Annotated in this window: 89 protein-coding genes and 4 pseudogenes; 34 read left to right on the top strand and 59 right to left on the bottom strand. The window is 62.4% G+C overall.

What is annotated here, in order from left to right; translation table 11 throughout:
• Positions 1 to 15: 15 nt before the first annotated feature.
• The 6 genes from DM374_RS21105 to DM374_RS21080 all read right to left on the bottom strand — a co-directional run bounded on the left by DM374_RS21105 (position 16) and on the right by DM374_RS21080 (position 9,152).
• Entirely contained in the window at positions 16 to 795 is a 780-nt protein-coding gene (locus DM374_RS21105) for an SDR family oxidoreductase (RefSeq protein ID WP_110971643.1), read from the bottom strand.
• The gene (locus tag DM374_RS21100; RefSeq protein ID WP_110971642.1) at positions 792 to 2,483 is read right to left on the bottom strand and encodes an FAD-binding protein; all 1,692 of its coding nucleotides are present in this window, start codon (positions 2,481 to 2,483) and stop codon (positions 792 to 794) included. Before DM374_RS21100 ends, DM374_RS21105 begins: the two co-directional genes overlap by 4 nt.
• Complete coding sequence (locus DM374_RS21095; protein ID WP_110971641.1) at positions 2,480 to 4,192, bottom strand: FAD-dependent oxidoreductase; 1,713 nt, start codon at positions 4,190 to 4,192, stop codon at positions 2,480 to 2,482. The genes DM374_RS21100 and DM374_RS21095 overlap by 4 nt, the downstream gene beginning before the upstream one ends.
• 215 nt (positions 4,193 to 4,407) lie before the next feature.
• Positions 4,408 to 5,946 (bottom strand): amidase, encoded by a 1,539-nt coding sequence (locus DM374_RS21090; RefSeq protein WP_110971640.1) that lies wholly within the window; start codon positions 5,944 to 5,946, stop codon positions 4,408 to 4,410.
• Positions 5,947 to 6,044: 98 nt separating this feature from the next.
• Positions 6,045 to 7,697, bottom strand: coding sequence for a methyl-accepting chemotaxis protein (locus DM374_RS21085; RefSeq protein WP_110971639.1), 1,653 nt, complete (start codon positions 7,695 to 7,697; stop codon positions 6,045 to 6,047).
• Positions 7,698 to 7,715: 18 nt separating this feature from the next.
• Positions 7,716 to 9,152: a coniferyl aldehyde dehydrogenase gene (locus tag DM374_RS21080; protein WP_110971638.1), complete on the bottom strand. Its 1,437-nt coding sequence runs from the start codon at positions 9,150 to 9,152 to the stop codon at positions 7,716 to 7,718.
• Positions 9,153 to 9,349: 197 nt separating this feature from the next.
• Here DM374_RS21080 and DM374_RS21075 point away from each other — a divergent pair, with 197 nt between their 5' ends.
• Both DM374_RS21075 and DM374_RS21070 read left to right on the top strand, forming a co-directional pair.
• Complete coding sequence (locus DM374_RS21075; protein ID WP_110971637.1) at positions 9,350 to 10,333, top strand: flavin reductase family protein; 984 nt, start codon at positions 9,350 to 9,352, stop codon at positions 10,331 to 10,333.
• Positions 10,330 to 11,631, top strand: coding sequence for a spinster family MFS transporter (locus tag DM374_RS21070; protein ID WP_177431588.1), 1,302 nt, complete (start codon positions 10,330 to 10,332; stop codon positions 11,629 to 11,631). Before DM374_RS21075 ends, DM374_RS21070 begins: the two co-directional genes overlap by 4 nt.
• Positions 11,632 to 11,658: 27 nt before the next feature.
• On the opposite strand, the gene DM374_RS21065 is transcribed toward DM374_RS21070, so the two are convergent.
• Both DM374_RS21065 and DM374_RS21060 read right to left on the bottom strand, forming a co-directional pair.
• Positions 11,659 to 12,402 carry an enoyl-CoA hydratase gene (locus DM374_RS21065; RefSeq protein WP_110971636.1) on the bottom strand — a complete coding sequence of 248 codons (744 nt, stop codon included), beginning with the start codon at positions 12,400 to 12,402 and terminating at the stop codon, positions 11,659 to 11,661.
• Positions 12,403 to 12,484: 82 nt separating this feature from the next.
• The gene (locus DM374_RS21060; protein ID WP_110971635.1) at positions 12,485 to 12,694 is read right to left on the bottom strand and encodes a hypothetical protein; all 210 of its coding nucleotides are present in this window, start codon (positions 12,692 to 12,694) and stop codon (positions 12,485 to 12,487) included.
• 120 nt (positions 12,695 to 12,814) lie between these two features.
• Between DM374_RS21060 and DM374_RS21055 the strand changes: the two genes are divergently transcribed.
• Positions 12,815 to 13,330, top strand: a complete 516-nt coding sequence (locus DM374_RS21055) for a GNAT family N-acetyltransferase (protein WP_110971634.1) — start codon at positions 12,815 to 12,817, stop codon at positions 13,328 to 13,330.
• Between the two features lie 3 nt (positions 13,331 to 13,333).
• Here the strand turns inward: DM374_RS21055 and DM374_RS21050 are convergent, their stop codons facing one another.
• Together DM374_RS21050 and DM374_RS33230 are read right to left on the bottom strand one after the other, a co-directional pair.
• Entirely contained in the window at positions 13,334 to 14,323 is a 990-nt protein-coding gene (locus DM374_RS21050) for a DNA-binding protein (RefSeq protein ID WP_110971633.1), read from the bottom strand.
• 256 nt (positions 14,324 to 14,579) lie between these two features.
• The gene (locus DM374_RS33230) at positions 14,580 to 14,726 is read right to left on the bottom strand and encodes a hypothetical protein (RefSeq protein WP_157969731.1); all 147 of its coding nucleotides are present in this window, start codon (positions 14,724 to 14,726) and stop codon (positions 14,580 to 14,582) included.
• Positions 14,727 to 14,731: 5 nt separating this feature from the next.
• Here DM374_RS33230 and DM374_RS21045 point away from each other — a divergent pair, with 5 nt between their 5' ends.
• The 7 genes from DM374_RS21045 (at position 14,732) to DM374_RS21015 (ending at position 21,245) form a co-directional block, all read left to right on the top strand.
• On the top strand, positions 14,732 to 15,406 hold the full coding sequence (locus tag DM374_RS21045) for a GntR family transcriptional regulator (RefSeq protein WP_110971632.1): 675 nt from the start codon (positions 14,732 to 14,734) through the stop codon (positions 15,404 to 15,406).
• Positions 15,407 to 15,667: 261 nt separating this feature from the next.
• On the top strand, positions 15,668 to 16,486 hold the full coding sequence (locus DM374_RS21040; protein ID WP_110971631.1) for an ABC transporter substrate-binding protein: 819 nt from the start codon (positions 15,668 to 15,670) through the stop codon (positions 16,484 to 16,486).
• Between the two features lie 10 nt (positions 16,487 to 16,496).
• The gene (gene lhpI, locus DM374_RS21035; RefSeq protein WP_110971630.1) at positions 16,497 to 18,272 is read left to right on the top strand and encodes a cis-3-hydroxy-L-proline dehydratase; all 1,776 of its coding nucleotides are present in this window, start codon (positions 16,497 to 16,499) and stop codon (positions 18,270 to 18,272) included.
• Positions 18,265 to 18,930 carry an amino acid ABC transporter permease gene (locus DM374_RS21030; RefSeq protein ID WP_110971629.1) on the top strand — a complete coding sequence of 222 codons (666 nt, stop codon included), beginning with the start codon at positions 18,265 to 18,267 and terminating at the stop codon, positions 18,928 to 18,930. Before lhpI ends, DM374_RS21030 begins: the two co-directional genes overlap by 8 nt.
• Positions 18,931 to 18,940: 10 nt before the next feature.
• A complete protein-coding gene (locus DM374_RS21025) occupies positions 18,941 to 19,591 on the top strand; it encodes an amino acid ABC transporter permease (RefSeq protein WP_110971628.1) in 651 nt (216 codons plus the stop codon).
• Entirely contained in the window at positions 19,584 to 20,306 is a 723-nt protein-coding gene (locus tag DM374_RS21020; RefSeq protein ID WP_110971627.1) for an amino acid ABC transporter ATP-binding protein, read from the top strand. Before DM374_RS21025 ends, DM374_RS21020 begins: the two co-directional genes overlap by 8 nt.
• 21 nt (positions 20,307 to 20,327) lie before the next feature.
• Positions 20,328 to 21,245: a dihydrodipicolinate synthase family protein gene (locus tag DM374_RS21015; protein WP_110971626.1), complete on the top strand. Its 918-nt coding sequence runs from the start codon at positions 20,328 to 20,330 to the stop codon at positions 21,243 to 21,245.
• 42 nt (positions 21,246 to 21,287) lie between these two features.
• Here the strand turns inward: DM374_RS21015 and DM374_RS21010 are convergent, their stop codons facing one another.
• From DM374_RS21010 to DM374_RS20985, 7 genes and pseudogenes are all read right to left on the bottom strand, one after another.
• Positions 21,288 to 21,818: a DUF1569 domain-containing protein gene (locus tag DM374_RS21010; protein WP_110971625.1), complete on the bottom strand. Its 531-nt coding sequence runs from the start codon at positions 21,816 to 21,818 to the stop codon at positions 21,288 to 21,290.
• A 213-nt stretch (positions 21,819 to 22,031) separates the two neighbouring features.
• A pseudogene (locus DM374_RS34420) lies at positions 22,032 to 22,604 on the bottom strand (methyl-accepting chemotaxis protein); the annotation flags it as partial.
• A 285-nt stretch (positions 22,605 to 22,889) separates the two neighbouring features.
• Positions 22,890 to 23,615 (bottom strand): annotated as a pseudogene (locus DM374_RS34415) (cache domain-containing protein); the annotation flags it as partial.
• A 140-nt stretch (positions 23,616 to 23,755) separates the two neighbouring features.
• Complete coding sequence (locus DM374_RS21000) at positions 23,756 to 25,009, bottom strand: OprD family porin (RefSeq protein ID WP_110971623.1); 1,254 nt, start codon at positions 25,007 to 25,009, stop codon at positions 23,756 to 23,758.
• Positions 25,010 to 25,099: 90 nt separating this feature from the next.
• A complete protein-coding gene (locus DM374_RS20995) occupies positions 25,100 to 26,404 on the bottom strand; it encodes a CitMHS family transporter (protein ID WP_110971622.1) in 1,305 nt (434 codons plus the stop codon).
• A gap of 129 nt (positions 26,405 to 26,533) precedes the next feature.
• Complete coding sequence (gene dctA, locus DM374_RS20990) at positions 26,534 to 27,850, bottom strand: C4-dicarboxylate transporter DctA (RefSeq protein ID WP_110971621.1); 1,317 nt, start codon at positions 27,848 to 27,850, stop codon at positions 26,534 to 26,536.
• Positions 27,851 to 27,901: 51 nt separating this feature from the next.
• Entirely contained in the window at positions 27,902 to 28,984 is a 1,083-nt protein-coding gene (locus tag DM374_RS20985; protein WP_110971620.1) for a 4-oxalomesaconate tautomerase, read from the bottom strand.
• A gap of 171 nt (positions 28,985 to 29,155) precedes the next feature.
• On the opposite strand from DM374_RS20985, the gene DM374_RS20980 reads away from it, so the two are divergent.
• Positions 29,156 to 30,046, top strand: coding sequence for a LysR family transcriptional regulator (locus DM374_RS20980; RefSeq protein WP_095158488.1), 891 nt, complete (start codon positions 29,156 to 29,158; stop codon positions 30,044 to 30,046).
• A 189-nt stretch (positions 30,047 to 30,235) separates the two neighbouring features.
• Here the strand turns inward: DM374_RS20980 and DM374_RS20975 are convergent, their stop codons facing one another.
• The 7 genes from DM374_RS20975 to DM374_RS20945 all read right to left on the bottom strand — a co-directional run bounded on the left by DM374_RS20975 (position 30,236) and on the right by DM374_RS20945 (position 38,428).
• A complete protein-coding gene (locus tag DM374_RS20975) occupies positions 30,236 to 31,846 on the bottom strand; it encodes an AAA family ATPase (RefSeq protein ID WP_110971619.1) in 1,611 nt (536 codons plus the stop codon).
• 27 nt (positions 31,847 to 31,873) lie between these two features.
• Positions 31,874 to 32,395 (bottom strand): 4Fe-4S single cluster domain-containing protein, encoded by a 522-nt coding sequence (locus DM374_RS20970; RefSeq protein WP_110971618.1) that lies wholly within the window; start codon positions 32,393 to 32,395, stop codon positions 31,874 to 31,876.
• Positions 32,396 to 33,028, bottom strand: a complete 633-nt coding sequence (locus DM374_RS20965) for a DUF2997 domain-containing protein (RefSeq protein ID WP_110971617.1) — start codon at positions 33,026 to 33,028, stop codon at positions 32,396 to 32,398.
• Positions 33,029 to 33,030: 2 nt separating this feature from the next.
• Complete coding sequence (locus tag DM374_RS20960; RefSeq protein WP_225422552.1) at positions 33,031 to 33,981, bottom strand: hypothetical protein; 951 nt, start codon at positions 33,979 to 33,981, stop codon at positions 33,031 to 33,033.
• A gap of 319 nt (positions 33,982 to 34,300) precedes the next feature.
• Positions 34,301 to 36,733, bottom strand: coding sequence for a TonB-dependent receptor (locus tag DM374_RS20955; protein WP_110971615.1), 2,433 nt, complete (start codon positions 36,731 to 36,733; stop codon positions 34,301 to 34,303).
• A gap of 204 nt (positions 36,734 to 36,937) precedes the next feature.
• Positions 36,938 to 37,915 (bottom strand): FecR domain-containing protein, encoded by a 978-nt coding sequence (locus DM374_RS20950; protein WP_110971614.1) that lies wholly within the window; start codon positions 37,913 to 37,915, stop codon positions 36,938 to 36,940.
• Entirely contained in the window at positions 37,916 to 38,428 is a 513-nt protein-coding gene (locus tag DM374_RS20945) for a sigma-70 family RNA polymerase sigma factor (RefSeq protein WP_110971613.1), read from the bottom strand. It lies immediately after the preceding gene.
• Between the two features lie 127 nt (positions 38,429 to 38,555).
• Here DM374_RS20945 and DM374_RS20940 point away from each other — a divergent pair, with 127 nt between their 5' ends.
• Both DM374_RS20940 and DM374_RS20935 read left to right on the top strand, forming a co-directional pair.
• Entirely contained in the window at positions 38,556 to 39,266 is a 711-nt protein-coding gene (locus tag DM374_RS20940; RefSeq protein WP_110971612.1) for an ABC transporter ATP-binding protein, read from the top strand.
• A complete protein-coding gene (locus tag DM374_RS20935; protein WP_110971611.1) occupies positions 39,263 to 40,057 on the top strand; it encodes an ABC transporter permease in 795 nt (264 codons plus the stop codon). Before DM374_RS20940 ends, DM374_RS20935 begins: the two co-directional genes overlap by 4 nt.
• Before the next feature lie 6 nt (positions 40,058 to 40,063).
• On the opposite strand, the gene DM374_RS20930 is transcribed toward DM374_RS20935, so the two are convergent.
• The 8 genes and pseudogenes from DM374_RS20930 to DM374_RS20900 form a co-directional block, all read right to left on the bottom strand.
• Positions 40,064 to 41,152 (bottom strand): MBL fold metallo-hydrolase, encoded by a 1,089-nt coding sequence (locus DM374_RS20930; protein ID WP_110971610.1) that lies wholly within the window; start codon positions 41,150 to 41,152, stop codon positions 40,064 to 40,066.
• Between the two features lie 329 nt (positions 41,153 to 41,481).
• Positions 41,482 to 41,997 (bottom strand): annotated as a pseudogene (locus DM374_RS34410) (methyl-accepting chemotaxis protein); the annotation flags it as partial.
• 345 nt (positions 41,998 to 42,342) lie between these two features.
• A pseudogene (locus DM374_RS34405) lies at positions 42,343 to 43,425 on the bottom strand (HAMP domain-containing protein); the annotation flags it as partial.
• Positions 43,426 to 43,612: 187 nt separating this feature from the next.
• Entirely contained in the window at positions 43,613 to 46,012 is a 2,400-nt protein-coding gene (locus tag DM374_RS20920) for a TonB-dependent siderophore receptor (RefSeq protein ID WP_110971608.1), read from the bottom strand.
• A gap of 79 nt (positions 46,013 to 46,091) precedes the next feature.
• Positions 46,092 to 47,030 (bottom strand): FecR domain-containing protein, encoded by a 939-nt coding sequence (locus tag DM374_RS20915; RefSeq protein ID WP_110971607.1) that lies wholly within the window; start codon positions 47,028 to 47,030, stop codon positions 46,092 to 46,094.
• A 2-nt stretch (positions 47,031 to 47,032) separates the two neighbouring features.
• The gene (locus DM374_RS20910; protein WP_110971606.1) at positions 47,033 to 47,557 is read right to left on the bottom strand and encodes a sigma-70 family RNA polymerase sigma factor; all 525 of its coding nucleotides are present in this window, start codon (positions 47,555 to 47,557) and stop codon (positions 47,033 to 47,035) included.
• Between the two features lie 51 nt (positions 47,558 to 47,608).
• Entirely contained in the window at positions 47,609 to 48,997 is a 1,389-nt protein-coding gene (locus tag DM374_RS20905) for a heavy metal sensor histidine kinase (RefSeq protein WP_110971605.1), read from the bottom strand.
• Positions 48,994 to 49,665, bottom strand: coding sequence for a heavy metal response regulator transcription factor (locus DM374_RS20900; RefSeq protein ID WP_095153391.1), 672 nt, complete (start codon positions 49,663 to 49,665; stop codon positions 48,994 to 48,996). The genes DM374_RS20905 and DM374_RS20900 overlap by 4 nt, the downstream gene beginning before the upstream one ends.
• A 146-nt stretch (positions 49,666 to 49,811) precedes the next feature.
• Here DM374_RS20900 and DM374_RS20895 point away from each other — a divergent pair, with 146 nt between their 5' ends.
• Positions 49,812 to 50,315, top strand: a complete 504-nt coding sequence (locus DM374_RS20895; RefSeq protein ID WP_110971604.1) for a GlcG/HbpS family heme-binding protein — start codon at positions 49,812 to 49,814, stop codon at positions 50,313 to 50,315.
• Positions 50,316 to 50,325: 10 nt separating this feature from the next.
• Entirely contained in the window at positions 50,326 to 50,736 is a 411-nt protein-coding gene (gene uraH / locus DM374_RS20890; protein WP_110971603.1) for a hydroxyisourate hydrolase, read from the top strand.
• 25 nt (positions 50,737 to 50,761) lie between these two features.
• Here uraH and DM374_RS20885 read toward each other — a convergent pair whose 3' ends face one another.
• A complete protein-coding gene (locus DM374_RS20885; RefSeq protein ID WP_110971602.1) occupies positions 50,762 to 51,643 on the bottom strand; it encodes a LysR substrate-binding domain-containing protein in 882 nt (293 codons plus the stop codon).
• Between the two features lie 111 nt (positions 51,644 to 51,754).
• Between DM374_RS20885 and phnD the strand changes: the two genes are divergently transcribed.
• From phnD to phnX, 5 genes are all read left to right on the top strand, one after another.
• A complete protein-coding gene (gene phnD, locus DM374_RS20880) occupies positions 51,755 to 52,624 on the top strand; it encodes a phosphonate ABC transporter substrate-binding protein (RefSeq protein WP_110971601.1) in 870 nt (289 codons plus the stop codon).
• Positions 52,621 to 53,415, top strand: a complete 795-nt coding sequence (gene phnC / locus DM374_RS20875; protein WP_110971600.1) for a phosphonate ABC transporter ATP-binding protein — start codon at positions 52,621 to 52,623, stop codon at positions 53,413 to 53,415. The genes phnD and phnC overlap by 4 nt, the downstream gene beginning before the upstream one ends.
• Before the next feature lie 2 nt (positions 53,416 to 53,417).
• Positions 53,418 to 54,236: a phosphonate ABC transporter, permease protein PhnE gene (gene phnE, locus DM374_RS20870; protein ID WP_095153397.1), complete on the top strand. Its 819-nt coding sequence runs from the start codon at positions 53,418 to 53,420 to the stop codon at positions 54,234 to 54,236.
• Positions 54,237 to 54,315: 79 nt separating this feature from the next.
• Complete coding sequence (gene psrA / locus DM374_RS20865; RefSeq protein ID WP_110971599.1) at positions 54,316 to 55,443, top strand: iron-containing alcohol dehydrogenase PsrA; 1,128 nt, start codon at positions 54,316 to 54,318, stop codon at positions 55,441 to 55,443.
• Complete coding sequence (gene phnX, locus DM374_RS20860; RefSeq protein WP_110971598.1) at positions 55,440 to 56,267, top strand: phosphonoacetaldehyde hydrolase; 828 nt, start codon at positions 55,440 to 55,442, stop codon at positions 56,265 to 56,267. Before psrA ends, phnX begins: the two co-directional genes overlap by 4 nt.
• A 178-nt stretch (positions 56,268 to 56,445) precedes the next feature.
• Here phnX and DM374_RS20855 read toward each other — a convergent pair whose 3' ends face one another.
• The 6 genes from DM374_RS20855 to DM374_RS20830 all read right to left on the bottom strand — a co-directional run bounded on the left by DM374_RS20855 (position 56,446) and on the right by DM374_RS20830 (position 63,097).
• Positions 56,446 to 57,231, bottom strand: a complete 786-nt coding sequence (locus DM374_RS20855) for a hypothetical protein (protein WP_110971597.1) — start codon at positions 57,229 to 57,231, stop codon at positions 56,446 to 56,448.
• 227 nt (positions 57,232 to 57,458) lie between these two features.
• Positions 57,459 to 58,073 carry a dTMP kinase gene (locus DM374_RS20850; RefSeq protein ID WP_110971596.1) on the bottom strand — a complete coding sequence of 205 codons (615 nt, stop codon included), beginning with the start codon at positions 58,071 to 58,073 and terminating at the stop codon, positions 57,459 to 57,461.
• Between the two features lie 88 nt (positions 58,074 to 58,161).
• Positions 58,162 to 59,364, bottom strand: coding sequence for an acyl-CoA dehydrogenase family protein (locus DM374_RS20845; protein WP_110971595.1), 1,203 nt, complete (start codon positions 59,362 to 59,364; stop codon positions 58,162 to 58,164).
• 46 nt (positions 59,365 to 59,410) lie between these two features.
• Positions 59,411 to 60,463: an NADP(H)-dependent aldo-keto reductase gene (locus tag DM374_RS20840; protein WP_110971594.1), complete on the bottom strand. Its 1,053-nt coding sequence runs from the start codon at positions 60,461 to 60,463 to the stop codon at positions 59,411 to 59,413.
• Positions 60,464 to 60,485: 22 nt separating this feature from the next.
• Positions 60,486 to 61,838, bottom strand: a complete 1,353-nt coding sequence (locus tag DM374_RS20835; RefSeq protein WP_110971593.1) for an LLM class flavin-dependent oxidoreductase — start codon at positions 61,836 to 61,838, stop codon at positions 60,486 to 60,488.
• Complete coding sequence (locus DM374_RS20830) at positions 61,835 to 63,097, bottom strand: acyl-CoA dehydrogenase family protein (protein WP_110971592.1); 1,263 nt, start codon at positions 63,095 to 63,097, stop codon at positions 61,835 to 61,837. Before DM374_RS20830 ends, DM374_RS20835 begins: the two co-directional genes overlap by 4 nt.
• 537 nt (positions 63,098 to 63,634) lie before the next feature.
• On the opposite strand from DM374_RS20830, the gene DM374_RS20825 reads away from it, so the two are divergent.
• From DM374_RS20825 to DM374_RS20810, 4 genes are all read left to right on the top strand, one after another.
• Positions 63,635 to 65,200 (top strand): sugar ABC transporter ATP-binding protein, encoded by a 1,566-nt coding sequence (locus DM374_RS20825; RefSeq protein WP_110971591.1) that lies wholly within the window; start codon positions 63,635 to 63,637, stop codon positions 65,198 to 65,200.
• Entirely contained in the window at positions 65,193 to 66,218 is a 1,026-nt protein-coding gene (locus tag DM374_RS20820) for an ABC transporter permease (protein WP_110971590.1), read from the top strand. The genes DM374_RS20825 and DM374_RS20820 overlap by 8 nt, the downstream gene beginning before the upstream one ends.
• A gap of 32 nt (positions 66,219 to 66,250) precedes the next feature.
• Complete coding sequence (locus DM374_RS20815) at positions 66,251 to 67,300, top strand: substrate-binding domain-containing protein (RefSeq protein ID WP_110971589.1); 1,050 nt, start codon at positions 66,251 to 66,253, stop codon at positions 67,298 to 67,300.
• Positions 67,301 to 67,707: 407 nt separating this feature from the next.
• The gene (locus tag DM374_RS20810; protein WP_110971588.1) at positions 67,708 to 70,092 is read left to right on the top strand and encodes a TonB-dependent receptor plug domain-containing protein; all 2,385 of its coding nucleotides are present in this window, start codon (positions 67,708 to 67,710) and stop codon (positions 70,090 to 70,092) included.
• 173 nt (positions 70,093 to 70,265) lie between these two features.
• Here the strand turns inward: DM374_RS20810 and DM374_RS20805 are convergent, their stop codons facing one another.
• From DM374_RS20805 to DM374_RS20795, 4 genes are all read right to left on the bottom strand, one after another.
• A complete protein-coding gene (locus tag DM374_RS20805; protein WP_110971587.1) occupies positions 70,266 to 70,730 on the bottom strand; it encodes a DUF3574 domain-containing protein in 465 nt (154 codons plus the stop codon).
• 242 nt (positions 70,731 to 70,972) lie between these two features.
• Positions 70,973 to 72,148 (bottom strand): MFS transporter, encoded by a 1,176-nt coding sequence (locus DM374_RS20800; protein WP_110971586.1) that lies wholly within the window; start codon positions 72,146 to 72,148, stop codon positions 70,973 to 70,975.
• 142 nt (positions 72,149 to 72,290) lie between these two features.
• Positions 72,291 to 72,527, bottom strand: a complete 237-nt coding sequence (locus tag DM374_RS33225; RefSeq protein ID WP_157969730.1) for a hypothetical protein — start codon at positions 72,525 to 72,527, stop codon at positions 72,291 to 72,293.
• 155 nt (positions 72,528 to 72,682) lie between these two features.
• Entirely contained in the window at positions 72,683 to 73,435 is a 753-nt protein-coding gene (locus DM374_RS20795) for an SDR family NAD(P)-dependent oxidoreductase (protein ID WP_110971585.1), read from the bottom strand.
• 102 nt (positions 73,436 to 73,537) lie between these two features.
• Here DM374_RS20795 and DM374_RS20790 point away from each other — a divergent pair, with 102 nt between their 5' ends.
• Positions 73,538 to 74,464 (top strand): LysR family transcriptional regulator, encoded by a 927-nt coding sequence (locus DM374_RS20790; RefSeq protein ID WP_110971584.1) that lies wholly within the window; start codon positions 73,538 to 73,540, stop codon positions 74,462 to 74,464.
• A 7-nt stretch (positions 74,465 to 74,471) separates the two neighbouring features.
• Here the strand turns inward: DM374_RS20790 and DM374_RS20785 are convergent, their stop codons facing one another.
• The 14 genes from DM374_RS20785 to DM374_RS20720 form a co-directional block, all read right to left on the bottom strand.
• Entirely contained in the window at positions 74,472 to 75,905 is a 1,434-nt protein-coding gene (locus DM374_RS20785) for an aldehyde dehydrogenase family protein (protein ID WP_110971583.1), read from the bottom strand.
• A 70-nt stretch (positions 75,906 to 75,975) separates the two neighbouring features.
• The gene (locus DM374_RS20780) at positions 75,976 to 77,475 is read right to left on the bottom strand and encodes a CoA-acylating methylmalonate-semialdehyde dehydrogenase (protein ID WP_110971582.1); all 1,500 of its coding nucleotides are present in this window, start codon (positions 77,473 to 77,475) and stop codon (positions 75,976 to 75,978) included.
• Between the two features lie 56 nt (positions 77,476 to 77,531).
• Positions 77,532 to 77,891: a RidA family protein gene (locus DM374_RS20775; protein WP_095153413.1), complete on the bottom strand. Its 360-nt coding sequence runs from the start codon at positions 77,889 to 77,891 to the stop codon at positions 77,532 to 77,534.
• Positions 77,892 to 77,936: 45 nt separating this feature from the next.
• Positions 77,937 to 78,971 carry a zinc-dependent alcohol dehydrogenase gene (locus tag DM374_RS20770; protein WP_110971581.1) on the bottom strand — a complete coding sequence of 345 codons (1,035 nt, stop codon included), beginning with the start codon at positions 78,969 to 78,971 and terminating at the stop codon, positions 77,937 to 77,939.
• Between the two features lie 106 nt (positions 78,972 to 79,077).
• Positions 79,078 to 79,869, bottom strand: coding sequence for an IclR family transcriptional regulator (locus tag DM374_RS20765; protein WP_110971580.1), 792 nt, complete (start codon positions 79,867 to 79,869; stop codon positions 79,078 to 79,080).
• A 61-nt stretch (positions 79,870 to 79,930) separates the two neighbouring features.
• The gene (locus DM374_RS20760) at positions 79,931 to 81,100 is read right to left on the bottom strand and encodes an NAD(P)/FAD-dependent oxidoreductase (protein ID WP_110971579.1); all 1,170 of its coding nucleotides are present in this window, start codon (positions 81,098 to 81,100) and stop codon (positions 79,931 to 79,933) included.
• Positions 81,097 to 82,578: a 2Fe-2S iron-sulfur cluster-binding protein gene (locus DM374_RS20755; RefSeq protein WP_110971578.1), complete on the bottom strand. Its 1,482-nt coding sequence runs from the start codon at positions 82,576 to 82,578 to the stop codon at positions 81,097 to 81,099. Before DM374_RS20755 ends, DM374_RS20760 begins: the two co-directional genes overlap by 4 nt.
• Positions 82,575 to 83,390, bottom strand: coding sequence for an ABC transporter permease (locus DM374_RS20750; RefSeq protein WP_110971646.1), 816 nt, complete (start codon positions 83,388 to 83,390; stop codon positions 82,575 to 82,577). Before DM374_RS20750 ends, DM374_RS20755 begins: the two co-directional genes overlap by 4 nt.
• Positions 83,391 to 83,394: 4 nt before the next feature.
• Entirely contained in the window at positions 83,395 to 84,276 is an 882-nt protein-coding gene (locus DM374_RS20745) for an ABC transporter permease (protein WP_095153418.1), read from the bottom strand.
• Positions 84,273 to 85,355 carry an ABC transporter ATP-binding protein gene (locus DM374_RS20740; protein ID WP_177431587.1) on the bottom strand — a complete coding sequence of 361 codons (1,083 nt, stop codon included), beginning with the start codon at positions 85,353 to 85,355 and terminating at the stop codon, positions 84,273 to 84,275. Before DM374_RS20740 ends, DM374_RS20745 begins: the two co-directional genes overlap by 4 nt.
• Before the next feature lie 96 nt (positions 85,356 to 85,451).
• Complete coding sequence (locus DM374_RS20735) at positions 85,452 to 86,486, bottom strand: polyamine ABC transporter substrate-binding protein (RefSeq protein WP_225422551.1); 1,035 nt, start codon at positions 86,484 to 86,486, stop codon at positions 85,452 to 85,454.
• A gap of 13 nt (positions 86,487 to 86,499) precedes the next feature.
• Positions 86,500 to 87,531, bottom strand: a complete 1,032-nt coding sequence (locus DM374_RS20730; RefSeq protein ID WP_110971576.1) for an ABC transporter substrate-binding protein — start codon at positions 87,529 to 87,531, stop codon at positions 86,500 to 86,502.
• 130 nt (positions 87,532 to 87,661) lie between these two features.
• Entirely contained in the window at positions 87,662 to 88,999 is a 1,338-nt protein-coding gene (locus DM374_RS20725) for an NAD(P)/FAD-dependent oxidoreductase (RefSeq protein ID WP_225422550.1), read from the bottom strand.
• 202 nt (positions 89,000 to 89,201) lie between these two features.
• Complete coding sequence (locus DM374_RS20720; RefSeq protein ID WP_110971575.1) at positions 89,202 to 90,104, bottom strand: LysR family transcriptional regulator; 903 nt, start codon at positions 90,102 to 90,104, stop codon at positions 89,202 to 89,204.
• 143 nt (positions 90,105 to 90,247) lie between these two features.
• Between DM374_RS20720 and DM374_RS20715 the strand changes: the two genes are divergently transcribed.
• The 8 genes from DM374_RS20715 (at position 90,248) to cprA (ending at position 100,378) form a co-directional block, all read left to right on the top strand.
• On the top strand, positions 90,248 to 91,270 hold the full coding sequence (locus tag DM374_RS20715) for a zinc-binding alcohol dehydrogenase family protein (protein ID WP_110971574.1): 1,023 nt from the start codon (positions 90,248 to 90,250) through the stop codon (positions 91,268 to 91,270).
• Entirely contained in the window at positions 91,267 to 92,505 is a 1,239-nt protein-coding gene (locus DM374_RS20710) for an MFS transporter (RefSeq protein WP_110971573.1), read from the top strand. Before DM374_RS20715 ends, DM374_RS20710 begins: the two co-directional genes overlap by 4 nt.
• A 31-nt stretch (positions 92,506 to 92,536) precedes the next feature.
• On the top strand, positions 92,537 to 93,754 hold the full coding sequence (locus DM374_RS20705; RefSeq protein ID WP_110971572.1) for an MFS transporter: 1,218 nt from the start codon (positions 92,537 to 92,539) through the stop codon (positions 93,752 to 93,754).
• A gap of 117 nt (positions 93,755 to 93,871) precedes the next feature.
• On the top strand, positions 93,872 to 95,680 hold the full coding sequence (locus tag DM374_RS20700) for an ABC transporter ATP-binding protein/permease (RefSeq protein ID WP_110971571.1): 1,809 nt from the start codon (positions 93,872 to 93,874) through the stop codon (positions 95,678 to 95,680).
• Positions 95,681 to 95,869: 189 nt separating this feature from the next.
• Entirely contained in the window at positions 95,870 to 97,120 is a 1,251-nt protein-coding gene (locus tag DM374_RS20695) for a capsule biosynthesis protein (protein ID WP_110971570.1), read from the top strand.
• Positions 97,117 to 97,854, top strand: coding sequence for a glycosyltransferase family 32 protein (locus DM374_RS20690; protein WP_110971569.1), 738 nt, complete (start codon positions 97,117 to 97,119; stop codon positions 97,852 to 97,854). The genes DM374_RS20695 and DM374_RS20690 overlap by 4 nt, the downstream gene beginning before the upstream one ends.
• A gap of 4 nt (positions 97,855 to 97,858) precedes the next feature.
• On the top strand, positions 97,859 to 98,824 hold the full coding sequence (locus DM374_RS20685; RefSeq protein WP_110971568.1) for a polysaccharide pyruvyl transferase family protein: 966 nt from the start codon (positions 97,859 to 97,861) through the stop codon (positions 98,822 to 98,824).
• 423 nt (positions 98,825 to 99,247) lie between these two features.
• A complete protein-coding gene (gene cprA, locus DM374_RS20680; RefSeq protein WP_110971567.1) occupies positions 99,248 to 100,378 on the top strand; it encodes a cationic peptide resistance protein CprA in 1,131 nt (376 codons plus the stop codon).
• Positions 100,379 to 100,428: 50 nt separating this feature from the next.
• Here the strand turns inward: cprA and DM374_RS20675 are convergent, their stop codons facing one another.
• Positions 100,429 to 101,760: a diguanylate cyclase gene (locus DM374_RS20675; protein ID WP_177431586.1), complete on the bottom strand. Its 1,332-nt coding sequence runs from the start codon at positions 101,758 to 101,760 to the stop codon at positions 100,429 to 100,431.
• A 210-nt stretch (positions 101,761 to 101,970) separates the two neighbouring features.
• Entirely contained in the window at positions 101,971 to 103,191 is a 1,221-nt protein-coding gene (locus DM374_RS20670; protein ID WP_110971565.1) for an MFS transporter, read from the bottom strand.
• Between the two features lie 205 nt (positions 103,192 to 103,396).
• Between DM374_RS20670 and DM374_RS20665 the strand changes: the two genes are divergently transcribed.
• Positions 103,397 to 104,443, top strand: coding sequence for a LysR family transcriptional regulator (locus DM374_RS20665; RefSeq protein WP_110971564.1), 1,047 nt, complete (start codon positions 103,397 to 103,399; stop codon positions 104,441 to 104,443).
• Positions 104,444 to 104,620 lie beyond the last annotated feature (177 nt).

Genomic DNA, 104,620 nt, shown 5'->3' with positions numbered 1-104,620 from the left:
CTGTTCATACAGAGCCTAGATGCTCATCACCATCTGCCCGCTGTCCACCCGCAACTCGACGCCGTTAACCGCCCGCGCCTCGTCGCTGGCGAGGAACAGCACGCTGGCCGCCACGTCTTCGGGCCGGCACATGCGGTTCATCGGGTCGCTGTCGATGGTCAGGCGCTCAGGGTCCAGACCAACGGGGAAGCCACCACTGGTCATGTCGGTCAATACGCCGTCCGGGTGCAGGCTGTTGCAACGGATGCGGTACTTGCGCCGTCGGCAGAACGCCGCCACCGAACGGGTCAACGCCGCCACTGCGCCTTTCGAGGCGCTGTAGGCGAGGTAATCGTCGCGCCCGGCCAGGGCGGCGATGGACGACAGGTTGATGATCGAACCGCCCCCCGTTTTCATCAACCCGATGGCCTCGCGACAGCCGAGGAACACGCTGTCGGCGTTGACCCGCATCAGCCGGTGCCAGTCCTCCAGCGTGGTTTCCTCGATGGTGCCGGGGATCAGGATCCCGGCGTTGTTGACCAGGATATCCAGCCGCCCGAAACGCTCACGCACCTCGCCCATCAGTTGCTGCCAGCCTGCTTCGCTGCTGGCGTCATGCGGGGTGAACAGCGCCGCGTCGCCGATTTCGGCGGCCAGGGCTTCACCCGCCGCCCCATCGATATCGGCGATCACCACGCGGGCACCTTCCCGGGCCAGCAGGCGCACGCTGGCCCGGCCAATACCCTTGGCACCGCCGGTGATCAGGGCGATCTTGTCGTGCACCCGGCCGGGGAGTTTCTGTTGCAGTTCAGTCATGACAGGGCCTCATCGGCAAATTGCGCTTGGTTCAGTGTTTCTCGGGCTGCGGCCTGACCGGCGCGACGGCCGGAGAACACGCAGTCGGCCAGCGACAGACCGCTGATATACAGGTGCGACGGAATCCCCACCGCGGCGCGGCCAGCGGCATACAGGCCGGGAATCGGCTGAGCGGCGACGTCCAGCACCGCGCCGCTCTGCTCATCGACCCGCAGGCCACCGAGGGTCAGCGCGCCCAGCGGGAAGATCGGGTTGCCCACGGAAATATCGCAGGCCTGGAACGGGCCTTTTTCCAGCGCCCGGCGCCCGCCACGGGACTTGCCGAAGGGATCGCCGATCTCGCCACGGGCCGCGGCATTGTTGGCCTGGACCGACTCGCGCAAGGCCGCCGCATTCATCCCGGTAGCCCGGGCCAGTTCATCGAGGCTCTTGCCCTTGCGCACCTTGAGCAGCATCAGCGCCAGGGCCGGCACGCTCTGGAACCACCAGTAGCCGCCAAACAACGCTTCGCGAATGGCTTTCCAGCGCAGCGGCGCATCCAGCACCAGCCAGGCGCGCCCGCCCTGCTCTTCCATCAACGGCTGGCCGAGGGTGGCGCCGTAGACTTCTTCGTTGCAGAAACGCCGACCTTCGGTGTTGACCACGATGCCCTTGTGCCAACTGTACGGCGGGTTGATGAAGCGCCAGGCCGAAACCCGCTCCAGGCGGTCGCTGGCGGCGCCGACGCTAAGCCCAAGGCGCAGTCCGCTGCCGTCGCAGCCGGTGGCACCGACCTTGAAGTTGCGGCGAAATTTCGGCGCGTGCTGGGCGATCAGTTCGCGGTTGAAGATGAAGCCACCGGTGCTGAGGATCACTGCCTTGCTCGCATGGACCAGCACCGGCCGGGCGAAATCGCGCTCCAGTTGGCTGGCGCGCTGGCGCAGTCTGTCGCAGTAAGCCGGGGCGAAATTCTGCAGGCGCTCGGCGCGCTCGATCCATTTCGCATGCAGCGTCGCCTGCTCGCTGCCCGGCGGCAGGCGCCAGAATTCGGCGCCGATCACCCGACCGCTGCCATCCTGCACCAGGCGTTTTGCCGCCGCCTGCAGCAGCGTGCGAACCCCGGCCTTGAGGCAGGCGCTTTGCAGGTGGGCATAGAGCACCGCGCCGCACTGGCCCTTGCCGGCGGTGCGGTGACCGCGCGGGGCCGGAGGGTTGACGCCGCCATAAAGCGGCACCAGTTCGTTGCCGGAGTAGTACAGGTAATAGCCGTCCTGCGGGTAGGAGGTCTTGCCACCCGGCGGGACTTCGTGGGAGTACGGCGCGCCATGGCTTTCCAGCCATTCCAGGTTGGCCACGCTGTTGTCGCAGAAGCGCCGCAGGGTGTCATCGCTGACCACGCCCTGGGTTTCATGCTTGAGGTAGTCGAACATCGCGTCGGAGCTGTCGTTGTAGCCGGCCGCACGCTGTTGGCGGGTGCCGCCACCGGCATACACCACTCCGCCGCTTTTCGCGCTGGCACCGCCACCGCGAAAGCGGTCGGCCACCAGCACATCAGCGCCTTCGGCCCGCGCCTGCAAGGCGGCGCAAGCACCGGCTGCGCCCCAGCCGAGCACCAGCACTTCGCACTGCGCGTCCCACTTCAATGACCCGCTGTCGTCCACCTGCAACGGCGGCAGAACCGGCGTCACCCATCCCTTCCCGGCGCTCATGAAGCCTCCTTGGCCAGGTGGTTGGCGGCGACATAGCCGAAGGTCATGGCCGGGCCCAAGGTGCCGCCGGCGCCCGGATAGCGGGTGCCCATCACCGACGCCGAGCAGTTGCCGATGGCGTACAGGCCGGGGATCGGCGTGCCGTCTTCGCGTACCACCTGGGCATGCTCGTTGGTCAGCAGGCCGCCCTTGGTGCCGATGTCGCCGGCGTCCAGGCGCATGGCGTAGAACGGCCCCTTGCGCAGCGGCGCCAGGCACGGGTTGGGCTTGATATTGCAGTCGCCGTAATAGCGGTCGAAGACGTTGCCGCCCCGGTCGAAATCAACATCGACCCCGGTGCGGGCGTAATCGTTGACCTTGCTTGCCGTAGCTTCCAGGCCGGCGGCATCAACGCCGATCTGCCCGGCCAGGTCGGCCAGGGTGTCGGCCTTCCAGTACAGGCTGTTCAGCCATTCCTTGCGCAGGCGGCTGTCGGGCATGACCTGGGCCGGCATCAGCGGGCCCATGGCGTAATTGAAGCGAAAATGCGCGTCAAAGATCACCCACGCCGGCACGCTGCGCCCGCCGCTGTGCTGGTTGTCGCGGTGCATGGCGTCGACGAATTCCAGGTACGGCGCCGCCTCGTTGACGAAGCGCCGGCCCAGGCCGTTGACCACGATGGCGCCGGGGAAGGCGCGCTCGGCGAAGATGCCGCGGGGCTTGTCTTCGCCCGGCACGGCGATGGTCGGCGCCCACCAGGCCCAATCCATCAGCGCGGTGGCGGCGCCCTCCTTCATTCCGGCCAGCAACGCGGCGCCGGTGTTGTTGCCGGGCGGCGTGGCGCTCCAGGTCATTTCGGTGGGTTTGGGCAGGTACTGTTCACGCAGCGCCTGGTTCTGCTCGAAACCGCCGGAGCCGAAGATCACCCCGAGGCGGGCGGCAATGCGCAGTTCCTGGCCGTCGCGATTGACCACGATCCCGGCGACCTTGCCGTCGTCCATCAGCAACTCGCTGAAGTCGGTGTTGAGCCACAGCGGCACGTTGCGGTCCATCAGCGAGCGGCGCAGCGCTGCCACCAGCGAACTGCCGAGGGCGGCGCGGCGGTCGTATCTGCTTTTCTTGCGCCATTTGAAATCGAGTTTGTAACGCAGCATCAAGCCGAGAATCAGCAGGCGCCAGCCAAAGCTGCGGGCCATGACCTTGTGCGCGTGGCGCGCGGTCCAGGCGATGCGGCCCATCAGCAGGGTCGAGGGCGATGGCTTGCGCAGATTGTCCAGTTCGTCTTCGAGCAGGCTGGTGTCGAACAGCTCCGGGTCAAGGGTCCGGCCGCCGGGCAGCGCGCCGGGCAGATGCGGGTAGTAATCCGGGTATTTCGCCGCCACTGCGTAGCGCACACGGCTGTTGCGCGTGAGTGCTTCGATCATCTTCGGCGCGTTGTCGAGGTAGGCTTCGAGGCGGGCCGGTTCGACATGCTCGCCCGCGGACGCTTGCAGGTAGGTGCGTGCCAGCTCGCGGCTGTCGTTGCCGCCGTGGCGAGCGAAATAGTGATTGTTGGGGATCCAGATCCCGCCGCCGGAGATCGCCGAGGTGCCGCCGTACTTGTCGCTTTTTTCCACGATCAAGACACGTAGGCCGTGATCGGCGAGAAACACCGCCGAAGTCATCGCACCCGCGCCCGAGCCGACGACGATCACGTCGTAGGCGGATTGAGACTGAACTTGAGCCGTCATTGTTGTTATGCCATTAGCTGAGGTCAGGAAAGGCCGGCGGCGTGTGCGGCCGGCGGCTGATTCCATCTTCAGCGGGTGGCGGGGTGGGGATCATCGTCAAAGCGGACTAGGTGGGCCTTATCGCGACGGTTCGGCGCCCCGACAAGCTCGCTCCTACAGGGATCGCGCTAATGAACCTGTAGGAGCGAGCTCGCTCGCGATGAGGCCATCAGCTTTTACACCACAGCCCGCCGCCCCACCCAAGGCCGGTCCTGCTCCAACTGACTGGCAATCCGCAACAACCCATCCTCCCCGCCCAGCCGCGCGGTAAACATCATGCCTACCGGCAATCCGCCCTCGCTCATGCCCAGCGGCAAGGAAATCGCTGGCTGGCCGCTGACGTTGGCCAGCACGGTAAAACCGGCACTGCCCATGGCCCGGTGGGCATAACTGTCCCAGCCCTGATCAAGGGTGAGCAAGCCCATTTCCGGCGTCAGGTTGGCGGTGACCGGCGAAAGGATCAGGTCAAAGCGCTCGAAGTGCTTTTCCATCGCCGCGCCGATGCTTTCGAACGATTGCCGCGCCCGGTACAGCGCTTCGCCATTGGCGCCCTTGGCCCGTTCCAGCACCACCTGAGTGATCTGCTCCAGATCCTGAGGAGTGGCAGCGCGGCCCAGCGCTTGCTCGCGGTCATGGACCAGGCTCAACAGCGCAGTGCCGATCACCGCGCCGTGGGCGCCGAACAGTTGTCGTGGGTCGATGCCGAGGTTCAGCTCTTCCACCTCATGACCCAGGCCGAGCAATTGCTTGATGGTCTGCTCCAGGGTCGCGGCGATCGCAGGGTCCAGCGGTGCGCCGGTCAGTGACTGGCGGACCACGGCGATGCGCAACTTGCCCGGATCGCGGCGCAGTTCTTCGACGTAGGGGCGTTCCACCGGCGCGGCCCAGTAGGCGCTGCCGGGCTCATGACCGTGGCCAGCATCAAGGAACAGCGCCGTGTCGCGCACGCTGCGTGACACCACGTTGCCAACACTGGCGCCGAACCAGCCCTCGAAATGCGCCGGGCCGCTGGGGGTGCGGTAGCGGCCGGGCTTGAGCCCGACCAGGCCGCAATAAGACGCCGGGATACGGATCGAGCCGCCGCCGTCGGTGGCGTGGGCCACCGGCACGATGCCCGCCGCTACCGCCGAGGCGGCGCCACCGGACGAACCGCCGGCGCTGTGGCCGAGGTTCCACGGGTTGCGGGTCAGGCCCCAGGCCAGGGATTCGGTGGTGGTGGTCAGGCCGAATTCCGGGCAGGTGGTCTTGCCGAACGGCACCGCGCCGGCCCGCTCGTAACGGGCGATCAGGGTGCTGGTGAACGGCGCGGGCGGCGCGTCCTTGAACAGGCGGCTGCCGTTGCTGGTGGTGGTACCTTGCAGGTAGGTATTGAGGTCCTTGAGCAGCACCGGCACGCCGGCCAGCGCACCCTGGGTCTGCTGACCGGCGGCGCCGCGCTGGGCCAGCAGCTTGCGGGCGTAGTCCTCGTGCAGCATGTTCACCGCCTGCACCTTGGGATTGACCAGCGCGTGGCGGGCCAGGGCGGCGTTGAGCAGGGTTTCGGGCGAGAGTTCGCCCTTGCGCACGGCCTCGGCCATGGCCCAGGCATCCAGGGATTGGTAGTCGCTGGCGGAAAGGTCGCCAGCCTGGACGCTGGCGAATCGGCCGAGCAGGCCGATGCCGGCGCTGACGGCAGTGGCTTTGAGCACGGTGCGGCGGGGGATTTCGGTGGTCATGGAGGGCACCTTTTTAGTTATTTATGGTTTTAGGGGCATCGCGACGGTTCGGCGCCCCGACAAGCTCGCTCCTACAAGGGGCTGCGGTCGGCTATCTGTCAGGCAACATTGAACCGCGCCGAAAGCTGATCCAGCGCCCGCGCCAGTTGCTCCAGGTCCGCTGCCGCCACGGCGCTGCGCCCGGCACTCGCCGACAGCGCGCCGGTACCCGCCGAGACATTCTCGACCCGCACGACCATCTCGCGGGTAACGCGAACCTGTTCGTCGATCACTGCGGCGATGGTGTCCACGCTGCGGATCACGTCGTCGGTGCCGGTGCGGATCTGCGCCACGGAATCACCGGCTTCGTGGGCCAGATTGACGCCTTCGCGGACCCGCAACACCACGCGGCCCATGCCATCGACCACGGCGCGGGTGCCTTCCTGGATGCGTTGCACGGTGATGTCGATCTCGCCAATGGAGCGCCCGGTGCGCTGGGCCAGCAACCTTACTTCATCGGCGACCACGGCAAAACCGCGCCCCTGCTCCCCTGCCCTGGCCGCCTCGATCGCGGCATTCAGGGCCAGCAGGTTGGTCTGCTCGGCAATGTTGCGGATAACGTTGAGCACATCGCTGATTTCGGCGGAAAACACTTCCAGTTCGTGGATATGCACCGCGGTGTCGCTGATCACGTCGCTGATGCGGTTCATTTCCTGGGCCATGTCGCGGATAAAGCCTTCGCTCTTGCCCGAACGCCCCGCCGAGTGCTGGGTGATATCGCGGGACACGCCAACATGGTTTTCCACCTCGCCGATGGAGCCAGACAGGTGTTCCACCGCGCTGGAAATGCCGCGCACCGCCTCGCTCTGCTGCTGGGTCGCCACTGATGCCAGTTCCGCCGACTCGGCCAGGTGCGCCGCCTCGCGGCTGACCCGCTGGACCAGTTCGCGCATCTGCGAGATCAGGCCATGCAGGCTGTCGCGCATGGCGGCGGTGTCGCCGAGCATCAAGGCAAATTCATCGCGACCATGGATCACGATGGGTTGCGACAAGTCGCCCCCGGCAATTGCGCGCATGCTCGCCGAAGCCTGGCCGAAGGCGCGGCGCAGCCGGCCCAGGGTGGTGAGCGCCGTGGCGCTGCCCACCACCACACCGACCACACCCAACAACAGGTACGCCAGAACGGTACGCTGGTAACGCCGCTGCGCCGCTTCATACGCCTGCTCCGCCGCAGCCTGTTGCAGCGCCTGCAACTTGCCCAGTTCGACGCCGGCGGCGCTGCCGGCCGGTTCCGCCACACGCAGGAAGGAAATGATCCCCGGCAGGCGGAAATCACCGGCGCGCAGCGACTCCAGCAGGATCGTCAGTTCCTCGACCCAAACGGCGTAATGGCTTTCGAACGCTTCGGCGACCTGCTGTTCCTCAGCGCTCAGGTCGCGCTGGCGGTACTCGCTCCAGCGCTGGGTCACGGCCTGGCCGTTGGCTTCGATGGTGCCGAGGGTAACTTCCACCGAGCGGTCGAAGGCTGCCATCAGCGGTCCGTCCGGATCCTGCAGGACCGCCAGTAACGCCTGTCGCCGGCTTTCATCCAGGCGGTGCTGGATCTCGCCGAAGGTGAGCAGGGTCGCCAGGTTGTCTTCGTTGATGGTGCGCAGGCTGTCGCGCGCCTGTTGCAGCCCGTAGACGCCGAAACCGACGGCGGCGACGAACAGCAAGGTGGCTAGCAGCGCCCATATCCACAGGCGCTGAGCGATGGTGATGGCTTTGAACACGGTCGTTCCTCGCCCGGGTCAGTCGGAGGTGACCATGGCGAGCATCGTCGCCAGGTAGTGCTCGCCATAGGGTGGCAGCAGGCCCCACTCGCGGCGCGGGTCATGGGCCGGGGCCTTGAACACCGTGCGCAGGTGGCTGAATTCGAGGAAGCCCTCGCGGCCGTGGTAATGCCCCATGCCGGAGGCACCGACGCCACCGAACGGCGCGTCGTGCATCGCCGCGTGCATCATCACGTCGTTGAGGGTCACGCCACCGGACACCGTGCGTTCCAGCACCTGGCGCTGCTCGGCCGCGTCCTGGCCGAAGTAGTACAGGGCCAGCGGCCGCGGGCCGGCGTTGATCGCGTCGATGACCTGGCCGAGGTCGTCATAGCTGAGCAGGACCATGGCCGGGCCGAAGATTTCCTCGTTCATGATCTGCGCGTCCTGCGGCGGGTCGATCACCAGGCGCAGCGGGCGGCGGCGGTCGTTGGCGTCCAGTGGCAGCGCTTCCGGCAAGGATTCGATGCGAGCACCGCGCTGCCGGGCGTCGTCGATATAACCTTCGACCCGCGACAGATGACGCTGATTGACCACCGCCACCACGTCCGGGTTGCCCTGGATGCTCGGGTGCAGGCTGGCGTAGGCACTGCGCAGCGCGCTGATGAACGAGGTTTGCAGGTGGCGCGGCACATAGACCAGATCGGGGTTGATGCAGATCTGCCCGCCATTGGTGGCCTTGGCCACGGCGATGCTCAAGGCGGCCTGGTCCAGGTCCGCCGTGGTCGAGATGATCACCGGCGATTTGCCGCCCAGTTCCAGGGTCACCGGCACCAGATTCTGTGCAGCATTGCGCATCACCGCACGGCCAACGGCGGTGCTGCCGGTGAACACCAGGTGATCGAACGGCTGCGCGGTGAAGGCTTCGGCCAGTTCGGCGTCGCCGGTTACCACCGCCACTTCAAGCGGATCGAGGCGCTCGGCGCAGAGCCGGGCCACCAGCGCAGCGGTGTGCGGGGTCACTTCGGAGGGTTTGAGGATCGCCCGGTTGCCCGCCGCCAGTACCGACGCCAGCGGGCTGAACAAGGTGTAGAGCGGCGCATTCCAGGTGCCGATGATGCCGACGCTGCCCTTGGGCTGGTACATGATCCAGGCTTTGGCGCCCAATTGGTCGTAAGGCACGAACGGTGGGCGTTGCTCGTCCTGCATCCAGTGCGCGAGATGATCGCGGGCGTGCTTGAGGGAGGCCAGCGCGCCAAGCACATCGTTCATCAGCGAGAAACCGGCAGGACGGCCGCCGAAATCCGCGTCCATAGCCTCGGTCAGTTCGCCGTGGTGGGCCACCAGCAGGTCGATCACGCGCTGGATGCGGTCGCGGCGGGTCGCCGCGTCAACGGCGCCGGCGGCATTGAAGGCGCTTTTCTGCCGAGCCAGAAGGCCTGAAAGCGTGTCGACGGATGATGCGACTGAACTCATGCGTGTCCCCTTGCGAAGTGGCCTTCATGGCCTTGGCAGCGCCCGATGCGCCTTGGACCACGTTGCCCCGCCAGGCCCCGCCGCGCCTCGTCCGATCGGACGAGGATCGAGCAAAAGCGTTAGTCCGTTGAGACGATGTAGCGCGTTCGGCCGCGTCCAATACTGGCACCACGAAAACAACATCCATGAGGCCAGTCATGGCAACACAACACATCAGTTTCGATCCCCAGGCCTTCCGCGCGGCGCTCGGCACTTTCACCACCGGCGTGACCATCATTACCACCCAAGGCGAAGACGGTGCGCCGGTCGGCATCACCGCCAACAGCTTCAACTCGGTGTCGCTCAATCCGCCGCTGGTGCTCTGGAGCCTGTCCAAGCAGGCGCGCAGCCTGCCGGTGTTCAGCAGCGGCAAGCACTGGAACGTGCACGTGCTGTCCACCGAGCAGGAAAAACTCTCCGGCCGCTTCGCCACCCAGGGCGAGAACAAGTTCGCCGAGGTCGAGCTGGACCGCGGGATCAGCGAAGCGCCGCTGCTGCAGGACTGCACGGCGCGCTTCCAGTGCCGCACGGCGTTCCAGTACGAGGGCGGCGACCATGTGATCTTCGTCGGCGAGGTGCTCGCCTTCGACCACAGCGACCGTGTGCCTCTGGCGTTCCAGAGCGGCCAGTACGCTCTGACCACACGCAAGCCGCGCAACGAACTGCGCCTGGCGACCACCCCGCCGCCGCCCGAGTGCAGCTACACCGAAGACCTGCTCGGTTATCTGCTGGGCCGCGGGCATTACCAGGTGCTCAACGTGCTGCGGCACATGCTCAGCAACCAGCAACTGGACGAGCAGGCGTTTTTCATCCTTGCCGTGCTGTGCATTCGCGACAACCTCAACCTCGACGAGATCAACACCTTCGTCAGTTACACCGGGCATGTGGTGACCCTGGCCGGCATGCGCTTCCTCGAACGCCAGCAACTGGTGGCGATCGAAGGCGATGACGACGACCTGCGTTTCGTCCTCACTGCCAAGGGCCGCGAGACGTCATTGCAGCAGGTTGCGCTGGCCAAGGTGGTGGAGCAGGAGTTGACCGCCAAGCTCGGCATCGCCGATGCCCAGGCGCTGAAAGTGCTGCTCAAGCGCCTGATCGTGGTCAGCGACCCCGGCTTGCCCGACCTCTGGGCGCCGCGATGAGCGCGGCCGTGCCGGCCCTGTCGGCGGCGCCGGTGGGCTGGCGGGCCCATGGTCTGCTGGCGTTGCTGGCGGTGGTATTTGCCGACAACTTCGTCGGTCGGCAGATCCTCGCGGTGATGATCGAGCCGGTGAAGGCCGAGTTCGGCGTCGGCGACACCGCGATGGGACTGATTTCCGGGCTGGCCTTCGCCGTGGTCTACGCGGTCATGGGCCTGCCCGCCGGACGGCTGGTGGACCGCCTGCCGCGCACCCGTTTGCTAGCGGCGTCGTGTCTGCTCTGGGCCTTGGCGACCATGGCCTGCGGGGTGGCCGGCAGTTTCCTGCTGTTGGCGCTCGCGCGGATGGCGGTGGCGGTCAGTGAATCACCGACCACCTCGGCCTCGCTGTCGTTGATCGCCGACCTCTATCCGCCGCAGAAGCGCTCGTTCGCCATCAGTTGCTTCACGGCGGCGCCGACATTCTCCTCGATCATCGGCCTGAGCGTTGGCGCCTGGGTGGTGGAGCACTACGGCTGGCGCGTGGCATTTATCGCCCTGGGCGTGCCGGCGCTGTTATTTGCGGCAGCGCTGGCCTTTATCGTCCGCGACCCGCCTCGCGGCCGCTGGGACCTCACGCCCCATGCTCCCGGCGTGTCTCCCGGCCTGACCGCCGAAGCCCGTGGCCTGTGGGCCTTGCCGGCGTACCGGCAGTTGATCCTGGCGGGCGGCCTGACCACCCTCAGTTCCTACGCCATCGCCATGTGGAACACCAGTTTTCTGGTGCGCTCCCATGACCTCTCGCTGCAACACGCCGGAATACTGGCCGGGGTGATCTGCGGAACTGCCGCAGGCGTCGGCGGGCTGTTCAGCGGCTGGCTCAGCGACCGACTCAGCCGGCGTGACGCGCACTGGCAATTCTCGATCCCGGTCATCGGCCACCTCACCGCCATGAGCGCCCTGACCACGTACCTGCTGTGGCCCGACACCGTGCTGCTGCACCTGGGCAGCCTGCCGGTGCCGACGGCGATGCTCTGGTGTGCGCTGTACAGTTTTTTTGCCGTGTGGTGGGTGGCGCCGTCCTACAACCTCGTCACCCAACTGGTGCCGGCCAACCGCCGTGGCGCGGCAATGGCCCTGCAGACCATCGTCAGCACCTTGCTCGGGATCGGCATCGGTCCGCTGCTGGCCGGGTTGCTCAGTGATCTGCTGTTGCCGCTGGCCGGCGAGGATTCGCTGCGCTACGCGCTGTTGCTGGTGAGTCTGCCGGTGCTGGGTTCGGTGCTGTTGCTGCTGCGCACCTCGCGGCAAGTGAATCGATAGCGTTGTCAGCGCTATCGACCCTTTCCCTCAACGCCGATTGCTGAAACCGGTGATGGCCTGACGGGCCGTGTCGGTTTCAAGCATCCGCGCGAAAACGCGCGCTTCCTCATCAATACGCTCGCGCAGGGCGGGCGCATCGGCACTCTTCAGCAGGCGTTTGGCTTCCATCAATGCTGCCAGTGGCTTGGTCGCCAGCGTGCGCGCCCGGGCCAGGGTGCTGTCGAGCACCTGCGCAGGTTCCAGCACCCGATTGACCAACCCAGCCTGCAACGCCGCCTCGGCGTCGAACGGCTCGCCGAACAACAATGCCTCGGCAGCCCGCTGATAACCGAACACGCGGGGCAGCAACAGGCTGGAGCCGGCTTCGGGACACAGCCCGAGATTGACGAACGGCAGACTGAAGCGCGCGTTGCTGCTGGCATGCACCAGATCGCAATGCAACAGCAGCGTGGTGCCGATGCCCACGGCAACGCCGCAGACCGCGGCCACCAGCGGTTTGGGGAAACTGCTGACGGTACGCAAAAACTCCCAGACTGGCGCATCAAGGCGGTCAGGCGGATTGCTGATGAAATCGGCCAGATCATTGCCGGCGCTGAACACCTGCTCGCTGCCCTGAAACAGCACCACGGCCAGTGCCGGGTCGTGTTGCGCCTGTTGAAGCAGCTCGGTCAGGCGCTGGTACATGGGCACGGTCAGGGCGTTTTTCTTGGCTTCGCGGTTGAAGGTGATGATGAGGACGCCGGAGTCCTCACGGGTCAGGATGTCGGTCATGACACTCTCGCTGATTGACGGGGCCCAGCAATACCCCGCCCCCATCAGCCGCGAAACGTCCGGATTGAGTAGGCGTGAAGCGTCAGCGTCGCTCATCCGAGAGCGGCGTCGGCTGGTCCGGCTCGGGCACGGGCGTGCCTTGCTCCGGATCATCCGGCACACGCTCGATATCGGTGGGTTCTTCCGAGCGCTGAGGATCACCGTTGACGTTGGGGTCGGTGACCGGATCGGTGCCGCGTTGCGGGTTGTTCAGTGGGTCTTTCCAGAGCGGGTCATCTTTGGGCGAGTGCATGATGCGGTCCTCGGTTGGGGTGCCTGATCATTGGAAGGGGCAACAGAACCCGGAGTGCCGGGCAGCCGATCAACGGAGCAACGCTGTTAAAGTGGCAAGCCGCTACCGAGGGAGATCACCATGCCTGTCCGCCCAGCTCACCCCCAGGATGCACACCTGCTGCCCGCCATCGAGCGTTCGGCAGCAGAGGCGTTTCTTGCCGTTGAGCGGTTGGTGTGGGTCGCGGCCCATCAGGTGCTGAGCGTCGAAGAACACTTGGGGTTCATCAACAAAGGCCTGCTCTGGGTGGCGGTGGATGAGCAGGACCGGCCACTGGGTTTTCTCTGTGCAAGCATTCAGGACGACGGCTTGCACATCGATGAATTGTCCGTGGCACGCAGCCATCAAGGACAAGGCCTGGGGCGGGAGTTGATTGCCACTGCCGAGGCGTGGGCTCAGGCGCAACGCTTCACGGCATTGACCCTGACGACGTTCAGGGAGGTGCCGTGGAACGCGCCCTTCTATGCCCGGCTGGGTTTCACCTGCCTGGACGACGGGCAGTTGAAGGGCTTTCTGCAGCAGCAAATAGCCCATGAGCACGCGCTTGGGCTGCCGGGACGTTGCGCAATGTGCAAAGCATTGTCCGTCCCGGCCTGAACACTACTGCTGTTCTTGCCCTTTCTCGGCTTCGGCCGCTGCCTGCTGCGCGGCGCGCAAGGCCTCGATCGTTTGTTCCAGCAATTCCACCTGCTTGAGTAGCTGGCGCCGTTCGCCGCCCACCAGTTCCAGTTGCTGGCCCTGGGACTGGAACTGGCGCTGCAGTTCTTCGCGCGCGCCCTGGGACTGCGCCAGATTGGCGCTGAGGGTGCGGGTTTCCAGCGCGTGTTGCTCTTGCTGGTCCTTGAGGTGCTGGCATTCGCGCTGGATATGCCGCGCCTCCACCAACAACCGCTCGTTGTCACGGTTGAGCCGGGTGGTTTCGTCCTGCTTGATGACCAGGGTCTGCTGCAACTGACGCAGCTCCGTCTGCAACTGCTGAACCTGCGCTTCGTGCCGGCGCTGATCCTGCTCGCGCTGCTCACGGCTGGCGGTACGGTAGTGTTCCAGTGCATCGCGGGCGTGCTGGTGCTTGTCTTCCAGCGAGGCGATCTGCTCGTCCTTGTCGGCCAGGCGCACATTCAGCTCACCAACCGCCTGACTCAGCGTGGCATTGCGCGTGTGTTCGCTCTGCAGGCTGCTGCGGGCAGTGGCCAGTTCCGCGGATTCAGCGGCCAGCGCCGCGCCCTGGATCTGCAATTGCTGCTGCGCCGCTGCCAGTGCTTGCTGGCTTTCCTGCAACTGCCCTTTCAGCACAGCGTTTTCCACATCGAACGACTTTTGCGCCTCTTCGACACAGGCGTCGCTTTCTTCACGCAACTGCTCCGCCAACTGCTTTACCAGGCTCATCAGCGATGAACTGAGGTCCGGCACGCTGGTGGTAGCGGGCGGCTTCTGGATTTCCAGCTCTTTGAGGTAGCGATGAATGGTGGTTTTCGATCCGGTATTGCCCAGTTCGATACGCACCGCATCGATGCTCGGATGCTCGCCCCGGGCCAGGATCGCCTGACGGGCCTTGTGCACGACTGCTTTGTTGATACCACCGCGGGCCATGTCTGTGTTCCTGCTATTTCATAATGTGGTACGTATCATGTATTTACATACCAAAAAGATCAAATTAATTTTCATGTCTTGATGAAAATTAAGGTGAAATAATAACGATTTATCAAATCAGAGGCAGTTTTCACCCGTCAGAAAGTGGGCAGATGCCTCGTTTAATCAAAAGTGAGAGCTGTTTCATAAGAGGTCGGCCAAGAAAGTGGCCAAGCCGGCACTAGCGCCCTGCGGATCAGGTGAACAGGTGCTGTGATCAGGACGCCTGATGCAAGACGAGCATGCGGGGGAGTTGGCGGAACGCCGGCAGCGCAAAGGCGCGAGCAATGCCCCTTAAGGCATTGCTCGCGATGCGGATAAAAATCTCGTATACCATATCCGCAACTTCCTTCAGACCGGCCATGCACCGTGAAACCACCTCGACTCAACGCACCGGACCTGGGCAACATCCCCTCCACCTCGGAAATCATCACCCGGCATCTACGCGACGCCATCGTCGCCGGGCAATTCGCCGAAGACGAACCCATCCGTCAGGACGACGTCGCCAGCCAGTTCAACGTCAGCAAGATTCCCGTACGCGAGGCACTCAAGCGTCTTGAGGCCGAGGGGCTGGTGATGTTCCAGCGCAATCGCGGAGCAATGGTCACGCGCATGTCGGAGTCGGAACTGGCGCAGATGTTCGAAGTGCGCATGCTGCTCGAAGACAAGGCGCTGCGCCTTGCCATTCCAAACATGACCGAAGCCACTTTTCAGCAGGCCGAGGCGATCTGCCAGGAATTCATCGGCGAAAACGACGTGGGACGCTGGGCGGAGCTCAACTGGGAACTGCATGCCTGCCTGTATGAGCCTGCGCAACGGCCGTTTCTGGTGAATCTGATTCGTTCGGTCAACGACAAGCTGGAGCGTTACCTGCGCATGCAGATGAGCCTGTCTTCCGGCAAGGACCGCGCCGATCATGAGCATCGCGAGATTCTTCAGGCCTGCCGTGACGGTGATGTGGAACGAGCAGTAGCGCTTCTCGATGAGCACATCGCCGGGGTGTGTAAAACACTGTTCGAACATCTGCCCAGCGCCGGTAAGTGAGCGCCCGCAACCACCCTCCAGCACAAGTGTCACCGGTGTTCCCTCGAGGGGCATGAGTTCCCCGCCATGCTCCGATATGTAACACCGTCAGCCAGCGCCTGACCGGACCTCCGAGTCAGCAATCAGCCTGTAAGGCTTATCCCACAACGACCTACGAATGATTACCGCCGACGAGCCAAAAACAGGCACGCCTGTTGCTATGTTTATATCGTATACGAAATTCCTAATCCGATATTCAGTGCAAACCAACACGAGGCCTCCATGAAAAAGCAATCCCTCGCTTTAGCCCTCAGCGCAGTACTTGGTTCGAGCTTTATGGCCACCGCTCAGGCAGACAAGCTGGACGACATCATCGGCTCCGGCAAACTGCGCTGCGCAGTGACACTGGACTTCCCACCGATGGGTTTCCGTGACGCCAGCAACGCCCCCGCAGGTTTCGATGTGGACTATTGCAATGACCTGGCAAAAGTCCTCGGGGTCGATGCTGAAATCGTCGAAACCCCCTTCCCCGATCGCATCCCCGCCTTGATCTCCGGTCGCGCTGACGTGATCGTCGCCTCCACCTCCGACACCCTCGAACGGGCCAAGACCGTCGGCCTGACCATCCCGTACTTCGCCTTCCAGATGGTTGTATTGACCCGCGATAACACCGGCATCAATAGCTTCGACGACATCAAAGGCAAAGCCCTGGGCAACACCAGCGGTACCTTTGAAGCCCTCGCCCTGGAAAAAGACGTGAAGAGCTGGGGCACCGGCAGCTTCCGCGCCTACCAGTCGCAGAACGACACCATCCTGGCCGTTGCCCAGGGACATATCGACGCCACCGTGGTGACCAACACCGTTGCCGCGGCCACCCTGAAGTCTGGCAAGTACAAGAACCTCAAGGTCGCTGGCAACGCACCTTACGTGGTCGACTTCGTTTCCCTGGGGGCCAAGCGCAACGAGTACGGCCTGCTCAACTACCTGAACCTGTTCGTCAATCAGCAGGTACGCACCGGGCGCTATAAAGAGTTGTTCGTCAAATGGGTCGGCACTGATATTCCACCGACCGACCTGACCGTCCCGCACGTCTACTACTGAGGCACCGGCCATGTCAGGTTCAGTCATCCAGTTGACCGGGCGCAGCCTGGTCGCAGGTGCGGCCCAAGGTGAACTGCTGTTCGCCGAGGTCGGCCTGAGTTTCTGGGGCGGCGTCGATTCGTTCACCGGTGAAGTGATCGACCGCCATCACCCGCTCAGCGGCCAGTTGCTGGCCGGGCGAGTACTGGCGATCCCCAGTGGCCGTGGTTCGTGCACCGGCAGCAGCGTGCTGATGGAATTGATCAGCAACGGCCATGCGCCGGCCGCCCTGGTGCTGGCTGAAGCCGATGAAATCCTGACTCTGGGCGTGTTCGTCGCCGAGGCTTTGTTCGAGCGCTCCCTGCCGGTGCTGTGCATCGGCAAGGAAGATTTCGCACGCTTGCAGGGCGGCGCCTATGCAAGGGTCGATAACGAGGTCCTGAACCTGTATGAACACGCGCCGGCCGACCTCTGGCATGCGCGCTCCGCGACTATCGAGCGCGCGCCCTCCAGCGTGCAACTGAGCAGTGATGATCTGGCCATGCTTGATGGCAAGTACGGCAAGGCCACTCAGGTGGCCATGCAGCTGGTGGTGCGCATGGCGCAGTTACAGGGTGCCACACAGTTGCTGGACATCTGCCAGGCGCACATCGATGGCTGTATCTACACCGGCCCGGCCAGCCTGCATTTTGCTCAACAGTTGATGCGCTGGGGCGCGGCGGTACGCGTGCCGACCACCCTCAACGCGATTTCCGTCGACCAGCGGCGCTGGCTTCAACAAGGTATCGATCCCGCGCTGGGCATACCGGCCAGTACGCTGGGCGATATCTACATGGCCATGGGTGCGCAGGTCAGTTTCACCTGCGCGCCCTACCTGCTCGACAGCGCGCCAACGCTGGGTGAGCACATCGGTTGGGCCGAGTCGAATGCGGTGGTGTACGCCAACAGCGTGCTCGGCGCGCGCACCTTGAAGTATCCCGATTACCTTGATATCTGCATTGCCCTGACGGGCCGTGCGCCGTTGATCGGCTGCCACCTGGACACTCAGCGCAAGGCGCAATGGCAGGTCAGGGTGCCTGCGGCAAGCAACCTCGACGATGCCTTCTACCCACTGCTCGGTTACCACATCGGCCTCATGGCCGGCGGCCGCATCCCTCTGTTGCTGGGACTGGAGCTTGCCGCACCGAGTCTTGATGACCTCAAGGCGTTCGGCGCGGCATTTGCCACGACCCCCAGCGCGCCGCTGTTTCACATTGCCGGGGTAACCCCCGAAGCGCTTGACCCGGCCCAGGTGCTGGCAGCCGATACCTCGGCGACCGTTGAAACCGTGCGCCTGAGCGACCTGCTCGTGAGCTGGCGAGAGCTGAACAGCGCCTGCAGCGCCGAAGTCGATGTGGTGTCGCTGGGCAACCCGCACTTTTCCTTGAGCGAGTTCGCCCGGTTGGCCCAGCTATGCCAGGGCCGGCACAAACACCCGGCAGTGGTCATCGCCGTCACCAGCGGGCGCGAGGTGCTGGAACAGGCGCGCAAGGCCGGCCACATCGCGGTGCTGCAAGACTTCGGCGTGCAACTGGTGACGGACACCTGCTGGTGCATGCTCGGTGAACCGGTGATCCCGCCGCAGGCGCGCACGCTGATGACCAACTCGGGCAAATACGCCCATTACGCACCGGGGCTGGTTGGCCGTTCGGTGCATTTCGCCAATCTCGCCGAATGTGTCGATGCCGCTTGCTCCGCCAGGGCCAGCGGTCGTCTGCCAGCCTGGCTGGAACCTGCCGTACCAGAGGAGACACTGCCCCATGTTTGACTACACCTTCCAGTGGCGCGCAGCGTTGCGGGCGCTGCCCGACATGCTCAACGGCGCCTGGGTGACGTTCGAGACCGCCGCGTTGTCGATGATTTTCGGCGTGCTGATCGCCCTGGCGCTGACGGTCATGCGCGAAGCACGCCACCCGTTGCTGCGTGGTTTCGGCAATGGCTGGGTGTCGATTGCGCGCAACACGCCGTCGCTGTTCCAGATCTACATCCTGTATTTCGGCCTCGGCTCGATGGGCTTGCACGTCAGCTCGTGGGTGGCTCTGCTGGCCGGGATTACCTTCAACAATGCCGGTTACCTGGCGGAGAACTTTCGCGGTGGCCTCAAGGCTGTGCCTGCCACCCAGATACGTGCCGCCCGCTCGCTGGGCATGAGTGCCTTCCAGGCCTACCGGATGATTGTCGTGCCGCAGTTGCTGCGCATTGTGTTCTACCCGTTGAGCAACCAGATGGTCTGGGCAGTGCTGATGACTTCGCTCGGGGTCGTCGTCGGCCTCAACAACGACCTCACCGGGGTAACCCAGGAATACAACGTCAAGACCTTCCGCACCTTCGAGTTCTTCGCCATCGCGGCGGTGCTGTATTACCTGATCGCCAAAGCGATCGTTGCGGTAGCCCGGCTCCTGGCCTGGCGGCTGTTCCGCTACTGAGGACCTGTTCATGCTCACTACCGGTTTTACCTGGAACGACCTGCTGTTCATGCTCGACGGCGCCTGGGTCACTCTGCAACTGACCTTCTGGGCGATCCTGCTGGGCTCTTTCGCCGGCCTGTTGTTCGGCCTGCTTCGGGCGTTGGCACCCAGGGCCAGCCTGCCACTGGCATGGGTGCTCGACGTGTTTCGCAGCGTACCGTTGCTGATCCAGTTCGTGCTGTTCAACGCGTTCAAGAGCATCGTCGGCCTGAACATCAGCGCGTTCACCGTCGGCTGCATCGTGCTTGCTGTCTACACCGCCGCGTACTTCACCGAAGTGGTGCGCGGGGGCGTCCTGTCGGTGTCACCGTCGGTGCGCCGGGCCAGCCGCTCGCTGGGCCTGAGCTTTTTTCAGGACCTGCGCTACATCGTCCTGCCGATGGCCACCCGCGTGGCCTTCCCCGGCTGGCTGAACCTGGTGCTCGGGGTCATGAAAGACACCGCCCTGGTGATGTGGATCGGCATCATCGAACTGCTGCGCGCTTCACAAACCATCGTTACCCGTATTCAGGAGCCGCTGCTGGTGCTGTGCATCGCCGGCCTCATTTACTACGTCATGAGCCTGGTGGTTGCACGCCTGGGCGCTCGTCTGGAAAGAAGGTGGCAAGAAAATGATTGAGATCGACAACGTACACAAATCCTTCGGCAATCTCGAAGTGGTCAAGGGCGTCAGCCTGACGGTGAGCAAGGGCGAAGTGGTTTCGATCATTGGCGGCTCCGGCTCCGGAAAATCCACCCTGCTGATGTGCATCAACGGCCTTGAACCGATCCAGAAAGGCAGTATCCGCGTCGACGGTATCGAAGTGCACGACAAGGCCTGCGACCTCAACCGGCTGCGGCAAAAGATCGGCATCGTGTTCCAGCAGTGGAACGCCTTCCCACACCTGACGGTGCTTGAGAACGTCATGCTGGCACCGCGCAAGGTACTCGGCAAAAGCAAGCAGGAAGCCGAAGAACTGGCCGTGAGGCAACTGACCCACGTCGGCCTCGCTGAAAAGCTCAAGGTGTTCCCCGGCAAGCTATCCGGTGGCCAGCAACAACGTATGGCGATTGCCCGCGCCTTGGCCATGTCGCCGGACTATATGTTGTTCGATGAAGCCACCTCGGCCCTCGACCCGCAACTGGTCGGCGAAGTGCTGGACACCATGCGCATGCTGGCCGAAGACGGCATGACCATGGTCCTGGTGACGCATGAAATCCGCTTTGCCCGGGATGTATCCGACCGTGTGGCGTTCTTCCGTAACGGCCTGGTGCACGAGATCGGCTCGCCCGATCAGGTCATCGGCAACCCGCTCAAGCCAGAAACCGCCGAGTTCCTCAAGTCGGTCAAGTAACCCTCAGCCCCGGAGGCAATCATGAGCAAGCGCGTAAACTGGAGCGGCGTGTTTCCCGCGGTCACGACCCAATTCAATGACGACTTCTCGATCAACTACGAGAAGACCCATCAGGTCATCTCCAACGTCATCCGTGACGGTGTTTCGGGGCTGGTGGTGTGTGGCTCGGTTGGCGAAAACACCTCGCTGACCACTGAAGAAAAAATCGCCGTCACCGAAGTCGCGGTGGATGCCTCTGGTGGTCGGGTGCCGGTGATCTGCGGGGTAGCCGAATTCACCAGCATTGCCGCCGCGAAAACCGCCAATGCCGTGCGCCAGGTCGGCGTTGATGGCGTGATGCTGATGCCCGCGCTGGTCTATGGTTCCAAGCCCCACGAAACCGCCGAACACTACCGCTACGTTGCCAGGCACGCTGACGTGCCGCTGATGGTCTACAACAACCCGCCGATCTACAAGAACGACGTCACCGCCGAGATCCTGATTTCGCTGGCCGACTGCGACAACGTGGTGTGTTTCAAGGACTCCTCGGGTGACACCCGCCGCTTCATCGACGTACGCAATGAAGTGGGTGACCGCTTCGTGCTGTTTGCCGGGCTCGACGACGTCGTTCTGGAGAGCATCGCCGTGGGCGCCGAAGGCTGGGTCTCAGGCATGTCCAACGTGTTCCCCAGGGAAGGCGAAACGATCTTCCGCCTGGCCAGGGCCGGACGCTTTGCCGAGGCCATGACGATCTACCAGTGGCTTATGCCGATCCTGCACCTGGATGCCCGCGCCGACCTGGTGCAGTGCATCAAGCTGTGTGAAGAGATCGTTGGGCGTGGCAGTGCCCTGACCCGACCGCCGCGCCTAGCGTTGCTCAAGGAAGAACATGATTATGTCCAGGCGATCATGCGCAAATGCCTGGACAACCGCCCTGCTCTGCCGGACGTCGGTCTCTGAGTCATTGCCCGGGCCGCCTTCCTAGAGACGGTCCGTTGTTGTCTACGCCAGGCGAATCAGGCTCATGTGGTTATAAAGATGCATTACATGTGCCTCGACGTAGTCCGCGTGGCTCAACGTGCCGTACGCGAAGTGTGGCTGCAACTCGCCTGGGTAGGCGGAGAATTCGCTGAAGGCCGTCTGCAAACGACTGAGCGCGAGAGCCTGGGTGGCCGGCTCACCCAGCGCAGGCGCGCCAGGAATGATCTCGCCCAATGGGTGGCGCATAGCCCCTCGCGCCGAAAATACACTAAACGCTAGCGGGCCTGCACTGCTGCGGAACCAAGCCGGTTTGAGTTCCGGGTAGCCCGTCATTGAGTATTCGATGCTCTGTGCGCAGTGGTTGAACACCTCTGCTGGCCCCCAGCCTTTGAGGCTCACCAATGACTGCCCCTCTAGCGTGCGTAAAAATCTTTGCGCGCCCTCGATGCTCAGCAGCCCAGGCCTGTCGCCTGTGGGTAAAGCTGCAAAACCCGCACTGAGGGCCACCACACTGCCCAACGCCGACAACTTCAATACCTGTCGTCTGTTCATTACATGCGCTCCGTTGCGTTGCAAAGGGCCTGTCACAAGGCGGCTACGACGCCCAGCAACTGGGCGCATGTTTCTCCAGCACAGATATGGCTGATCCCGACGCAATATAGCCACTAGCCACCACCATGAGAAGAGCGACAGAGCGCGGTATTTTCCTGCGCATGCTCTCATCGTATTGGCTTTCCACCACAGTCCAGAGAATCAAGCCGCCGCTCAAATCCGGAACTGACCCAACAGGCCCTGCAGGCGCTGGCCGATGGTGCGCAGCGCATCCACGGTCTGGACGCTGCTTTGGGTCTGGTCGGCAACGCTGTCAGTGGTGTTGGCGATCTGATGGACGCTGCGGTTGATTTCCACCGCCACCGACGTCTGTTCCTCGGCGGCGCTGGCGATATGGGCATTCATCTCGTTGATTGTGGTGATCAACGCCACAATCTCGCCCAGCGCCCGGTCGGCCTGGCCGGCCTGGGCACTCGCGCCCTCGCCAGCCTCGGTGGACTGGTGCATGGAACCCACCACGCTGCCGGTGGCCCGCTCCAGCCGTTCCAGGGTGACCTGGATTTCCTCGGTGCTGCGCTGGGTGTGACTGGCCAGCGCCCTGACTTCGTCGGCGACCACCGCAAAGCCACGCCCCGCCTCACCGGCCCGGGCTGCCTCAATGGCGGCATTGAGCGCCAGCAGATTGGTCTGACCGGCAATCGAGCGGATGACGTCGAGTACGGTGACGATTGCCGCCACATCGGCCTGCAATCCCTGCAAGGCACTTCCCGCGTCAGACAGGTTGGCGCTCAGGGACTGGATCTTTACGCTGCTGGCATCCACCACCTGGCGAGCATGCCGGGATTGCTGGTCGGTTTGCAGTGCGGCGTCCGAGGCGTGCTGGGCGCTGACCGCGACTTCCTGCGCCGCCGCCGACATCTGATTGACCGCGGCCGCCACCTGTTCGGTTTCCTGGCGCTGACGCTCCATGGCCTGATCTATCCGCCGGCATTGCTCCGCCACCTCGTCCACCGCGCCGCCCAATTGTTGCGCCATCGCCACGCTTTGACTGACCAGCGCATGAATCTTGTCGACGAAGGCGTTGAACGACACCCCGAGCCGGCCGAACTCGTCATCCCTTGTCACCGGTAGACGGCGGGTCAGGTCACCTTCGCCGGCAGCGATTTCATCGAGATGCGCGCGAATCCGGCCCAATGGCCGAAGGCTGCCGTTGACCAGCAGCCGGGCCAGAATAGCGATGACTCCGAGCAACCCCAGCGTCACCAGCGCGATCCCGCCGATCAGGCTGCGCATCCGCTCGGCGAGGTGAGCCCTGACCTCGACAACCCGCGCCTCGATACGGTCAAGATTGACGGCGGTGACCACCACCATGTCCCACTTGGGCAGGTAAAAGCTGTAGGCGAGCTTGGGCACCACCCGTGCGGTGTCGATCAACGCGCCTGAATAGCTGACGAAATGGCGTTCGCTTTTCGCGGCCGCCACCATCTCGCGGTTGAGATAGACGCCATTCTTGTCCTTGCGCTCACTCATATTGATTCCGACACCCTCACCGCTGTCGCCGCGAAACAGGCGTACGACCTGGCTGTCGTAACCGATGAAATAGCCGTCATCGCCGTACTTCATCCCTGACAGCCGGGCGATGGCCAGCGCCCGCCCGCTCAGATCTCCGGGCGTCGCCTGCTCATAGAGATCCGCCACTGCCGTACGGGCGATACTCGCGTAGTCGGCAAGCCGCTCGCGGGGCTCGGCCAACAGGCGTTCGCGGGTTTCGGCCACGTCCTGCTCGGCGCGAACCATCAGCGTGACGCTGGTGGCTACGCCGAGCAGTACCGCGAATACCAGCACAGGCAACAGGGTCAGCAACAGCATTTTCGATTTGAATGACACGGCTCTCTTCCTTTACCCAGACCCATGAATACCCTGACCGTCGGCGCGGCTTACCAGAGGACGATGTCGTAGGTCAGGTAAACGCGGTTGCTGTCCCGGCCACGGGAGAAATCGGAGCGGTAGACGTAGTTGCGCAGCTTCACGCCCAGTCCTTTGAAGGTGCCGGACTGCACCACGTAGGCCAGTTCGGTATCACGCTCCCATTCGTTGATCGTGCTGTTGGACTTGCCGTCGGTCCCGCTCAGGTAGCGGGCGGAGAACGTCAGGCCGGGCACGCCGACCTTCGCGAAGTCATAGCCGTAGCCGAGCATCCAGGTTTTCTCGTCTTCCTCGATGAACTTGCCGATGCCGACGTTACTGAAGGAGTAGACGGTCGCGCCGCTTATATAAGGAAGGCCCGCATCGCCACTGAGTTTCTGGTAGCCGGCGTTGAAGGTGTGGCCGGCCACGGCGTAGGACAGCAACCCGCTGAGCATGTCGTTGTCGATCTTGCCGCTGTACGCCGAACCGGTATCGGAGCTGCGGAAATAACGCAGGTCGCTGGTCAGCACGCCAGGGCCAAGCGGCAGGTCGTGCTGGATGCCGGCGAAATGCTGCCGGTAGAAGTTTTCCAGCTCCCCATGGAAATAGCTCAGGCGCAGGTTCTTGCCGAGCTTGTAATCGGCCCCGGCATAGTTGAAGTCACCGCTCTTGTCACCGCTGTAGCCGTCCGGCACCAGCGGCACGCTGTCGGTGGAGTCACGCAGCTTGAAGCGGTCGAGGTGCCCGCCGGTGAGGGTCAGGTTGTCGATGTCGGTACTGGTGACCTGCGCGCCCTGGTAGGTTTGCGGCAGCAGGCGCGCATCGTTGTAGATCAGTACCGGCGTCTTTGGCAGCAAGGTGCCGTACTTGACCGTGGTCTTGGCAAACCGCGCCTTGGCGGTCACGCCAGCGCTGGCGAACGCGTCGGCGGCGCGGCCATCGTCATGCACCGGCATCAATCCCGTGCCGCTGCGACCGCGGCCCGAATCGAGCCTGAAACCCGACAGGCCCATGGCATCGACGCCCACGCCTACGGTGCCGGCGGTAAAGCCGGACTGATAATCGAGCAGAAAGCCCTGGGCCCACTCGGTCCGTTCGCTTTTGGCGGTGCTCGCCGCACGGGCGCTCATGCCGTGTTCGTCACGGAAGTTCTCATTGAAGTAGACGTTGCGCAGTTGCAGCTTCAGCTTGCTGTCCTCGACAAAGCCTTCGGCATTGGCGGCTGCCAGCGGCAGCAGCGCGAACAGAGGAAACACGGCACCGCGGATAAGCAGAGTGTTCATGACAGGCGACTCATTGTTGTTATTGAAGGCGCAGCCCGGCAGACGCCCGCGGGATCGGGGGCGTGCCAGAAGGAGGGAAACGGGGGTACGTCAGGTAAACAGGCTGATGGCGCCGGTCAGCAGGGCCAGCGCGGTCACCACCAGCGAGGTGAGCACCGCCCACTTGACCGTGGCGCGCTGGAAGTCGCCGATGTCGCGGTCGACCATGCCCACCAGCAACAGGGTCGAGGCCACCAGCGGGCTCATGAGGTGCACCGGCTGGCCAAGGATCGACGCCCGGGCGATTTCCACCGGATCAATGCCATAAGCCGCTGCGGCATTGGCCAGGATCGGCACCACGCCGAAGTAGTAGGCATCGTTGGACAACACGAAGGTCAGCGGCATGCTGGTGATGGCCACCACCAACGGGAACAGGTGCCCCCACGACGGAGGAATCCACTCCACCAGGGTTTGCGCCATGGCGTCGACCATCTTGGTGCCCGAGAAGATCCCGGCGAAGACGCCCGCGGCAAACACCAGCAGCACCACGGTCATGGCGTTGCCCGAGTGGGCGAGGATGCGCTCTTTCTGGATGTCCAGTTGCGGGTAGTTGATCATCAGTGCCACGACGAAACCGATCAGGAACAGAATCGCCGAGTGCATGACCCCCATCACCAGCGCAATCATCACCGCGATCACCAGCACCAGGTTGACGTAAGCCAGCTTGGGACGCTTGTGCGGGGTGTCACCGAGAATCTGGTTGATGTAGCAGTCGCCACCGCCGCTTTGCAGTTGGATATTGCCGATGCGCTTGCGTTCGGCACGGCCCAGCAAGAAGGCAGTGAACACGACCCACATCGCGCCACCGATCATGGTCGGTAGCAAGGGCACGAAGTATTCCCCGGCGTCCAGCCCCAATGCCGCGATGGCGCGGGTTGCCGGTCCACCCCACGGCGTCATGCCGCTCATGATGCTCAACGACAGCATGGCGATCGTGGCCAGGATCATCGGGTTCATGCCGATGCGCTTGTACAGCGGCAACATGGCGGCGCAGGTGATCATGTAGGTGGTGGTGCCATCACCGTCCAAAGCAACCACCAGCGACAGCAGCGCGGTACCGATGGCGATCTTCATCGGGTCGCCGTTGACCCGTTTGAGGATCTTGCGGATCAGCGGATCGAACAGGCCGGCGTCGATCATCAAGCCGAAGAACAAGATCGCGAACAGCAGCAGCGCCGCCGAGGGAGCGACCATTTTCAGGCCGTCGAGCATCATTTTGCCGGTGGTGCCGCCAAAGCCACCGATAACGGCGAAGACGATCGGTACCACAGTCAGCGCGACAATCGGAGACAGGCGCTTGGTCATGATGAGGTAGGTGAACACCACCACCATGGCGAGGCCGAGCAGAGCGAGCATAGTGAATTCTCTTGTTGTTATTGGCAGCTTGGCCGACGCGCGGGCGCACGGCCTCCTTGGCGCTGGGCGTCCCGATCAACGGGGCCCGGCGCGGACGTTAACGAGCGTTTTTTGAGGGGGTTAGACGGTTTAGCTGTGTCCGGGCGCGTTGCTGCTCTGCCAGGACGCATCCTCAGGTTTGACCACCGCCGGCGGCGCAACCTTGCCATCCAGGGTGTCGAGCAGCACCTGGCGGTCGCAGGCTTTTTCCGAAATGGCGATGGCCACGGTAGCGACGGCATTACTGGCCAGGCTGGTCAGGGCCCGGGCTTCGGACATGAACCGGTCGATGCCGATCAGCAACGCGAGGCCAGCCAGGGGAATGTCGTGGATCACCGTCAAGGTCGAGGCCAGGGCGACGAAGCCGCTGCCGGTGACGCCGGCGGCGCCCTTGGACGACAGCAGCATGATCGCCAGCATGGTAATGACCTGTCCGGCGCCCAGTTCGATATTGCACGCCTGGGCAATGAAGATCGCCGCCAGGGACAGATAGATCGCTGTGCCATCAAGGTTGAACGAGTAGCCGGTGGGCAGGACCAGTCCGACGACGCTCTTCTTGCAGCCCAGCGCCTCGAGTTTTTCCAGCATGCGCGGCATCACCGGTTCAGTGGACGATGTCCCCAGCACCACCAGGAATTCCTCGCGCAGATAGCGCAACAGTTTCCACAGGCTGAAACCGTTGGCGCGGCAGATGCTGCCCAGTACCACGACAACAAAGAAGCCGCAGGCGATGTACAGGGTCATGATCAGCTTGGCCAGCGAGCCCAACGAGGTGATGCCGTACTGGCCCACGGTAAAGGCCAGGGCACCGAAGGCGCCGATCGGGGCGAAGCGCATCAGGTAGGCGAAGATCTTGAACACCATGTGCGAGGCCGACTCAAGCACCGCCAGCACCGGCTTGCCGCGCTCGCCCAGGGACGACAAGGCGAACCCGCTGAGCACGGCGATAAACAGCACCGGCAGGACTTCACCTTTGTTGAACGCGCCAATGAAGGTGTCCGGGATGATGTGCATGAAGAAGTCCACCACATTCAGCTTCGCCGCCGAGTCGGTGTACTGGGACAAGCCTGCGGTGCTCAACTGGGTGGGGTCGATGTTCATTCCGGCGCCGGGCTGGAACAGGTAGACCGCCGCAAGGCCGATCATCAGACTGACCACCGTGAGCCCGAGAAACAGCAGCATGGTCTTGCTCAGCAGGCGACCCAGCGAGGCTTTGTCGCTCATTCCGGCGATGCCGGTCACGATGGTGCAGAACACCACCGGCGCGATCATCATCTTCACCAGTTTGATGAAGGCATCACCCAGCGGCTTCAGGGCAATCGCCTGCTGGGCCCAGAAATGCCCGACCAGCACGCCCAGCAGCACGGCACAGACAATTTGGAAGTAGAGCGATTTAACGACTTTCATGGCATCACCCGTTTTTGGAATTGTGCTGATGCATTGAGTGGGTTGGCCCGATCAGCCGACCAACCGTTGGGAAACTGGCGCGTAGACCATTCCCGAGAACAGCCTGCGAGCCGTGCGGACCACCGAGGCGCGGATGGTCTCGCCGTTCTTGCCGGTATACGTCAGGACCACATCGATGCCGCCACTGGGGTGCTCGATGCGTACGCGGGTCGGTCTGGCTTCGGCGCCGTCGCCCAGCAACCCGGCCACGACGCTGTCAGGCGTGGCGCATGCAGTCGCCAGTCCGATGGAGCCGGTGATCGCCAGCGCCCGGTGACATTTGTGCGGCATGAAGTAACGCACCGAGAGCGTACCGCCGGCAACCGGCCTGGAAACCAGCACCGGCTTGGGAATCACCTTGTCGCTGACATCGCCCAGGCCCATCGCCAGCCCTGCTTGCAATCGCAGGCTTTCCAGACGCTTGAGGAAATCGACGTCACTGTCCAGTTCGGCCGGGGTTTCATCGCCGCGCTTGCCCATTTCGCTGGCCTCGATCAGCACCATGGGCATGGCCATGTCGATGCAGGTTACCGGGATGCCGTTGATCAGATCACGGGCTTGGCCGGTGGGAAACAGTTTGCCGGTCTTGCTGCCTGCAGCGTCGAGGAAGGTCAACTGAACCGGGGCGGCAGTCCCGGGGACGCCGTCGATAGCGGTGTTGCCTTCGTAGTTGACCTGACCTCCCGGCGTTTGCACGTCGGCGTTGACGAAGGTGCCGGTGTTGAGGTTGCGAATACGCACACGGGTCCGCTCGCCCTTGGCCTTCACCAGGCCCTGCTCGATGGCGAATGGGCCGACGGCGCAGAGCATGTTGCCGCAATTGGGCGCGGTGTCGACCCGGCGCTCGGCGACCATCACCTGAACAAACAGGTAGTCCACGTCTGCGTCTCCGTGCAGCGACGGGCTGACAATCGCTACCTTGCTGGTTTGCGGGCTGCCGCCGCCAATGCCGTCGATTTCCAGTTCGTGACCCGAGCCCATCAGGTCGAGCAGCAGCTCATCGCGCTCTTCCACGGCAGCAGGCAAGTCCCAGGCCAGAAATACCGGCCCTTTGGAGGTGCCACCGCGCATCAGCACACAAGGAATTCGTTGCATGATTACCAACTCTTGCTAATCAATCGGGTTGTTTGATGTTCTGGGAGCAAGAGTGTCAGGGAAGTTACAGTCATTCAAATGCAAAGATCAGAGCGATTATTGCGATTGGCGCATGATTTGATTAAGGTGGGACACGCGCTCCGCACGCCCTTTCTTCGTTGAGGCAACCTAATGGAATACGAGCTTCAGGACATTCGATCTTTCGTGAAAATCGCCGAACTTGGCAGCTTCCACGAGGCAGCGGACGCGCTGCACCTGTCTCAACCGGCCCTCAGCCGGCGCATCAAGAAGCTCGAAGAAGGGCTGGGCACTGCCCTGCTCGACCGCACCACGCGCAAAGTCAGCCTGACCAGTGTGGGCCGGGACTTCCTGCCCAAAGCGCGGCGTCTGCTGGATGATTTCGACGACTCGATTCTCAATATCCGTGAACTCGCCGAGCGCCAGGTCGGCCAGGTCACCCTCGCCTGCATTCCCACGGCCGCGTTCTATTTCCTGCCGTCGGTGATTCGCCTGTACAACGAGCGCTACCCGAAAATCCGCATCCGCCTGCTCGACCTCAGTGCCAATGAAGGGCTGGAGGCGGTGCTGCGCGGCGAAGCCGACTTCGGCATCAACATGATGAGTGGCCAGCACCCGGACATCGAGTTCGTTCCGCTGGTCAACGAGCCGTTCGTGCTGGCCTGCCGGCGCGACCATGAACTGGCCAGCCGCGCCTCCATCACTTGGTCCGAGTTGAGTGATTACCGCCTGATCGGCGTGGGTCGCCTGAGCGGCAACCGCATGCTGCTGGATCACGCCTTGTCGGGGTTGAGTTGGCGCCCGCAATGGTTCTACGAGGTGCAGCACCTGTCGACATCGCTGGGCATGGTGGAAGCAGGACTTGGGGTCTCGGCGATGCCGAGCCTGGCCATGCCGGCGGCAGACCACCCCACTCTGGTGAGCATTCCGCTGAGCGATCCGGTGGTCAACCGCACCTTAGGGCTGGTCTATCGGCGGGGGGCGTCGTTGTCGCCGGCGGCGGAAAAGTTCGTGTCGATCCTGCTGGAACAGTGGCCGCAATAATCCGGTAGCGGCACATCGCGCCGGCTCGGCGCGATGCGCTGCGGCATATCAGAAATCGATCGTCGCCGACAATTGCAGGGTGCGCGGGGCGTAGCGGACGCCGACATCAACCAGCGTCCATGTCACTCCATCTTCTCCGAGCCACCCACCTCTGCTAATAAGCTTTACCTACCGCAAGACCATTGCAGATTAAAAATCAATTTGCCGGCCGCCGATTTGAGTTTCCGTATCATTCTGACCGGCAACCATAGCCGATGCGCTAATCGCATTGTGATTCGCCCAATCACGAAGTTTGGCAAACTCGTCCTTGCGCATTTTGCTCATTGGTACCAAACGCGAAATAGTGGTTTCGAAATCAGCCATAGTCAGGTCGCTTACATCGCCGGAGTCATTCATCCGCCGTGAGAATGCTTCAATCAGCGAGTCGCCAACCCACGCTTCGATCTCGGCGCCAGAAAGCACAATGTCTTTACCAAAATTCGACTCGCCGCCAAGAGCAGACAATCGGTCCAAATCAAATTTTTTCGGGTCACGGTTCAATTTCTTCAGGTGTATTTCAAGAATCTTCTTTCGTTCCGATGTCGACGGGAAATCAACGAAAAATATTTCGTCGAACCGCCCCTTTCTCAACAGCTCCGGCGGCAAGCTGTTGATATTGTTCGCGGTAGCAAACACAAAAACAGGCGCCGTTTTTTCTTGCATCCACGTCAACAGTGTTCCGAATACACGTGTAGCTGTACCACCATCAGATGCGCCTCCGGAAGAGCCGGAAAGTCCTTTTTCAATTTCATCGATCCATAGGATACAGGGTGAAATAGCTTCGGCAGTACGTAATGCGGATCGAATATTGGACTCTGAAGAGCCAACCACCCCCTGGAAGATTTTTCCCATATCCAGGCGCAATAACGGCATATTCCACGACGACGATACACACTTCGCCGTTAAAGACTTTCCACAACCAGGAACTCCCGTCAAGAGCAGCCCCTTAGGGGTTCCGACACCGAACTCCTGAGCCATCCGACCAAAACACTGGCTACGCAAATTGAGCCACTTCTTGAGCGTTGCCAACCCGCCAACATCCTCAAGATTCACCGTTGAGTCGATGTACTCCAAAATACCGGTTTTTCGTATGATTTGTCTTTTTTCGAAAAGCAGGTCTTTTACCGTATGTTCACTCACGCTCAGGCTGGATACCAATGAACGAGACAAACTATTGTCAATTTCCAACCCCGTCAAACCCAGGGCGGCGTCAATGAGTTTATCTTTGGCGGCGTTAGAAAGATCAATCTTGACGTTGCCATTGCCTTGCCATGAGTTAACAAACTTATTTATCTGATCCTTGATTTCATCCCTTGATGGCAAGGGGAAATCAATCAACGTGATTTCCTTTTGAAGGTCGTTGGCAATTTCAACGCTGGGCGCCACGATAATGCAGTTGCTTCGATATCCACGTGAGCGGATGTTTATGGCCAGATCTCGAAGTCGACGACGATAGACTGGATTCGAGCCTGAGGTCAGATAGTTATGGGCATCACAAAAAACAAAAATATTCTTGCTGTCCTCATCCTTGGCCTTTTCTTCGCAAAAGTCCAAGGCGAGTTTGAAGTCAAAGGTTTTATCCCCGGCCACGACACCATTTATCTGGACGCCTAGCGTCGAGCTCCAAATGAACAGACGATGGCTAAGTGCCTTGGCGATTTCAGAAATCTCATTGAGCGCCCGCTCTTCCTCGAAAGTCTCGATGACCAAAATAGCATAACGCGCTTTGAGGTAATCTGTTATCTGCTTGGTACGGCTCATGCTTGTTATCCCTGCGCCTGAACTGACTTATACATTCATCGGAAGACCGGTTTTGGTAACGCCAGAATGTGACACTACAAACTCGACAACTCTTCTGGTACGGAAAAAATCAATGTCGACTCTGTCACTGGTCTTGATAATCTGCTTGTGCTCATAGGGATGGCTGGCGTTATGCCGATAGCGGCCGGCCAGCGTAAGGTCGACGGCTTTAACCACACGAATCATGGCTTCGTTCTGGAATATCTCTTTGGGCGTATAGCCTGTGTAAAGCACCCAGTTTTTCTCGCCATTGACGGCATGTATCAGTTTTTCCAAGGCGGGTGCCTGGTCGAGCGGTTCCCCTCCAGAGAGGGTTACCCCTGCGATGTTCAGTCCATTTATCTTCTGCGCCAATTCATCAATGGGCATCAGCGTACTCGGCTCGCGAGCGTGGGTGCTCTGATTGAAGCATCCCTTGCAATTCAGCGCACAACCCTGCACCCATAATGTCAAGCGTAACCCGGGGCCGTTAACGCGGCTCAACTCCATATGGTGTACGTTGATGTTCATTCAGAGATTCGCGCTGAGAATTTGAAGGGTTTGCTCTTCATGGACCAAGGTGTACTCCGGTTTCCACTCAGTCACAAGTTTCGCAGCAGGGCTGGACAAAAGAGACTCAAGCTCTTCAGTAAGTTTTGTGCAGATGTCGCCTTTCACGCCATGTACTTCTTCCGTAATTTCATCGCCTGTCAAGGCGACATGAATGCCGTATTCGTAATTAGATCCGAATTCAACTTCGAACCCCTGAGGAGTTTCCTTCACTCTCGCAGGAACGCCCGATGCGTCTATGCGCCTGATGGTTTCATCAATGGCGACACTGACGTACGCTTTCTGAAAGCGTAACGCCAAATCAGCCATTGTCGTTTCATCCCCGGCCGAAGGGGTTCCCCGCTCGATGAAGAGTTGGTAAGAGCCCTTATCGACCTGGCAAACAAAGAGATTGAATTTGTCAGCCGTTTCTCCGCAAATAGCTCTGAATTGCTGCTTGCCCATATAGCCTATTTTGCGCAACACCTTTTTGCTAAAGTCGCTGGCAAAGCTGCAAACCAACCCCGTCGTTGGGCTAAGGCCCAACTTGCTGAACGCTTTGGCAATGGTTTCCTCATTAACATAAGAAAATTCAAATCTTGTGCAGTGAGACATTATTAAAGCTCCAGTCTGCGGCCGGGGGCAACTTCTTCTGCCCGCTGAATAGCATTTAATACATCAGGGGCAAGCTCAATGTTGCGCACAGGCGCCATGGGTTCAGGTGCAACGTTTTTTGAGAGCTCAGTTGGCGTTGCAGAATCGACAACCACCCGACGTCTTTGTACAGTCTGTGATGCATCACTACCAGGCAACAGACTTGCATCAATCGTTTCCAGCAGTCTTCTTACTACCAGGATGGGGCTTGATGTGGAACGCTCAAGCCCAATCCGCAACAAGATATCGGCACCATCATTGAATTGCAATTTAACGAAGCAATCGTTATGTTGATCACTCATAACGCCAATGTGCGATATCTGATTCAGGTCTCGGGACAGCTTGCTCCAAACCGCCCCATCAAACCACGCTACAATTAACTTTGTCGCGGTTGCGGCAAACGCTTTGCCACCCGCGCGAACATCGTCGGTATCAAAATCCTGATAGCTGACCAGGATTTTTTCTCCTACAGAAAATCCAAGAGCGGTTGTCAAATATTCATTTGTCGAGAAATCGACATCGGCGTGGAACTTTAAGCTTTTTGACACTGCATACAGACCACCGAGGCTTATCGCGCCATATCCTATTGCGCTCACCATATACTTCGGCACAAGAACTGCAAACATCACGAAGACAAGAACAGTCACGCCATAGCCGTAATTTATGGCCTTCTTTGTGGTGAGTTTTTTATTTCTATAAAACCTGAATGTTTTACCGGGAATATATTTTCTTGAAGGTGTAAAAAGCCGGGTAAGCGCAGCGAAATAAACCAAACCAATGACCGCCATTACAGCCCGGCGTGTTTCCCCGTTTTGCAACGCATCAAGAAACACCCACACACAGGTAACGATAAAGACAGGTAACGATGCCAGTAATGCAATTCCCTTTTTCTTGCCTCTACTGATCATCGTCATTGTCCACATCGGGATAGTTCTTATCATTCACAAACCTTCTAGAGTTGGTGCAGAGGCGCGTAGTACGGGAGGGCTGTAGGACTGCTTACGGGTCTATGCTACATGACGGTTTTTGGTTTATCACGTGCCAGGAAAGCGCTAACGAAGGCTTCCAGATTGGTGAAGCCATCAGGCGCGGCCATTATAACGCCATTATCAGGCTATCCGAACAACGGGGCTGCTAGCCAGCCGCCGTACAGCGCCACAAACAAGAGGGGGGGGAATTCAGATTGAACGCATCGCGACGAAGCGCCGAACCGTCGCGATGCACTGCGGCGTATCAGAAATCGATCGTCGCCGACAATTGCAGGGTGCGCGGATAGCCCGGCGAGATTGCGCCATAGGACGCTACGCCCGACCAGTATTCCCGGTCGAAGACGTTCTGCACGGTGGCGCGGAAGGTAGTGGGCCGGCCTTCGATGCGGGTGGCGTAGCGGGCGCCGAGGTCGACGCGGGTCCAGGCGTCCAGCTCCTGGGTGTTGGCCTGGTTGATGTACTGGCTGCCGGTATAGATCGCCCCGCCCGTCAGGGTGAAACCTTCGATTGCCGGGGTGTCCCATTCGGCCCAGAAATTGGCCTGCACATCGGGCACGCCTACAGGATCGTTACCCCGGTTACTTGCCGTGGCCGAGTCAGTCAGTTCGCCATCAAGCAACGTCACGCCGCCAAGCAGACGAGTACCCGGCGCGACTTCGCCGAACAGGCTCAGTTCGACACCACGGTTGCGCTGTTCGGCCTGTACCGAAAACGCATTGCCCGCACCCAGTTCGCCGCTGGGCTTCTCGATCTGGAACACCGACAGGCTAGCCATGAAGCTGTCCTTCTCGACTTTCACGCCCAGTTCCTGCTGCTTGGATTCATAGGGCGCGAACGCCTGCCCAGCGTTGGCTGCGGTGGCAGGCGCGACGTCGCCTTTGCTCAGTCCCTCGACGTAGTTGTAGTAGAACGACACGTTTTCCCAAGGTTTGACGACCAGGCCCACCACCGGGGTCGTCGCGCTGTCGTCGTAACGGGAAGTCACCGCGCCGGTGGCGGCGTAGTTGCGTGACTCGATGGCTTGCCGGCGCAGACCCAGGGTCAGTTGCAGGCGGTCGTCGAGGACAGACAGGGTATCGGTGACGGCAACGCCGGACAGCTCCGACTCGGAAATCCGCAAAACCTTCGGCGCGGCGATGTATTGCTTGGGTACATCCACCGGGTGGTAGATGTTCGAGACAATTTCCGTGCCGTTGTTGATGCCTCGGGACAGTTCATCCTGATACCGGGTGGCCATGACGGTAGTGGTATGGCTGACCGGGCCCGTTTCGAACAAGGCGCGCATCCCGACATCGACGGTCGAGCGATCGACGTTGAACTTGTAGTACCCCGGCGTATTGCTGATATCGCCGGCCTCGTTGAGGATCCTTGGCACCTGGTCGGACATGCGTTTGACATCGGCGCGACCGCCGCCTGCGTGGGCGAACACGGTCACCGCATCGCTCAGGTCATACTCCGCGCCGACTAGCGCGGACTGCTCCCGGGTATTGGACCAGCCCCAATCCTGCGGCAGGTTGGTACGGCCATTCGGCGCCGAAGGCACCTTGACGCCAGCCGCCACCGTGAACGGTCGCGACGAGGCGTCCCACTGCTCTTTCTGGCTTAGGAAGTCCAGGTTCAAACGCAGCCGTTCGCCTTGATAGTCCAGGGCGATGGCGCCGATATCCAGTGCGCGCTGCTGGTCGTCGATGGCCGTGTCGCCCTGGGCCATGCTGCCGTTGAAGCGCACGCCCCACTGTTTTTCGTCACCGAAGCGCCGGCTGACATCGATATGGCCGCCCAGTTGGGTGTTGGCGGCGTAGCTGGCGGTAAAGCGCGTCAGGTCCTCGGCCAGCGCCCGTTTCGGCACGATATTGATCACGCCGCCGACGCCGCTGTTAGGTGAAATGCCATACATCAGCGCGCCCGGGCCTTTGAGTACCTCGATCCGTTCGGCGTACTCGGTGAACACCCGGTAGTTGGGCGCCACACCATAGACGCCGTCGAAGGCCAGTTCGCCGAGGTTGCCCTCGCCCACCGGGAAGCCGCGAATGAAGAACGAGTCGACGATGCCGCCCGCCTGCCCGGTGGAGCGAACCGAAGGGTCCCGCTCCAGGGCGTCGGCGACGGTTACGGTCTGCAGGTCGGCGAGGGTCTTGGCGGTGTAACTGGTGACGTTGAACGGTGTGTCCATCACATCCTTGTTACCCAGCATCCCGACCCGGCCGCCGCGAGCCACCTGATCACCGGCGAAGGCTTCGGGCAAGCCGCCGAGACGAAGGCTCGACGCATCGACACTGGTTGCAGCGAGTGTGAGCCCACCGTCGCCAGCGGCAGGCTGCTTGATCAGCATGAAGCTGCCATCGCCGAGTTCCACCAGTTCCAGGCCGCTGCCCGCCAGCAGTTGGATAATGCCTTCGCCAGCCGAGTAGCTGCCCGTGAGGCCTGGGCTGTGCAGCCCTTCCGTCAGCGCGGGCTCGAACGACAAGGCCATCCCCGACTTCACCGCGAAGCTGGACAGCACCCGGCCCAGCGGTCCGGCCGGAATGTCGTAGGCCTTGCTGGCCACGCTGTCCGGTTGCTGGGGAGCCGCCGCCCAGGCGCTGGTGCTTGCCGTGACCAGGGCAACACTCAGCAGGGCGGTACGGACGGCCATCGTTAACGTGCATTCGGCGCGGAGGCGACTTGCAACTGGCATGACAAGAAGATCCTTTTGACTGGGAAAGAGGTGGTTTCACTTCCTCTGCCAGCCGAGGCGGAAAAAAGTATCAGGCCGTAGCAAAAAAATATTGGCGTCCTTCGCGACGGTTGGCGCCCTTCGCGACGGTTCGGCGCCCCGACAAGCTCGCTCCTACAAAAGCCACGCGGTGTAAACCTGTAGGAGCGAGCTTGCTCGCGATCCTCAGCGCGCCGCCAACAACGTCCAGTACCCGCTCATATGCTCCGTCACCGAAATCGAATAGGTAGCTGCAAGCATGTTCAACGTGCGGCGCCGCTCATTGATCGGGTAAGCGCCCGAAATCAACAGATCGGCGATCGCCGGGTCGCAGCGCACAAAGCCGCGCCCGTAGCGCGCCAGTTCCGCAGCGAAATCTTCCAGCCGCATCTTGTCGGCCATAAGCATGCCTTGAGTCCAGGCCGTGATGGTTTCGTCCACCCGGCTCACCGGTGCGGTGGCGCGCGCGTCGAAGTCGGTTTTCTCACCGGCCTTGACCACCAGCGGCGTAACAAGGGCGGCGCTCCCCGCCTCCACCCGGATCGCGCCTTCCAGCACGGCCAGGTAAGTACGGCCTGCCCGTTCGCGAACCGAGAACCGCGTGCCCAACGCCTGCATCCGGCCTTCGCTGGTCGCGACCCGCAACGGCCGTGGCGGAACCGCGCTGTCCGGGGCCGTCTGCACCAGAATCTCGCCACGGACCAGACGGATGAGCCGCTGATCGGGGTCGAAGCGCACGTCGATTGCCGAGTCGGTATTGAGAAAGACTTGCGTGCCGTCGACTAGGATGATCTCGCGGCACTCGCCGATAGCCGCACGATAATCGGCCATCCAGCCCTGCCGTTCGCTCAGGTTGAAACCCAGCCAACTGGTCGGCGCCAGTGCCAGGAATATCGCCAGGCGCGTGATAACGGCGCGGCGTCCCGGGTTGCCCGGACGATCCAACGCAGACATCGCCAGCGCCGGCGGCAGCCCGCCCAGCTTGCCCATCAGCAACTCCGCCCGTTGCCAGGCACGCTCGCGGTCCGGGCTGCTACTGCGCCAGACGCGCCAGGCGGCTTGCTCCGCCTCGGAGACGTCGCCCTCGCCCATGCACATCAGCCACTCGGCGGCTTCTTCCAGTGCTTGCGGGCTGATCTGCGCTGCAGAGGCTGTCTCGGTCATTCAGTTCACCAGCGCCAGGCACTTGAGGAAGGCCTGTTTCATGTAGCGCTTGACGGTAATCAGCGACACGTCGAGTTCGCTGGCGATGGCTTCGTACTTCATGCCGGTCAGTTGCGACAGCAGGAAAGCACGCCTGACCAGTGGCGGCAGCGTGTCGAGCATGGCATCGACTTCATGCAGGGTTTCCAGCACCAGCAAGCGAGACTCCGGCGATGGCACCTCGGGCGCGGGAAGCTGCGCCAGGGCAGCCAGATAGGCGCGTTCCAGGGATTTTCGCTGGCACCAGTTGGCGAGAATGCCGCCGGCAACACAACTCAGATAGGCGCGCGGCTCATCGAATACCGAGACGTTGGACGCCAGGATCCGGGCGAAGGTGTCCTGTACCAGATCGGCCGCATCCAACGCATTACCCAACTTGCGGTGCAACCGGGCATAAAGCCATCCATGATGCCCGCTGTAGAGCTCTTCGATACTTCGCAGGTGATTGCTGGGGGCGACCACAACTTCGCTCATAGGAGGCTTCAATTGTTGTAAGTGATAATGGTTTGCAATGCTAAGTTAACCGCGCCCCGCCTGCAATCGACAGATCGCCCGTGTTGAAGACAAACTGAATGACCCGCCGGCTACCTGAGGAACGCCTGTGTCACCACCCCACTCAGCTCCGGGATCCGCGCCGATCCTGCTTGAAGCCCGGCGCCTTGCCCGGGTTGATCCGACAACCCGGGCCGTGCTGCTCAACCCTGTCGATTTCTCCCTGCGGACAGGCGAGCGCGTGGTCATCACCGGCAGTTCCGGCTCGGGAAAAAGCCTGTTGCTGAGGGCGTTGGCGCTGCTGGACGCGCCCGCCGACGGCAGTCTCACCTGGATGAACCAGGCGGTACTGGCGCAGGACATCCCGCGCTTTCGCGCTCAGGTCTGTTACCTGGCCCAGCGTGCCGCACTGGTGGAAGGAACTGTCGCGGACAACCTGCGCTTCCCGTTCACGCTGAAGGCGCTGCGCGAACGCACCTTCGATATCGCCATCGCCGAACACCTGCTGGTGCAGGCGGGAAAGAACGCCGGTTTTCTGGACAAGCAGGCTGCCGACCTGTCGGGCGGTGAAGCGCAGATCGTGGCGCTGGTCCGGGTATTGTTGCTGGCGCCTCAGGTCCTGCTGCTCGACGAACCCACCTCGGCGCTCGATCCCCAATCGACCGCCGCAGTGGAAACGCTGGTGATGCAGTGGTTCGACCAGCGTCCCGAAGCCCGCGCCTATCTGTGGGTCACCCATGATCAGGAGCAGGCCCGACGTATGAGCAGCCGCTGGCTGACCATGGATCAAGGTGTATTGCTGAACGAGAAGCCCGCATGAACTACCAGACACTTTCCTACACCGACCTGGGCATCGCCTCCGCACTGATCCTGATCAACGGCCTGCTGTCTGTGCTGCTGAAACTGCAACTGGAGCGGCAATTGCTCCTGGCAGCAGTGCGTACCGTCGTGCAGTTGCTGGCGATCGGTTATGTGCTGGGCTGGGTGTTCCAGTCCGCGCATTGGTATGTGGTGCTGCCGCTGATGCTGGCCATGACCCTGATTGCCGGTATTTCCGCCGCCGGGCGTGGCAAACAGCGGCATGCCGGGCTGCTGACCGACAGCGTCGTGGCCGTGGGGCTCAGTTCCTGGCTGGTCACCGCGCTGGGGCTGTTCGTGGTGTTGCGTGTGCGGCCCTGGTACGAACCGCAGTACGCGATCCCGATCCTCGGCATGGTGCTGGGCAACACCTTGACTGCGGTCTCATTGGGGCTCGACCGCATGACGCGGGAGCTGAGCGCCCGCCGCGATGTGGTGGAAATGGTCCTGGCCCTGGGCGGAACCCGTTGGGAAGCGGCGCAGGCCGCCGCCGTCCAGGCGGTGAAAGCCGGGATGATGCCAACCCTGAACCAGATGACTGTGGTTGGCATCGTCAGCCTGCCCGGCATGATGACCGGGCAGATCCTCGCCGGACAAAGCCCGACTGAAGCGGTGCGCTATCAGATCGTAATCATGTTCCTGATTGCTGCCGCTTCGGCGCTGGGCACCGTCTGCGCTGTACTGATGACCTTCAATCGGCTGTTTTCCCCCGCACACCAGTTCATGCTGCACCGGCTCACGCCAAGGAAGTAGTCGTCCCTACGCTCCACGCAAGCGCCACCGGCATTCCCGACCTTTACCGACGTCGCCCTGCTCTTGCGCCACCACGTCGCGCCACCAACGTTCGCCGGTCTGTGGCGCGCGCAGATCGATGCGCTCACCCATGCTCGGCGTCGCCACGCTGACGCCCTGCTCGCCCGCCCACTCCAGCACGCTTTCGAACGGGTCGTACCAGGCGTGCATCGACAGGTCGAAGGTGCCGTTATGGATCGGCAGCAGCCAGCGCCCACCCAGATCGACATGGGCTTGCACCGTCTGGCGTGGGTGCATATGCACGTAAGGCCAGTGCTCGTTGTAGGCACCGGTTTCCATCAAAGTGAGGTCGAACGGCCCGAAGCGTCGGCCAATCTCGGCGAAACCGTCGAAATAACCGGTGTCACCACTGAAGAACATACGCAGGTGCGGCGCCTCGATCACCCAGGAGCACCACAGCGTGCGATTACCGTCGCGCAGGCCGCGTCCGGAAAAATGCTGGGCAGGCGTCGCGGTCAGGCGCAGGTCGTCAACCTCGATGCCCTGCCACCAATCGAACTGGCGCACCTTCGACGGCGGCACGCCCCAGGCCAGTAACCGATCGCCCACGCCCAGCGGCATGACGAACAGTTCCACCTTCGGCGCCAGGGCCTTGATGGTGGCGCGGTCGAGGTGGTCGTAATGGTCGTGGGAAAGGATCACGCCGCGAATCGGTGGCAGTTCGTCGAGGCTCAGTGGTGGCTGATGAAACCGCTTGGGGCCGGCGAACGGCAGCGGCGAAGCGCGCTTGCCGAAGACTGGATCGGTCAGCCACCAGCCGCCTTGCAGCTTGAACAGCACGGTGGAATGGCCGAGGCGGTAGAGGCTGGCGTCCGGCGCCGCATCCAGCTCGACCCGGGTCAGGCGGCGCACTGGCACGGCGGCTTTCGGCACGGTGTTGGCAGGTTTGTTGAAGAGGAAATTCCACAGCACCTTGGCATCGGGCTCCGGCATGTTCGCCGGACGCGGGGTGAGGTTGTGGAAACGCCCATCCCTGGACTGGGGCGAATGCCCGTGGTCGGCGATGGGAGCACGCAGCAGCGGATGACGTTTCAAGGCGAAAAACCCTCAGCACTCTGTAGGAACACTCCCGAGTATAGGGCCGCGCCGCCGGACCGGATTGCCTGATCCTGCGAGGTTAATGCCTGATCTGGAAATCGAGCGCCGCCCCGACTCCCCACTATGGAAGCGGAGTTCCAAATGACTTCCGAGCCTAAGCCACTCTTAGAGGTACTCAAACCGTAGCCGCGCGAGAAGCAATCTCCAGTGACATTCTGGATGGAAGCCAGAATGTGCTGGAGTACCGCCAACTCGAACATGACTAAAAAAGCAGACTGGTCAAATGAAAGCGGTGAGCGCTCAGTGCTTTCATTCGGCCAGAAATACTAATATTTGAACCGACCCACCAAGCCTTTGAGCTGACCAGAAATCTCTATCAATCGACCCGAACCCGTCTGCGAGGACTGGGCAAAGCCTTCGACCAGTTGAGCATCGGCATGGATCTGCGCGATGTGCCGATTGATCTCTTCGGCCACCTGGTGCTGCTCCTCGGCAGCTGTGGCGATCTGGGTATTCTGGTCACGGATCGAGTCCACCGAGCCACGGATCTTGTCGAAGCTGTCACGTGCCTGCTGGATGCGCTCCACACTGGCATGGGACACCTGCAGGCTGCCTTGCATCTGCTGAGTGACTTCCTGGGTGCGGCGGGCGAGATTGCCCAGCAAGCTGTCGATCTCGCCGGTGGAGTCGGCTGTCCGACGAGCCAGGGCGCGGACTTCGTCGGCAACCACGGCGAAGCCACGGCCTTGATCACCGGCACGCGCTGCTTCAATCGCTGCGTTGAGCGCCAGCAGGTTGGTCTGCTCGGCAATCGAGCGGATGGTGTCGAGAATGGTGTTGATGTTCTGGCTGTCCTGCTCCAGCAACTGCATGGTCTGAGTCGACTTTTGCAGGTCTTCGCTGAGCTTGAGCACGCTGCCGGTGGCTTCGCCGATGTGTTGCTGGCCGTCATTGACGTCACGGTAGCCCTCATCGGCACTCGACGCGGCGGCACTGCACGAACGCGCAACTTCGTTGGCGGTAGCGACCATTTCGTTGAACGCAGTGCTCACCAGTTCCACGGCTTCACGCTGGCGACCTGCGGCCTGGTTCATGTTGTTGGCCACTTCGCGGGTATCGACGGCGGCGGTCTGCAGGTCCGATGAGGCGTTGCCGATGCGCTGCACCAGTTGCGCGATCATGCCCAGGAACTGGTTGAACCAGCCTGCCAGACTGGCGGTTTCGTCCTTGCCCTGCACCTTGAGTTGGCGCGTCAGGTCGCCTTCCCCCTCGGCCATTTCTTGCAGGCCGTCGGCCACGCCGCGAATCGGGCGCACGATGACACTGGCAAAGCTGGCGCCTACGACCGCGAATACCAGCGCCAACGCCGCTGCTATTGCCGCAATCAACCAGGTCAGGCGGGTGGCTTCGGCCATCACTTCATCACGCTCGATCAGGCCGATAAAGCGCCAGCCCAGGCCGTTGGAACTGACCACGTTGGCCATGTAGGGCACACCATCAATCTCGATCTGGGTCACTCCGTCGCCTCGCTTGGCGAGTTCGGCGTAGTTGGGGCCCAGGTCGGCCAGCGGTTTGAAGTTGTGCTTGGCGTCGCTGGGGTCTACCAGTACGTTGCCGTTGGCTTCCACCAGCATCAGGTAGCCGCTGTCGCCCAGCTTGATGTTGCGCACCAGTTCGGTGAGCTGTTTGAGCGACACGTCCAGGCCAACCACGCCGAGGATATTTCCCGCAGCGTCGGCGACAGTGTGCACCGTGCCGATCAACGTCACATCGTCCGGCGCCCAATAGTAGGCACCGGTGCGCACGGTGGTGCCTGGCGCGGCGATGGCCGCTTTGTACCAGGGACGTACGCGTGGGTCGTAGTTGTTCAGTTTGGTATCGTCCGGCCAACTGGCGTAGCCGCCGTCTTTCAGCCCCAGGGACAGGTAAGCGGTACTCGGATGGCTTTTGGCGAACTGCTCGAATATCGCCAGCAGCTCTTTGTTGGTCTGGGTGAGGGGAATCTGCGCTGCTTCGGCGCCAGCGTAGCTCTTGAGGTCTTTGGCGGCGACAACGCGCGGGTCCTTGGCTACGTACTCGACGTTTTGGCTGATACCGTCGAAAAACTGCTTCATGCCGTTGTCGATCTGGCGGATCTCGCGTCCGCTGCTGTCGAGGAAGTTGACCAGGGCCCCCTCTCGCAGATTCAGCACCACCAAAACGGCGACCAGGATGACCGGGACGCACGCGATAGCCGCGAACGCCCAGGTCAGCTTCTGCTTGATATTCATGACTTCACCTGCGGGTATTTATAGTTTTGGCAAGGAAAACGCAATACTGAACGTCGCATGTGTTGTTATGAGGAGATAGAGCCCATGCGTACCCTGATTTATCGACCGCGATGGTGCGCACTTTAGAACGATGCGGGGTGCCTTTGCGTGGAGGCCAGGTAACTGCCACAGACGACCGGCAACACCGCTACCAGTTGTAACTGACCGCTCCTACCACACTGCGCTCATCGCCATAGCGGCACGAGTTTGCGCAATACAGATAGCGCTCATTGGCCAGGTTCTGGGCGCGAGCGCTCACCTGCCATTGGTCATTCACCCGGTAGGTGACGCGGGCATCGAACAGGGTATAGGCCGGGATCTTCCGATCGCTCACGCTGGGAACGGTGTGGGTAGTGCCGTTGTATCGGGCACCGGCGCCAACAGTGACGTCGGGCAATCCCAGCAAGCCCAACCCGTAGTCCAGCCACAAGGCGGCACTGTGATACGGCGTACCTTCGATCCGCGACCCTTCGAGCGTCTTGTCGTTGTCGGACAGGATGTGCGCATCGGTGTAGGCGTAGGTGGCGTTCATCGCCAGGTTGGTCGTCAGCTGTGCCTTGGCTTCCAGTTCGACACCAGTACTGCGTTCCTTGCCGGTCTGCTCGTCGAAGTCGGAGCCGGCGATCGAGGTCAACACATTGCGCTGGGTCAGCTGGTACACCGCAGCGCTGATCAGCAGTTCGCGATCGGCAGGCTGGTAGCGCACACCGAGCTCGTACTGTTCGCCTTCGGTAGGCTTGAAGGTGTCGCCATTGCTGTCGGTGCCTGCAGACGGCAGAAACGACTGGCTGTAGCTGACATAGGGCGCCCAGTCGTTCTCGGTGAGGTACACCAGCCCCACCCGGCCGGTGGTCTTGCGGTCGGTGACGGTGCTGCGCGAGCCGTCGCGGTAGTTGCGGGTGTTGTTTTCGGCCCAGTCCTGACGCACTCCCAACACCACCACCCAGCGCTCGTCGAACGTGGCCTGCTCTTGCAGGTAGATCCCCATCTGCGTGCTGTGCAGGTCCGACCCGCTGTCGACGGCGGTATTCACCTTCGGCAGGTTGCCATGGACCGGATTGGCCAGGTCAAGGGTCGGCGCGCTGCCACTGTGCCGATGGCTGTCGTAGGTCTTGCGGTAGTAGTCGATGCCGCCGAGCAGGGTGTGGCGCCAGTTACCATGCGCGAGGTCGAGGGTCAGGTTGCTGTCGCTGGTCCAGCCGGTGGAAACGTCCTCGCGGGCATTGTAGCTGCGGGTCAGGTTCTTCAGGTTCGGCCCGGTGACGCGGCTGCTGTTGAGGGTGATGTAGCCGTAGTCGCTGCGCGACTCGAAGTAACGGAGAGCATGGCGCACTTGCAACTGATCGCTCAGGCGGCTTTCCAGCAGGTAACCGAAGGTTTCCAGGGTGCCGTCGTAGTCGTCGAACTCCGGCTCGCCGGGGAACAGGTCATACGGCACCTTGTAGCCTGGCGTCTTGCTGAAAGTGGTCAGGTCATAGCGGATCGGTGGGGTCAGCGTGGTCTGGGTGCGCTGGTGGCTGGCCAGCAGCGTCAGGCGGGTTTCGTCGTCCATTTGCCAGGTCAGGGCCGGCGCGATGTATTGCTTGTCGTCATCGATCTCGTCGTATTGCGTGCCACTGTCGCGAACCAGGGCGGTCAGGCGGTAGCTGAAGCGCCCCTGGTCATCCAGCGCGCCGCTGTGATCGGTGGAAATCTGCCGGCGCTGATGATTTCCGTATTCCAGGTTGAGCTCGTGCAGCGGGGCCAGGGTCGGCCGCTTGCTGGTGGTGTTGATCAAGCCACCCGGTGCCAGTTGTCCGTAGAGTACCGAGGACGCGCCCTTGAGCACCTCGACGCGCTCCAGACCATAGGGCTCCTGCCCTCCTTCGAACTGAGTGCTCTGCATCTTCATGCCATCGCGCAGCACGCTTCCGGTGCGTGGGCCGATGTCGAAACCACGCAATCGGTAGTCATCGGCCACCCGGCTGTAGCCGTTGGGCTGCGTGACCACGCCGGCGGTGTAACCAAGCACGTCGGCCAGGCTGTCGTGCTGGCGCGACACCATCTCCTCGCGGGTGATGACCGACACTGACTGGGGTATCTCCAGCAGCGGCGTATCGGTCTTGCTCATCGTTGCGCTACGCCGGGCGACCTTGCTGTAAGCCGGGCCCCAGGCATCCTGCTCGAACGCCAGCCCGGACACGTTGGTGTCGGAGAGGTGCAACACAGCGTCCGCACGCGGCCCGATACTCAGGGCTCCGCCGGGTGTGACGGCCAGTTGCAGCGAGGTGCCTTGCAGCGCCTGACTCAGCGCCTGCTCGGTGCTGAACCGGCCACGCAGCGCGGGCGCTGTCAGGCCCCTGGTCAGCGACGCGTCATAAGAAATGCTGCGCCCGCTTTGCCGGGCGATGGCGGTCAGGGTGGCATCCAGCGCACCGGCCGGCAGGTCGAAACCAAGCGTCTGCTGTTGAGCGTCGGGCTCGCTCGCCGCAACGACAGGCGCGTGCAGTGCGCTCAAGGTCAGGGCAAGGGCCAGTGGCGTGAGGCTGAAACGGTATGTCCGGTACATGGGCAGCGGTCCCGATAGGTAGTCGATGCCACCTATGTGACGCGAGGGGCTCCGTTATTAAGGGGACGATGAAAAAATTTCAGCGCCGGCTCACCTGGGTCCACCAGGCGAAACGCTGGTCGACGCGAACCGGCAAGGTTTCCTGCAGCGTACGCAGGACCTGCGTGCTGTCGTCCAGCGCAAATACTCCCGAGACCCGCAACGCGGCAGCGTCGGGGCTGATACGCAGTACGCCACGTCGATAGGGCCTCAGGGCATCGATCACAGCGCCCAGGGGCTGATCGTGAACTTCCAGATAACCGTCTTCCCAACGGCCCTCGCCAGCACGGTTGGGATCCAGCGCATGGATCCCGCTGCCGGACAGCACTGCGCCCTCACCGCTGGCCAACTCCAGGCGGGCACCGTTGGGTGCTTGCGCTTGCACCCGTGACTCCTGCACCCAGATGCTGGCAGACCGCTCATGCAGGGTGACGGTAAAGCGTGTGCCCAGGGCGCGCACCTCGCCAAAGGCAGTGACAACGATCAGCGGCCGTTGCGGGTCAGCGGCCACCTGAATGCTCAGTGCCCCTTCACGCAGGATGAGCGTGCGCGACCGGCCGGCGAAGGCCAGGTCCACGCGGCTCTGGGCGTTGAGCACGACACGGCTGCCGTCCTCCAGGGTGAATGCCCTGCGCTCGGCGAAGCCAGTGTGCAGGTCGCTCCTCGCAAAGGGCAGCAGGCCCAGGCGCTGCAACCACCAGCCACCGGCGCCAATGCCGGCGACCGCCAGCGCTCCGCGCAACAACCGCCGACGGCTACCGGCCTCGGTGCTGAGCACCTGACGGGCCACCGGCGGGATATCGGCGAAGACCTGGCCAAGGCGTTGCTCGAGGCGCTGCCAGGCCTGCGGGTGCTCAGGACTGAGGCTCAACCAGTGCTGAAAACGCTGGCGATCAGCGTCGCTCATGCTTCCTGAGCGGTGAAGCGCCAGCCATTCGATCGCTTCAGCCACCGCCGTTGGCAGTCGTGTCTGCGGCATGCTCACTCCAGCGCCAGGTAGCACAGGGCAAAGGCCTTGGCCACGTACTGATGCACGCGTGGCGCGGAAATACCCAGGCGTGAGCCGATTTCGGCGTAAGTGAGGTTTTCCAGCTGGCTGTACAGGAAAGCACTGCGTCCCAGCGGCGACAGGCCATCGAGCAGGCGGTCGAGGCTGCTCAGGGTTTCCAGGGCCTGCACCTGCTCTTCCGCCGACGGTTCGTAACCCGGAACTTGCTGAGCCAGCGCCTCCAGGTAGGCACGCTCCAGATCGCGTCGCCGCCAGGTGGCGAACACCAGGCGCTTGGCGATGGTGGTCAGCAGGGCTCGCGGTTCGTGTATGGCCTGCGGGTCGGGCAACTTCACCACCTGGGCGAAAGTCTCGGAAGCCATGTCGGCAGCGTCATGACTGCAGCCCAGGCGTGCGCGCAGGCGCTGCAGCAGCCAGTCATGGTGATCGCCGAACATCTGCTGCAGGACGCGGTTACGTAGGGCGAGACGCTGATTATCGAGAGGGACGGAGGACATGGAATATTTTGCTAATGGGAATTATTAGCAAATGATGCCTTTAGATTGGTATTACCGCAACTGAACGGCTAAAGCATTCCGCACAGAAAACTCCAAGCAAAAGCTCGTCCCTGACTGACCGCTATCTACAGTCACCCTGCCGCCATGCAACTGCATGATCGAACGCACGATTGCCAACCCCAAACCGCCAGAATCGTCCGGCTGATTGCGTGAAGGATCACACCTATAAAAGCGCTCAAACAATCTAGGCAGATGCTCTGCTGAAATCGGCTGACCCAGGTTGTGCACCGTGACCAAAACCCTGCCCTCCCTCACTACGCTGCTGATAGTCACTGCCTCAGCGGGAGCCCCATAACGCAGTGCGTTGGCGAGCAGGTTAGCCAATGCTCGACGTATCAACGCCGGATCAGCCCGTAACTGACCATGGGCGTGATTGATCAGCGTGACATCACGTTCTTGCGCCACGCCTTCGAAGTACTCACACAGTTGCTCGGCTAGATCGTGCAGGTCGATAAGTTCTTCATTTACTGATGCCTGCGACTGCTCGGTCCGCGCGAGAAACAGCATGCTGTCGATCATCCGCGCCAGGCGCTCATATTCTTCCTGGTTGGAAACCAGCAGGTTCTGGTAGTCCTCAATGGAGCGGCTGTGCCTCAAGGTTTGTTGGGTATGCCCCATCAGGTTGCTGAGTGGCGTACGCATCTCATGGGCGAGATCTTCCGAGAATCGCGAGAGCTGGGCGAACCCCTCTTCAAGGCGTGCAAGCATTTGATTGAGTGAACGACTGAGCGTTTGTAGCTCACTCAGTTCGTTGAACTCGTCCAGTCGCAGATGCAGATGCTGCACATCAATGCCCGCCGCACGCTGCGCCAGCACGCGTACAGGCTGTAAGCCTCGTCGACTGACCCACCAGCCGAGCACAAACGCCAAAAGTGCGCCGACTGACATGGCGAGCCAAAGTTTGAGTCGGTAAGCCGCCAACATCTGCTCACGCTCACCTGACAACTTGCCCGCAATCAGGGTCAAGCCGCGATGCCCCTGCATGACATCCTTCCAGGCAAGTCGCACGCCCTGCGCAGCATGGCCGTCACCGAGCTGGGCCTGGGCTGCGGCAGGTAACCTGGGCAAGCTCATGTTTACCGGGTTTATCTGGATCAACACCTGGCCAGTGTCATCGACAATCCACAGCAGGTTGTCGCGATTGCCCAGCATATTTTCATAGAGTTTGGGCCGATCTCTTAGTTGCTCGACGCTGACACTGTCGTTGATCAACGCTTGCATGCGCTCCAGGCGCCCGAGCAGAGCCTGGTCATCGCGCCACGCGATTTCTCGCTGTAACGACTGATAAAGATAAAAGCCGATGGCGCCCAGCAGCAGCGCACTGACCAACGCGAACATGGCCGCCAGGCGCAAACTCAGGGAACGTGGAAACAGTTTCAGGATTGCACCTCAAGCATGTAGCCGATGCCACGCACTGTGTGGATCAACTTGAGCGGGTAAGGATCGTCAACCTTGGCCCGTAGACGCCGGATGGCGACATCGACCACATTGGTATCGCTATCAAAGTTCATCTGCCAGATCTGCGAAGCAATCAACGAGCGCGATAGCACCTCCCCTTCACGACTGACGAGCAGGTGCAACAGAGCAAACTCCTTGTTGGTCAAGGTCAGGCGCTCACCACTGCGCGTAACCTTGCGGCGCAACAGATCCAGGCTCAAGTCTGCAACCAGGAACTGCTCGACCTCACGGGGCGGCCCCCTGCGTAGCAGCGTACGGACGCGTGCCAGCAATTCGGCATAGGAAAATGGTTTGACCAGGTAATCATCGGCCCCTGACTCAAGCCCTTTGACCCGATCCTCCACAGAGTCTCTGGCGGTGAGAAAAAGCACCGGGGTTTGCCACTTGCGCCGAATGATCTGAAGCAATTGCCAACCGTCCAGGCCCGGCAGCATGACGTCCAGAATGATCAAGTCGAACTCGCTTTCCTGCGCCAGATACTGGCCCTCCACGCCATCCAGGGCGACTTCGACCATATAGCCCGATTCAGTCAGGGCTTTATGCAGGTAATCAGCTGTTTTCGCTTCATCTTCAACAATCAGGATACGCATCTTTTTCTCCGGGACCGGACCATAGGCTAACGCGCCCGCCCGTGTTGGCACATTACATCTTGGTAATCATTGGGCAATCATTCTGACGGAACGCACTGCTCATCATGTGTGGCTATGAGTCAGCCAGACAAAACAAAGGAAAAAGCATGCGTACAAACCTATCGAGCTCATTGCTGATATCACTCGCCATGAGCTCTACGCTCGCTGTCGCAGCCCCGAATCAAGTTGTGCAGCGCAACGACGTATCACTGGCAATGGCCAATGATTTGCTAGATGCCGCACTGGCCGCGTGCCATGCCGATGGCCGCACGGGTGTTGCTGCAATTGTCGACCGTGGTGGAAATCTGGTAGCCCTGCAGCGCGACGACAACGTTGGCCCGCACAACACATTAGCCGCCCAACGCAAGGCCTATACCGCCCTGTCGACCAAGACGCCAACACGGTTATTGGCAGAGCGTGCTCGCAATACACCAGATGCTGAAAACCTCAACACCCTGGATGAGCTATTGCTGCTGGGCGGCGGCGTGCCGTTGTTGTTTGAGGGGCAAGTCATTGGCGCTATCGGAGTGGCCGGTGCCGGTGGGGCAGCAATCGATGAAGGTTGCGCAATAAACGCCATCAACAAAGTTTTACCTGCCGTTAAAAACTAAGGACTTCATCATGACTTTATTGAAAACTCTCTTCGCGGGCCTTGTATTGAGTGTCGTATCGACACTGGCATTAGCGGCAGGAAATCCGCTCAGCGTGCATGTACTCAACTTGCAGGATGGTTTGCCGTCTCCGGGGGTAAATGTCACGCTGGAAAAACAGGACGGCAAGAACTGGAACATGCTCAACCGCGCAGCGACCAACGAGCAAGGTCGTATTCCCGGGCTCTATCCCGAGGGTCAGGCCCTGGAGAAAGGCACCTACCGTGTCACCTTCAAAACCGGTGAGTGGTTCAAGGCTCACAACGTCGCAAGTTTCTTTCCAGAGGTACCGGTCATTTTCGAGGTAGACGGTACCCTTGCGCACTACCACATCCCATTACTGCTCAGCCCGTACGGTTTCTCTACCTACCGAGGGAATTGAGCGTCTACCCCGCAGAGAGGCTGTGCTAGCCCGCGCCTCTCCTGCCCCCCGCAGACTTCAAACACTGCTGAAACGAAGCAATAACCTGGCTACTGCGCCGCTCCGCCAGGTAATACAGAAATGTCTCGGTATACACCGGATCGCCGATAATCCTGATCGCTTTCAACTGCGGGTCGGCGATGTACTCCGCCTCCGAGACTGCCCCGACCCCGATCCCGCGAATAACCGCCTCGCGCAGTGCCTCACGGCTGCCGATCTCCATGGCGATTCGCGGTGTCACCTCAGCGGCATCCAGTGCCCGCTCCAATGCAAGCCGCGTCGTGGAGCCCTGCTCGCGCCGCAATAGCGGCTGTCCCTGCAGAGCCTGCAAAGGCACTTCGTCGTGCCGCGCCAAGGGGTGATCAATATGGACGAACAGAATCACCGAATGCCGCGCGTAGCGCTCGACGACGAAGGCCGGATCATCCTGCAACCCCGCCAGCACACCGATATCGGTCACGTAATTTTCCAGGTCTGCCAGCACCGACGCCGAGTTGCCGACCCGGATCGACACGTCGATCTGTGGGTATTCCTGCCGATAACGGTCGACCATTTCGATCACATGGAACGGCCCCACCGCGCCGATCTTCAACTGACCCCGATTGAGCTTGCCGGAGTCGCGCAGCAGGTTGAACGCCTCGGATTCGAGCATCGACATCTGCTGGGCGATGGGCAGCAAGGCACGGCCTACCGCCGTCACCTCGATACGCCGGCCGCGGCGATGGAACAGCTCGACGTTGAATTCCCGCTCCAGCCCCTGGATCTGGTTGGTGGCGGTCGGCTGGCTTAGCCCGAGGGCTCTGGCCCCGGCGCTGAAGCTGGCATGGCGGGCGACGGCAAGGAAGGTGCGCAGGCGGGCGGTGGACATCCATAGATCCTTTGAATGGTTTGGCGGTAAAACCCATATTGAATTGATGGGGTGACTGTCACATGACAGCCCTACTTTGGCGTTACCGACAACAACCACTCCGGTACTGCCATGACCACCCTCTCCCGCCTGTTCCGCTCTGCCCGCTTCGCCCTGCTGCCGCTGCTGCTCGCGCCCGCCGTGCAGGCCCAGCAAACCCTCACCATCGGCCTGATCCCGTCCGAGGACTCGCAGGCCATGATCAAGAGCAGCCAGTTGGTCATCGACCAGCTTCAGGAGCGCCTGGGCATTCCGGTCAAACCGTTCGTGGCCACCGACTACAACGGCGTGATCGAAGCACTGCGCGCCGGTAAGCTCGATGTCGCCTACCTCGGGCCCTTCTCTTATGTCCTGGCCAACAAGGTGGCCGGTGCCGAGGCGTTCGCCGTGGCGGTGACCAAGAAGACCGGCACCAGCGCCTACCACAGCCTGATCGTCGCCCGTCAGGACAGCGGCATTCGCAGCCTCGACGACCTCAAGGGCCGCACCTTCGCCTTCGTCGATCCAAGCTCGGCCTCCGGCCACCTGTTCCCCAAGGCGGGCCTGGAGCAATCCGGCCATGACCCGAAAGCGCTGTTCTCCCGGGTGATCTTCTCCGGCTCCCATGACGCCAGCATCCTCGCCGTGGAAAACCGCAAGGTGGATGCCGCTGCCGTCGCCGACCGCATCCTCGCCGGCGCAGTGAACAGCGGCCAGGTGAAAAAGGAAGACTTCCAGGTGGTCTGGACCTCCCAGGACATCCCCGAGTCGCCGATGGTCTGGCGCAAGAACCTCGCCCCCGAGCTGCAAGGCAAGCTGCGCACCGCCTTTGCCGCCATCAAGGATGTGCCATGGGGTGATCAGGGCATGCTCAACGGTTTCCAGCCCACCTCCGACGCCGCCTATGACGTGGTGCGCGACACCGCCAAGGTGCTCGACCTCGACCTGAAGGGCCTGAAATGATTCGCGTCGAACAACTGACCAAGGACTACGCCGACAACCCGGTGCTGCGGGGCATTGACCTGGAGGTCCGGGCCGGCGAGTTCGTGGTGATCCTCGGTCAGTCCGGCGCCGGCAAGTCGACCTTGCTGCGCTGCATGAACCGCCTGGCCAAGGCCGACAGCGGTCAGTTGGAAGTGGCTGGCGTGAACGCCATGCGTGGCCGCGACCAGCGCGAGCTGCGGCGGCGGGTGGCGATGATCTTTCAGCATCACAACGTGGTGCCACGCCTCTCGGTGCTGAAGAACGTGCTCACCGGCCGCCTCGGCTACACCGGCACCCTCACCTCGCTGCTGCAACTGTTTCGCCGTGAAGATGTGGAGCTGGCCCGGGACTGCCTGCGCCGGGTTGAACTGGAGCACAAGGCCGGCGCCCGCACCGACTCGCTATCCGGCGGGCAGATGCAGCGGGTCGGCATTGCCCGGGCGCTGGCCCAGCGGCCCAAGGTGATACTCGCCGATGAGCCGGTGGCCAGCCTCGATCCCAAGACCGCCCACCTGGTGATGCATTACCTGCGTGATGCGACCCGCAGCCTCGGCATCACCGTGGTGTGCAACCTGCATCAGGTAGACCTGGCCCGGGAGTTCGGCGACCGCATCGTCGGCCTGGCCAGCGGCCGGATGGTATTCGACGGACGCCCCGACGAACTGGACGATGCCGCCCTGCAGCGCATCTATCACAGCCCCGCGACCAGCGAGCCGCATGCGCCGCTGGCCACCGCCCGCACCGCGCTTTCCAGCGGCACAGGAGCCTGAGCATGAACCCGCAAAGTCATCAATGGCTGGTCAATACCCCCACCAGCACCCGTGGCTGGCTGAGCAGCGGCGCCCTGCTACTGGCGGCACTCTGCGTGCTGCACTGGAGCGCCGAGGGCGCGCAACTGAGCTGGAGCGAACTGGCCAACGGCCTGCCGCAGATCGGTGATTTCATCGGTCGCTCGGTTCCGCCTGACATGAGCATCCTGCCCAGCCTCTGGCGGCCGGCGATGGAAACCCTGCAGATCGCCTTGTGGGGCACCCTGCTGGGCATCATCGGCGCCGTACCGCTGGGTTTTCTTGCCGCACGCAACCTGCACAGCAACCGCTGGCTGTACCAAGGCACCCGGCAACTGCTCAACGTGATCCGCAGCATCAACGAACTGATCCTGGCGTTGGTGTTCGTCTCGGCGGTCGGCCTGGGCCCCTTCCCCGGCGTGCTGGCCCTGGCGCTGCACGGTGTGGGCATGCTCGGCAAATTTTTCGCCGAGAGCATCGAGGAAATCGACCAGGGCCCGATCGAAGCCTTGCAGGCCACCGGTGCCCGGCCGTTGCAGGTGATCGCCTTTGGTGTGCTGCCGCAAGTGATCACCGCCTGGATCGCCGTCGTGCTTTACCGCTTCGAGGTCAACCTGCGTGCGGCCACGGTGCTGGGCATGGTCGGGGCCGGTGGCCTGGGCTTCGAACTGGTGAGCAGCCTGAAGCTGTTCAAGTACCAGGAAACCGCCACCTGCATCCTCGTCATCACACTGATGGTGGTGCTCGCCGACCTGGTGTCCACCCGCCTGCGCAAAGCCATTCAGGGCAACGGCCGCCACTGATTCCACCCCGTTCATCTTTCCCTGCCACGTGCGTCCCCTCGGACGCGCGACGGGCAGACTCATGCCTGGAGCCACTGCAATGCCCGCCTGTTACTACAACCCGGTCACCACCGTCTTCGGCGCTGGCAGCCTCGAGCGGATCGCCGATCTGTGCCAGGGCAACGTCGCTCTGGTGACCTTCCCTGAAGCCGCGCAACTGGGGTTGGTGGAGCGGGTCCGCGATCTGCTCGGCGAACGCCTGGCCTGCGTGATCGACAACGTACAACCCAACCCCGATGTGGCCTGGCTGCGCGACGTGCACCAAGGCTTCTGGGCCGAACACGCCGACTGCGACACGGTGCTGGCCCTGGGTGGCGGCAGCGCCATCGATACCGCCAAGGCGCTGATCGTCGGCACCGCTTCCGGCCGTTTCGACGAACTGCTCGACCTGCTGGCCAGCGGCAAGCCGTTTGTCCCGGCCCGGCACAAGACGCTGATCGCCGCTCCGACCACGGCCGGCACCGGCAGTGAAGTCACGCCCTGGGCAACCCTGTGGGATAACGGTCAGCAGAAGAAATACTCCCTGCACCTGGAGTGCACCTGGCCCAAGGCCGCGATCATCGACCCCGACTTGATGCTCACCGTGCCTGCCGGCGTGACGGTCTCCACCGGCCTGGATGCGCTGTCCCACGCGCTGGAATCGATCTGGAACGTCAACGCCAACCCGCTCTCTGACAGCTTCGCGGTGTCGGCCATCGAAGACATCCTCGACTGCCTGCCGCGCCTGCACCATGACCTCGGCAACCGCGAACTGCGCGCCCGCATGGCCTTGGCCGCACTCAAGGCCGGGATGGCCTTCTCCAACACCAAGACCGCCCTGGCCCACTCCATTTCCTATGAAATGACCCTGCGCCACGGCCTGCCCCACGGCATCGCCTGCTCCTTCACCCTGCCGCGCGTGCTGGGTCTGGCCTGGGGCCGCGACGCCGGGCGCGACCGGACCCTGCAAAAAGTCTTCGGCTGCGACCTGCCCGACGCCCAGCGCCGCTTGCGCGACTTCCTCCAGCGCCTCGGCGTCAAGACCGAATTCGAAGACTACGGCGTATCTGCCACCGAAGCCGACGCGATCATCGATTTCGCCATGCAGGGGGCTCGCGGTCGCAATTTCATTGGTTCGCCCAGCGCCCGACACGCCATTCCCCTTTCACTCTCTGGAACAACGCCATGAACTACCAACCGCCAAAGCAACTGCAAGCCGCCATTCTCGACTGGGCAGGCACCGTCGTGGATTTCGGCTCCTTCGCGCCAACCCAGATCTTCGTCGAAGCCTTCGCCGAGTTCGGCATCCAGGTCAGTCTGGAAGAAGCCCGCGGCCCGATGGGCATGGGCAAGTGGGACCATATCCGCACCCTGTGCGATAACCCGGCCATCGCCGAACGCTACCAAGCCGCTTTCGGCCACCGGCCGACCGACGAAGACGTGACCGCCATCTACGAGCGCTTCATGCCGCTGCAGATCGAGAAAATCGCCGACCACTCGGCACTGATTCCCGGCGCGCTGGAAGCCATCGACCAACTGCGCCGGCAAGGGCTCAAAATCGGCTCCTGCTCGGGCTACCCGGCGGTGGTGATGGAAAAAGTGGTGGCCCTGGCGCTGGGCAACGGCTATGTCGCCGACCATGTGGTGGCCACCGATGAAGTCCCCAACGGTCGCCCCTGGCCCGCGCAGGCTTTGGCCAACGTCATCGCCCTGGGCATCAGCGACGTAGCGGCCTGCGTCAAGGTGGACGACACCTGGCCGGGGATCCTCGAGGGTCGCAGCGCCGGCATGTGGACCGTGGCCCTGAGCTGTTCGGGCAACGCCCTTGGCCTTAGGTACGAGCAGTACAAGGCGCTGCCCGAAGCGCAATTGCAACAGCAGCGCCTGCGGATCGGCCAGTTGTTCGAGGGTTCGCGCCCCCATTACCTGATCGACACCATCGCTGAACTGCCGGCGGTAATCGCCGAAATCAACGCACGCCTGGCTCGCGGGGAGATGCCACAAAGCTGCTGATCGGCGTGGGCCCGTCACTTAGTGCTCTTAATCAAGCAAAAAAGTGTCGGGCCTGCGTATCCAGGTCAGCTCCACAGGGCGGTTGCCATTCCAGGGCTCGCCTTGTCACACCACACACTTCAAAGTTTCGAAGATAATGGCTTGCTCACTTCCTGGGTGGAGATGAATCAGGCAACAATCAAGGCTTAACCACCCACTCGCCCTGATTTGTGCTAACAACCACCTCTACGACATCACAGCGCCGATACTCGATATTGTATTTATAGGTGATCGTTTTCCCGAAAGGCAAACTGATAGGCTTCTTCGGATTCCCCAAAAACTCCGTACACTGATTCCGGTTAACCGTTACGTTATTGATCACCAAGCCTTCCGAAACACCCACAATGTCAACGGTGCGATACGGTGTCTTGACTGCTCCGTACTGGAACAAATACTGGCCAATATTGATTTTTACTGGGGATGAACTTGGCTGAGAAACCGGGAGCGGAGATCCCCCCTGTGCACCGGCTGTCGGCACATTAAGACCAACAAGCCCCGCTGTCAGCAAGGAACCTGATGCCTTGATGGTTTCTGGTCGGCACTCGTGATATCCGGTTTCTTTTCCCATCTGATTCATTTGACTGAAGTAAGCTTTCTGCTTGCCTGCAAGCTTTTCGTAGCCAACTGCTACGGCGCCCTCGATATCTCCATCAGTGCCGCGAAGAACAAACGATTCGGATCCGCCAGGGGTTCGATTCAAGTAAAGCTGCACCCCTCCGGAGGGCGCATCTAGCTTGATCACGCTTCCGCCTTCATCCGGGTCGTCATCGGGTGCTAAAAATTCAATATAGGCTGTGTCATTGACGTGACTGAGCGTCATTACATCACCGCTCTCAAGTGTGCATTGCAGGTCAAAATTATCAGCAGCGTGACTGGTAGATATGAAGCCCGATGCAAGCACGAGGGCGGCGATGACTTCTTTCATGATTTTCCTTCCATAGATTTATGCACGGTACCGCTGTGTTTGAGTAGATGAAAAAACATGGCACTTACATTAATGGCCTTTTGCCGCATCCGTTTAAGTCTATCCGTCACTACTCCATGATGGAAGGGCTGTTGCACATCGAGAAACGAGAACTGCACCTCCCGTTTCCGCCAAGACATTGATCCATCCCCTATCGCCGTAATTGGCAAATATCTATCTGTGCCTGTCTATCGCCGCAGCACGCCCTGTATCTCGGACACCACCTGCATCGTTGCCTCCTCAATGCTTCCTTCATTACGGCATAGCACCCAACCGTTGTCCGCCACTGCGCGCTCGAATGCCTGGGTACAGGCGACATGTTCTTCCAACCTGTGGATCAACGTACTGCCCAGCCCACGCGAGCGGGCCGCCGCTCTCTGCCATGAAATATCAGGGTCGGTGACAACCCCGACATGCAGATCCGGCACTTGCACATGTCGAGCGATGTTCAACTGGAGGATTTCGACAAACGGGACCAGCCGGCGAAACGCGGCATCAGACGGGTACCAGCGGTCCATAAGGATGATGCTGTCCGCTGGTTGTTCAGGCAGAACGTGCTGGGAAATCCAGGCGCGGCTATCCGCCAGGCGCTGACAAACCCTCAATTCCAGATCACGGTCGGGATTTCTGACGAGCTGGTTGACGAGGGCCATCGTCTCACCCCGGTAGGGGTCGCTTTTCTTCTCGCAAAGCCGGACCACTTTCCTGTTGTCGGCCCTCAGTGCTTTGGTGACGGCCTCCAACAGGGTGGTTTTTCCGGTGCCCTTGGGGCCATCGAGCGTGACAAACAGCGGACGATTCATTCTTCAGACAACGATTGGTAAGGGTTGCACTTCCTACCAGTAAAACGGGCGATCCGCCAGCGGTAAAAGCTCCGCGCTGGCGGGACGGTCAGAACAGCCCGGACATTGGCGGTGGCGTTCCGCTCAGTTGCCAGGCGCCCACTGCGGCCGCTTTCCATTGCCGTGGATTGTGGTTTGCGACGGTACGGGCGTTGCGCCAATGCCGGTCCAGGTTGTGCGTCCGTCCTGTGGTGGACGCGCCGCCTACATCAAAGATCAGCTCCGCGGCTTTCAATGCTGACTCGGCAGCAATGTACTGCGCCTGGGCAACATCCACGGCGGCCTGATCCACCACCCGCGTATCCAGCCCGCTGGCCCACGCCCGGTCGATCGTTTCAGCCGCCCGCAGGACCACCGCCTCGGCGGTAAATGCGCGGGCCGAGACTTCCCCGACACTGAATTGCACATACGGATCGTCCACCGAACGGCTGGCCGAGCTGTGCTTGATCGGGCGCGCGTGCTGGTTGGTGAAGTTCACCGCGTCATTCAGTGCGTTGCGCGCAATACCCGCCTGGACGGCGGCCAGGAACAACTGCAGGAACGGCGTGACGATCGTGCGCTTGCCTTCCTCGACGATCCGCGTGCAGATCTCATCACGATTGACCACCACTTCGTGCAAGTGCGTGGTGCCGCTTGCCGTCAGGCGCTGCCCCATCGCATCGAAGTCATCAAGCAGTTCCAGACCCTGGCGGTCGCTGGGAATGATGAAGGTCACCGGCTGTTCATTGTCATCCAGTGCCATCGCACTGACCCAGTCGGCATACAGCGCGCCGGTGCTGTAGAACTTGCTGCCGGTCGCTCGGTAGTGGTCGCCTTCGGCAACGATCCTGGCGCTGATCGTGCCGCTGGCGCCGCCCACTTCCCAGCCGGCGTTACCGATCACGGCGCCCTGCAGATAACGGGCGAACCAACGCTCGCGCTCGACCTCGGCGCCGTCGGCGGTCGAGGCCAGCAGGCCTTCGAGGAAGCCGAAGCCAGGCCGCAGCGCCTGCGCCACGTTGGAGTCGACCGAGGCGATGCGGATCAGCAAGGCAATCACGTCCTTCACCGATGCGCCGGCACCACCGTGGCTGACCGGAATACGTGCGGTGAACAGGCCGGCCTTGGCGAGTTGCGCCACGGCTTCGTAAGGCAGTTGCCTGTCGCGTTCACGCTGCGAAGCACCAGCGCCGATCTCGGGCAGCAGTTGATCGATACGGGCGTTGAGCTGCTCCAGGGTGACGGTCGGAGGTACGGCGGACAAGCTGTTCATGACAGTTCCTTGTTCAAGGTCTCGCGTAAATAGTGGGTGCACGGGTTCAGGGCGCAGGGTTCGGAATCTGCTGGTGAATCGCCTGGATCTGCGCCTTTATCTCGTCACTCAGCGTGACCTCCAGCGCACCGAGGTTTTCTCTGAGCTGGGCCAGGCTGGTTTGCCCCGTCAGCGCGCTGGCGACGAAGGGCTTGTCGATGACAAAGGCCAGCGCCAGTTGCGCCGGCGTCAGCCCATGCTGTCGGGCGATGTCCACATACCCGGCAATGGCCTCCTGCGCCGAGCGACTGTCATAGCGGTTGAACGACCGGTACACCGCCGACAGCCGCGATCCCTCGGGGCGAGCGCCATTGAGGTATTTACCGGTCAACGCACCGAAGGCCAGCGGCGAATAGGCCAGCAGGCTTACGCCTTCACGGTCGCTGAACTCGGACAAACCGCCCTCGAACAGCCGGTTGAGCACGCTGTAGGGGTTCTGCACGCTGACGATGCGCGGCAGCCCCAGCCGCTCGCTCTGCTTGAGGAATTCGGCGACGCCCCACGGCGTTTCGTTGGAGACACCGATGTGCCGAACCTTGCCGGCGCGGACCTGTTCTGCCAGCACGCTGAGGGTTTCTTCGATGGCAACACTCTCGGCATCGCCCTGGTACACGTACTCGCGCTGGCCGAAGGTGGTGGTTTTACGGTCGGGCCAATGCAACTGGTACACATCCAGGTAGTCCGTGCGTAAACGCTCGAGACTGCCGTTCAGGGCTTCGACGATGTTGCGCCGGTCATGCCGGCTCAAGCCGCCGCGGATGTGTTGCTGGCTCTGAAGCCCACCGGACGGCCCGCTGACTTTGCTGGCCAGCACCACCTCGGCGCGCCGTCCACTGGCGGCGAGCCAGTTGCCGATATAGCGCTCGGTGGTTCGCCAGGTCTCGGCGCTGGTCGGCGTCGGATACATCTCGGCGGTGTCGATCAGGTTGATGCCTTCGGCGAGTGCCAGCTCGATTTGCTGGTGAGCGTCGCTTTCGCTGTTCTGATGGCCCCAGGTCAAGGTGCCCAGCCCCAGAACGCTCACTTCGATGCCGCTGCGGCCCAATTGGCGATAACGCATGCTGAATCCTTGTCGCCGGTGCTCAGGAGCGCGGGCGGTACTGGTTGACGGGGAACGGCAGGCCAAGGTGCTCGCGCAACGTGCTGCCGGTGTATTCATGACGGAACAGCCCGCGCTTGCGCAGCAGCGGTACGACCTCATCGACGAACGCCTCGACACCGGACGGGAACATGTCCGGCATGATGTTGAAGCCATCGGCGGCATGGGCCAGGAACCACTCGGCGAGCGTATCGGCAACCTGTTCGGGCGTGCCGACCACCAGGCGATGGCCCACCAGGATGCGCCGGGAAAGCTGGCGAACGCTGAGGTTTTCCTGGCGAGCCAGGTTCAGTTGCGCTTCGAGGAAGCCTTGCGAGCCGCGCTCGAAGTCCGCCACCGCACCGATGCGATCCCATGGCAGCGGCGCATCCGGGTCGAGTTCGCTGGCCGGGATGCCGAACCGGCCAGCCACCAGATCGAGCAAACCGTGCTCGCCATGCCAGGCGTTGAGGTCGTCGAAACGCGCCTGGGCCTCGGCCTCGGTGCTGCCGATCACGGTGGACAGCCCCGGCATGATCTTCAGGTGCTCGGGGTTGCGCCCCCAGCGCACCGCCCGTTCCTTCATTTCCCGGTAAAACTGCTGGCCGGCGTCCAATGTCGTCTGGGTGGTGAAGATCGCATCGGCATAGCGTGAGCCGAGGGCCTTGCCGCCCTCCGACGAGCCCGCCTGTACCAGCACCGGACGGCCCTGGGCCGAGCGCGGCACGTTCAGCGGCCCTTTGACCGAAAAATGCTGGCCGACGAAATCTATGGGACGAACCTTTCGCGGATCGGCAAATTGACCGGTGCGGGCATCGCCGATGATCGCGTCGTCTTCCCAGCTATCCCACAGCTTCAAGGTGACATCGATGAACTCGTCGGCCCGCGCATACCGGTCGACATGCAGCGGCGCGCCGCCCAGACCGAAATTCTGCGCGGCATCGTCGCTGGCGTTGGTCACCGCGTTCCATGCCGCCCGGCCGCGGCTGACATGGTCCAGCGAGGCAAAACGCCGCGCGATGTTGTACGGCTCGTTGTAGGTGGTCGAAGCCGTGGCGATCACGCCGATACGCTGGGTGGCGGCGGCGACTGCGGTCAGCACGATGGCCGGATCCAGATGGCCGACCGGCTGGTTGGACACGTCGCCCGCCAGGGCTGACCAGTCGGCGAGAAACACCGCGTCGAGACAGCCACGCTCGGATAACCGGGCAATGTGCTGGTAATGCTCGATATCCAGGTGAGCCGTGGCGGCGAGTTCGGCTTTGCGCCAGGCGCCCAGGTGCGCGCCGAAACCCAGCATGTTCATGCCCAGGCTCATCTGGCCGCTACGCTGGTTGCCGCGGTTTGCGCTGCTCATACCGCGCTCGCCTCGTCGCGGGCGCCGGTAGTATCGGCGGCTTGCTGGGCAAGCCAGGCGGCATCCGGGGTGACGCCATTCAGGTAGTAGTTGCCCAGCACTCGCTCGCGGTAGATCGCCGGGTTATGCGAGGCCAGCGTGCGGGCATTGCGCCAGTGACGGTCGAAACGCCGGGCTTCACTGGTGGCGGAAGCACCGCCGACTTCGAACAGCAAGGTCGTGGCCTCCAACACCTGCCCCAGGATGATCTGCTGAACCTGGAAGGTGCGTACTTCTGCTTCGGTGTAGTGGTGTTCCTCGGCGTAACCGCCCTGCTCCGCCTCGTACACCTCCTGGACAATCCCGGCGACTGCCAGCACCTGGGTTTCAGCCGAATAGGCCAGGCTTGAAAGACGCCCGATAACCCGCTGCACCAGCGGATCGTCCTTGGGGCTGGCATGCCCCGGGAAGCCGAACGCTCGGGTGCGTCCCTTGACGAACTCGGTGGCATCGCGCAGCACCGCATTGGCGATCCCCGCCAGGGCTGCAAGATGGAACAACTGATAGAACGCGGTGAGATACGACTCGGCACGAACCTCGTCTTTCTTGAAGCGGCGGATGATGTGTTGATCCGGCACGGCTACCGCGGCAAACCGCGTGGTGCCGCTGCCGGTGAGGCGCTGGCCGAAACCGTCCCAGTCATCCACCACCGATACACCCTGGGCATCGGTCGGCACCGCGACGCTGACAAAGTCCTCGCCCTCCAGCGCGACGGCGGCGATCCAGTCCGCGTACAGGGTTCCCGTGCAGTAATACTTCTCGCCATCCAGTTGCCAGCCGGCCGTTGCCGATTCCGCACTGACAGGGCTGAGCGCAACCGAATTGCCGGTCGTGCTGCTGCGCTCAGCCATGGCAGCGCCCCAGAGCTGACCATCGGCCACCTTGGACAACCAATAGTCCTGCGATGCCGGGTCACGGCTGGACAACCGCCCCTCCACGAAACCGAAATGCGCCCGGAAGATCTGCGGCAGGTTGGAGTCCGCCTCCCCGAGTTCGATCAACAGGCGAAAAAGCTGCGGCAGGGTCGCACCCAGTCCGCCTTGTGCGACCGGTACCCGCAGGGCGCCGAAACGGGCTTCACGCAACCACTTGACCGGCTCAAAGGCGAGTTCACGCTGCTGCTCGCGGGCAACGGCCGTGTCGGCAATGCGGGCGAACACCTCGGCAAAGCGCTGATGCAAGTCTGCGTAGGTCGGGTCGGGGGAATGTGTCGAACTCATTGTTTTTTCCTGGTGGGTTCATGTGCCAAGCCGCCCTCACTGGCGACTCAATGCAATACAGCGAATGATGTTGCGCAACCACAAAGTTCAGCGGTTACTACTGGGAGAGGGGCAGTTCGATGATGTATTTGAAAAAACCGGAATCACGATCAACTTTATTTTGAAATCACCATTACCGCTTCACAAAGCTGCAATCAACATGCCACGCCGGAAAAACATGCGCCCACTAGTAGGCCAGTGCTTACGCTATAAACAAGGAAAGCTATTTCTTTAAAGCACTCCCGGACAATAAATCATTACGCCCGGACTGAGGCACTAGCGCGCTGCGCGACCCTACACGCCTGTCGTTACACCAACACTTTGTTGCTCAAGTGTTGGCCCCTGAACAGTGAAATTGAAGTTACTGAAGGCTTATAACTAAAAAACTTTTTCTATGCGATCAGGTTAGTTGATTTTGTTTGCGTTAGTGAATTTAATCCCGGAGTCAACTTTTGCGAACACGAACTAATCCCACCTCAGTTTGTCCGGAATTACAGCATGACACTTCCAATGGCCGCGCTACCCGAACCGCTTGTCCGGGTACGTGGCCTGAGTAAAACCTTTGCGGCAAACCACGCGCTCGATCAGGTTGATCTACAGATTCTTCCTGGCGAAGTTGTCGCGTTACTGGGCGCCAATGGCGCCGGCAAATCCACCCTGGTCAAGATTCTCGCCGGCAGCCAGCCCCATGACGCCGGCGAACTCTGGGTGCAGGGCCGCTTGCAGCGTTTCAGCTCGCCGCTCGCTGCCCGCAGGGTGGGGATCGTTGCAGTGCACCAGCACGTCAATGACGGTATTGCCCCGGGCTTGAGCGTCGCGGAAAACCTGGTGCTGGACGAACTGTGCCTGCCGCAGGCGCGCTGGTGGGTCAGCCGCAAGCGCCTGGCCGCGCGGGCCGCTGTTATCGCCGCCGGGCTGGAGCTGGACTTGCCGTTGCACGAGCCCATCGAGCGTCTCGGCCAGGCCGAACGCCAGCTTGTGATCCTGGCCAGGGCCCTCGCCTTGCAGCCACGGTTGCTGATTCTCGACGAACCCACCGCGGCGCTCTCGGACACCGAAGCGCAGCGCCTGTTTGCCCTGATCGACCGGCTGCGCGAACGCGGCGTGGCGATTCTGTACATCTCCCATCGGCTGTCCGACTTGCAGCGTGTTGCCCAACGTCTGGTGGTCCTGCGCGACGGCCGGCTGGCCGGGGAATTCGCCGCGACGCAACTGCCTGAGGCGATTCAGGCCATGCTGGGCGAAGCGATCGAAACCCGCCCCTTCGTTCCAAGGGCACCGGGCCGTGAGGTGCTGAGCCTGCGTGGCGCCCGCGTTGCCGCGCACACCCCGCCCTTTGATCTGACCCTGCACGAGCATCAGGTGGTCGCCATCACCGGGCTGCTTGGCGCGGGTAAAAGCGAAATCGCCGAGCTGCTGTTCGGCCTGCGTCGCCCGGCGAGCGGCACCCTGCATCTGGACGGTGTCGCCTGGAACCCGGATTCGCCGCGCCAAGCGGTTCGCTCCGGTGTGTTCTACGCCGCAGAAGACCGGGCGAACGGTTCGCTGGTCCCCGGCTTTTCAGTGCGAAAGACCCTCACCCTGCCTTTCCTGGAGCGCTTCACCCGCGCCGGATTTATCAACGCCCGCGCCGAAGCTGCATCGGTCGAGGAGCACGTGACCGCGCTGGGGATCAAGACCGCTGGCATCGACCTGCCGATGGAAGCGCTGTCCGGCGGCAACCAGCAGAAAGTCATCCTCGGGCGCTGGCTGCTGGGCGGCGCCCGCGTACTGATTCTCGACGAGCCCTTCCAGGGCGTCGATGTTCGCGCCCGCCGCGATATCGGCCAACTGTTGCGTGAAAGCGCCGAGGGTCGGGCAACGCTGGTGATCTGCGCCGATATCGACGAAGCCCTGGACATCGCCGACCACATTCTGGTGGTGCGCAACTTTGCCGTGGTCGCGCAGTACCCCCGCGCCGAACTGTCGCGCGCGGCGCTGGTGGCGCAGTTGGCCCGCAGCGAAGCTGAAGCACCGCCGGTTGTTGCATCCCCTACATCGCCAAGGAGTACCGCGAGTGTCTGATTCGCTTTCCCCGTCGCCCAGCGCGCCGGCCCCGTTCCAGCGTGGGCTGGAAATACTGATTCGCTACGGCCTGCTACTGGTGCTGGCGGTGATCGTCATCGTGTTCAGCGTTGCCGAGCCCGCGTTCATGCGGGTGAACAACCTGTTCCTGATCCTGCAGTCGGTGTCGATCGTCGCCTTGCTGGCCCTGGGTGTGACGCTGACCATGGCCGTCGGCGGCCTGGACCTGTCGATCGGTGCCGTTGCCGCCATGAGCCTGATGATCGCCAGCTATGTGATGGTGGTGCTGGAGTGGGACGCGCTGTCCGCCATCGTCATCAGCCTGGCGGGCGGTGCCCTGGTCGGTCTGCTGAATGGCTGGTTGATCGTCAAGCTGCGTATCCCCGACATCCTCGCGACCTTGGGCAGCATGTTCCTGATTATCGGCGTGCAGTTGATCCCTACCGGCGGGCGCTCGATCGCCGTGGGCATGACCCTGCCCAATGGCCGCGAAACCGAGGGTGAATTCAGCGCGGTGTTTCTCGCCATCGGGCGTGGAAGGCTGTGGGACACCGTGCCGATTCCGGTAGTGATCACGGCACTGGTGGCGCTGGCCGTCTGGCTGTTTCTGGAGCGCACGCGGATCGGGCGGCTGTTCTACGCCATCGGCGGCAACGAACAGGCCGCGCGCCTGGCCGGGGCCCCGGTCCAGCGCTACAAATTGCTGGCCTACGTGCTGTCGGCACTGCTGGCGTCGGCGGGAGGACTGTTGCTGGCCGCCCGCCTCGGTCGCGGTGATGTCAGTTCCGGCAACGGTCTGGTACTGGACGCGCTGGGCGCCGCGCTGATCGGCTTTGCCGTGCTCGGCGCAAAAAAGCCCAACGCCTTCGGCACCCTGGCCGGCGCCTTGCTGGTGGCCACCTTGCTCAATGGCCTGAGCATGCTCAACGCGCCTTATTACGCTCAGGATTTCGTCAAAGGCCTGGTCCTGGTACTGGCCCTGATCTTCACCTTCGGTCTGGCCCATCGGGCGCGCTGAAACCGGATTTCATCTACTCGCAAGGACCCTCTATGCACCCTTTGTTCAAACACGCTGTTCGTTACCTGACCGTCGGTTTGCTCGGCCTGGCCTGGCAGGCCCAGGCTGCGGCGCTGCCCGGCGCCCCTGCGCCGTTCAATGAAGGCAAAGTGCAGATCGCGCTGGTCGGCTACCTGTTTTCCGGGGATTTCCCTGAGGCCTACCTGCAAGGCGTCGAGAAACAGGCGGCATCGCTGGGCGTGACGCTGCGGGTGTTCGATGCCAGGCAACAAGCCTCGCGGCAACGGGAACTGATCGAGCAGGCGATCGATCTCGGAGTCGATGGGATCATCGTCCAGCTGGGGCTGCCCGAAACCCTCGGTGACGCGGTCGACAAGGCGATTGCCAAGGGCATCAAGGTCGTGGCGTTCGACGTTGACTTGAACAACCCAAAGGTCACCCAGATCGAGCAGGACCACCATGCGCTGGCCCGCCTGGCGTTAGACAAAGCCATCGCGGACAACGGCTCGACCTTCAATGCCGGCTACGTCTACATCAGCGGTTTCACCCCGATGGAGCGTCGCGACGAAGTCTGGCGCCAGGTCAAACAAGACAATCCCGGCGTGGTGGAAAAAGCCCGCTTCGGCACGCTCAACCCGCCGATTGCCAACTCGGTGGCCGACCAGGCCAGCGCCGTGCTGCGGGCCAACCCGGACATCAGCGTGATTTTTGCCCCCTTCGACGAGTTCGCCAAAGGCGCGAAGATCGCCGTGGACGAAGCGGGACTGGGGTCGCAGGTGAAAATCTACAGCGCCGATATCTCCACGGCCGATATCCAGATCATGAAAGAGCCCGACAGCGCCTGGGTCGCCACCGCCGCCGTCAACCCGCAAGTCGCCGGCGCCATCAGCGTACGTAGCCTGGCAATGCTGATTGCCGGTGAGAATCCAGGGCCCCGCCTGCTGGTGCCGCCGACACTGATTACCCGTCAGCAGTTGCTGGACCTGGATGTAAAGAACGTTCGCGACCTGGCAAAGAAACTGCCGGCGTTTGGCGATGCTGCGGATATTGCCCGTCCGGCGTGGATACCAAAAGACAACTAAGGCATGCACTACAAGACCATGTAAGCTCCGCAAAACTGCAACTTGCAACTTGAAAGCCCTGTTGCACTATCGACACTACTGTTGCCGACACAACAGTATGTGTTGAAAGCCGGTCATTATCGGTTGCGGGTTCTAACCAGTGTGAAAAATGTTCTTTTGCATCTATCCCGCGCTTGGGTAATGTTTGAACTGCCAACTTTACGCACTACCTGACTGCCCTTGCGCGCACATGTGCAGGTAGCGCGTGATTATTGTGAAGTCGCACCGACTCACACGTTCACCTCAAATCAATAATGCAAAGTGCAGTGCCGTGTCTGGTTATTGGCAGCATCAGGCTGTTTACGATTTCGTATAAAGCCCAACTTGCACGCCATGACGGCCCTCGCACTTATACAAGGAGCTGTTTCATGCATCACCGCCTTTCAATCCTCGCTGTCGCCGTCGTTTCGGCATTGACGCAAATGAACGTTCAGGCCGATGAACCTACGGGGGCCGTGGAGGAGGCAAGTCGACTGGATACCGTGCTGGTGACGGGTACCCGCGGCACGTCACGGACCGTGCTCGACTCCCCGGTACCGGTGGATGTGCTGACCGCACAGGACCTCAAGGCCACCGGTGCCAGCAACGGCGAACTGGGCCAGGCCCTGCAGACCTTGCTGCCATCGTTCAGCATGCCGCGCCAGTCGAACTCCGGCGGTGCCGACCATATACGGGCCGCGCAACTGCGCGGCATGAGCCCTGACCAGGTGCTGGTGCTGGTCAACGGCAAGCGCCGCCACACCTCGGCGCTGGTCAGCGACTCATCGAAAACCGGTCGCGGCACCGCGCCGGTGGACTTCAACTCCATTCCCATCAGTGCAATCAAGCGCATCGAAGTGCTGCGCGACGGCGCCGGCGCGCAATATGGCTCGGACGCTATTGCCGGGGTGATCAACATCATCCTCGATGACGCGCCGGAAGGCGGTGAAGTCTCCAGCACCTTCGGCGCCTACCACACGCACCAGGACGCCATCGACAAAACCACCACCGATGGCCAGAACACCATCACCACGGCCAAGATCGGCACCCGCCTGGGCGAGGATGGCGGCTTCATTCGCGGCGGCGCCGAATACAAGGACCGCAACCCGACCGAGCGCGCCGGCTTCGACGCCTTCGCCGACACTCCGGGCCAGATCAACTATGCCAAGGGCGACGGATCGGCGCGGGACGTCAACCTGTGGTTCAACAGCGCGTTGCCGATCGGCGACCTCAAGGCGTATTCCTTCGGGACGTTCAACGAGCGCCACACCACCGGCGCGCAGTTCTACCGCTACCCCTACCAGCAACCGCAGTTCTATCCCAACGGCTACCTTCCGCAGTCCCTCGGCACCAACAAGGACCTCTCCGCCACCGCAGGGATCAAAGGCCTGATCGGCGAAGACTGGGATTTCGACAGCAGCATCACCCACGGGCGCAACCACTTTGACTCAGGCGCGCGGCGCACCCTCAACGTCAGCCTCGGCGCGGATTCGCCCACCCGTTTCGATACCGGCCAATACGAGCTGCGCCAGACCACGGCCAACTTCGACTTCAGCCGTGAACTGCGCATCGCCAACCGCCCCTTCGTATTCGCGGCGGGCGCCGAATACCGCTACGAGAACTACCTGACCACTGCGGGCGACGCGGCGTCCTACATCGGTAGCGGCGCTGACGGTGCCAACGGCCTGCGACCCAATGAAGAGGCCGATCTGGACCGCAACGTGTTCGGTACCTATGCCGAAATTTCCGCCGACCTGACTGATCGACTGTTCGTCGACGCCGCCACGCGCTGGGAACGCTACGACGATGCCGGCAGCAAACTGACCGGCAAGCTCAGCGGGCGCTATCGCCTCACCGATCAATGGGCATTGCGCGGCGCGGTGTCGAACAACTTCCGCGCGCCGTCGCTGGCACAGGCCGGCTTCCAGCACACCACCAGCAACTTCGGCGAGGGCGGCACGCTCACGGATGTGCAAGTGCTCTCGGTCAATGACCCGATCGCACAGGCACTGGGCGCTGAAGCGCTGGTTCCGGAAACCTCGAAAAACTTCAGTCTGGGCCTGACCGCGCAGTTGAGTGAGCGTTTCGATGCGTCGCTGGACATCTTCCATATCGCCGTGAAAGACCGGATCACCCTGTCCCAGCGTATCGGCGGCGACGCCCTCGAACAGTTCATCAACAACCAGTTTGGTGAGGCGGGCGTCCACGACGTCAACTTCTTCACCAACGCCGCCGACACTCGCACCAACGGCGCGGAACTGGTGCTCAACTATCACCAGCCACTGTTGGAGGGGGAACTGGGCATTACCACGGCCTACACCTACAACGACACCAAAGTCGTCAAGACCAAGGGCACCCCGTCGCAACTCACCGCCCTGGGCATTGGCGACGATGCACTGGTGGGCGTCGAGGAACGCAACACCCTGACCGACGCCGCGCCCAAGGACCGCTTCATCCTCTCGGCCAACTGGACCAGCCAGCACTGGGGATTGCTGGGCCGCCTGACCCGCCATGGCAAGACCACACGAGTGTTCGACTTCGGCGACTCGCAGCCACAGCAGACCTACGGCACCGACTGGCAACTGGATGCGGAAGTGCAATACAAGTTCACCCCGGCCTTTGATGTGACCGTGGGTGCCAACAACCTTACCGACCAATATCCGGAGCGTTCCAACTCGGATATCAACTACGGCGGTAACTTGCCCCATGACGTACTGTCGCCGCTGGGCAGTAATGGCGCGTATTACTACGCGAAGGTGACCTACGGTTTCTAGAGTGAGTATCAGCGCCGCTCGCACAGCGCATCGTGAGAAAGCTCACTCCTACATGTTTCTATGGTGCATTACCCCCCTGTAGGAGCGAGCTTGCTCGCGAAGCGCCGCATAAGCGGCGCTCGCTCTTGAGCGCCCAGAAAAACTATCGACTAATACCCGACAACTTCAATCAATCAGAATGAAATCTGCGCAGGCTGCGACACCTTCAGCACAGACAGATCGCCAGTAACGCGCTTCCACGCAAGGCGAATAGCTTCGATACGTTCGGCATTCTGCGCATTGTCTTCATGCAACTTCACAATCACCTTGGTCAGCAGCCGCTCAGGTTCCTTCGCGCCCTGGTCGCGCCATTGTCCGTAGGCATCCAGAACGCTGAACCCCGCAGGAAAGCGCGGCGTCACTTCAGTATCGAGAAACGCCTGCCACTGCGCGGGACTGATGACTTCCTGTGCTCCGCCCCCTACTCGCCCCAGCGAGAAATACAACTCCGTGCGCAACCACTTCGCCTCTGCCGGCCGGGTCGGGTCACCTTGCAGGGTCGAACTGGCAGGGTCCTTGGTGTGAACAGGAGGGAGTGGCTCGCTGGCACACCCGGACAATGCAATGAGAACCGAGGCCAGAACAATGCGTTGAAACATGAAACTTCCTTATTGAAATTTAATGGCAACACACTATAGAGGCGGAACTTATCGGCTCAAAATAACCAATTCACAGGTAGCTAGACTGACTTTTACAGTGCGCTATAGATCTCAGCAGAATTTGCAAGTCCGGCTACTTTCAAGCAAAGGCACAATCATATTCATTCAATAAATCGCGACCTTGACAATGATAGCCAACGTGCAGCGCCACTCCATAGATAACCAGACTGCTCACCGCTTGCTCAACCCTGCTGCTTGTGCAGTGAGTCCTGCGCCTCACTTCGTTTACGGGCCTTCGCCCCTTTATCAATGAACACATAAACAAGCATCGAAAGCACCAGTAGCCCAGTCCCTGACAGGCTCAAGTGCCAGCCGATTTTTTCGGCAACACCGCCTCCACAGAATGCCCCCAAGGCGCTGGCAATAATGCAATACAGGTTAAATCTCGCAGGACCATTTTCTACGTATCCGCCCGCAGCCCACTTGGATACCAAACTGGATGCCCCGATTAGCGTAAACGACCAGCCCGCTCCGTTCAGCGTCATGCTTATGAGGTGGGAGGATTCAGGTGAAAGCATTGAGCCAGCAGCCAGACCGACAAAGTTTATAATCCCCCCCAAGGCCATCAGCCTAAACGGCGGAATCTGTTTCGCAAAGAACGCAAACAATAAAGATGGCGCAAACATTGCGATCAAATGGCCTTGATACACGCTGGCTATCGCTGCCATTGAGTGTCCGGTATTGGACATCGTCAGCGGTACACCGGCCATCATGAGACCCATTGAAAAAAAAGCGATCGCGGCAGGCAAGGTGACTATCAAGAACGGGGGCGGTATCGCTTCCAGAGTTTTCGGTTCTCTAGTGATAGCCTTGCATTCGTCTTTAACCAGAAAGCACGCAATAACTACCATCAACAGCCCAACCCCCACAGAAATGAGATAGGCGAAGGTCAGTCCTGCATGCTTGTTTTCTCCAATGCCAGCTACTATCGCTGGCGTCAGGCAAGCAGCCACCAGGCCAGATCCTATTAGCAGTGCGTTGAACTTGAGTTGTTCTGCTTCCGACTGACTATTTTTAGCAAATCGTATCCACATTGCCGAACCTGATACGAGGCCATAAAGGGTCGCAGCAACTATTACCAGCGAGAACGAGGATAGTTTTATAGAGAAAACCAGTGCCAGCCCCGCAACTATCGACAGCGCTCCAGTAGTTACGTATATGGATTTCCAGGACAGACGACCATGAACCTTCCCGACAACATGAGATCCAATGATACTAAACAGCACGATCAACATGTTAGGTGTGGTTTGATACAGATAGGGCACGCTTAACACCGCAGAGGCCAGCGGGAGTGTCATGCTGGCCATGAAACTAACGACATAGGCGCAGGTTTGAATGATGATCAGCTTTACTAACATATACAGACTCCTTGTCCGCGCCTCGATTGTAGAGCACTTGAGATCCTTGTTCCCTCCAAATAATTTTTACTTGGGCTATTAAAATGTCGTACGGTCGGTAACTGTCGCTAAATCATCCATATTCAAGACCTTACCCACGTTCTCAGGCTGTCGACCTCCAGGCATCAGCAAGTTTGATGCCAGTTTGTCGAGTGCCGAAATTCGTGAAATCCAGCTTATACAGCGTTAAACGGTGCTGAATTTTCAACACCCTCTTACCGGGTGCTGTAAAAGCAACAGTTATCGAGAGGGATATATGCGGCAGCGCGTATGGCGTTCCAAAAAACCTCAATAATTTTCCATTCAATGCCCCGGCCGCCCGGCCAACGCTCACCAACATGTCCTCCGCCTTTCGCTACTAGCGCAAGGGTCGAATTGTGGGTGGCCAGGTAGCACTCGATGGAATCTTGCAGATCTTTCACGCTGGCGCTTGGTCTAGTTCGCACTCAATAAAGAAGAAAAAGCGCTCAACCCTATTCAACCAAGCACCCGTATTCAGACCTGAGCCTGCCCACCGTCTACAAACAACTCCGCACCGTTGACGAAGCTCGAATCATCGCTGGCCAGGAACACCGCAGCGTTGGCGATCTCGACCGGCTCTCCGACGCGGCCCAGCGGCACTTGTGACGCGAGGTAATCCAGCAAGCCCTGTTGTTGCCCGGCATCCGGGCCGGCCAGGTCAACCAGACCCGGTGTGCGCGTCGCGCCCGGACTGATGGTATTGACCCTTACCGCACGGTCCTTGAGGTCCAGAATCCAGTTGCGGGCAAAGGCGCGCACGGCGGCTTTGGACGCCGCGTACACGCTGAACGCCGCGGTACCGGAGCTGCCCGCCGTGGAGCCGGTCAGGATGATCGAGGCATTTCGCGCCAGCAGCGGCAGGGCCTTCTGCACCGTGAACAGCACCCCTTTGACATTGCGATCAAAGGTCTCGTCGTAGTGAGATTCAGTGATTTCACCCAGTGGCAGCATGGAGCCACCGCCGGCGTTTGCGAACAGCACGTCGAGGTGACCGTGGGCCTCGCCGATGCGGGCATACAGCGCATCGAGCTGATCGAGCCGGGTGGAGTCCACCGCGATGCCCGTGGCGTTTCCGACCAGGGCCACTGCCTTGTCCAGTTCTGCCTGGCGGCGACCGGTGATGTAAACGTGGGCGCCCTCCTCGGCGAAGCGTATGGCGGTGGCCAGGCCGATGCCGGTAGTGCCGCCGGTAACCAGGGCGATTTTGCCTTCAAGTTTCTTGCTCATGGTGTTTCTCCCGTCAGGTGATGTTTGGCTGTGGGAGAAGCTTATCGACCGGCAGATGATTTCAAAATAGAATCGTTTGAAACTCATCATTGCAGAATTGAAATGGCAAAACTTCCGGACTTCGAAGGACTGGCGATGTTCGCCAAAGTGGCTGAGGAAGGTTCATACGCCGCAGCCGCCCGCGCCATGGGCGTCTCGGTGCCCACGGTTTCCCGCGCGGTTGCACGCCTGGAGGAGCGTTTGGGTGGTCGCTTGTTCAACCGGACGTCTCGGCAACTCTCGGTAACCGAGTTCGGTTTGCGCCTGGTCGAACAGGCCAGTGCGCTCTACCGCGAAGCCGAGGACATGGAAAGCTCGGCCCAGGAGCTGTCGGTTCAGCCGCGTGGGCTGGTGCGTCTGGCGGTGCCGATGTCATTCGGTCTGCGCTGGGTTGCGCCGTTGTTGCCGGAGCTATTGGCCCGTTATCCGGGGCTGGAAGTCGATCTTCATTTATCGGATTCGACAGTCGACATTGTCGCCGAGGGCTTCGACGCGGCATTGCGCATCGCCGCCCTGCCCGATTCGTCGCTGGTTGCCCGCCGGATCTGTTCGGTGACCCAGTATCTGGTGGCCTCCCCGACGTACCTCGCGCAGCACGGCCGCCCCGACCATCCACGGGAACTCTCCGCTCACGTCTGCATGAGTTACGCCTACCGGGCACGCAGTCAGGTGTGGCGCTTCACCCACACCGATGGCACTGAACAGGATGTGGTTCCCAACGGCCCCCTGCGCGTCACCAACTCGGATGCGCTGGTCGCGCCACTGCTGGCGGGCCTGGGGATCGCCGAACTGCCAGAATTCATCGCGGCCGAATACCTGGCCGATGGGCGTCTTGAGCAGGTGCTGCCGCACTGGAGCATGACCCAGGGCGGGCTGCACTTCGTGACACCCTCGGCGCGCACTCGGCCGAGAAAGGTCCAGGCGCTCGCCGAGTTTTTCAGCGAGCACCTCTCGAACCCAGGGTGGCAACGGCCAACGGATCCGTCCTGAGCTGCGCTCAGCCTTGATTGCCCCAACCCACCACACCCTTGATTTCAAGGAAGTCGTGGATCCCCCAACCGGCGTATTCACGGCCGTTGCCCGACTGCTTGTAACCGCCGAACGGCGCAAAGGTGTCCCAGTTCGGGTAGTTCAGGTACACGGAGCCGGCGCGCATGCGCCCCGCTACGCGGCGGGCGTGTTCGATATCGGTCGACTGCACGTAGGCAGCGAGGCCATAGACAGTGTCGTTGGCGATTTCGATGGCCTGCTCTTCGGTTTCGTAAGGAATGATCGACAGCACCGGGCCGAAGATTTCTTCGCGGGCAATGGTCATCTGCGGGGTGACGTTGCCGAACACCGTTGGCTGCACGTAGTAGCCCTTTTCCAGGCCCTCGGGACGCCCCAGGCCACCCGCTACCAGGGTGGCGCCTTCGTCGATGCCGGTGGCGATCAGGCCCTGGATCTTGGCGAACTGCGCCTCGCTGATGACCGGACCCAGGTTGGTGCTGGCCTCCAGCGGACTGCCGGTGACCAGTTGCTCGGCGGTCTGCCGGGCAATTTCCAGGGCGCGGGCATGTTGCGCAGCCGGCACCAGCATGCGGGTCGGCGCATCGCACGACTGTCCGGAGTTGGAGAAGCAGCCCTGCACGCCCTTGGCCACGGCCACGTCGAAATCGGCGTCTTCGAGCAGGATATTGGCCGACTTGCCGCCCAGTTCCTGGGCCACACGCTTGACCGTATCGGCCGCCGCCTTGGCGACGCTGATGCCGGCGCGGGTGGAGCCGGTGAACGAGACCATATCGACGTTCGGGTGGCTGGCCAGGTGCTGACCGACGTCAGGGCCGGTGCCGTTGAGCAGGTTGAACACCCCGGCCGGAACGCCCGCTTCGTGCAGGATCTCGGCAAAGATGATGCCGGTCAGCGGCGCGATTTCGCTGGGCTTGAGCACCACGGTGCAGCCCGCGGCAATGGCCGGCGCGACCTTGCAGACGATCTGGTTCAGCGGCCAGTTCCACGGTGTGATCAGCGCGCACACGCCAATCGCTTCGCGGACCACCCGGGTGCTGCCGTGGAACTCGCTGAACTGGAAGTTTTCCAGGGCGCTGATGGTCGATTCCAGGTGCGCGCGACCACTCCAGATTTGCGCATCACGGGCGAAATGCAGCGGCGCGCCCATTTCCTGGCTCACGGCCTTGACCAGGTCTTCGTAGCGCAGGTTGTACACCCGCAGGATTTCCTTGAGCAGCGCCAGACGCTCGCTGACGCTGGTCAGCGAAAATGCCGGGAAGGCTTTGGCCGCGGCGCTGACCGCATCTTCGACGTCCGCCGCATTGCCCACGGCAATGGTAGTGAACGCCTGTTCGGTGGACGGGTCGATCACGTCGAGGGTGTTGCCGGAACGGGCATCGGTCCATTGGCCGTCGATGTAGAACTTGAGCGCATTGTTCATGGTTTGTCTCGCTTGACTGGGACGCCGGGTGAGGACATCGCCCTCACCGCGGGTGAATGGGTCAGGTAACTCAGCCGTTGCTGGGGAAGGCGAACTGCGCCGCCTCATGGCTGGCGCGGCGCGGCCAGCGCTGGGTGATGGCCTTCTTGCGGGTGTAGAAACGCACGCCATCCGGGCCGTAGGCGTGCAGGTCGCCGAACAGCGAACGCTTCCAGCCACCGAAGCTGTGGTAGCTCACCGGCACTGGCAACGGCACGTTGACGCCGACCATGCCCACCTCGATCTCGTCGCAGAACAGCCGCGCCGCTTCACCGTCGCGGGTGAAAATGCAGGTGCCGTTGCCGTATTCGTGATCGTTGATCAGTTGCATGGCTTCTTCCAGGCTGCCGACGCGGACGATGCACAGCACCGGACCGAAGATCTCGTCGGTGTAGATGCTCATCTGTGCACTGACCCGGTCAAACAGCGTGCCGCCGACGAAGAAGCCGTTTTCATTGCCCTCCACCACCAGATCACGACCGTCCACCAGCAGGCTGGCGCCCTGGGCAACCCCGGCGTCGATATAGCCCTTGACCTTGTCCCGCGCCGCGCCGGTCACCAGTGGGCCCATGTCCAGGCCAGTGGATGTGCCGGCACCGATTTTCAGTGCGCGCACCTCCGGTACCAGCCGGGTCACCAGCGCGTCGGCGATGGCGTCGCCGACACACACCGCCACCGACAGCGCCATGCAGCGCTCACCGCACGAGCCATAGGCCGCACCCATCAGCGCACCGACTGCGTTGTCCAGGTCGGCATCGGGCATCAGCACCGCATGGTTTTTCGCCCCGCCCAGTGCCTGCACGCGTTTGCCGCGCTTGGTGCCTTCGCTGTAGATGTACTCGGCAATTGGCGTGGAGCCGACAAAGCTCAAGGCTTTGACGTGCGGCGACTGGATCAGGCCGTCCACCGCTTCCTTGTCGCCATGCACCACACTCATCACGCCCTTGGGCAGGCCCGCTTCGATCAGCAGCTCGGCGATGTACAGGGTGGAGCTCGGGTCGCGCTCGGACGGTTTGAGGATGAAGCAGTTACCGCAGACGATCGCCAGCGGGTACATCCACAGCGGCACCATGGCCGGGAAGTTGAACGGCGTGATGCCCGCCACCACGCCCACCGGCTGCAGGTCGGTCCAGGCGTCGATGTGCGGCCCGACGTTGCGGCTGTAATCGCCTTTGAGCAGCTCCGGCGCGCCACAGGCGAACTCGACGTTTTCGATCCCGCGCTTGAGTTCGCCGGCAGCGTCTTCCAGGGTCTTGCCGTGTTCCTCGCTGATCAGTTGCGAGATCTTCGCTTCGTTCTGCTCTAGCAGTTGCTTGAAGCGGAACATCACTTGCGCGCGCTTCGCCGGCGGCGTGTTGCGCCAGGCCGGGAAGGCGGCGCGGGCGGCGTCGATCGCCTGTTGCAGGGTGGCGCTGTCGGCCAGGGCCACTTGCCGGACCACGGCGCCGGTGGACGGGTTGTAGACATCCGCGGTGCGACCCGTGCCCTGCACGCGCGCGCCGTTGATCAGATGGGGAACGATACTGCTCATTGAAAACTCTCCAGTGCCGGACGAGACCTGTCGCCGGCAGGTAGTGAATGGCTGATTCAGGCCTTGACCGCCGCCTGCAGGGCGATTTCCACCAGGATGTTGTCCGCCGCCATATTGGCCTCGACGGTCGCCCGCGCCGGCAGTGCGTCCTGCGGCACCCACTCGCGCCAGACCGCATTCATCGCGGCGAAGTCCTGCACCGCGTGCTTGAGCCAGATCTGCGCGAACAGGATGTGCGACTTGTCGGAGCCGGCTTCGGCCAGCAGCGCGTCGATGCGCGCCAGCACCTGGGCGGTCTGGCCGGAAACGTCCTGGGTGCGGTCGGCCGGTACCTGGCCGGTGATGTAGACGATGCCGTTGTGCACCAGCGCGTGGCTGAGCAGGCCGGGATTGGGTTGCAGGCGGGTGATGGTCATGAAGGTGACTCCTGTTGAGGACAAATTGAGGACAAAGGGCTTGGATCAGGCAATTTTCAACACGGTGCGACCGACCAGCTGGCCTTTGCGCATGCGGGCGAAGATGTCGTTGATATCGTCCAGGCGCTCGAGGCTGACCTGCGCTTTCACCTGGCCGCGGGCGGCAAAGGCCACCGCTTCGTTGAGGTCGTGGCGGGTGCCGATATTGGAACCGGTGATCGACAGCTCCCAGCCGCTGATGGCCGAGATAGAGGCGCGCACGCTGTCGGCATCGCCGCCCGGCAGGCCGATGAACACCGCCGTGCCGCCGGGGCGCAGCATCTTCACCGACTGCTCGAACGCGGCATTGGCGGTGGCGGTCACCAGTACCGCGTGGACGCCGCCGGGAATCTGTTGCTTGAGGGTTTCGACCGGGTTGTCGAGGGCATCGATCAGGCATTCGGCGCCATAGCTGCGGGCCAGTTCGAGCTTGTCGGCGGACACATCGATGGCCGCCACACGCAGGCCCATGGCAATGGCGTACTGCACCGCCACATGGCCGAGGCCGCCAATACCCATGACCGCGACCCACTGTCCCGGCCGGGCCCGCGAGCGCATCAGGCCACGGTAAGTGGTCACGCCAGCACAGAGGATCGGCGCCAGGGCATACAGATCGACACCCGCCGGGATGCTGGCAACGAATGCTGCCGGGGCAATCATGTACTCGGCATAGCCGCCCTGCTTGCTGTAGCCGGTGGATTCGCGGCGCTCGCAGATGGTTTCCATGCCGCCCAGGCAGAATTCGCAAGTGCCGCAGGCGCTGTACATCCAGGGCATGCCGACCGCAGTGCCGATCGCCGGCTCGCTGACACCCTCGCCATGGGCAACGACATGTCCGGTGATTTCATGGCCGGGAATCAGCGGCAAGGTCGGCAGGTCCGACCAGTCACCGTCCATGGCATGCAGGTCGCTGTGGCAGACGCCACAGGCGACGATGCGGATCAACAACTCGCCCGGGCCAGGCTGCGGAATCGGAACCTGTTCGATACGCAGGGGTTCGCCGACGCCGTGCAGAACGGCAGCCTTCATGGTTTGACTCATCGCTCTCTCCTGATACATCCACCCGGTTTTCGGGCAATTGGGCACCTATACCGCCAGCCTGGGCTGGCGGCGGTGTGTGCGGGTCGAAAGGTGTTGCCCGGGGGCGCTAGCCCACGGGACGTAAACTGCGTGTCGCGCTGGCGATATTGCGCGCGGTATTGATCACTTTGGGTGCCAGTTGCTTGCGCGCGTCTTCCAGATTCCAGCGGCTGAAGGGCACGGAGATGTTGACTGCCCCCAGCGGGTAGCCATCGGCGTTGACCACTGCGGCGGCGACGCTGATATCCCCGGCGAAATACTCTTCCTGGGCGTAGGCATAACCTTCACGGCGAGCCTCGGCGACCATCGTGCGCAACGCGTCCAGGTCGGTGACCGTGCTCGCGGTGTAGCCCTGGCGCTCGGAGGCGATCAGGATCGCGTCCGCTTCCGCCTCCGGCAGTGCGGCCAGGTAAGCGCGGCCCGCCGAGGTGCAGTACATCGGCAGGTGGCGGCCCAGCGGCATATGAATGGCGATCTGCTTGTGGCTCGGGAAACGGGCGACGTAGAGCATGTCCAGCCCGCACGGTTCAAGCAGGTTGCAGCTTTCCTCGACGTTGCGGTTGAGTTCGTGCAGGTACGGGTTGGCACGCTCGATCAACTCGCTGGTCTGCAGGTAGCCGGTGCCCAGGTCGAGGGACTTGGGCGCCAGGCGCAAGCGCTTGGTCACCGGTTCCTTGTACAGGTAACCCAGCGCTTCGAGGGTGAAGGCCGAACGTTGCACGGTGCTTTTGTTCAGCCCCGTCGCCTCGGCCAATTCGATCAGACTCATGCTCGGGCGTCCGGCACGGAACGCCGTCAGGATCGCCAGCCCCTTGGACAAAGCAGTAATGAACAGTGGCGAGTCTTCTGCAGTACTCATGGGGTTTTCCTTGTTTTTGCCGCGAAAAACGCGGTTATCACGGTGCTTTCAACGCTGTGTTTCATTCGAAATGACTCAAGACAATGCCAGGTTCCACGACCGGCGCGTTGCGTTCAAACCTGTCCACGGCGAAGGGGCGCATGCGCTCATCCACCTCGCCGCTGACGATGGCCTTGGCCAGTAATTCCCCGGCGGCCGGTGCACCGGCATGGCCGTAACACCAGCCCGCGCTGACAAACAGCCCCGGCAGTTGCTGATGGGCGCCCAACAGCGGCCCGAAATCCTTGGAGATATGCACCAGCCCGGCCCATTGACGCAAGATCCGCGCGTGGCCCAACTGCGGAAACATCTCCAGATACGCCCGTGCTGTCGCCGCCATCACCGGCACATCGGCATTCAAGGTGTGCTGTGGCCGCTCGGCGACTTCGGCGCCGCCCACCACTTCACCGCGCGCAGTCTGGTGCATGTAGCAGAGCCGATCCAGCAGTGCCACGGCGGGACCGATCAGGGGCCGGGTCGGTTCCAGCGCCATGGCTTCCAGGCGCATCGGGTAACCGTCCAGCGCCACCCCCGCCAATTGCGCCAGACGATTGCTTTCGGCGCCCCCGGCGAGGACCACGGTGTCGCTGGCAATCCACTGCTGCCCGACCCGTACCCCGGAAATACGCCCGGCGCTCTGGTCGATGGCAGTGACTTCGGTGCGGTAATGAATCGCCACCCCGCGTGCCTCGCACGTTTGCCGATAGGCATGCATCGCGGCATGGTGCGGGGCCACGCCGCTGTCCGGCAGGTGCAGCGCCGCGCTCACCCGTTCATGGGCCAGGGCCGGCAGTACTTCGCGCAGTTGCGCCGGGCTCAACAGGCCGGAGGTAATCCCGCATTCCTTGTGCACTTCCCGCGTGCGCTCCAGCAGCGCCGCCGTGGAGTCGCGTTCGCCCACCATGGTGTAGCCGCGGCGCGAATACATGACGTTTTCGCCCAGGCGTTTCGACAGCCCCTGCCACAAGTGGCAGGAATGGGCGAAGAAGCGCGTCCACTCCGGCGAGCTGAACGCGCCGCGAATCAGCGTGCCGTTGCGGCCCGAAGCGCCGCCCTGCCAGTAACCGGCATCGAGCATGAGAATGTCGCGTACGCCAAGTTCCGTCAGGTTGAACGCCAGCGACAGGCCCTGGATCCCCGCGCCGACGATGATGATCGATGCCTTGCCAGGCAATGGCTTGACGGCATTCATTGCAGTGGCTCGACAACCGCAGCCAGGCCGGCGGCCTGGGCAACGGTCAAGGCACGGCGTGGCGGGCGCAGCGTCGGACGGGCCAATGCCGTCAGGGCGATACCGCTACGGGCACTGACCAGCGCCCGCAGCGAATCCCAACAAGGTTGTCCCTGACACGGGCCCATGCCGCAGGACGTCAGACGCTTGATCACTTCCAGGTCGGTAATACCCTGGGCGATCAGGGCCTCGACTTCATGACAGGACACGTCGAAGCACGGGCACAGCAAGGCCACGTGCCGCGATCGAGCGGCTACCGGCAGCGGCTGATCGGTTTCGCTCGCTGAGCCCACGGTGCGCAGACGGCTCTGGCGTTGTTCACGCAATTGCAGCAAGCCTTCGGCGCGGCTCTGGAACGTCAGGCTGGCTTCGGTCAACCACGGACCGGCATGAACCAGCGCATCGCACGAAATCGCTTCGTCGAACAGTGCCGCCGTGACCTGGCGGTGCCCCACTACCCGGCGCAACCCGGCCACCGGCAGCGCAGCCACCACGTTTACGCCCAACTCGCCCAGACGGCTGGCGACCGCCTGCTGGTCGCCATTGCCGACCACCACCACCCGGGCGCCCGGCGCCACCGCCTGTTGATGGGCCATGATCAGCGCCGTGCGTACCTCCATCACCCCGGGCAGCCACATGCCCGGAACCACGGGCGGGCAAGCACGGCGGCCGCTGGCCAGAATCACTTCATCGGCCTCAAGGGCCAGCGCGCCTTGCGCCGGGTCTTCCGGCGCGGCGAGCAGCAACTCGCCTTCACGGTAGGCGCCGAACACTTCGACGCCCGTCACCAACCGCACCCGTGGGTCCAGCACCGGCCGGGCCACGCCCGCGGCGCAGGCAAAACGGGCCAGCGACTGGCCGCGGGTCACCAGTAGCACATCGCGTCCGCCGGCAGCCGCCTGATTGGCCGCAGCGCAACCCGCCGGTCCCCCGCCGATTACCAGCACGTCGGCACTCAGGTGCTGCGCCGCAGGCACGGCGACCTCGCCCGTGCGCTCAGCCGGCTTGGCTGAGCCCGCGAGAAACGCCAGCAGCGCTTCCCAGCGCTGGAACAGCGCCGTGCCGCTGGGCACCAGATTGGTGTGCTCGAAACCGCCCTGAATCCAGCCTGCGGGAATCAGCCGCGACAGCCGCAACAGGTCGAACGCCGGGGTGGGCCAACAATTCTGCATCGCCACCTGCGCGCCGGCACTGACCGGCAACAGGTCCAGGCGCACATTCGGCACGCCGTTGACCCGCGCCAGCACGCCCGCGACGTAGTTGCCGGAATAGCCCAGCGGCCGGTGCGACTTGCGGCTCCAGGCCAGGGTGCGAATACCGTTGGCCAGCAGCGCCGCCGCCACGCTTTCGCCCTGGCGGCCCTGCAGCGCACGGCCATTCCAGAAGAACTCGACGCTCGCCGTGGCGGTATGCCCGAGGCGCAGGTTGACGCGGCTCATGCGGCGTTCCTCCGGGCCTTGCGCTGGGCCATGATGCTGATGCACAGCATGATGATCGACAGCAGGGTCATCAGCGTCGCGACCACGGCGATCAGCGGGTCGATCTCCGAGCGCAGCGAACTGAACATCCGCTTGGTCAGAGTGGAACTGTCGCCACCACTGATAAACAGCGAGATCACCGCTTCATCAAGGGAAATAGCGAAGGCGAACATCGCGGCGGCGATCACCGAAAAACGGATCTGCGGCAAGGTCACGTCGAAGAACGCACGCAGCCGGGTAGCGCCGAGGATGCAGGCCGCCTGTTCCTGGGTCATGTCGTAGCTGCGCAGCCCGGCACTGACGTTGATCACCACGTAAGGCAAGGCCAGCAACGTGTGCGCCAGTACCAGGCCGGGAATGGTGTTGTTCATATCAAGCCGCGCATAAACGAAGAACAGGCCGATGGCGATGAAGATGGTCGGCACGATCATCGGCGCCATCAGCAGGCCGCGCAGCACGCCGGACAGCCGCGACTGGGTGACATGCAGCGAATACGCCGCCGCGGTGCCCAGGGTGGTTGCCAGCAGCATGGTCAGGGTCGCGGTAATCAACGACACCGTGGTTGCCGCGCGCCATTCCAGCGAGGCGAAGTAGCTGAAGAACGGCTCGATGCTGAACGACTTCGGCGGGAAGTTCAGGTAACGCGCATCGGACAGCGACATCGGGATCACGATCAGCGTCGGCAACACCAGGAACAACATCGTCACCAGCACCAGCACGTACAGCCAGGAAGCGCGCAGCGCGTCCGTCAGGGTTTGTTTCAGTCGGGCCATGATCTCACTCGCTGCGCCGGCCAAGGCCCGCGCTCCTCTTGACGATAAACAACATGAGCAGGGTGGCCACCAGCAGCACGACACCCAGCGACGAGGCAGCGCCCCAGTTGGCGTACATCGACACATCGCTCTCGATCCGCATCGAGATCATCTGTACCTTGCCGCCGCCCAGCAGTGCCGGGGTGACGTAGAAACCGAGGGTAATCACGAACACCAGGGTCGCACCGGCCGCCAGTCCCGGCAGCGACAGCGGCAGGAACACATCGCGGAAGGCCCGCGACGGCGACGCGCCGAATGCCGCGGCCGCCTGGTTGTAGATCGGGTCGATGCTTTTCATAGCGGCGAACAGCGGCAGGATCATGAACGGCAGCATGATGTGCACCATGCCGATCACCGTGCCGGTCAGGTTGTGCACCAGCGGTAGCGGCGCGTCGGTCAGGCCCAGGCTCATCAGCAGGTCATTGGCCATGCCACGACGCTGCAGGATGATCAGCCAGGCATAGGTGCGCACCAGCAGTGAAGTCCATAGCGACACCAGCAACAGGCCCATCGCCAGATTGGCCAGCCAGCGCGGGCCCTTGATCATGAAGTAGGCGTAGGGGTAACCGATCAGCACACAGGCAATGGTGACGATGATGCTGATCTTGAAGGTCTGCACGAACGTCAGCACATAGATCGGCTCCAGCAGCCGGGTGTAGTTCTCCACGGTCAACTGGCCATTGGCATCGAACAGCGACAGCCAGAACAGCCAGCCGATCGGCAGCACGAAGGTCAGCAGTACCAGCAGCAGCGCCGGCAGCCCGGAGCCGAACAGGAACCAGCGTTGCCGCCGTTCCGCGCTGCGCAGTTCGCGCGCATTGCGCGCAACCGATCCGCCGCCGCTCATTGCTCGTCTCCCACCACCAGGGTGTCTTGCAAGTGCAGGCCCAGTACCACGCTCTCGCCACGCGCCGGCAGGCGGCCGCTTTCGGAACTGCGGGTTGGCTGGCGAATCGCTACGGCCATGCCCTGCCCCAGGTCGATCTGCACCAACTGGCTTTCACCCTGAAAAATCACATCGGTTACCTGGCCGTGCAGCAGGTTGTAGTCGGCGGCGTTGGCGGTCACGAACTGCAGTTTTTCCGGACGTACCACCAGGCTCGGGTTCTTCAGTCCGGCGGCGATGCCGGCCGCACGCAGCGGGCGGCCCTGGAACTGCACCTTGCCATCCTCCAGGGTGACCGGCAGGCAGGACGATTCGCCGACGAACTCGGCAATAAAGCGGTTTGCCGGGCGCTCGTAGAGATTGATCGGCGTGTCGATCTGGCGAATCCGCCCCTTGCTCATCACCGCGATGCGGTCCGACATGGTCAGGGCTTCACGCTGGTCGTGGGTCACGTAGACCACGGTCATGCCCAGGCGCTCATGCAGGCGGCGCAGTTCCAGTTGCATGGTTTCGCGCAGGCGTTTGTCGAGGGCCGAGAGCGGCTCGTCCATCAACAGGATCTTGGGTTCGAAGACGATGGCGCGGGCCAGGGCGATGCGCTGGCGCTGACCGCCGGACATCTCGGTGATGCCGCGCTCGATCAGGTGATCCAGTTCCACCGTGGCCAGGGCCTGCTCGACCCGCTGGCGAATGTCGGCCCGGCTGTAGCCGCGCAGCTTCAGCGGATAGGCGACGTTCTGGAACACGTTCATGTGCGGAAACAGCGCGTAGCTCTGGAACATCATGCCGACGTCGCGCTTGTGCGGCGGCTCGAAGATCATCTCGCGCCCGCCGAAGCGGATACTGCCGGCATCAGGCCGGACAAACCCGGCCAGGGCCATCAGCAAGGTGGTCTTGCCGGAACCGGAAGAACCGAGCAAGGAGAGGAATTCGCCGCTCTTGATCGACAGCGAGACATCATCCAACGCAGCAAAGCTGTCGTAGGTCTTGGTCAGGTTTTCGATGTCGATCGACATCGAAAGTTTAGCGTCTTCGGACATGCTCACACTCGGCACAAATCGGACGTCCAGCGTCCTTCTTATCGAAGGTGGGGGCCTTGGGCGCCCCACCCCACTTCTCACATCACCCGCGGCGGATCAGTTGGCGAGGAACAAGGCGAATCGCTGACGCACCGCTTCCTGATTCGCCACCCACCACTCGGGGGACACCGTGACCACCTTGTCGATGTTCTGCGGCGAGGTCGGCAGGCGCGCGGCCAGTTCCGCAGTGATGACCGGCAGCTCGTAGGCCTTGGCATTCACTGGCGAATACGGGATCAGCGTGGCCAGGGCCGCCTGGCTTTCCGGCTTGATGATCTCGGCGATCAGTTTCATCGCCAGCGCCTTGTTGGGCGAACCCTTGGGCACGATCAGGCAGTCATGGCTCAACAGCGCGCCGTCGAAGCTGTAATCGACCTTGTCGCCGCTGGCCTTGACCTCGGCGACGCGACCGTTCCAGATCGCCAGGAAATCCACCTCGCGGCTGCGCAGCAACTGCGCCGAGTCGGCGCCCGCGCTCCACCAGTTGGCTACCTGCGGCTTGATCCGGGTGAGCACCTTGATCGCCCGCTCGACATCCAGCGGGTACAGATCTTTTGGCGCCACGCCATCGCCAAGCAGCGCCGCTTCCATAGTCAGCCAAGGCTGACGGTAGAGGGCACGCGCGCCCTTGACCTGCGGATCGAAGAATTGCTGCCAGTTTTTCGCTACCGGTGCGCCGCTGTCTTCGGCCCAGGCAACCACGGTTGCGTAGGCGTGACTGGCGATCCAGTGACTGGCGACCACCGATTTGTCGACATGGGTGGCATCGATCACCGAATAGTCCAGCGGCTCGGCCAGACCTTCCTGCTGGGCCTGGGCGCACTCGGTGCTGCCCAGTTCCACCACGTCCCACTTCGGTTTGCCCGACATGACCTGGGCACGAACGGCGGCCAGGCCGTCCATGTTGTCTTCCTTGATGGTGATGCCCAGTACCTTCGCGGCGGGCTCAAGGTAGGCCTTGCGCTCGGCGTCCTGCAACGCGCCGCCCCAACCGGAGAAGGTCAGGCTGTCAGCCAGTACCGCGGAACTCGCAGCCATTGCCAATGCTGCAACGATGGCGCCCTGGAGCATGCTTTTCCTGAGAGTCTTCATAGTGGCCGCCTTGTCAATTCTGGATGAACAGGTCGAAACGTCGTTGGACTTCTGCCTGATGCGCCTGCCACCAGACCGGGTCGAAGAACACCACTTTGTCGAGGTTGGCGGGTGCCGTCGGCAGGGTGGCGGCCATCGCAGCGGGGATGATCCCGGTGTCATAGGCCTTGACGTTGATCGGCGGGTTCGGGATCAGGGTCACCAGGGTCGCCTGGCTGTGCGGCTTCATGATTTCGGCGACCAGCTTCATCGCCAGCTCTTTGTTTGGCGCGCCTTTGGGCACGACCACGCAATCGTAGTCGAGCAAGGCATGGTCGTAGGTGTAATCGACGTCGTCACCGGACTGCTTCAACTCATCGACCCGCGAGGCCCAGATCGCCAATGCATCCACTTCACGGCTACGCAGCAGTTGTGCGGAGTCGGTGCCGCTGCGCCACCAGTTGATCACCTGCGGCTTGATGCGTTCGAGCACCTTGAACGCGCGGTCGACGTCCAGCGGGTACAGCGCCTTGGGCGATACGCCGTCGGCAATCAACGCCAGTTCGAGCGTGGTGTAGGGCTGCCGGTACATGGCCCGCGAGGCTTTGACCTCAGGGTCGAAGAAGGCTTTCCAGGTTTTCGGCGTGGTGGCGCCGGCATCGTTGGCCCAGGCCAGTACGGTGGAGTAGGCATTACTGGCGATCCAGTTCTTGCCGTAGAAGTTCGCGGCCACGCCTTCGGTGCTGATCACCGAGTAGTCCAGCGGTTCAGTCAGTCCCTGCTCCTGCGCCAGCACGCAATCGTTGGACGCCAGTTCGACCACGTCCCACTTGGGCTTGCCCGACATGACCTGGGCACGAACGGCGGCCAGGCCGTCCATGTTGTCTTCCTTGATGGTGATGCCCAGCGCCTTCGCGGCGGGCTCAAGGTAGGCCTTGCGCTCGGCGTCCTGCAACGCGCCGCCCCAGCCGGCAAAGGTCACGCTCCCCGCGGCCTGCACCTGGGCCACGGCACACAAGGACATGGTCAACGCCAGCCCCGCCATTCGCTTGTTGATTGATCGCATTTTCAACTCCTGAGGTTATTGTAATTAGACAGTTGAATCGAACGCCGGGCGTTGCGGCCCCTGTTGCTGTTGTTATACCGGGAGACGTTGCCCGTCTGCCTCGCTGGCCACTGCGGGCCGGTCTCGCTGCTTACTGTGCATCCTTGAAACGGTACCAGGCGTAGGCCATCCGCTGGCCGACGCGCAGGAACGGCTGGAACGGAAACCGTCTCGGGCTCTGGTGGAGAAAATCGATGCCGGTGGGCTGCTCATCGCCGGCCACCATCTGCGCCAGACGCTTGCCGGTCTGCACCGAGAACGACACACCGCTCCCGGCATAACCGCCGCCGGAAAACACATTGTCCAGGCCCGGCACGCGACAAATGAACGGCAGTGAGTTTTCGCTGACCGCGACCCAGCCGCCCCAGTTGTAATCCACCTCGATGCCCTGCAACGCCGGAAACTTGCGGCACAACGCGTCGTGCAGGTTCTGCCGGTGGCGCGGGTTTTCCGCATCACGGCCGGTGATGGCGCTGCGGCCGCCAAACAGAATGCGGTCGTCCGGCAGGCGGCGGTAATACGAGAGCAGGTTGCGGGTATCGAACATGCATTCGCTGCCCGCCAGGCTCTGGCGTTTCTCTTCGGCGCTCAGCGGGCGCGTGACGATGATCTGCGAGTGGACCGGCAACACCCGTCCGGCCGTGGCCTTGTTCAGCGCGCCGGAGGTGTAGCCGTTGGTGGCAACCACCACGCGGCGAGCGGTCACCACGCCGCCCGGCGTCACCAGGCGATGGCGGCCGTTGTCGCTTTGCCAGTCGGTCACCGGCGAGGCCACATGGACCTTGGCCCCGGCTTCGCGGGCCAGGCGCTGGATACCCCAGGCCAGTTTCAGCGGGTGCATGGAAAAGCCGTCCGGCATATACAGCGCCCCGAAGGCCTCCGCGCCGCTGTGCACCCCATGTACCTGCGCTGCTTCGACAAAGCGGGCGCCGTACTTCAAGACGTCGTTATACAGGCCGACTTCGCGCTTGAGCGCCGCCACATGCCCGGCATGACTGGCGACCTTGAACACGCCGTCCGGCTGCGCGTCGCACTCGATCTTCCCTTCACGAATCAGCCCGCGCACGGTGTTCAGCCCCGCCGACATTTCATCGAAATAGGCTTTCGCCGTGCTGACGCCATAGCGCTCGATCAGCTCGGCCAGCGGCACCCGCCCTCCGGAAATACGGGCGAAGCTGCCATTGCGACCGCTGCAGCCCCAGGCCACCTGATTCGCCTCCAGGACCACGGCGTGAATCCCGTGCTCACGGGCCAGGTGCAGCGCGCAACTCAAACCTGTGTAACCGGCGCCAATGATCGCGACTTCAACGTCCATGGCCCCGGTGACCGGCCCATCATCCTGCGGTGCGTTGCCCGCCGTATCTACCCAGTAGGACGCGGAATGTGGCAATCCGACGCCTGGGTGCGCATTGACCAGTGGATCGTACAATTTATTCTCCGTATCGCTGTGCGATATACATAAATCACTTAAACGAAATACTCGAACAGATACTGATTCATGTCAATCGAAAATCTTTAGGGCCGTGCAAAACAAAAACGCCGCCCCGGAGTTCCGAGGCGGCGTTAGGCAGAACAGTCAAAGGCGATATCAAGCGCTAGAGCGCCCGGGTGGGGGTTTCAACCAGCCGGCGTCAGCGGTGTGCGTCTTGCGCAGGAAACACCCGGGCACACAGGTAATCGACGAACACCCGGACTTTCGGCGACGCGTGCTTGCTGGCCGGCCACAGCACATTGAACACCCCGCTGCGACCCTCATGGTCATCCAGCACCGCCACGAGCTGGCCATCGGCAAGCAGCTCGCGGATGGAAAAGTCCGGCAGGCAGGCGATGCCCAGCCCTTGCAACACGAAATGCACCCGGGTCTCGATGTTGTTGCAGATCATTGAGGTCGGCAGTTGCAGCTCGGCCGTGCCGGGCGTCTGTTGCAGCGACCAGTGTTCGAGCTTGCCGCTGTAGGGAAAGCGGTAGTGAAGGCAGGTGTGTTGCAGCAGGTCCTCGGGCACCTTGGGCGTGCCGCGCCGCGCCAGATAGGCCGGTGACGCGACCAGTATCGAACGGAAGGCGCCCAGCCGGCGGGCGGTCAGGCGCGAGTCGCTGGGCTCGCCGGTGCGCACCACGGCGTCGAAGCCCTCCTCGATCACATCCACCAGCCGGTCGGTGAAATCCAGGTCCAGCTCGATGTCGGGGTAGTCGCGCATAAAGTCAGCGAGTACCGGCAAGACCAGCGGGCTCACCAGCGGCAGGCTCACCCGCAAGCGCCCGCGCGGCGCGGCACTGGCCTCGGACAACTCCAGCTCCGCCGCCTCGATTTCAGACAGGATCCGCCGGCTGCGCTCCAGAAACAGCGCACCTTCGGCCGTCAGCGTGACGCTGCGCGTACTGCGATGGAACAACCGCACGCCCAGCCGCTCTTCCAGACGCACCACGCTCTTACCCACGGCGGACGCGGAAACACCCAGCAGCCTGCCGGCCGCGACAAAGCTGCGGGTTTCCGCGACCTGGACAAACACGGCAAATCCATTCAAGCGGTCCATACACTACCTTGATTGCGGACATTCCAGTCCGTAGAGCAAGGAACTCTACTCGGCTTTTTCTTTAATCGCCGGATTTCTATCGTCTCCGCCTGGTTTATCGAATCAAGGACATCGCTGTGACGCACCCTACCCTCCGCTCCCCCATGACGGCCGTCGGCTTTCGCCGAGGATCGTCGCTGGCCGACCCTTTGTGCCTGACCGATATCGAGGTCGAACGCCCGGAGCCCGGACCGCACGACGTGCGAGTGGCCGTTCACGCGGTCTCGGTGAATCCGCTGGACACCAAGGTCCGCGCAGGCCTGGTGTCGACGCCCGACTCCGTCCGCTGCCTGGGCTGGGATGCCGCCGGGATAGTCGAAGCCGTCGGTAGCGCGGTGACGCTGTTCCAGCCCGGCCAGAAGGTCTATTACGCGGGCTCTTTCGATCGCAGCGGCAGCAACGCGCAATACCAACTGGTGGACGAACGCATCGTCGGGCACATGCCGCAAAGCCTGGGCTACGCCGAGGCGGCGGCGTTGCCGCTGACAGCGCTGACGGCCTGGCAACTGCTGTTCGACCGCCTCGCCGTGCCGCCGGGCAAACCGGCCCATGCTGGCAGCCTCTTGGTGCTCGGCGCCGCCGGCGGTGTTGGCTCGATGCTGATCCAGCTTGCGCGCCGGTTGACCGGTATGACGGTCATCGCCACGGCGTCCCGTGGGCAGAGTCGCGACTGGTGCCTCGCCCTGGGCGCTCATCACGTCATCGACCACCGCGCGCCGCTAGCGGCGCAGGTCAGTGCACTGGCGGTCGCACCGGTCAGCCACGTGGCGGCGCTTTCGCACACCGCCGATCACCTGCATGAGCTGGCGGAACTGATCGCGCCACAAGGCCGGCTGGCCATCATCGACGACCACGACACCCTGGACGCCACGCCTTTCAAAGCCAAAAGCGTGTCGCTGCACTGGGAAATGGTGTTCACCCGGCCGCTGTACCGGACACTGGACATGATCGCGCAGCATCAGATTCTCAACGAAGTCGCCGCGCTGGTGGACGCCGGCGTACTGCGCTCTACCTCAAGCCAGGTGCTCCATCCGCTGGATGCCACGCGGCTGATCGAGGCGCACCGTCTGCTGGAAACCGGTGGTGTGAGCGGCAAAGTGGTCGTTGCGCGGGAGGCCGGGCAATGAGCAACCGCACCCAGAAACCCTTACCGATTGCCGCCCTCCTGGCCCTCGCACTCGCTGGCTTCGTCACCGTTCTGACCGAAGCGCTGCCAGCCGGCTTGCTGCCGCAGATCAGCGCGGGCCTGGGGGTTTCCGAGGCACTGGCCGGGCAACTCGTCACGGTCTATGCCATCGGCTCGCTGCTGGCCGCCATCCCGCTGACCACCCTGACCCAAGGCCTGCGTCGACGCCCCTTGTTGCTGGTAGCGATTGCCGGCTTCGTCGTCGCCAATACCCTCACTGCACTCTCCGGCAACTATGTGCTGACGCTGGTGGCGCGCTTTCTCGCCGGCATGTCCGCTGGCCTGCTCTGGGCGCTGATCGCCGGCTACGCCGCGCGCATGGTGCCCGAGCACCAGAAAGGCAAAGCCATCGCCATCGCGATGGTCGGTACGCCAGTAGCGCTGGCGCTCGGCGTGCCGGCCGGCACCGCACTCGGCACCTTGCTGGGCTGGCGCCTGTGCTTCGGCATCATGAGCGTTCTGGCGCTGGGGTTGATGCTCTGGGTGCGTATCAAGGTCCCGGATTTTGCCGGGCAGACGGCGGACCAACAGCGCTCGCTGGGGCAGGTGTTCAACCTGGCTGGGGTGCGTTCGGTGCTTTTCGTGGTGCTGGCTTTCGTGCTGGCGCACAACATTCTCTACACCTACATCGCGCCCTTCCTCGCGGCGGCCGATATGGCCGAGAGCACCGGCCTGGTGCTGCTGGTGTTCGGCGTGAGTTCGCTGCTGGGCATCTGGGTCATCGGTGTGCTGATCGACCGTCATCTGCGCACCCTCACCCTGGCCAGTACGCTGCTGTTCGGCCTGGCTTCGCTGGCGCTGGGCGTGGCGAGCGATATCCCGGCCCTGGTGTATGCGGCGGTGGCCGTCTGGGGCCTGGCCTTCGGTGGCGTGCCCACGCTGCTGCAAACCAGCCTGGCCAATACCGCCGGGAGCGCCGCTGATGTTGCGCAGTCGATGCTGGTCACGGCCTGGAACCTGGCGATCGCCGGTGGCGGCCTTCTCGGCGGCGTGTTGCTGGACCGCTTCGGTGTCGGCGCCTTCCCGCCGGCCCTGCTGGTCCTGTTGAGCGCGACATTAGTGGTGGTGTGGGCGGCCCGGCAGCACGGTTTTGCGGCGGCAACGGCGAATACATCGGGCGCGCACAATCTTCACTCCAGCGATCTCACACCTGTCCTGGGAGAAAGCCGTGATTAGATGAGCCGCCTTATCAATCACGGAGAACACGATGTCCTCGGTATCCGATACAGGCGCGGTGCCCGCGCCTGGGTTGTTCGGCACGTTCTGCCTGAGCAGCTACCTGCTTTCGCTGTCGTACGGCACCACCTTCCTGCTGGCGAAGATGCTCAGTGCCCATGGCGGCAGCGAGTCCGATGCGGGCTCGGTGATTTCCGTGGCCATGCTCAGCACCTTCCTCGCCGTGATCTTTTCCGGGCACCTGACCGACAGGATGGGCGCGCCAAAAGCCATCGCGACCGGCGCGGTGTTCCTCGCCGCCGCCTGCCTGGGCTTTGCCCTGGTCCCCGGCATCGGCACCGCATTGCTGCTGTTCGGCCTGTTGCTCGGTTTTGGCTGGGGCGTGTTCTACACCCTGGGCCCGATCATCGTGGCGATGATCGTCGAGCCGGCACGAAGGGTCAGGTACTTCGCCTTGCTTTCAGGCAGCATGATGACCGGCATTGGCACCGGCCCTCTGGTCGGGCGACTGTCGGAAGCCCTGGGGTATCCGGTAGAAGCGGCCTTTGTCGTCGCGGCGGCGGCAAGCCTGCTGGGCGGCGCGCTCTTCCTGCTGATGGGCCCGCGGATTCGACAGCAACAAGCCAGTCTCGGGCCGGTGGTGGTGTGCCGGATCACCCCCGCTGCGGCACGTTCGGTGCTCAGTTCCAAAGCCGCGTTCGCCATTCTCATGGTGGGCCTGGGCGGTGCGATCTTCGGCGGACTGTCCAGTTTCCAGACTTCATACGCCACGCTAAAACATCTGGATTACTCATTGTTTTTCCTTGGTTTCATGTCGGCAGCCATCTCCTGCCGGATGCTGATCGCGGGTTTTATCGTCAAGCGCGATCCCTACCGTACGTCCTGCGTGTTGACCGCGCTGATGGTGGTGTCGGTGCTGATGTTCATGTTCCTGGTCGACAGCGCCACCACCTACCTGCTTGCCGCCATCGTCCTCGGCGTCGGCTACGGCCTGACCTACTCGGTAATCAATGGCCTGGCGGCCAATGAAGCACCCAGCGGCCACACCGCGCAGGCGCTGCTGCTGTTCAGCCTTGCCTACTTCGTCGGGGTTTTCGGCTTCCCGTTGCTGGCCGGCTCGATCATCGTCCACGCCGGCATCCCCGCGCTGTTGCAACTGGTGCTGGTGATTGCCCTGGCCAACTGGGCCATCACCGTTGGACGACTCATGTGGCGAAGCCAGCGCAGCCAAATGGGTCTGGCCCACTAAAAACACGGATGGAGTACATCTGTACTCCTCCCGTATTTTCTCCATTAAAGATTCCTTCATCCACGCACGTTCGCGACTCATCTAGGCTCAGGTCAAATCTCGCGTGGAACCCCGCCGATGGAAATGGACTGGCATCAAGCACTACAGGAGAGCCTGCGCTGGCTCGCGATCGCTTCGCTCATCACCTTCGTCTCGCTCGCGGTCTGCGCCAGACTGGTGGTGCGCTTTACCCGGTGGGGTCAACAGTTCTGGCAGATCGCCGGGCCGTACCTGCGACCGCAACACAGTTGGCGACCGCTGCTGGTGTTCAGTCTCTTGCTGTTGCTGACGCTGTTTTCGGTTCGTCTGAATGTGCTTTTTTCCTTCTGGTACAACGGCTTCTACAGCGCTTTGCAAGGACTGGATCAAGTGGCGTTCTGGTACCTGCTCGGGGTCTTCGCGGTGCTGGCGACCATCCATGTGCTGCGCGAGCTGTTCACCTATTACGTGACCCAGGCCTTCAGCATTCGCTGGCGCACCTGGCTCACCGAGCGCCTGACCCGTGACTGGATGGATGGCGACGCCTATTACCGCGGACAGTTTCTCGAACACCCGGTCGATAACCCGGACCAGCGTATCGAACTGGACGTGAATGCCTTCGTGACCGGCTCGGTGTCGCTGACCCTGGGCGCGGTCAGCGCGCTGGTGTCGCTGGTGGCCTTTACCGCGATTCTCTGGGGCCTGTCGGCGCCCTTGACCGTCGCTGGCGTGGAGGTGCCGCGCGCCATGGTATTCGCGGTGTACCTCTACGTGCTGGTCGCCACCTGGATCGCGTTCAAGCTGGGCAAGCCGCTTATTCGCCTCAACTTCCTCAACGAAAAACTCACCGCCAACTTCCGTTATGCGTTGATGCGCCTGCGCGAATACGCGGAAAACGTGGCGTTCTATCAAGGCGCGGCGATTGAGCGGGACACCTTGCTCGGCCGGTTCAAGGCGTTGATCGGCAATGTCTGGGCGCTGGTGTTCCGGAGCCTGAAATTCGATGGCTTCAACCTGTCCGTCAGCCAGGTGGCGGTGGTGTTTCCGTTCATTCTCCAGGCGCCGCGCTTTTTCAGTGGGGCGATCAAGCTGGGAGATGTGATGCAGACGTCCCAGGCGTTCGGCCAGGTGCAGGGTTCGCTGTCGTTTTTCCGCTCGTCCTACGATGCCTTTGCCCAATACCGCGCGACACTGGACCGGCTGACCGGTTTTCTCGACGCCAACGAACAGGCCCGGGAATTGCCGCAGGTATCGCGGGTGAACCAGGCCGAGGCTCTGGAGATCCGCGATCTGCAGGTACTGCGCCCCGATGGCCATCACCTGCTGGACAACCTCAACCTGCGCCTCGCGCCCGGTCAGTCATTGCTGATCAAAGGCCCTTCCGGTTGCGGCAAGACCACCCTGCTCCGCGCCGTCGCCGGACTCTGGCCGTATGCCGAAGGTGAAGTGCGCTGCCCGGGCGGCACGGCGGCACTGTTTCTGTCGCAGCGGCCTTACCTGCCGTTGGGTGAACTGCGCACCGCCGTGGCCTATCCGGCCACGGGGTCGCCGGTTGACGACGAGCGTCTGCAACAGGCGTTGCGCCAGGTCAATCTGGCGCATCTCGCGGACAAGCTGGGTATCAGCGATGACTGGGCGCGCATTCTGTCCATCGGCGAGCAGCAGCGTCTGGCGTTTGCCCGGGTGCTGGTCAACCAGCCGCGGATCGTCTTCCTCGACGAATCGACCTCCGCCATGGACGAAGGCCTGGAACACGCACTCTATTCGCTGCTGCGCGAACGCATGAGCGACAGCGTGCTAGTGAGCGTCGGCCACCGTGCGACGCTCGCGGGGTTCCATAGCCATCATCTGGAGCTGGATGGAAATGGTGCGTGGAAGGTCAGCGAAATGGCGGAAAAAGTGGGCTAACACAACCACCCGCCTGGCAAAGACCGGAGTTCAACAATGGATTGCGCGATGCTTTGCATTTTGAAAAGCAAAAGTCCGCAATGTCTTATCGGCAGCTTTGTAATTTACTTAAACCTTACTTAGCACTGACAAAATTGGATCCCGGACGCTGTTAGCATTTTTTGGTCAATAGCAAGCTAAGCAACTTCGATGACCAATCCAACCACAGACCTCTGGCAAATCCGCGCCCGCCAGCTCGACGCCTATCGCTGGGCACTCTGGCGTGAACGTTATGGGCTGATCGGCGCAGCCGTGCGGGTCGTGCGTGATGCGATCCTCGATTTCAAGTACGGCATCGGCGCCCGACTACGCGCGAGCACCGCGCCGGACAGCGCCTCCAAGCGAATACTGGTGCTTCACGGCTCACCGAAACTGCTGGCGCAGCGCCGCAAGAACGGGCTGATCAAAGCGCTGCGCGAGCGCGGTCACGAAGTCGTCGAAGCTGCCATCGAACCGCTGGACGTGGCCATCCGACAGAAGCTGCTGTATCGCCCACCGGCGAAAGTGCCCCTGCGTTACTACGCCCATGCCGCCTACGCCGAATGGCTGGCGCGGCATCACCAGCCGGGGCTGGTGCTGAGCGAGCGGCATGGCAGCCTGGTCACCCCGTTTCTGCGCTTGTCCCTCAATGCCCAGGACAAGCACCTCGCGCAGTTGGCCCACGCCACCACCGTCGAGCGTTCGCGCCGGTTGAGCATGACCGACTACGACTATTACCTGCTGTTCGGACAAAGCTCGCTGGCGGCGCTGCAACGCCGGACGCTGCGCTTCGGCACCACCCAGGCCATCCTCACCGGCTCCTACCTGATCGATCAGCGCTACGACATGCCGCCGGCCACCAAGGAACCGCACGTGCTGGTGCTGGGTGTAGGCCCCGACAAGGAAAAACGCGCCGGCTATCAGCGCACCTACGCGCTGATCCGCGACTGGGCGGCCCGCCACCCGGAGGTTCCCGTCAGCTTCAAGCCACACCCGAGAAGCCCGATGACATTCTGGAAAGACGCCTCGGCAGCGCCGTCAAACCTGCGCCTGCTGTCACCGGACATGCCCTTGGCCGAGGCGCTCGAGCAGAGTTCCGTGGTGCTCAGCATCATGTCCAACGCCGCGTTAGAGGCCAGCCTGGCGAGCCGTCCGGTCATCTACATCAATAACAGCGAAGACCAGGACGACCTCGAACAGACCCGCTTCTTTGGCGAGTGCGTGACCAGCCAGGAGATGCTCGACGACCGCCTCGACTGGCTGTGCGGGCACTACCAACAGGCGCTGCGCAACGCCCGGGCCTTCGCCGACTACCACCTCGCCCACGGCGTCCACGGCCAGCGCAAGACCGCCGAGGCCATTGACCGCCTGATCCACGGGCAGCCACTGCCTACCACTCGACTGGAAGGAACCCTGGGGTGATCGCCAAGAAAATCCACTACTGCTGGTTCGGCGGCAAACCAATGCCCGTACTGGCACGCCGCTGCCTTGCGTCCTGGGCCTACCACCTGCCGGACTACGAACTGGTGCGCTGGGACGAAAGCACGTTCGATGTCTACAGCCACACCTTCACTGCGGCGGCCTATACCGCCAAACGCTATGCCTTCGTTGCCGACTACGTGCGCATGCAGGTGCTGCACCGTGAAGGTGGCATCTACCTCGACACTGATGTCGAGGTGCTGGGCGGGTTCGACGACCTGCTCGACAACGATTTCTTCATCGGCCTGGAATGGGACGACCGCTTCGGCACCTCGGTGATAGGCGCCGCGCCCGGCCACTGGCTACCCAACGCGATGCTTGGCTACTACGAGCGACAGCGCTTCGACGAAACCCGGCTTTCCAGCCTGGTCAACGTCAACGAGGTCAGTCGCCTGCTGCTTGCCAAGGGCTTTACCGGCGTCGAGCACGAACAAGTAATCGGCTGGGACCGGGTATTCCCGGTCGGGGTCTTTGCCGACCCACACCATCAGGCGCCAGTTGGTATCCAGCCCGTCGCCCGGCACCTGTACGCCGGAAGCTGGCGCAATCGAGAACGCAAAAGCGCGCTCAGCCGCACATGGCGCGCACTGCGCAAAGCGCCGGGCAACCTTGGCCATGGCCTGCAACTGTGTCGCTACACGGTAGCCGCCCGGCTTGCCCAAGCCTTTGGAGAGTGAACCCGTGAAAGCCGTTTTTGCCGCAGGCAGCGCCAATGTGGGCGACGAATTGAACGAATGGATCTGGCCCGCCCTGCTCGGTGACGTCCAGCAGAAAGGCGCTGCGGTACTGGGCGTCGGCACCTTGTTGAACGAGCACTTCTGCCGGCGTGTGGCGGATGCGCGGAAGATTCTGGTCATGGGTTCCGGCGCCGGATACGGCCCGGTCCCCGCCCTCGACGAACGCTGGAGTTTCCATGCAGTGCGCGGCCAGCGTACCGCGCGGGCGCTAGGGCTCGACCCGGACCGGGCGGTGGCGGACTCCGCCTACCTGCTCGCCAGCCTGGACTGGGGGGCCCTGCGCCAGCCGCACGGCGAGGTAGTGGTCGTGCCCCACCATCGTTCGCTGCGTTATGTGGATTGGCAGCAGGTTTGCGAACGCGCCGGGACCCGCTTCGTGTCTCCGCTGCTACCGGCGGCGCAGTTCATGACAGCAGTGGCCGGCGCGCGGTTGGTGCTGACCGAAGCCATGCACGGGGCGATCCTCGCGGACATTGTTCGAGTGCCTTGGCAAGGCTTCTCCTTCGGCGGCCAATTCAACGCCGACAAGTGGCTGGACTGGGCAGAGATGTTCGACCTGGATCTCCAGGTCCGCGCCCTGCCCGGCTTTTACGATCCGGACCGCTTCAGCGAGGATCGCCCGCTGCGCTACCACGTCGCAAAGGTGCTCAAGGTGCACCTGAGCCGGATCGGGCTCGGCCGCGAGAAGTGGAAACGCATGACCCTGCCGTCGTTTCGGGCGCACACGGCGGGCAGCCGACTCGCCCGGCAGTTACGAGAGTTGGCCCGGGCGCCAGGGATGCTCAGTACGGATGCTGTGCTGGCCATGCGGGTTGATCAGCTTTACGAGCGGGTGGACCAGTTGCGTGGCGAATTGAATGCGCAGCCCGTGGGTCGATTGACGGGGGATCCGCTGCTCTTTCTGCGCTGAATCAAGACTGGAGTACATTTGTACTCCAGCCACCGCCACCCCCAGTGGGAGTTGGCAAGCCAGCTCCCACTGGGGGTGGATAAGTCCGCAACAAAAACACCTAAACCACAATTAACGCCCGCCCCTGTCATCAAACCGTTATTAAAATTCTTTCATCGGTTTAACCACTTTCGTTAATTGAAACGGCGCGAAGATGCCGTAACAATGACTCGCCTCCCCTTAGCGGGTAAAAACGCCACAGGCCCCACGGCCAGCGCCGCTCCGTCAATCATGACCCTGCCGACCTCGACTGAAAGTTGTTGAGGCGAAGGGTTTCGCGCGGCCGAAAGTTTCAACCAACCTCAATCCAGGTTAATCCAGAAGTTCCCGGCGCAATGTGTTCGCCATGAAACATGGGTAACCCGCTTATCAACTGGTGAACATATGACTTCGAATACGACCCTGGAACGCATTCTGCTGACCGGCGCCACCGGTTTTCTCGGTGGCTCGGTAAGCGCCCAACTGATCGCCGAGGGCCAAGGCGCGAACCTGTCGTTTCTGGTGCGTGCCGAACGTCGCGAACAAGGCCTGCAACGTCTACGCGACAACCTGCGCCAACACGGCGTCAGCGAAGCCGCCAGCCTGGCGCTGGAACCTGCGCAAATCATCTGCGGCGACTTCCTCGACACCGCCTGGCTGCCCCGCGAAACACCACGTCTGATGCAGATTGACCGGGTGATCAACTGCGCCGCAGTGGCATCGTTTTCGAAGAACCCGACCATCTGGCCTGTGAACGTCGAAGGCACGTTCGCCTTCGCCGAGGTCATGAGCCGTTCCAAGCGCCTGAAACGCTTCCTCCACGTCGGCACCGCGATGTGCTGCGGCCCGCAACAGGCCTCACCGATCAGCGAGTCCTGGGTGTTTCCCGAGGCACGTGAGCAACTGGTTGACTACACCGCGTCCAAGGCGGAAATCGAGCGGCGCATGAGCGAGGAACTGCCCGGCCTGCCGCTGGTGGTCGCGCGGCCGTCGATTGTCGTGGGGCACCGGACCCTCGGCTGTCAGGCTTCCGGCAGTATTTTCTGGGTGTTCCGCATGGGCTTCGCCCTGGAGAGTTTCACCTGCGGGCTGGAGGAGCAGATCGACGTGATCCCGGTCGACTACTGCGCCGAAGCGCTGATCGGCCTGACGCTCAAGCCGACCCTGAAACACAACCTCTACCATATTTCCGCCGGGCATCAGTCGGCCTGCACCTTCGCCGAGATCGACGCCGCCTTCGCTCAGGCCAACGGCGCGGCGCCGGTGGGCGAGCGCTACCGCAAGATCGGTGTGGACGACCTCAAGCAACTGGCCGGCGACTTCGAGTCGCGCATCGGGCCGGCCAACCCGCGCCTGGTTCTGCGGGCGTTGCGCCTGTACAGCGGCTTCGCCGACCTGAACTACCTGTTCGACAACAGCCGGCTGATCAATGAAGGGATTGCCATGCCGCCGCGCTTCACCGACTACCTGGGCGTGTGCGTACAGTCGTCCAGCGGCGTGAGCATCGCCACGCAGATGCAGGCCGACTTCAAGTAACGCCCACCTTCAGCGCGCGGCCTTGCGCTGCGCACTGAAGATCAACCGCCTCAGGCGATCTCGTCGAACGCCACCACCCGGTTGCGCCCACTCTGTTTGGCCTGGTACATCGCCTGGTCGGCCTGGCGCAGCAGGTGCTGGTAGTCCGGGTGACCGTTGTACGTCGCCACGCCGATACTCACCGTCACCTGATGCTTGCGGCTGTCAGTGAGTTGCAGTTTTTCCTCTTCGATCTTGCGACGCAGCTTCTCCGCGACTTTGCGCGCATTACTGTCGTTGATGTCCACCAGGATCATCAGGAACTCTTCGCCGCCCATGCGGAACACGTAATCGCCCGCTCGGCTATGGCTACTGAGGATTTCCGCAGTCTGCTGAAGAATCATGTCGCCAGCGTCGTGACCGAAGTTGTCGTTGATCGACTTGAAATGATCGATATCGATGGACAGCACCGAGAAGCGCTGCCCGGTCTTCTGCGCGATGGTGATTTCGTTGCCGATGACCACCGGCAGGAACTTGCGGTTGAGCATGCGCGTCAGCACGTCACGGCCGCTTTCCAGCTCGTTGGCGGTGTTGAACAGGCTGTCGAGGTTGAACATCAGGCTCTTGGTCTGATCGCGAATGTCCCGCAGCAGCACCATCCGCGACGTTTCCGAGGCAGCCAGGAACATCGGCAGCAGCACCTCATCCATGTTGCGGATGATCTGCAGGATCTGGTTGCTCTCATCGGTGTTCTGGAAGGCGTAAGCGCCTTTGTGACGGAACCACAGGCCGAAATCCGAGGCGGCCAGCCGGGGCAGGTTCACCCCGCTGGAACCCATCACCAGGTCGAACATCAGACTGTTTTCCCAATCAAGCAAGGCGCCGCGCTGGCGCTCCCGCTCGGTGGTGATGTTCTGCAGCACCGAGAACAGCCGGTAGCCTTCCTCATTGCGCGAGTTGCGGTCATGGGAGCGGGAATAAGCGTGGCTCATGATTTCCATGGCCAGGTCCATGCTCTCGCTGGACAGGTGCAGCGCTTGCGCCCGGGCTTCGACGGGCCAGTCCTGCTGGATGATCAGTTGGAACAACTGTTTTTTCAGGTTGCGTGCACCGCTCAGCACCAGGTGCAGCGGGACGTCGATACGCGCGTGGACTTCGCCGACCTGCTTCTGCAGAGCCACCAGGGGCAGGAAGTCTTCCTCGGCGGACGCCGAATACACCTTGACCAGCCAGGCCTGCATCGAGCTGCCGAGGCGGTTCTTGACCTCATCATGGGACAGGATCAGCGAGGCGTTGGGGTCCGCCAGCATGTGTTCATAGAAGCGAGCGGCAAGGGTGACCTTGTTGCTTTCGACCAGGCTCTTCAACGATTGAGTGAGTGCGCCGGGAAAATGCGCAACCATCTTGTGCCATTCCCTGGCTTGTATTTCTGGAGCGACGCTGGGCATGTAGGGCCTATTTTCAGTTCAGCAAAAAGCGTGCTGCCTCGACGATGATCCAGAGGCGCTCAGCACATGGCGGACCGTACCGCGTCCGCCAGGCGAGCATTCTATTGCACGATGACCCTGAAAGTCTTTGAGCTGAAGCCGCGAAAAGGCTTTTGGCCATCTCCGTCAGTGACGGGTCACCCCACGGCCACCCAGGATGAACTTCAACAACGCCAGACCCGGCAGCACTGCCGAAAGCAGCACGAACGTCGTCCAGCCGAAGGTTTCGTAGAGCGGGCTGGCAACCAGCGAGCCCAAGGCGCCGCCGACGAAAATGCTGGTCATGTACACCGCATTCAGCCGCGCCCGGCTGTGCGGGTCGAGGGCATAGACCTCACGCTGGCCGAGCACCATGTTCAGTTGCACGGCGAAATCCAGCAGCACTGCGGTGACCACCATCCACCACCACCCTGCCCCGGGCAATGCCCCGGCGAACAAGGCCAATGGCGCCAGCAACAAGGCGATCAGGGTACCGCGCTGGCCATGCCCGGCGTCCGCCAGACGGCCGGCGATGGGCGCGGCAATCGCGCCGACCGCGCCGACCAGGGCGAACAGCGCAATGCCGTTCTGGCTGAAACCGTGCTGACGGATAAGCTCGATAGGCGCGATGGTCCAGAAACTGCTGAAACTGGCGAACAGCAGCCCCTGATACAGCGAGCGCTCACGCAACACGCCATATCGACGGGCCAGGGTGAACACTGAACCGATCAGCGCCGGGTAACTGACCCGATGCGCAGGCATCCGGCGCGGCAACAGCCAGCCCATCACCAGCGCCATCACCACCATCAATGCCGCCGCGCTGAAGAACACCCCGCGCCAGCCGAAAGCTTGCGCCAGAGTGCTGGCCAACGGGCGGGACAGCAGGATACCCAGCAGCAGGCCGCTCATGATGTTGCCCACGACTCGACCACGGGATTCTTCCGGCGCCATGTGCGCCGCCAGCGGCACGAGAATCTGCACCGCCACCGAGGTCAGGCCGATCAGCAGCGAACACAGCAGGAACAGCGAAGGTGTCTGGCTCAACGCCGCCGCAGCCAGGCACACCGCCGCGGCGAGGGTGAAGGTCACCAGCAGCCGGCGGTTCTCCAGCAGGTCCGCCAACGGCACGAGGAACAGGAGGCCCAGGGCGTAGCCGAACTGGGTCAGCGACACGATCAGGCTGGCGTGGGTCGTGGACAGGCCAATGGACGGCGCGATCATTTCCACGATCGGCTGCGCGTAGTAGAGGTTGGCGACCACCGCGCCACAACAGAAGGCGAGAAACACCACCAGGGCCGTGGGCAGCGCCGGCGAGGCGCTGGCGGACGAGCTTGCGGGAGCGGCGGTAGCTGAATTGCCGGAGGACATTGCGACACCTCATCAGGGTGAATCGGGAGTAAGGACGCCAGCGTAGAGCGTGCCGTCAGTCGAGAGAATCCATCTATCGGGCAACGCAGCGTTGCGTAATACGCAACGATCCAATGCAGAACAACTCAGCCCTCGCTTGACGGACCCGGCACAGCCCACAGAAGATTCGGAAAATTTCGTTGCACCTAACGCAATGGGGACGATTATGGACAGTTTCGCGGCGCTCAAAGCCTTTATCGCCACCGTCGATGCCAGCGGCTTCGCCTCGGCCGGGCGGCAGTTGGGCCTGGTGACCTCGTCGGTCACGCGCCAGGTGGATGCGCTGGAAGAGCACCTCGGCACCCGGCTGCTCAACCGCTCGACCCGCGGAGTGACGCTCACCACCGCCGGCGAAGCCTACTACGAACATGCGGTGCGGTTGCTGGCGGATCTGGAGAGCGCCAACTTGGAAGCCAGCGAAGCGCAGGGTCCGCCGCGGGGTCAATTGCGGGTCAGCCTGCCGGTGGCCTTCGGGCAACTGCACATCTCCCCGGCGCTGCCCGCCTTTCTGGCGCGCTACCCGGGCATCACCCTGGAACTGCTGCTGTCCGATGACGTGGCGGACCTGGTCGAACAGCGGCTCGATCTCGCGATTCGGCTGGGCAGCGTCAACTCGCCGGATGTCGTCGCGCGGCGTCTGGCGCCGCACCACCGGCTGCTGTGCGCCAGTCCCGATTACCTGCAGCGACATGGTGTGCCGCGCACCCCGGCCGACCTTGCCCAGCACGCTTGCCTGACGTTCGCCTATAGCCGTGGCAACCACCTTTGGCATTTCAGCGGGCGCAACGAAGAAAGCGTGCGGGTCAGCGGTCCGTTGCGGGCGAATAACTCATTGGTGCTACGCGAGGCCGCGCTGAATGGCATGGGCTTGCTGCTGATCGCCGATTGGCTGGTGGGCAAGGATATCGAGGCCGGGCGGTTGCAGATTGTGTTGCCGGAGTGGAAGGCCCATGTGAACAGCGACGATAGTGGTGTGTATGCGGTGTACCTGCCCAACCGGCGCAACTCGAAGAAAGTGCGGGCGTTTGTCGAGTTCTTCGTCGAGCATTTTGGCGAGCCGCCGTATTGGGGGCAGTCTGGTGGTGATGTGTTGTTTGTTCCGACGCTATCGCTGGCAAGCCAGCTCCCACCCTCAACTCACTTACCTGTAGGAGCGAGCTTGCTCGCGATGGCCCCACAACCACACCGCATCCCAATGCGAACAATCACCTAACCGCTGCACAAGCCCGACCTTCCGACGCAACAGAGGGTTTTCAGCGTTCTTTAAATTGAGCCCCGCCTGCGCGGCGCATCGCGAGCAAGCTCGCTCCTACCCCAACTCCAACTCCAACCCCTATCTGTAGGAGCGAGCTTGCTCGCGATGGCCCCACAACCACACCGCATCCCAATC

The sequence above is a fragment of the Pseudomonas huaxiensis genome, assembly GCF_003231275.1.
GTDB classification, from domain to species: domain Bacteria; phylum Pseudomonadota; class Gammaproteobacteria; order Pseudomonadales; family Pseudomonadaceae; genus Aquipseudomonas; species Aquipseudomonas huaxiensis.
Note: the sequence above shows the minus strand (reverse complement) of the source record. Positions and strands in the feature narration are given on the sequence as shown.

Bases quoted from the DNA above. Each gene is read 5' to 3' on its own strand.
- DM374_RS20700 (WP_110971571.1), top strand. From the start codon at position 93,872: ATGGAAATGGACTGGCATCAAGCACTACAGGAGAGCCTGCGCTGGCTC.
- DM374_RS21100 (WP_110971642.1), bottom strand. From the start codon at position 2,483: ATGAGCGCCGGGAAGGGATGGGTGACGCCGGTTCTGCCGCCGTTGCAG.
- DM374_RS20920 (WP_110971608.1), bottom strand. From the start codon at position 46,012: ATGTACCGGACATACCGTTTCAGCCTCACGCCACTGGCCCTTGCCCTG.
- DM374_RS21070 (WP_177431588.1), top strand. From the start codon at position 10,330: ATGAGCGCGGCCGTGCCGGCCCTGTCGGCGGCGCCGGTGGGCTGGCGG.
- phnE (WP_095153397.1), top strand. From the start codon at position 53,418: ATGAACCCGCAAAGTCATCAATGGCTGGTCAATACCCCCACCAGCACC.
- DM374_RS20895 (WP_110971604.1), top strand. From the start codon at position 49,812: ATGCGTACAAACCTATCGAGCTCATTGCTGATATCACTCGCCATGAGC.
- DM374_RS21095 (WP_110971641.1), bottom strand. From the start codon at position 4,192: ATGACGGCTCAAGTTCAGTCTCAATCCGCCTACGACGTGATCGTCGTC.
- DM374_RS21090 (WP_110971640.1), bottom strand. From the start codon at position 5,946: ATGACCACCGAAATCCCCCGCCGCACCGTGCTCAAAGCCACTGCCGTC.
- DM374_RS20675 (WP_177431586.1), bottom strand. From the start codon at position 101,760: ATGGTTGCGCATTTTCCCGGCGCACTCACTCAATCGTTGAAGAGCCTG.
- DM374_RS20845 (WP_110971595.1), bottom strand. From the start codon at position 59,364: ATGAACAGCTTGTCCGCCGTACCTCCGACCGTCACCCTGGAGCAGCTC.
- DM374_RS20795 (WP_110971585.1), bottom strand. From the start codon at position 73,435: ATGAGCAAGAAACTTGAAGGCAAAATCGCCCTGGTTACCGGCGGCACT.
- DM374_RS20780 (WP_110971582.1), bottom strand. From the start codon at position 77,475: ATGAGCAGTATCGTTCCCCATCTGATCAACGGCGCGCGCGTGCAGGGC.
- DM374_RS20850 (WP_110971596.1), bottom strand. From the start codon at position 58,073: ATGAATCGTCCGCTGTTTGTCACGCTCGATGGCCCCAAGGGCACCGGA.
- DM374_RS20815 (WP_110971589.1), top strand. From the start codon at position 66,251: ATGCACCCTTTGTTCAAACACGCTGTTCGTTACCTGACCGTCGGTTTG.
- DM374_RS20975 (WP_110971619.1), bottom strand. From the start codon at position 31,846: ATGAGCCGTACCAAGCAGATAACAGATTACCTCAAAGCGCGTTATGCT.
- DM374_RS20755 (WP_110971578.1), bottom strand. From the start codon at position 82,578: ATGAGCCGCGTCAACCTGCGCCTCGGGCATACCGCCACGGCGAGCGTC.
- DM374_RS20790 (WP_110971584.1), top strand. From the start codon at position 73,538: ATGGCAAAACTTCCGGACTTCGAAGGACTGGCGATGTTCGCCAAAGTG.
- DM374_RS21050 (WP_110971633.1), bottom strand. From the start codon at position 14,323: ATGGCCCGCGGTGGTATCAACAAAGCAGTCGTGCACAAGGCCCGTCAG.
- DM374_RS20840 (WP_110971594.1), bottom strand. From the start codon at position 60,463: ATGCGTTATCGCCAATTGGGCCGCAGCGGCATCGAAGTGAGCGTTCTG.
- DM374_RS21030 (WP_110971629.1), top strand. From the start codon at position 18,265: ATGTTTGACTACACCTTCCAGTGGCGCGCAGCGTTGCGGGCGCTGCCC.
- DM374_RS20825 (WP_110971591.1), top strand. From the start codon at position 63,635: ATGACACTTCCAATGGCCGCGCTACCCGAACCGCTTGTCCGGGTACGT.
- uraH (WP_110971603.1), top strand. From the start codon at position 50,326: ATGACTTTATTGAAAACTCTCTTCGCGGGCCTTGTATTGAGTGTCGTA.
- DM374_RS20745 (WP_095153418.1), bottom strand. From the start codon at position 84,276: ATGAGCGGCGGCGGATCGGTTGCGCGCAATGCGCGCGAACTGCGCAGC.
- DM374_RS20800 (WP_110971586.1), bottom strand. From the start codon at position 72,148: ATGTTAGTAAAGCTGATCATCATTCAAACCTGCGCCTATGTCGTTAGT.
- DM374_RS20805 (WP_110971587.1), bottom strand. From the start codon at position 70,730: ATGTTTCAACGCATTGTTCTGGCCTCGGTTCTCATTGCATTGTCCGGG.
- phnD (WP_110971601.1), top strand. From the start codon at position 51,755: ATGACCACCCTCTCCCGCCTGTTCCGCTCTGCCCGCTTCGCCCTGCTG.
- DM374_RS20760 (WP_110971579.1), bottom strand. From the start codon at position 81,100: ATGAATGCCGTCAAGCCATTGCCTGGCAAGGCATCGATCATCATCGTC.
- DM374_RS20985 (WP_110971620.1), bottom strand. From the start codon at position 28,984: ATGCAACGAATTCCTTGTGTGCTGATGCGCGGTGGCACCTCCAAAGGG.
- DM374_RS20830 (WP_110971592.1), bottom strand. From the start codon at position 63,097: ATGAGTTCGACACATTCCCCCGACCCGACCTACGCAGACTTGCATCAG.
- DM374_RS21080 (WP_110971638.1), bottom strand. From the start codon at position 9,152: ATGAGTTCAGTCGCATCATCCGTCGACACGCTTTCAGGCCTTCTGGCT.
- DM374_RS20720 (WP_110971575.1), bottom strand. From the start codon at position 90,104: ATGGACCGCTTGAATGGATTTGCCGTGTTTGTCCAGGTCGCGGAAACC.
- DM374_RS21020 (WP_110971627.1), top strand. From the start codon at position 19,584: ATGATTGAGATCGACAACGTACACAAATCCTTCGGCAATCTCGAAGTG.
- DM374_RS20750 (WP_110971646.1), bottom strand. From the start codon at position 83,390: ATGGCCCGACTGAAACAAACCCTGACGGACGCGCTGCGCGCTTCCTGG.
- DM374_RS21075 (WP_110971637.1), top strand. From the start codon at position 9,350: ATGGCAACACAACACATCAGTTTCGATCCCCAGGCCTTCCGCGCGGCG.
- DM374_RS20835 (WP_110971593.1), bottom strand. From the start codon at position 61,838: ATGAGCAGCGCAAACCGCGGCAACCAGCGTAGCGGCCAGATGAGCCTG.
- lhpI (WP_110971630.1), top strand. From the start codon at position 16,497: ATGTCAGGTTCAGTCATCCAGTTGACCGGGCGCAGCCTGGTCGCAGGT.
- phnX (WP_110971598.1), top strand. From the start codon at position 55,440: ATGAACTACCAACCGCCAAAGCAACTGCAAGCCGCCATTCTCGACTGG.
- DM374_RS20945 (WP_110971613.1), bottom strand. From the start codon at position 38,428: ATGAGCGAAGTTGTGGTCGCCCCCAGCAATCACCTGCGAAGTATCGAA.
- psrA (WP_110971599.1), top strand. From the start codon at position 54,316: ATGCCCGCCTGTTACTACAACCCGGTCACCACCGTCTTCGGCGCTGGC.
- DM374_RS20735 (WP_225422551.1), bottom strand. From the start codon at position 86,486: ATGAAGACTCTCAGGAAAAGCATGCTCCAGGGCGCCATCGTTGCAGCA.
- DM374_RS21000 (WP_110971623.1), bottom strand. From the start codon at position 25,009: ATGAACACTCTGCTTATCCGCGGTGCCGTGTTTCCTCTGTTCGCGCTG.
- phnC (WP_110971600.1), top strand. From the start codon at position 52,621: ATGATTCGCGTCGAACAACTGACCAAGGACTACGCCGACAACCCGGTG.
- DM374_RS20855 (WP_110971597.1), bottom strand. From the start codon at position 57,231: ATGAAAGAAGTCATCGCCGCCCTCGTGCTTGCATCGGGCTTCATATCT.
- DM374_RS20950 (WP_110971614.1), bottom strand. From the start codon at position 37,915: ATGACCGAGACAGCCTCTGCAGCGCAGATCAGCCCGCAAGCACTGGAA.
- DM374_RS33230 (WP_157969731.1), bottom strand. From the start codon at position 14,726: ATGGCCGGTCTGAAGGAAGTTGCGGATATGGTATACGAGATTTTTATC.
- DM374_RS21055 (WP_110971634.1), top strand. From the start codon at position 12,815: ATGCCTGTCCGCCCAGCTCACCCCCAGGATGCACACCTGCTGCCCGCC.
- cprA (WP_110971567.1), top strand. From the start codon at position 99,248: ATGACTTCGAATACGACCCTGGAACGCATTCTGCTGACCGGCGCCACC.
- DM374_RS20900 (WP_095153391.1), bottom strand. From the start codon at position 49,665: ATGCGTATCCTGATTGTTGAAGATGAAGCGAAAACAGCTGATTACCTG.
- DM374_RS21040 (WP_110971631.1), top strand. From the start codon at position 15,668: ATGAAAAAGCAATCCCTCGCTTTAGCCCTCAGCGCAGTACTTGGTTCG.
- DM374_RS20935 (WP_110971611.1), top strand. From the start codon at position 39,263: ATGAACTACCAGACACTTTCCTACACCGACCTGGGCATCGCCTCCGCA.
- DM374_RS20965 (WP_110971617.1), bottom strand. From the start codon at position 33,028: ATGTCTCACTGCACAAGATTTGAATTTTCTTATGTTAATGAGGAAACC.
- DM374_RS21105 (WP_110971643.1), bottom strand. From the start codon at position 795: ATGACTGAACTGCAACAGAAACTCCCCGGCCGGGTGCACGACAAGATC.
- DM374_RS20810 (WP_110971588.1), top strand. From the start codon at position 67,708: ATGCATCACCGCCTTTCAATCCTCGCTGTCGCCGTCGTTTCGGCATTG.
- DM374_RS20995 (WP_110971622.1), bottom strand. From the start codon at position 26,404: ATGCTCGCTCTGCTCGGCCTCGCCATGGTGGTGGTGTTCACCTACCTC.
- DM374_RS20705 (WP_110971572.1), top strand. From the start codon at position 92,537: ATGTCCTCGGTATCCGATACAGGCGCGGTGCCCGCGCCTGGGTTGTTC.
- DM374_RS20665 (WP_110971564.1), top strand. From the start codon at position 103,397: ATGGACAGTTTCGCGGCGCTCAAAGCCTTTATCGCCACCGTCGATGCC.
- DM374_RS20960 (WP_225422552.1), bottom strand. From the start codon at position 33,981: ATGACGATGATCAGTAGAGGCAAGAAAAAGGGAATTGCATTACTGGCA.
- DM374_RS20915 (WP_110971607.1), bottom strand. From the start codon at position 47,030: ATGCCGCAGACACGACTGCCAACGGCGGTGGCTGAAGCGATCGAATGG.
- DM374_RS20765 (WP_110971580.1), bottom strand. From the start codon at position 79,869: ATGAGTACTGCAGAAGACTCGCCACTGTTCATTACTGCTTTGTCCAAG.
- DM374_RS21060 (WP_110971635.1), bottom strand. From the start codon at position 12,694: ATGCACTCGCCCAAAGATGACCCGCTCTGGAAAGACCCACTGAACAAC.
- DM374_RS21065 (WP_110971636.1), bottom strand. From the start codon at position 12,402: ATGACCGACATCCTGACCCGTGAGGACTCCGGCGTCCTCATCATCACC.
- DM374_RS20910 (WP_110971606.1), bottom strand. From the start codon at position 47,557: ATGTCCTCCGTCCCTCTCGATAATCAGCGTCTCGCCCTACGTAACCGC.
- DM374_RS20740 (WP_177431587.1), bottom strand. From the start codon at position 85,355: ATGTCCGAAGACGCTAAACTTTCGATGTCGATCGACATCGAAAACCTG.
- DM374_RS20715 (WP_110971574.1), top strand. From the start codon at position 90,248: ATGACGGCCGTCGGCTTTCGCCGAGGATCGTCGCTGGCCGACCCTTTG.
- DM374_RS33225 (WP_157969730.1), bottom strand. From the start codon at position 72,527: ATGTTGGTGAGCGTTGGCCGGGCGGCCGGGGCATTGAATGGAAAATTA.
- DM374_RS20785 (WP_110971583.1), bottom strand. From the start codon at position 75,905: ATGAACAATGCGCTCAAGTTCTACATCGACGGCCAATGGACCGATGCC.
- DM374_RS20980 (WP_095158488.1), top strand. From the start codon at position 29,156: ATGGAATACGAGCTTCAGGACATTCGATCTTTCGTGAAAATCGCCGAA.
- DM374_RS21010 (WP_110971625.1), bottom strand. From the start codon at position 21,818: ATGAACAGACGACAGGTATTGAAGTTGTCGGCGTTGGGCAGTGTGGTG.
- DM374_RS20775 (WP_095153413.1), bottom strand. From the start codon at position 77,891: ATGACCATCACCCGCCTGCAACCCAATCCCGGCCTGCTCAGCCACGCG.
- DM374_RS20770 (WP_110971581.1), bottom strand. From the start codon at position 78,971: ATGAGTCAAACCATGAAGGCTGCCGTTCTGCACGGCGTCGGCGAACCC.
- DM374_RS20955 (WP_110971615.1), bottom strand. From the start codon at position 36,733: ATGCCAGTTGCAAGTCGCCTCCGCGCCGAATGCACGTTAACGATGGCC.
- DM374_RS20695 (WP_110971570.1), top strand. From the start codon at position 95,870: ATGACCAATCCAACCACAGACCTCTGGCAAATCCGCGCCCGCCAGCTC.
- DM374_RS20730 (WP_110971576.1), bottom strand. From the start codon at position 87,531: ATGCGATCAATCAACAAGCGAATGGCGGGGCTGGCGTTGACCATGTCC.
- DM374_RS20670 (WP_110971565.1), bottom strand. From the start codon at position 103,191: ATGTCCTCCGGCAATTCAGCTACCGCCGCTCCCGCAAGCTCGTCCGCC.
- dctA (WP_110971621.1), bottom strand. From the start codon at position 27,850: ATGAAAGTCGTTAAATCGCTCTACTTCCAAATTGTCTGTGCCGTGCTG.
- DM374_RS20710 (WP_110971573.1), top strand. From the start codon at position 91,267: ATGAGCAACCGCACCCAGAAACCCTTACCGATTGCCGCCCTCCTGGCC.
- DM374_RS20970 (WP_110971618.1), bottom strand. From the start codon at position 32,395: ATGAACATCAACGTACACCATATGGAGTTGAGCCGCGTTAACGGCCCC.
- DM374_RS21025 (WP_110971628.1), top strand. From the start codon at position 18,941: ATGCTCACTACCGGTTTTACCTGGAACGACCTGCTGTTCATGCTCGAC.
- DM374_RS21015 (WP_110971626.1), top strand. From the start codon at position 20,328: ATGAGCAAGCGCGTAAACTGGAGCGGCGTGTTTCCCGCGGTCACGACC.
- DM374_RS20885 (WP_110971602.1), bottom strand. From the start codon at position 51,643: ATGTCCACCGCCCGCCTGCGCACCTTCCTTGCCGTCGCCCGCCATGCC.